This window comes from Oryzomicrobium sp., from assembly GCF_021287045.1.
In the GTDB taxonomy this organism is placed as follows: Bacteria; Pseudomonadota; Gammaproteobacteria; order Burkholderiales; family Rhodocyclaceae; genus Oryzomicrobium.
Genome location: NZ_JAJTBG010000002.1, coordinates 111,043 through 224,718, shown reverse-complemented (window position 1 = coordinate 224,718; position 113,676 = coordinate 111,043). Strand labels below are relative to the sequence as shown.

Here is a 113,676-nt window from a genome sequence, read left to right as displayed (position 1 = left end):
CACCCAAATTTTCGGAAAACCTTCGGCGTCGTCTCCAGATGACGAAGCAGAAATGGAAGCGACGCCACGATGATCAAGGAGGGGCCGCATGAGTGCGAGCCACACCCACGCGCTCCCGAGCACCGAAAACGAGCGTGCCCTGCGCTTTGCCCTGGCGCTGACCGGCAGTTTCCTGGTTGCCGAAGTCATTGGCGGCGTACTGACCGGAAGCTTAGCTCTCATCTCGGATGCCGCGCACATGTTGACCGATGCTGCCGCGCTCGCCATCGCATTGGCGGCCATCCGCATTGCCCGGCGCCCGGCCGATCGCCGACGAACCTATGGCTACCACCGCTTTGAGATTCTGGCGGCTGCCTTCAATGCCATGCTGCTGTTTGCCGTGGCGCTCTACATCCTGGTTGAGGCTTACCGGCGATTCACCTCCCCGCCCGAAATCCATTCGGTTGGGATGCTCGTGATCGCCAGTATCGGCCTCATCGTCAATCTGATCAGCATCCGCCTGCTGAGCGGGGGACAGACAGATAGCCTCAACGTAAAGGGTGCCTATCTCGAAGTGTGGAGCGACCTTCTGGGGTCGATTGGCGTGATCGTGGGCGCGGTGGTGATTCAGCTAACCGGCTGGTCCTGGGTAGATCCGCTTGTGGCTGTCGCCATTGGCCTCTGGGTTTTGCCACGCACCTGGATCTTGCTGAAGGACAGTCTGAATATCCTGCTCGAAGGCGTGCCCGAGGGCATCGACTTAGGAGAGGTGGAACAGGCCATGCTGGCTGTGCCAGGCGTCCTTGGCATCCATGACCTGCACGTCTGGGCGCTGACGACCGGCAAGACCAGCCTGACCGCGCATGTGGTCTATGACCCGACTTACTCCACCGAAGACGCTTTGATGCCCGCCTTACAGACGGTGTTGGCCAACCGCTTCAAGGTAGTCCACATGACGCTGCAATGCGAAACCAAACCCTGTGCGCACCAACCGCAAGGCTGCACCACCGCCGACAGCACATCCGAGCACGGCGGCAACCCTAATTTTCATTAACCAATTTACCAACTGACATGGAGCTCCCATGAAACCTTCCACGGTACTTTCCGCTTTTCTATTCGCTTGCTTCGTCAATCTGGCATCCGCTGCGGACGATCATAAGGGCCATGCCCACAACGAAAAGCCGGGCCAGGCGCATACCCATGATGCCAAACCCCAGCACGATGGCGTCGTATCGGTCGTCAAAGACATCAACTACGAGCTGGTGGCGAAGGTTGATTCCCTCACCCTCTACGTGACTGATCACAATCAGCCTGTCGACACCCGGAATGCGTCAGCTACCGTAACGCTCCTGTCCGCATCAGACAAGATCGAAGTCAAATTGCTGCCAGCCGGAGGTAACCAGTTGCGTGCCCAGGGGACCTTCAAGATCCAAGCCGGCACAAAAGCTGTCGCCTTGGTCAAACTCGGCGACATGTCCGGCCAGAGTGTTCGTTTCATCCTGAATTAGACGATGGTCACTGCACCGCCCATTCGTTCGCTGACAGCCGAGGCAAGGCCTGCAGTGCACAGCGTGGGCGATGCGTTTCCACGGCCGATCGCCACCACCGCCGTACTTCATCCAACGAGTTCCTATGCCTGAGCCTTCATCGCTGTTCCCGGCGAGACAGGTGGAACTTACCGGAATTACTGCGCCTCGTGTGTCCGGGACAGGTGAAATTCCAAGCTCAACGGCATTTTCAAGCATCCTTGAAAACGCCGTCTCACGTTCGGCGGCTGCCAATACTGCCTCAAGTGACAATTTCGACCCCGCCGGAAAATTGATTCTTGGCACTACCCATTCATCTCATTTACCAGCGAACGAGAACGGTTCAAACAAGAAAAATGGGGATTTTCAACAGAAAATGCTCGGAATAAGGGCCTATAGGCAGCAGATTCTTGCGTCCAATATCGCCAACGCTGACACGCCAGGCTACAAGGCGATGGATATTGAAATCACCGAGGCCGCCAGTGCCGATCAATCCCCTCCTCTTCAGTTGAACACTTCTTCGCCAGGGCATTTGAAGGGAAATTCTTCTTGGCAGTCGCCACCCGTCAGCCTTAAGTACCATGTCCCCTCTCAGGCCGCGGTTGACGGAAATACCGTCGAAATGGATGTCGAGCGCCAGAAGTTCGCGGAGAATTCATTGATGTATCAATTCTCCCTTGATCGGGTTGGTGGTGAGTTCAAGGACATGAGAGAGTTATTTCAATCACTGAAATAAATAATCGTGTTAGAGAACTAAGGTTGGTGTCTTGCAGGGTCGCAGGCAAAAAATTCGATGGAGTTCACGTGATGTCCAATAAAAATTCTCATAAGAAGTCCGCTCAGAAACCCGGCAAGCAGAAGGCTCGCTCCACGAGTACGTGCCTTTATCGCGTACTTGGGTATCAGCCTCTATCAGTGGATATGGTGGCGCAAACCCTGAAGGGACTGTCAATCCAGAAAACGCCGTGCAATATCTCTATCCGAAGTGCTCAATCAGAAACCGCCGTGCAGCTTCAAACCGGTGGATCTATCTTGGCAATTGAATTTGAGGCTGAGCCTAACTTCGACCTTGTCGCCGCTGCCCGACGAGGTCTCTCGCTACTAGAGGATTTCCTCTCAGCGATCGCGCTGGTACACGGATCGACATTCCAGGCTACTGAGCCGCTACAAGTGGCACGCTTAGGAGCGGAGAAGGTCGATGAATGCGAATTCCTGATGTTCAAGCGACTGCCGCTGAAGCATTGGAGTAAGCCAATTACGCCAGAAACCGTTGCAAAGGCAAAACACCTCCTGGCACACTGGGATGGCTTGGAATCTGGGCATAGACTTCGAAGGGCCGCTCTGCAATATCGAGAGGCGATTGGAAACCTGGACGACACTACCGCATTCCAGGAAGCCTACATTGGCCTTGAATCGATGGAGCCACCGCTTGCTAAAGCGGCAGGGCTACCGCCAGGTACGGAAGAGGTGAAAGGCTCCTGTGAGTCATGCGGACATCAGTTCACAAGAAAGAGAACATCTCTAGTCGGTGTTCGCGCGTTCGTTTTGGATAGCATCGACCCGGAATCGGCTGAAGCGGGCCGGAAAGCAGATTGGAAATTGATCAATTCGCTCCGCAACGATCTTATGCACGGCTTGGCCGACCCAGAGAAGCTAGCTGACCGGCCCCATAAAGCCCTCCTTGCCGCGATGCACCATCTTCACGCATCTATCTGCGTTGCCTCACATGCAGCCGACCTTTCCACGGGGCGATACCAGCTCGCACGAGGTGGTCCAGTCTATCTCGTTGGCGGAAACTACAAAACGACTTCTTGGCCAGCGCTCCACGAATGGGGGACAGCCATTGAAATCACCGACGTCACGTGGGTTCCGCACAAGCAGTATGGGTTTGTACCGGAGATGAACTTCAAGAATGAAGGACTGAAGGATCTCGAAATCGGCATCGCAGTGCTGGGCGAGCCTTTCTCGTTCGCTACGATGCACTCCATCCAAGCCACAAGGTTTGAGCGCGACTAGAAGTTATGAAGCCTAGTTCTGACGTTGAACGCCAGCTTCTGACTGGCGCCAACTTCAGCTTAGGTTCGGCCCCCGCGACTACGTCAGGGTTTGCGATCTCGTAACAGCCGCAGCCCGTTGAACACCACCAGCAAGCTGGCCCCCATGTCGGCAAATACCGCCATCCACATCGTGGCGTGATCGAAGAGGGCCAGCAGCAGGAAAACGAATTTGATGCCCAGGGCCAGGGTGATGTTCTGCCAGAGCACGGAATGCGTTTGCATGGACAGGCGGATAGTCTCCGGCACACGCCGCAGATCGTCGTTCATGATAACCACGTCGGCCGCCTCCATGGCGGTATGGGTGCCAGCGCTGCCCATCGCAAAACCGATATCCGCCGTTGCAAGTGCAGGCGCATCGTTGATACCGTCCCCCACCATGGCGACGGGGTCGCCGACGCTGGCCAGCGCACGGATGGCATCCAGCTTTTCTTCTGGCAACAGATTCGCGCGCACATCTTGGATGCCAGCCTGGGCGGCAATGCTGGATGCAGTGGCGGGGTTATCTCCGGTCAGCATGACAGGGGTCACGCCGAGCTTCAGCATCTCCCCGATGGCTTCCTGAGAACTCGCCTTGATGGTGTCTGCAACAGCGAACATGACCAAGACTGTTTCCCGGTTGGCCAATATGGCGACGGTACGTCCCTGACGCTCATGCTCGAACAGGAGCGCTTCAAGTTCCGGAGAACACTGATCTCGGTCATGAATCCAGCGATGGTTACCCAGCACGTAATCGTGTCCGGCGATCGTCCCAAAGACACCACGCCCAGCCTCAGCGCCAAAGTCTTGCACGTCCATTTGCTCGGGCAGTGCCAGCCCAGTGGCCACAGCCTTGGACACCGGATGGTCAGAGCGTCCGGCCAAGGCGAACGCAATGCGCAAGACATCGGGTTCGGGGAGAGCCTTGGAGAGAATGACTTGAGCGACGAGTTTGGGGCGACCTTCAGTAACCGTGCCAGTCTTATCCAGCGCCACCGCCTTGAGTTTCCGGGCCTCCTCCAGGTACGCGCCACCCTTAATCAGAATGCCGCGTCGCGCCGCAGCAGCCAAGCCGCTGACCACCGTAACCGGGGTCGAAATGACGAGGGCGCAAGGACAGGCAATGACCAGCATGACCAGTGCCTTGTAGAGGCTGGCCATCCAGGTCCAACCCAACGCCAAGGGACCGACAAGTGCGACGCCTACGGCCAGGACAAAGACGCCAGGCGTGTAGATGGCAGCAAAACGGTCAACAAACCGCTGCGTGGGTGCGCGCGAACCCTGGGCTTCCTCAACGGCATGAATGATGCGGGCCAGCACGGTATCGCTCGCCGGGGCCGTCACCTCAAACTCCAATGCGCTGCTTTGATTGATGGTGCCAGCAAATACCTCGTCGCCCGGTCCCTTCTCAATAGGCATACTTTCGCCGGTCACCGGGGACTGGTCGACCGCGCTGTTGCCTAAGGTAACTTTGCCGTCCAGTGCAAAACGCTCACCAGGACGGACACGGACTATCTGGCCCACCTGGATTTCCTTGGCCAGAATTTGAAGCCACGAGCCATTTGGTTGACGCACCTCAGTCTGCTGTGGCGATAACTCGAGGAGGCTCTTGATAGCGTTGCGAGCGCGGTCCACTGCACGGGCTTCAATGAGTTCGGCAATCGCGTAAAGCGCCATCACCATCGCCGCTTCCGGCCATTCGCCAATCACGAAGGCACCTGCCACGGCGACCGACATCAGTGCGTTGATATTGAGCTGCCCACGCAGGATAGCCGCCAGTCCCTTCTTGAAGACGGAAAGCCCCGACAACGCGATGGCTACTCCCGCAATGCCCATACCCAGCAGCTTCCAGACAAGGGTTTCGGGAGCAACGTAAGCGACCGCCTCGGCAACAATGGCGACCAGGAGAGCCGCGATGGGTTGCACAAACTGATTACGGCTCTGTGCCGCCGAATCAACGCTTGGTTCTTCCGTAGGGAGTTCCGAATCGAAACCGGCCTTCTTGAGGGCTGCTTGAATATCCGACCATGCATCCGTCGGCACATCGAGGCTCAGGGTTCGAGCCGCCAGGTCAAACGACAAGCGACGGATAGCGGGAAATTGCTCCAGCGCACGACGAATTTGCGCTTCTTCCGTCGGGCAGTCCATCGCAGGAACCCGTAGAAGAAGTTGCCCTAAAGCGGCCCTTTGCTGCGGACCAGAACCGTCCGCTGGCTTGGCAGAGGCATTGCAGGCGTGGTTACAGCCGCAGCTGTGTTCATCAGGATGCGCGTTCAAGTTTTTTGCTTCGTGTTGAGCAGACATCTGCAGTCTCCCGTGGCAAGTTGCCAGTATTGATACCCCCATTAAAATCCCTGGAGTGGCTACAGGGTCAAGCCTAGAATACAGACATGTTTCAAGCAGGAGACCGAGATGCGTATTGGTGAACTATCCAAGGCGACCGGGGTGGATGTCGAAACCATCCGCTACTACGAGAAGGCACAGTTACTGAGCGCTCCAACGCGCAGCGACAACGGCTACCGCACCTACACCCAAGCCCATTTGGAACGCCTCGCTTTCATTCGCCATTGCCGGGCGCTCGACATTCCCTTGGCTGACGTGCAGCGTTTGCTGTCCTTCGTCGACAGTCCGCAATCTGATTGCGGGGAAATCGACCTGCTCATTGACGCGCAACTTGCCAAGGTTAGAGCCCGTCTGGCCAGCATGCAGGCCCTGGAACGCCAACTGGTTGCCTTACGCGGTCAGTGTTCGGCCCCTCATAGCGCCTCGGAGTGCGGCATCCTGCATGAACTCGTGGCGGCAGCACATGGTGAAGCTTGCGCCTGTCACCGGGGGACCAAGGAAGTTCAAGCGTGGAGCAAGTCGGGATGAACGCCCCCCTTGAAAACTGTAGATGACACCCCATTATGACCAAGGCAATTCCCAACCTCAAAGGAAATGACCATGGCAGATTTTTGCATCACAGCAGTCAGGTACAACGAAGATCGCAGCCACATTGAATATGTGCGCGTGAACGAAGAAAAACCGGAAAAAATCGGGACAAACCGAACGGTTTCGCGTGCGTTCGTGGCAGACCTCATCCGACTCGGTAAAGCAACGTTCCAAACTAGGACGAAAACCCCTGAAGGCAAGTGGAAGCTTGGTGCTCCAGTCCACCTCATTGAAGAGATTTACCTGACGACCGACAGAAACAGTACCAAGCGGGACAACTTGGGGAACCTGCCGGAGTTCTAATCAGCGTCACCGACACTTCCCAAGTGCCCGGTAGCATCCCCTGCTTTTGAAGAGAATCTTTGATAGTGGTCTTGGTGACGTTTCAGGGGCGATCATCGACATGTTGCAACCATGGTATGGCCACGGGTAACGTTGCCGAGTGCTCTCGCCCCTGACAGTCCATTCGATTGGCATTGGATCAGCAGTACTGGCGTGCTACCCTTTCAAGCCTCTGCGACGCCCTTCACCCCATCGATGATCATCAAAGAAGCCGACGACAAGAAGCCCCCAATTCAGACGCTGCAAGCCCTACTGTCCCGCCCCGACTGCGGCACCGACACCAGGAAGCGTATCGAACAGGAAATTCGTAACATCCAGGCCGGCATCCGCGGCGAGGAGGAAGCTGCCTACGAGATGCGGGTCCATTGGGGTGAGTCCAAGAATTGGATGGTCATCCACGACCTGAGAATCGAGGTCAGCGGCCTGGTCGCCCAAATCGACCACCTGCTCATCAACCGTTTCATGGAGATCTGGGTCTGCGAGAGCAAGCACTTCTCGGAGGGGATCGCCATCAACGAGCACGGCGAATTTGCTGCCTTCTTTGGGAGCAAACCCTACGGCGTGCCATCCCCCATCGAGCAGAATGCCAAGCACATCCTGATTCTCAGAAAGCTCTTCGACTCCGGCACAGTCAAGCTGCCGACCCGGCTTGGTTTCACCATCAAACCCGACCTGAAGAGCCTCGTCCTCGTCTCGAAGGGTGCCCGCATCAGCCGGCCGAAGGCGAAAATCGATGGTTTGGAGGCCATCATCAAGAATGATCAGGTCTTCAAATACATCGACAAGTCGATTGACCAGAACAACAACCCGCTGCTGATGGCGAAGATCATCGGGCAGGACACCCTCGAAGCCTTGGCGCGGGAGATCGCGCGGCTACACAAGCCGATTGCCTTCGATTGGACGGCAAAATTCGGGCTGCCGAAGGAGACTCCCGTACCGCCGGCGGCGAAACCAGGGCCCGTTTCAGCGGCACCCAAAGCCGAAGCCGCTGTGGAGGCGCCGGCGCCCGAGAGCGCAAAGCCGGCCGCCGCCGAGGAAAAGCCCAAGCAGAAGCTGATTTGCCATGCCTGCGGCGCGTCCGTGGGCTACAACGTGGCGAAGTTCTGCTGGTTCAACAAGCCGAAATTCGGCGGCAACATCTATTGCATGGATTGCCAGAAGACCGTCTCGGCAACGTAAGCGGCGGCAGAGCCGCGGGCTCCTGTCGCACGTGAGGCCGCACGGCCAGAAGCCAATTTCCGGGCGCTACGGAATTTTCCAACAATTTATAAAATTGCTGTGATAGCATTCAATTTCCGCAACAGAAATTGAATGAGAGTTCGGAAATGGAACACCAGAAAACATTGCCCGCCAGCGAGCGGGGCATGCAAGTATACAGGTGGCGGACCACGCTCGGGTGGGATTCGGCAAAGGTTGCCAAGCTGCTCGACGTGGGTCCTCGCACCATTGGCCTCTGGGAAACAGGCGTCCAGCCAATGCCGGATGCCCGGTGGCGACTCTTCGTCTACGAAGTCATCAACGAGGTCAATCGGATTCCACAAATGGTCGTCGTCGTCGCAGAGGACGAAGTAACGCCGATCGACGTGGTTTCCGACGCAAATTACGCGGGACTGGCGATCGCCGATGACGGACAAACTGCGCTCATCGCGTCATACGCGATCGACCGCCAAACTAACCAGCCACGTCTTCATCGGCAGTTGTTCCGCGTCGCCGCGAACAAACATGTGATTCGCGCAGCAGAGCGCTGGGAAAGTGAGCGCCAGGTTCCTGACCAGGATCGCGCGGCATACGAGATGCACCGCTGGATGACCCGCCGGGTGCTCCAGGGCGAACTCGGCAACCCGCGGCTGATTATGTTGAAGCAGGCGATCAACGATGCGAAGGCGGAACTCGACAAGGCGGGCGACACCCCCGAAGATATCCGCCGAGAGCGAATTGACGCGCTGGATCGGGCAGTGGGCGCGCTGATCAGGGAAGTCGGCGAAGGTAAATCTCAGTGACGCAAGCATGGGTCCCGTTCGCGTTACTGCGGCCGAACGGGAACCTAGCGGTGGATTGGGAACTATAGCCTTGCAGGTATTGATGGACAATGGTTCGGAGGGATGCCGCTCCGCATCTGTTGCAGCAGAGACTTCACGATGTCATTATCGTGCGCTTCCTTATCGCTAAGTTCTTTGGCCTGCCATGAGCAGCATTAATCCGAAGCTCATCGCTTCTCGCCTGGCACAGGCAAGAAACCTACAAGCCTTATCAGTCGAGACTGTCAGTGCGGATACAGGCATTGCGCCTGAGCGATTAGCCATCCTCGAGAACGGATCGGAAGCGCCTTCCGGTGATGAATTGCTGATCCTGGCCAACTACTACGCCAGGGATTTTCGGGATTTCATAGACCCATCACGACCTGAGCCGTTCAAGCAGACCGACATCCTCTACCGCAGGCACGGTGAGACCTTCACGCCCAACGACCGGCGGGCTATTCAGGAGTTCTTGTTTCTATGTGAGATCGAGGCCACGCTCCAAAAGGAGATGGGCTTTCAGCACACGCCATTCGCTTTTGAGCCTTCCCCCAACGACCTCCACAAAATCCAAGGGCCGAAGGCCGCAGCAGCACTGCGACAAGCATTAGGCCATCACGGAGCCCAGATCCCTTTGGACGTCTATGCAGATTTCCGCCGGATAGGGCTTCACATCTTTCGGCGTCGGCTAGCGACCTCCGAGATTTCAGGCCTGTACATTGAGCACCCAATCGCCGGGCATTGCATCCTGGTGAATTATGACGATGATATTTACAGGCAACGTTTCTCTGTCAGCCACGAGGCAGCTCATGCCATTTTTGACTCGTCCGACGCAGCCAGCGTGTCCTACCTGCGTGGCAGCTCAAGATATGACCAACAGGACCTGAAAGAACTTCGGGCAAACCGATTCGCCTCCTGCTACTTGATGCCTCCGGAGCATCTGCCAAACGTTCATCGCTGGGACACACAGCAGGCGGTGCACTGGGCGCAGGCACTGAAGGTCAGCACGGAAGCCCTATCATTCGCGCTTCTGACCGCACAGCGTATCAACCAGGATACTGCCAAACTGATTCGTTCGGTACGGGTTCCCATGGCTGACAAGGTTGATCCAGAAGCGCCGGACTACCTCACTGAAGTGCAGGTCAACAGGCGCAAGCAACTACTCGAACGAGGCTTGTCAGACTACTACGTCGGCCTTTGCTTCGAGGCGCATCAGCGGGGCCTGATCTCGGCCGGCCGCTTGGGCGAGGCCTTGCTTGCTGACCACAGGGAGACACGCGAAATCTCCATTCTTTACGGCCGGAGCATCGTCAATGAGCTATGACCCGGCCCGTTTTGCGTCTGTCTCAGTCGTCGATACCTGCGCCATCTGGAACATGCTGTCCTCCTTACGAATCAACCAGGCAGCTATCCAGGCCAAACTTCACTTTTGTGTGACGCCTGTTGTGCTGTACGAGTGCTTGCAAAAACCTCGCTCCAACATCACGACAGAACAACAAACCCTTATGACGCGGCTGCGCAACGAGCGCGCCGCAGGCCGCTTCCCCGTCCAGGAATGCAGCTTGGATGACCTGCTTGCGATTTCCTCCAAAGCGCCTGGTCGGCTCAGTTCAGGCGAGCTTTCGTGTATTGCGACGGCCTATCGCATCCGAAGCATTGCAGTGATGACCGATGAGAAACTGGCCAGGAACTACGCCAGAGACCGATTGGGCCTGCAGGTCGAGACTACCCCGCGGCTATATGGTTACCTCCACTATCATCTCCATCTCGGTGGCGCCGATCACGATGAGGTCATCAAGGAGCATGAGCGCTTTGAGCGGCGGCCCCTCACGCCTTTTTTCAACCAGACGTTCCATGAAGCGATGCGTTGCCGGCTCATGGCGAACACGGTTTCGATCGTTGCCAGCCATTCGTCGTCACAGGGCTGAAGACGGAAATCAATAAAAGCTAGTGGAATTTTCCATTCCTTAGGCCAGCTCTGACCATTAATGCCGCTGCCGACGTCGAGTGGACTCCGGAACAATCAGCCTACTAAGAGGTGGCTACCAACGGCCGCAGGCAGTCGGTCAACGGTCGTTGCACTGGAATTCTGGCCGAGTGACCGTATATCCTCCGTCCTCTAGTAAAAAAGGCGCACTTCTCGGAAAGCAGGCGAGAAGGAAGGGGCCATAAATTCCTAGCGCCTCGGCTGGCCGGGAAGAGGGGGCGATGGCTATGCCTTGTACTCCGTCCACTCGCCCTTAGCCTGATTTTCTGACTCTTCCCGCACAAGCCACTGATCAAATTGTTCACGGCCATTGCCGCGCCAGTGAATGAGGGAGTGCTTGATGTCAGCTACTGAACGCAAGGAATTAAGGCCAGTCGACCCGCCCGGATAATATTTTTTGAACCCCCGAGCAAAGGGAATTTCTAGCAGCCAGCCATGATCGCGTTCCTGGCTGAACTGAAGGATAAATTTCTCGCTGGAGCCAACCACACCTGCGTCGCAGACTCGGTGAGTATGTTCAGCAAGGCTGCGGGAGTGATCAAGCTCGATGTCGTTCCACTGCTTGACGTAGCGTCGATATAAGCGGAATAGGCGCTCACCGTAGGCTCCAAGGTTGAGTAGCGCGCCCGATTCGAAGCCTTGCCAGCGCTTTGCTGTAGAAGGGTGCTCTCCTACCCAATACGGTTTCCTCGGTGCCATGTGAGCTTCACTCCAGGGGTGTGACAACCGCATTAAATCATACTATCGAACGACACCCCGATGCCCATGATCGTCGGCACTGACGTTATGCCATCGTAAAATCGACTGATTGACACAAATGCTGCCCCATCGGGCGGGAGGCGATGGTGGATGTCCTTTTCTTTTTCAGTGAGCGTACCCGGTTCTTGCGCCAGTTTTATGGGATGGCTGCCGGGTCTTTCGTCGAGCGGAAGCGAAAGATCGACGACCAAGAAGAACCATTTGAACCGCCGTACAGCGAAGACGGCGAACCGGCCTTCCTTGCTGAGTGGATCGAAGCGGACGAGTCTCTACATGTGCTCGCGTACTCGTGCGTATCCATGCTTGCCGGGTCGCTGCACCTCTATTTCGAGTCCTGGGTGCACCAAAGCGGGAGGCAAGTCGATGTGGAACTGAAGAAGAAGGTCTTCAAAAAGCAAGGGAAGATTGCCGGGTACGGGGCCCACTTCGAGCAGCAGTTCGGGATCGACTTTAGCTCGTGCCCGGCGGACCTCAAGCTGCTTGAGGAAATCATCCTCGCAAGGAACGTGGTGCAGCACCCACCGTCGATTACAAGTAACTGGACCTGCTATTCCGACGATGATCTTCAGAAGCTCCGAAAACCCTTTTTCCTTAACGAAAGGGAGGCCGGTCTTTTGTTGGACGACAGCGAGGACTCGCCTCGATTTTTACTTCCAACCGTGCATATTTCGGAAGAGCAACTGCTTGCAGCAATTGGCGAGGCAGAAAAGTTTGCGGGTTGGTTTGAAGAGCAGATCGTGGCGGTACTTTATGGACCAACGCGTAGTATGGGGGCACAGGAAGAGAGGGAGGTGTTGTGACAGTTGATCTCATGGCCGACTTGCCGGTGCTGCTTCCGAAGGCGACCCAGTGGGCCGAGGAACAATCGCTGGTGATTGCCAAGGGTGGTTTGGCGCTCGACAAAACACTGCTCGACGTAGGGAGACGTGTCGGAGTACAGCGCCCAGAGCTTATTCGCGTCTCCCTGGTTCAGAGTATTCCTTTACCAGATGATCCTGCACTACAAGCGGCTTGCGCCGCTGCAGGGTTCCTCAGCGAGCGCTTTAATGGCCTGACGCTCGGCCATGGAATCTATATCCGCGAGGAACGGGCAACAGTGAGACTCCTTTCTCACGAGTTCCGTCACGTCTTCCAATACGAGCAGGCTGGCTCCATTGCCGGCTTTCTGTCGGAATACCTTCGGCAAATCTTCACTATCGGCTACGACCAAGCCCCATTGGAGATCGACGCCAGGGCGCATGAGATAGACAACCTGTAATCTGCTCGTGTAACTTCAAAGCAGCCAAGGGCTACCTAACGCTTCAATAGCTTGCAACACGTGCAGAAGAGATTCGCCAGCAGCATGTCATCTTGCTATTACTTTTGGCTGAGGCCTGCTCCGATGCGGCTCGCGCAGGGCAATTCTGGTAAAGTTTCCGCTCTATGACGTTGTGCAAACTGTATGCCATTTGGACCCCACTCGCGCTTTGCAGAGACTGGATCGGCTCAAAAGACAGTGCAAAGCGACAACATCCGACATTCGTGCGACCCACCTGGGTAGCCGACAAACTAGAGGGGGAGTGGAAACGATGACCTATGAAGCGCAGATCAGCCGCGGTAATCCGACGGCATTCCTGTTCGTTGTGGATCAATCCGGCTCGATGTCCGACAAGATGTCATCCGGTAAGAGCAAGGCCGAGTTCGTCGCCGATGCCCTCAACCGGACACTGATGAATCTCGTCACCCGCTGCACCAAGGCCGAAGGCGTCCGCGACTATTTCGAAATTGGTGTTCTCGGCTATGGCGGCAACGAGGTTGGAAACGGCTTCTCCGGTGCCCTCGGTACGACGGTCCTCAACCCCATCTCCGCCATCGAGCAGAACCCGGTGCGCGTCGAAGACCGCAAGAGGAAGATGGACGACGGCGCCGGCGGCATCCTGGAGACCTCCGTCAAATTTCCCGTGTGGTTCGAGCCCAAGGCCAGCGGCGGCACGCCGATGCGTGAGGCCCTGACCCGAGCAGCCGAAGAGCTCGTCGTCTGGTGCGATGCCCATCCCGACTGCTACCCGCCCACGGTCCTGCACGTGACCGACGGCGAATCGACCGACGGGGACCCGGAGGAAATCGCCACGCACTTGGGCCAGATCCGTACTAATGATGGCGAGGTGCTAATCCTCAACATCCACGTCAGCAGTCTCGGTACCGATGCCATCCGCTTCCCGGCTGGCGAATCTGGCCTGCCTGACGCCTACGCCAAGATGCTTTTCCGCATGTCCAGCCAACTTCCCGCACATCTCATCGGGTTCGCTCAACAAAAGGGTCACACGGTCGGTAACGAGTCGCGCGGGTTCATGTTCAACGCCGAGGCGCCGGAAATCGTCGACTTCTTCGACATCGGAACGAGGGCTTCGCAGCTGCGCTGAGCCCTCTATGAGACTGCTGTTCGAGGGCAGTTGCCCCAAGGATCCGCTCGGTAGCGACATCAACGAAGACCGGCGCGTGTTCGATGCGGCGCGCGGTGCGCTGGCACTGTGCGACGGCGCCAGCGAGTCGTTCAACTCGTCGGTCTGGGCACAGATCCTGGCGGATAAGTTCGTCGCCGATCCCGCCGTAACGCCCGACTGGCTCGCCGGAGCCGTAGCCGACTATGTTTCGCGCCACGATTTCGAGTCCATGTCCTGGTCTCGGCAAGCCTCCTACGAGCGGGGCAGCTTCTCGACGCTGCTTGGCATTCAGCACATCCCCGGGAATCAAACCATCGAAGTCCTGGCCGTCGGCGACAGCCTCGCGGTGCTAGCCGACGGCGACAAACTTGTGGCCAGCTGGCCATTCTCCGATCCGGAACGCTTCAAGGAACGCCCGACACTATTTGCGACCCTTCCCGAGCACAATGGGTTCGTGTCCGATGCGGATTTCTGGACGATGCGAGGAAGGCACTTCGAGCTCGGTATGCTGACCAATCCGTACCTGGTTTGCGTCACCGATGCCCTGGGGGAATGGCTGCTGCGACAAACACAGTCAGGCGGCGACGGGCTAGCCAAGCTGCTCGCCCTGGCGACGGAAGAAGATCTGATTGCTTTGGTCGTCGAGGAACGGGCCGCCGGCCGCATGCGCGTCGATGACTCAACCTTGCTCATCGTAGCGTTCGATCAGGGAGGGGAGCCCGATGGCCTACCCCTCGTTTGAGCAGTACAACAACGCCTTCACTGCCCATCAGCAGTTGCTCTCCGATCCGGAGCTGCAAAAGGGGATCGTCACCACGACCGGCCTGGGCACGCCGCTGGCCATCAGCGGCGGCTTCGCCCTGACCTACACGATCAAGACCGGACCCAAGAAATATGCAGTACGGTGCTTCCACCGTGAGGCGCCGGGCCTTGAGCGACGCTACCAGGCGATCGCGCGCCGTCTCGCGCAGCTCAATTCGCCGTATTTCCTCGGCTTCCAGTTTCAGCCCCAAGGCATCCGCGTCGACGGCGCTCCTTACCCCATCGTCAAGATGGCCTGGGCGCAAGGGGTGACCCTCGGCGAATTCCTAGAGGACAACCACGGGAAGAAAGGCGCTCTGGCGAATCTGCCGAATTCGCTCCTGGCGCTCTCCCAATTCCTCGAAACGGAGCGTCTGGCGCACGGCGATATCCAGACCGGCAACATGATGGTCTCGGGTACTACCGGCGCGATCCAGCTCATCGACTATGATGGTATGTTCGTCGAGGACATTCGCGACCTCGGCAGCGCCGAACTCGGCCACATCAACTTCCAGCACCCGGACCGGAAGTCTAAAAATCCGTTTGGGCCGACGATGGACCGGTTCTCGCTCATCGCCCTCTGGCTGGCGCTCAAGGCCCTAAATGAAGAAGCGGGGCTCTGGGACAAAACCCAATCTGAGATGGACGCGATCGTGTTCCGGGCGAGCGACTACATCGACCCGTCCTCGTCGTCTGTCTTCTCGGAACTGATGCGCAGGCCGGCGCTGGCCAAGCATGCCCAGCATTTCGCTGCGGTGTGCCTGGCGCCTATCGAGAAAACACCTAGCCTCGAGGACTTCCTTGCCGGGAAGAACATTCCTGCTGGTGCCGTCCAGATCGGTGCCAAACCGCAGGAAGGTCGGCCGAAGCCCGGGTATATGGGCGCTTACGACGTCCTGTCGGGGGCAAGCTACGAGGCTTGCCTGCGCCGCGTCGGTGACAAGGTGGAGGTGGTCGGCCGCATCGTTGAGGTCAGGCAGGCCAAAACGACCAAGGGAAAGCCATACATCTTCCTCAATTTCGGGCTATGGCAGGGATCGATATTCAAGGTCTCGATTTGGTCCGAAGGGCTTGCGGCGCTATCCAGAAAACCCGATGACTCGTGGGCCGGCAAATGGATCAGTGTGGTCGGGCTGATGGAGCCGCCCTACGTGAACAAGAAGCTCAAATACTCGCACCTCTCCGTCAACGTGACGACCAATGGCCAGATGACCGTCATTACGGAAGCCGAGGCCAAATTCCGATTAACGCCCTGGTCAACGAAGAGCGCGCCGGCCAGGAGCTCCAACCAGGAAGCGCTCGGCAAGATCAAGGGGCAGCAGACGACGGCGCGCCCGCCGAGTAATGCACCTGCCGCCCCTTCTTCACCGAACAAAAACGTTCTGGACAATATCCGCAAGGCACAGCGCAGTGTGCAATCTCAGCCAACTGCAGCCCCCTCTCCGCCGAGTCCGAGTCCAAGACCAGCACCTCAGCCCCAACGACCACAGCCTCAACTCACGCAACCGGCCTACCAGAGCTCGTACCGACGACCTCCAGAGAAAAAGGGGTGGTTCGAGAGGCTATGGGACTGGATTTCCAAGTAGCGCGACAACGTCTGCTGGGACGTGAATTACTTTGATTCTGGAACCCATTAAGATAACGCCATAATTTGCAGGGCATTGCAGTTATTGGTGGATTCGCACCATCAATCGATAAACGCCAGGAGAAGTTGAAATGACGACAATTCCGTTTCTGATTAGCTTTGCTAAGCCTTGCCTCTCTCCCGGGCGCTCCAGTGTGAATACCGACTACGTTTATGACAAAACTGAAGACATGGTCCGATGGACCGGACATGCTGAGGCCCCGTTTGCCATCGACCAAGCAGGTACGGCTGGCCCAATGACTAAGAAAGCCGACGTCGAGAAGGGCGAAGATAATAAGGACCGACGGATGTGGCGCTAGGCAAGACTGATGATCCTCATCCTCTCAAACAAATGGGACATCACCGTTGACTTCGTCGTCCGTGAGCTCAAAGCCCGTCATGCCGAATTCGTACGGATCAACACGGAAGACCTGACCCAAGACGGAATCGTATTTCGTTTTCCAGGACCAAGCCTCTTGATTGGCAAAGGTACAAAGGTCCTGGATCTATCACGGGTAACTGCGATTTGGTGTAGGCGTCCCGGAAAGCCATTTGACTTCGTTCCCAGGGAACACAGGCCCTCGGATGCAATTCAGAAATTCGCGAGTGACCAGTGGTTCGCTTGTTTAGAGGCTCTGGAGCTTCTAAGCAATGTTCGCTGGGTGAACCCTCAAGCGGCGAGCGATCAGATGGAAAGTAAGCTCCGCCAACTTCAACTCGCCTCTGAATTGGGTTTTGACATACCCAGAACTATGGTCTCAAACCGAGGTGACGAAATCCGCGCCTTCTGCAAATCTGAAGGAGGCCGGATCGTTGCCAAAGCGCTCTACGCGCCGCTCATTGAGGAGCCGGAGCAAGACTTCTTCGTCTTCTCAAACGTCGTCACGTCAGCGGACCTGCTGGACAACGATGCTCTCTCTCTAGCACCTAGTATCTTCCAACAGATGCTATCACCCAAGATTGACTACCGCGTTACTGTGATTGGTGACAATGTAATCGCGGTTAGGATTGTCCCGATTGATGACGCCCGAGGAGAAGCCACTTTAGACTGGCGCACTCGAGAAGCAAACGTCAAGTTCGAAACCTCCGATATCCCCAAGCCGATCGAACAGCTATGCAGGGATTTTGTTACTCGGGCGGGACTCGTGTTTGGTGCGATCGACTTGGTCGAGCATGCTGGCAGGTTTTTCTTCCTTGAGATTAATCCAAACGGAGAATGGGGCTGGCTAGAGAAAACTGTGGGCGTGCCTATCAGCTCTGCACTTTGTGACGTACTCGTCGATGGGATGGAGCAATGAATTGGCGCATGTTCCTGCGACGAGCCTGGGAGTTCTTGTATCCCCCCTACGAGCTACTTCGTTATGGTCCAACTGGCGACTTAGAGCCTGAGGAGTCCACTGATATGCTGTTTCGGGGCAAGAAGTCAGTTGCTCAGGACGTACAGCAAAGCCACATGGCGATCGCGGAAGCTATTTATAAGAGCGAGATTGATCGCAAGAAAAATATTGAGGACAAAGCAGGAAACTTCCTTGCAGGCGTGGGCATATCCTCGAGCATCTTGATCGCGCTTCCGGCAGTATTGACCGAAAAAATCAATGCCCCGCTCTATCTGAAGGTGATGATGTTAACCATCTTCATGATCGCAGTCGGATATCTGGTGGTTGCCGCTATCTATGCAGTAAAGGTGCGGGCCCGAGCTCCACACTATGTTCTCAATTCTGCCAGCCTTGAATCTTTTGCACTGACCGCAACAGATTTCCGTCGACAGTGGGCTTTGCATCTCATCGATCTCGCCCGTCGGAACGAACCGTTGCTCATTCTCAAGGCAAATCAGTTGTACTTGGCCGAGAAGACGTTTTTACGGGGCGTGGTCGCAGCGAGCGTTGGCGGTCTTTTGCTTGGGATCTTCGCTATCGCATACCCGAAGGCCCAAGCCAACCCGACCGGAATGATGGATGCTTTTGGCGCTCAAGAGAGCGCAGTTCTGAGCTCCAGCATTGCAAGCTGTTTGAACTCGAATGCCAACTTGAGCCTGCAACTCGCTGCCGAAGGGAAGGCCGCAGGTGAACTCAAAGCCGAATTGGCTGCAAACCTCAAGACTGTCGCAGCCTTGAAGGCTCAACTTGAAGGGAGGAAGCTGGTCTCACAGCGGAATTCTTCGGCACAAGCATATCCGGCACATCCAAAGAAGGTTTCGCGAAAGTGTAGTTCCAGCTCTAAAGCAGAACCAATAGAAGGAAATCCCGCGGCGGAGAAGACAAGCTCACCTCCATCCTAATTGCCGTAAAAGGACCCAGCGGAGCAGATTGACTCTGCTAAGAACCTGCCGCGCTTCGCTTGCCTCCTGGCTCGTTTGGCTTCGCCAATCCGAGCCCAGGTTAAGTTCTTTGTTAAAGCCGGATATGATGCAAACTTAATTAATCATGAAGATCAGTAGTGAGCCGTGCCTGGTAAAGGATTATTGGAAGCGCTAAGGAATATTGGAGAATCCCAGTCCGAGTTCGACCGGCGCGTCCTCGAATCCCTGCGCGAGCCCCTGGAAAGCGGCCGCATCCAGGTATCCCGGGTGGGGCGGCGGGCCGACTACCCGGCCCGTTTCCGCCTGGTGGCGGCCATGAACCCTTGCCCCTGCGGCTACCGGGGCCACCCGCAGCGCCCCTGCCGCTGCACTCCGGACCAGGTGGCCCGCTACCGGGGCAAGCTGTCCGGCCCCCTGCTCGACCGTCTCGACCTGCAAGTCGAGGTGCCGGCCCTGGGGGCGGCGGAACTGGCTGCCGCCCGGCCCGGCGAGGCCAGCGCGACGGTGGCCGCCCGGGTTGGCGCCGCCCACGCCCGGGCATTGGCACGCCAGGGCTGCGTCAATGCCCGCCTGGAAGGCGAGGCCCTGGCCCGCCATGCCGCCCCGGACGAGGCGGGGGCGGCGCTGCTGGCTCAGGCGGTGGAACGGCTGGCCCTGTCACCCCGGGCCTACCACCGGGTGCTGCGGGTTGCGCGTACCATTGCCGACCTGGCCGGCGCGGCGCGCCTCCAGCCGGCCCATGTGGCCGAGGCCCTGGCCCTGCGGCCGAGCGCCTGATCCCGGGGCTTGCCGCCGGCCGGCGTTGCCGGAGCGCTCCGCTGCACCTGCGTGACGCCGCCGCCGTCGGTCGGCGCAACACCCGGGCCCGCCAAGGTCCGCGCCAGTATTGGGTTTCCCGCCAGGCCCCGGCGCGATGCCCGAGAAAAACCGAAGGGACGCAACGCCGCGCCGCAGAATCCGCCCAGTCTGCTGGCGCCGCCGCCGCGTTCCCGTTCCCATCCCGTGGTCCCGCCTGGCGTGGCCGCCCTGGAGCCCCCATGTCGTTCGCCGCACCCCCTCCCGCCGTCCCGCACACCGCACCCCCCCGCAGCCTGGCCTTGCTGCTCGCCGCCATGGCGGCCCTGGGGCCGTTCTCCATCGACACCTACCTGCCCTCCTTCCACGCCATCGGCTCCGACCTGGGGGTCGGGGAGCTGGCGGTACAGCAGACCCTCACCTACTACCTGGCGCCGTTTGCCATCATGACCCTGTGGCACGGCGCCCTGTCCGACGCCTTCGGGCGCAAGCGGGTGGTGCTGGCCGGCTTCGCCCTGTTCGCCCTGGCCTCCCTGCTGTGCGCCTTGGCGCCGCGCATCGAGGTGCTGTGGCTGGGGCGGCTGCTTCAGGGGGTGACGGCGGGGGCCGGCATCGTCATTTCCCGGGCCCTGATCCGGGACCTGTTCGAAGGCGCCCAGGCCCAGAAGCTGATGGCCCACGTAGCCATCATGTTCGCCCTGGCGCCGGCGGTGGCCCCGGTGATCGGCGGCTGGCTGGACACCCTGTTCGGCTGGCGCGCCGTCTTCCTGTTCCTCACCGCCTTCGCCCTGGCGCTGTTCGTCCTGTGCTGGCGGCGCCTGCCCGAGACCCTGCCGGTCCACCGGCGCCAGCCCTTTTCCGCCGCCTACCTGGCGCGGGCCTACCGCCACGCCTTCTCCCAGCCGGCCTTCATGGCCGCCTGCCTGGGCGTCGGCTTCTTCTTCATGGGCTTCTTCCTCTACGTGCTGTCGGCCCCGGTGTTCCTGATGCAGCACCTGGGCCTGGGGGAAACCCAGTTCTACTGGCTGTTCGGCCCGGGCATGGGCGGGCTGATGGCGGGCTCCTGGCTGTCCGGCCATCTGGCCGGGCGGCACAGCCCGCGCCAGCTGCTGCGCCTGGCCATGGCGCTGATGGGGGCGGCGGCCCTGGCCAACCTGGCGGTGTGCCTGGCCCTGCCCGCGGGCGTGCCCCAGAACGTGCTGCCCATCGGCCTGTACACGGTGGGCATGTCGGTGTCGATGCCGGTGCTGACCCTGCTCGCCCTGGACCTGTACCCCGAGCAGCGGGGCCTGGCCGCCTCGGTCCAGTCCTTCGTCCAGTCGGCGATCAACTCCCTGGCCTCCATCGCCCTGGCCCCCCTGCTCTGGGATTCGCCCCTGCACCTGGTCTGGGGTCAGTGCGCCCTGTTCCTGCTGGGGGCGGCGATGGTGGCCTGGCACTTCCGCGCCGCCCGCGGCGGTTGATGGACCGACTCCACCGGGCCGGAGAATGCCGTTACGATGTGGCAAGGCGGCCGCGCATCCACCGCCGCACCGGCCGCCACTGCCTGCCTAACGAGATTGCTCCATTCATGCGCTCCCCCTTTCTTTCCTGGCTCGCCCGCTGGCGGCCCTTCTTCCTCGGCGCCCTGGCCCTGGTCGGCTGCGACGCCGCCCGGCTCGACGCCATCGTGCCGGGCCAGTCCACCACTGCCGACGTCATCCGGCACTGGGGCGAGCCGCCGGGGCGCTGGGACAACGACGACGGCAGCGTCACCTGGGAATACCCCCGGGGCCCCATGGGCACCGCCACCTACCTGATCACCCTGGGGGCCGACGGCGTGGTGCGGCGGGTCGAGCAGGCGCTGACCGAGGCTAACTACGCGCGCATCCGCCCCGGCATGAGCCATGACGAGGTGCGCCGCATCCTCGGCAGCCCGGGTAGCACCACCGTCTTTCCCCTCAAGCAGGAAGAGGTGTGGGACTGGCGCATCGCCGGCGACCTGCAATGGGAGGAATGGCACCTGTACGTGAACTTCGGTCTCGACGGCCGGGTCAGGAGCACGTCCAAGGCCATGATTCAAAAAGGATAAGGGACGGCCCGCCCTTGACAGGGGCGGCCTGGCCCCCTACCCTCCTGCCTTCGCGCCGATTTGAGCTCAGCTTGCGGGCGCGTTACAAATACCGCTAAAGCGACGTGCCAACCCGCTCGCCGCCACGCTGAGCGGGTTTTTGCTTTTGGAGCCTCCATGTCCGCGCCCCACGCCGCCTCCCTGTTCACCCCCGCCCTCCAGCCCGACCGCACCGCCGAGCTGACCGCCCTGATGCAGCAGCGCATCCTGGTGCTCGACGGCGCCATGGGCACCATGATCCAGCGCCACAGCCTGGGCGAGGCCGACTACCGGGGCGAGCGCTTCCGCGACCATCCCAAGGACTTGAAGGGCAACAACGACCTGCTGCTCTTGACCAAGCCCGAGGTGATCCGCGGCATCCACGCCGAGTACCTGGCGGCCGGCGCCGACATCCTCGAAACCAACACCTTCAACGCCACCTCCCTGTCCCAGGCTGACTACGGGCTGGAAGCCATCGTCTACGAGCTGAACGTGGCTGGCGCCCGCCTGGCGCGCCAGGTGGCGGACGAATTCACTGCCCAGAACCCGGCCAAGCCGCGCTTCGTTGCCGGGGTGGTGGGCCCCACCTCGCGCACCGCCTCGATCTCGCCGGACGTGAACGATCCGGGCTACCGCAACGTCACCTTCGACGAGCTGGTGGAAAGCTACACCGAGGCGGTGCGCGGCCTCACCGACGGCGGCGCCGACATCCTGCTGGTGGAGACGGTGTTCGACACCCTCAACGCCAAGGCCGCCCTGTTCGCCATCGAACAGTTCTTCGACAACGTCGGCCGATGCTGGCCGGTGATGATCTCCGGCACCATCACCGACGCTTCCGGCCGCACCCTGTCGGGCCAGACCGCCGAGGCCTTCTGGAACTCCCTGTCCCATTCCCGGCCCCTGTCCTTCGGCCTCAACTGCGCCCTGGGGGCCAAGGAGCTGCGCCAGTACGTGGAAGAGCTGTCCCGGGTGTGCGACTGCTTCGTCTCGGCCCACCCCAACGCCGGCCTGCCCAACGCCTTCGGCGGCTACGACGAGACCCCGGAACAGCTGGCCGAGGAGATCGCCGACTGGGCCAGGCATGGCTTCGTGAACATCGTCGGCGGCTGCTGCGGCACCAGCCCGGACCACATCGCCGCCATCGCCAAGGCGGTGGGCAGCCTTGCCCCCCGCGCCGTCCCCGCCATCGCGCCCCAGTTGCGCCTGTCCGGTCTGGAGCCGTTCAACGTCGGCCCCGACAGCCTGTACGTGAACGTCGGCGAGCGCACCAACGTCACCGGCTCGAAAGCCTTCGCCCGCATGATCCTGGAAGGCCGCTTCGACGACGCCCTGGCGGTGGCCCGCCAGCAGGTGGAGAACGGCGCCCAGGTGATCGACATCAACATGGACGAGGCCATGCTGGACTCCGTGGCCGCCATGGAGAAATTCCTCAAGCTGATCGCCTCGGAGCCGGATATTTCCCGGGTGCCGATCATGCTCGACTCCTCCAAGTGGGAGGTGATCGAGGCCGGCCTCAAGTGCATCCAGGGCAAGGGCATCGTCAACTCCATCTCCATGAAGGAAGGGGTGGAGAAATTCCTGGAGCAGGCTAGGCTGGCCCGCCGCTACGGCGCCGCCGTGATCGTCATGGCCTTCGACGAGACGGGCCAGGCCGATACCTACGCGCGCAAGATCGAGATCTGCAAGCGGGCCTACGACCTGCTGGTCGGAATCGACTTCCCGGCCCAGGACATCATCTTCGACCCCAACATCTTCGCCATCGCCACGGGCATCGAAGAGCACGACAACTATGCGGTGGATTTCATCAACGCCACCCGCTGGATTCGCCAGAACCTGCCCTACGCGCAGATTTCCGGCGGCGTCTCCAACGTCTCGTTCAGCTTCCGCGGCAACGACCCGGTGCGCGAGGCGATCCACACCGTGTTCCTCTACCACGCCATCCAGGCCGGCATGACCATGGGCATCGTCAACGCCGGCATGCTCGGCGTGTACGACGACCTGGCGCCGGAATTGCGGCAGAAGGTGGAAGACGTGGTCTTGAACCGCCACCCGGGCGCTGGTGAGGCCCTGGTGGAATTCGCCCAGACGGTGAAGGAAGGCAAGGCCAAGGACACCGGCCCCGACCTGACCTGGCGCACCCTGCCCGTGGAAAAGCGCCTTGAGCACGCCCTGATCAAGGGCATCACCGACTTCGTGGTGGCCGACACCGAGGAAGTGCGCGCCGCCCTGGAAGCCGCCGGCAAGCCGCCCCTGGCGGTGATCGAAGGGCCGCTGATGAACGGCATGAACACCGTGGGCGACCTGTTCGGCGCCGGCAAGATGTTCCTGCCCCAGGTGGTGAAATCCGCCCGGGTGATGAAGCAGGCGGTGGCCCACCTGATCCCCTACATCGAAGAGGAAAAGGCCCGCACCGGCGCTTCCTCCAAGGGCAAGATCGTCATCGCCACGGTCAAGGGCGACGTGCACGACATCGGCAAGAACATCGTCGGCGTGGTGCTCGGCTGCAATGGCTACGAGGTGGTGGACCTGGGGGTGATGGTGCCCGCCGACAAGATCCTGCACGCCGCCAAGGAGCACGGCGCCCAGGCCATCGGCCTGTCCGGCCTGATCACCCCGTCCCTCGAAGAAATGAGCCACGTCGCCGCCGAGATGGAGCGCCAGGGCTTCGCCGTGCCGCTGCTGATCGGCGGCGCCACCACCAGCCGGGCCCACACTGCCATCAAGATCGCCCCCAACTACAGCAAGCCGGTGGTGTACGTGCCGGACGCTTCCCGGGCCGTGGGCGTGGTCACCAGCCTGCTCTCGGAAACCCAGTCCGCCGACTACCAGGCCCAGGTGGCGGCCGAGTACGAGAAGCTGCGCGAACTGCACGGCAAGAAGAAGGGTATTCCCCTGGTGTCCCTGGAGGCCGCCCGGGCCAACCCGATCAAGCTCGACTACGCCCCGGTGGTGCCCAAGAAGCTCGGCGTCACCGCCCTGCGCGACGTGGAACTGGCCACCCTGGCCAAGTACATCGACTGGGGCCCCTTCTTCCAGACCTGGGACCTGGCCGGTGCCTTCCCCAAGATTCTCGACGATGCCGTGGTGGGCGAAACCGCCCGCCAGGTGTACGCCGACGGCCAGGCCATGCTGGAAAAGATCGTCGCCGAGAAGTGGCTCACTGCCCACGCCGTGTTCGGCCTGTTCCCGGCCAATGCGGTGGGGGACGACATCGCTTTCTATGCCGACGAAACCCGGGCCGCCCCGGCCTTCACCTGGCACGGCCTGCGCCAGCAGCAGGAGCGTCCGGACGGCAAGCCGCAGCAGTGTCTGTCCGACTTCGTCGCGCCCCAGGCGAGCGGCATCAAGGACTACGCCGGGGCCTTCGCCGTCACCGCCGGCCTGGGCATCGAGGCCAAGCTGGCCGAGTTCGAGGCCGCCCACGACGACTACCACGCCATCATGCTCAAGTCCCTGGCCGACCGCCTCGCCGAGGCCTGCGCCGAATGGCTGCACGAGCGGGTGCGCAAGGAATATTGGGGCTACGCCAGCGACGAGGTCCTGTCCAACGAGCAGCTGGTGCGCGAGGAATACAAGGGCATCCGCCCGGCACCCGGCTACCCGGCCTGCCCGGACCACACCGCCAAGGGCGGCCTGTTCGCGCTGCTCGACGCTCCCCGCAATGCCGACATGGGTCTCACCGAGTCCTACGCCATGACCCCGGCAGCAGCCGTTTCCGGCTTCTACCTGGCCCATCCGGACGCCCACTACTTCGCCGTGAGCAAGATCGGCCGCGACCAGCTCGAAGACTGGGCCCGGCGTGCCGGTTTCAGCGTGGACGAAGCCGCCCGCTGGCTGGCCCCGCTCCTCTGAGCGCCGGCGCTCCTTCCCGATCCTGGCGCGGCGGCCCATGCCGCGCCAGGACGGCCTCCCGTTTTTGCTGCACTGCCAGACAACCGCTTTCCCCCTGGTGACATAATGGTTTTGCCATGGCGCCACCCATGGGGTGCCGCCGGGCTAATTCCACCGGTGGGGGCCATTGCATCGACGCCTGCCGGGTCCAGAAGAACGAGGAGGCTGAAATGAGTCAAAAACTGGCATACGTCACGGGGGGAATGGGCGGCATCGGTACCGCCATCTGCCAGCGGCTGCACAAGGATGGGTTCAAGGTCATCGCCGGCTGCGGTCCGACCCGGGACCCCCGGCAGTGGCTGGAAGAACAGAAGGCTCTCGGCTTCACCTTTTACGCCAGCGCCGGCAACGTCGGCGACTGGGAGTCCACGGTGGAAGCCTTCGCCAAGGTCAAGGCCGAGCACGGGCCGGTGGCGGTGCTGGTGAACAATGCCGGCATCACCAAGGACGGCCAGTTCCGCAAGATGAGCAAGGCGGACTGGGACGCGGTGCTGTCCACCAACCTGGACAGCCTGTTCAACGTCACCAAGCAGGTCATCGACGACATGATCGAGGCTAACTACGGTCGCATCATCAACATCTCGTCGGTGAACGGCCAGAAGGGCCAGTTCGGCCAGGTGAACTACTCCACCGCCAAGGCCGGCATCCACGGCTTCACCATGGCCCTGGCCCAGGAAGTGGCGGGTAAGGGGGTGACGGTGAATACGGTCAGCCCCGGCTACATCGGCACCGACATGGTCCGCGCCATCCGCCCCGAGGTGCTGGAAAAGATCGTTGCCACGGTGCCGGTGAAGCGCCTGGGCGAGCCGACCGAGATCGCCTCCATGGTGGCCTGGCTGGCTTCGGCCGAGGGGGGCTACGCCACCGGCGCCGACTTCTCGGTCAATGGCGGCCTGCACATGGGTTAAGGCTTACCGGGACACGGCATCTTCACCGTTTGCCATCCACCACCGGGCCGGTGGCCGTCCCTTCCGGGGCGGGCCGGCCCGTTCTTTTTGCCCGGTTGCCGCAAAGCCGTCATCAAAATGGCGCGGGCCGCCTACAATAATGGTTTGACGATTCCACCCCACCCGCAGCACACGGACAGCCCATGACTTTCAAGGTATTCATCGACGGCCGCCACGGCACCACCGGTCTCAAGATCGACGAACGGCTGTCGATCCGCCCGGAAATCGAAATCCTCACCATCCCCGAGGACAAGCGCAAAGACCCGGCGGTCAAGGCCGAGTACATCAACAACGCCGACGTGGTGTTCCTCTGCCTGCCCGACGCGGCCTCCCGGGAATCCGTGGCCCTGCTCAAGCCGGGCAACACCAAGACCCGCTTCCTCGACGCCTCCACCGCCCACCGCACCCACCCGGACTGGGTGTACGGCCTGCCCGAACTCAACGGCGGCCAGCGCGAGCGGGTCAAGAACGCCCAGAAGGTGGCCGTGCCCGGCTGCCACGCCAGCGGCTTCATCATGCTCATGGCCCCCCTGGTGGCCGCCGGCATCGTGCCCAAGGATTACCCGGTCAGCACCTACTCCATCACCGGCTACAGCGGCGGCGGCAAGGAAATGATCGCCAGCTATGAAGAGCCGGCGACCCTGCCCGAAGCCATGAAGAGCCCGCGCTTCTACGCCCTGGGCCTCGCCCACAAGCACCTGCCGGAAATGCAGGCCCTGACCGGCCTGGCGCACCAGCCCCTGTTCACCCCCATCGTCGGCAACTTCGCCCAGGGCATGGTGGTGGCGGTGCCCCTGCTGCCGCGCATGCTGCCCAAGGCCGTCACCCCGGCCGACGTCCAGGCCTTCTACAGCGAGTACTACGCCGGCGAAGTGTTCGTCAAAGTGATGCCCCTGGACGCCGCGCCGGTGCTGGACAACGGCTTCCTGCCGGCCACCGCCTGCAACGACACCAACCGGGCGGAAATCTTCGTCTTCGGCCACGGCGACCAGATCCTGCTCGCCTCCCGCTTCGACAACCTGGGCAAGGGCGCCTCCGGCGCCGCCATCCAGTGCATGAACATCATGCTCGGGGTGGATGAGACGACCGGGTTGGCGGTGTAAGCGCTCGATCCCGAGCGACAAAAGAAACGGCCGGACTGGCGAACCAGTCCGGCCGTTTCCATTTACGGGGCTGAGACCGTCAGAACTTGTACTGCACGCCGGCGCTGAGCATGCGGGCGTTGGTGTCGGTGGCCTCGTCGTTGCTCTTGGTGATCTTCGGGTACCAGTCGGCGTTCACGCGCAGGCTGACGGCCTGGGTGAGCTTGTACAAGGCGCCGATGCCGAAGGTGGGGTGGGTCTGGTTGTCCTTGCCCTGGTAGGCGTCGTCGGGAGAATCGCTGGTGCGGTTGAGCTTGGTGTGCACGAAGGCGACGCCGGCCTTGCCGGTCAGGGTGAAGGCGTCGTTGAGCGGCAGGTAGCCCTGGGCGGCCAGGACGAAGGCTTCGTTCTTGACGGTCAGCCGGCTGGTTTCGCCGGTGGTGCCGCGCACCAGGTTGTAGCTGGGCTTGCCGAAGTTCACGTAGGACGCTTCGACGCCGACGTAGGTGTTGAAGCGGTAGCCGACGCCCAGGCTGTAGCCGAGCTTGTCGGTGGAATCGCCGGTGATGATGGTGGCGTGCTCGGTGTTCTTGGTGTCCAGGGTGGTGTGCGCCTGGCCCAGGGAGGCGGTGAGGTACAGGCCGGTGTCCTCGGGGGCGGCCAGGGCGGCGGTGGCCATGGTCAGGAGGGCGGCGGCGCAGGCTGTCTTGATCGTATTGTTCATGGTGTCGATGCGTCGGGGTTGGAAAGCAGTGAAGGGGCGACACCGCCGCGCGCAGGGAACGGGCTTTCCCAGCGGCGGGCGTGGTCAGGCGGCGGATTCTCGCCGGCAGGGGCGGTGGCCCTCAACTGCAATAACTTACAACGGGGGCAAGGGGGAAAAGCGGGAGGGGAGGCGTGGGAGAGGCAGGAGGCCGCCTCACGGCGAGACCAGCCCCAGGGCGATGGCCCGGGCCACGGCCTGGCGCCGGTTGGTGACCTGGAGTTTTTCCACGGCGAGGCCGATGTGGTAGACCACGGTCCGTTCGGCGATCTTGAGAATCTGGGCGATTTCCCAGGAGGTCTTGCCCACGGCGGCCCAGTGCAGGCATTCCCGTTCCCGGGTCGTCAGGCTGACCGTGACGTAGGTGCCCTGGCTGTCGGCCAGCTTGCCCCAGGCTTCCTGGACGTAGCAGGCGAGCAACTGGGCAAAGCCCAGGGCGTTGAGGATGTCGCCCCGGCTGCGGGCCGGGGTGCGGTCGTTGGCCAGGCTCAACACGCCGATCTGACGCTGCCCCTGGGTGCTCACCGTCACCCCGCTGCGCAGGCCCGCGTCGGCCGCCTCGGCAAAGATGCGGCGCTGCATCGGATCGTCCAGGGCGTCCACCTCGGGCCACACGATGGGCACAGCCTTGCGCTGGCGGATGGTGTGGGTGATGACCGGATCGTAGGCCAGGTAGTTGTTGGCGTCGTAGCGGGCCTGCCACTTGGCCGGGTAGGCGTTGAGCATGCGGATGGCGGGTTCCGCCGGTTTGGGCGCCAGGTTGAGCACGCCGCAGGCGAAATGGTCGAAGCCCCGGCTTGCCACCAGGGTGCGCAGGCGGGTTTCCAGATCGCCCAGGGTCGGGACGGTCAGCAGCCCCTCCAGCTGCGCGAGCGCCGCAGTGTGATCGTCGTCCATGCTGGCGGGAGGGTCAGATGCAGGAAGCGTCGCCGTAGAGCAGGAAGGGCGCCCGTTCGACCTCCCAGGCCGCCTCGTCCGGCCGCACCAGGGCCTCGAAGTCGGCCGGGGTGGCGGTGGGGGCGTCCACCCATTCCCGCAGCAGCGGGCTGCCGTTGATCAGGTCGATGGCCAGGCGGTCCCGCTCGTATTCGTAGGGGAAATCGCGCCAGATCGGATACTCCGGCTGCAAGCGGCGCAGGGCCTTGAAGGCCAGGGTTTGCAGGCGCCAGGGCTTGAAGACGCCGTGGTCGTAATGGGCCGCGTCTTCGACGTGGATCTGCACGCCGTGGCAGAGCTTCCCGGCGTGCTTGTGGAAGGTGGGTTCGAACCAGCAGTCCCGCAACACGCAGCCCTGCAACCACTCCGGGGCCAGGGCGCGCATCTCGGCGATGATGGCCCGGGCGTCGATGTCCGGGGCGCCGAACAGTTCCAGGGGCCGCGTCGTGCCCCGGCCTTCGGACAGGGTGGTGCCTTCGAGCATGACGGTGCCGGCGTAGGCCCGGGCCATGGAAAGGTTGGGGGCGTTGGGGCTGGGGTTCACCCAACTGCGCTCCCCCAGGGGCCAGCCGTAACCGGGGGCGGCCTCGGGCTGCCAGCCGGCCATGGTGACCACCTGGCAATCCACGTCCAGCTTGAGGGTGGCGATGAACCAGCGGGCCAGCTCGCCCATGGTCAGGCCGTGGCGCATGGGCAGCGGCCCGGCGCCGACGAAGCTCTCCCAACCCTGGCGCAGCAGCAGGCCCTCCACCGGGCGGCCGGCGGGGTTGGGGCGGTCCAGTACCCAGACGCTCTTGCCGTGCTTGGCGGCGGCTTCCAGCACGTAGCGCAGGGTGGTGATGAAGGTGTAGATGCGGCAGCCCAGGTCCTGGAGATCGACCAGCAGCACGTCGAAGCTGTCCATCATGGCGTCCGTGGGCCGGCGCACCTCGCCGTAGAGGCTGAAGACGGGGATGCCGTGCAGGGGGTCCACGTAGTCCGGGGACTCCACCATGTTGTCCTGTTTGTCGCCGCGCAGGCCGTGCTGGGGGCCGAAGGCGGCGGTGATATTGAGATCGGCCAGGGCCGCCAGGGCGTCCAGGGAATGGGTCAGGTCCCGGGTGACGGAGGCTGGGTGGGCGAGGAGGGCGACCCGCTTGCCCGCCAGGGGGCGGCGCAGGGCGGGATCGGCAAGCAGGCGGTCGAGGCCAAACTGGATCATGGGGCTTCCTACAGGTCGGGCAGGGCCAGGACGAAACCGTCCCGGTGATGAAAGTCGGGCTTGCCGGCCGGGTGGGCCAAGGCCCAATAGGACAGGGGGCCGGGGGCACCGTCGGCCCGTTCCAGCACGGTGGTCAGGGCCAGGCGCAGGGGGCCGTCGCCCGTGGGCAGGGCCTCGGCCGGCAGGGTCACGGTGAGCGCCAATTCACCGGGAAAGGCACGCCAGTCGCAGACCGGCGCCGGCAGGATGGCGGCGTCGCGCTGCCGGTAGGCGGTAAAGCCGTAGCCGGCCCACTGGCCCGAGGGCGAGAAGTTGTATTCCCGGTAGGCCAGCCCCTCGCCCCGGGTGAGAAAGACCTCGAAGCAGGTGTGGGCCCACAGTCGGTCCGGCTCCACCGGGGATGCGGCGGTGGGCACCCGCAACGCCGCCAGGTCGCCGGTCAGCCGGTAGTCCAGGCGCAGTCCGCTCGCCGTGGTGGCGGCCACGGTCACGGTAATGCCATCGACCGAAGGTGCGGGAAAGTCGGGATGGGGCGCCAGAACGGCGGTGCGGGGCTCGGCGGGCGTGGAGCAGGGGGGCGTGGCGGGAGTGGCGGGAGTGGCGGTCATGGCTGAGGCGGATTCTAGCCCCGTTCCCCGGCCCGGACCCAGGCTGCCGGTGGTGAAAGCCGCCGGGATCGTCTATGCCTAGAAGAGATTTCCCCTGATCGTTCGAGAAAGGAGCGCGCGATGCGAATCCCGATCCTGATGGCTGCCGCCCTGCTCGGCCTGACCGCCCAGGCGGTACAGGTGACGCAGGCGGCCCCGGCCAAGGCGCCGGAGGTGGCCCTGGTGTGCGGCGGCGTGGGCGCCGAGGAATCGGCCCCCATGCTGGCGGACGCCCACAACCACGCCCTGACCGTCCTCTTCGCCGGGCCGGGCGGCGCCTACCTGTCCGGGGTCCAGACCCAGATCGGCGGCCCCAAGGGCGCCTTCGCCAGCGACCCCGCCTGCGGCCCCATCGGCCAGGTGGACGTCACCCAGGCCGGTCGCTACACGGTCCAGGCCACCTACGCCGGCAAGCGCGAAACCCAGACCGTCAGCCTGACGCCCAAGGGTGGCGGTCGGCTGGTGCTGCGCTGGGCGAACTGAGGGCTGGCGCGGGGCGTCCCACGGCCTGTGCCGCCACCCCGTCCGGCCGGATTAGGCCCGGGGCGGCGCTTCCCCTAAAATCGACGTTTGTGCCGGGCCGGGCGCCCGCCCCGCCCGGCGTCGTCGCATCGTTGCCGCCGCCCCCATGTCCGCCGCCTTCCCCCTCCGTTACGTCGAGCCCGTGTTCCGTCCCCCCAGCGAGGCGGAATCCCTGATCCTGCCCGTCACCGACGGCTGCTCGTGGAACCAGTGCACCTACTGCGAGATGTACACCGCCCCGCAGAAGCGCTTCCGCGCTCGGGACGAGGACGAGGTGATCGACGGCATCCGCCGCCTGGGCGAGCTGTACGGCGACCGGCTGCGCCGCGTCTTCCTCGCCGACGGCGACGCCCTGGTGCTGCCCACCCGGCGCCTGCTCGCCTACCTGGAGGCGATCCGCGCCCACCTGCCCGGGGTGCGCCGGGTTTCCAGCTACTGCCTGCCGCGCAACCTGCGCAAAAAGAGCGTGGACGAGCTGCGCGCCCTGCGCGAGGCTGGCCTGTCCCTGGCCTACGTGGGCGCCGAATCCGGCGACGACACGGTGCTGGCCCGGGTGAACAAGGGCGAGACCTTCGACACCACCCGGGAGGCCCTGGACAAGCTCGGCGCGGCCGGCATCACCCGCTCGGTGATGCTGCTCAACGGCCTGGGTGGCACCGCCTTCTGGCAGCAGCACGCCGACAATTCGGCCCGGCTGATCAACGCCACCCAGCCCGAATTCCTGGCCACCCTGGTGGTGAGCTTTCCCAAGGGCGAGGAGCGCTTCCGCGCCGGCTTTCCGGAATGGCAGCCCCTGGACCTGCCCGGCCTGCTGGCGGAAATGGAGCGCCTGCTAACGGGGCTGGAACTCAAACGTACCGTCTTCCGCAGCGATCATGCGTCCAACTGGCTTGTATTGAAGGGCAACCTGCCGGTGGACAAGGCGCGGCTGCTCGCCCAGGTGCGCAGCGCCCTGGCCACGCCGGAAACGGCGCCGCTGCGCCCCGCCTGGGCCCGGGGGCTGTGACGATGAGCGTCACCACGACCGGCAACGTCGCCGACGCCGACCCGGCCACCCGCGCCGCACCGCTGCGCACCCTGGCCGACCGGGTGCGCCAGGTGGCCCTGTTCGAAGTGTTCGGCCTGGTGCTCATCACCCCGGGCTTTTCCTGGGCCAGCGGTACGCCGCTGCTCGACTCGGTGGGCCTGCTCGCCGTGCTCGCCCTGGTGGCGGCCCTGTGGAACGGCCTCTATTGCACCGCCTTCGACCGGCTCGAATGGCGCCTGGCCCGGCGCCAGGCCGACCGGCGCCCGGCGGTGTGGCGCCTCGTCCATGCCCTGGGCTTCGAAGGCGGCCTGCTCGTCCTCACCCTGCCGATCATCGTCGCCTGGACCGGCCTCGCCTGGTGGCCCGCCCTGGTGGCCGACATCGGCCTGGCCCTTACCTACACGGCCTACGCCTACCTGTTCAACCTGGCCTACGACCGGGTCTTCCCCATTCCCGCGCCCCGGGCCGCCGCTACGGCGACGCCAGGGCTTCTGGCGGACACTAACGCCGCGCCGGCTACTTCCGCTTCGGACGACACTCCATGACCGCCTCCCTCCCCGTGCCCCCCGCCGCCGCGCTGGGCGCCATCGGCACCTTGCACGCCGCTGCCGACCTGTCCCGCCTCAACACCCTGGCCCTGCCGGCCACGGCCGCCCAATTGCTGACGGTGACTGCGCCGGCCCAGTTGCAGGCCCTGCACCGCGCCCTGGCCGCCGATCCCGTCTTGGCCACCCTGCCCCGCTTCGTCCTCGGCGGCGGCAGCAACCTGGTGCTCACCGGCGACTTTCCCGGCCTGGTGCTGAAGATGGCCATCCCCGGCCGCGAACTGGTGGGTGAGGACGCCGACGCCTGGTACGTGGCCGGCGGCGCCGGCGAGAACTGGCACGACTTCGTGTTGTGGACCCTGCAAGCCGGCTACCCGGGTCTGGAAAACCTGGCCCTCATCCCCGGCACCGTGGGCGCCGCCCCCATCCAAAACATCGGCGCCTACGGCCTGGAAGTGGCCGAACGCCTACACCGGGTCGAAGCCATCGATCTGGAAACCGGCGAGGAACGCACCTTCACCCGGGACGACTGCCGCTTCGCCTACCGGGACAGCCTGTTCAAGCAGCAGGGCTGGCACCTCACCGGACGCATCGCCATCACCCGGGTCGTGTTCCGCCTGCCCAAGGCCTGGCAGCCCATCGTCCGCTACGCCGACCTGGCCCGCTGGCTGGAGGAACGGGGCCAATCCACCCCCACCCCGGCCCAGGTGGCCGAGGCGGTCATTTCTATTCGCCGCGCCAAGCTGCCCGACCCAATGGCGGTGCCCAACGCCGGCAGCTTCTTCCACAACCCGGTGGTGGACGCCGCCACCGCCGAGCGCCTGGCCGCCGCCCACCCGGGCCTACCCCGCTACCCCCAGCCCGACGGCCACATCAAGCTCGCCGCCGGCTGGCTGATCGAGCAATCCGGCTGGAAAGGCAAACGCCTCGGCCCCGCCGGCATGTACGAAAAACAGGCCCTGGTGCTGGTGAATCTGGGGGGGGCGAAGGGTGAAGACGTGGCGACGGTGATGCGCGCCGTGCAGGCGGATGTGGCGGCGAAGTTTGGCGTGGAATTGACGCCGGAACCGATTTTTCTCTGATTGGACTCACCGACTTTGGTGGTTGTCGGTGTCGGGCTACATTCGGAAAGCAGGGCGGAGCGTGGAAACTTGCCAGGACCACCAGCCAGGGAATGTGGCTAAGGAAGATGGTGAGGATGACGCGGAGGCGCAGCATCCTGCTTGAGAGCGTGTTGGCCGCACACGTTCAGTACGCTTTTCAACGAAACTGACGTTCCATCTCTAGTTTGTATTGGAGAGCGTCGTAGGCCATCGAATATGCGCCATCAAGCAATATTGAAATCTTGGCCATCACCTCGCGAACGTTCCTGAGATTGATGTACTTGATGCCTGGAAGCGAAGGATTCCCATCCGTGTCGACCGGGTATCTGAATGCCGTGGACAGGGGGTCAACATTTGCGAATTCGTGAATCAGTCGGCCAGTCTCGACAAGCTCGGCCCTCGATTCATTTGGGAACGCCCGCCGAAGTAGCTCCGCTACTTCAGTCCAAAGCACATCAATTTTGTGCCCCTTTTGGAAGTCTTTTCCGATGTCATGCAAGTGTCTCAGCGTTCGCACCATCATCTTGAGTTGGAGTTCAAGGTACTGGCGATATAAGAACAAAACGGGATACACGAAGGTGTCCTGGTTGGTGGAACTCTCCTCAACCTTCATGACTAACGTGTCCGCAGCGTCCTTATAACCAGACGCGTACAGGCTCCATCCTGACGAGGACCAATTCATGCATGCGTTGTTCCACCAGTCCTCTTGGGTCGAGAATAGTTGGTCTTCAGAAGTCGGAGGTCCCGGCAATTTCGGGATGCCGAGTTCCGCAAAGATACTGGGGCGGTCAGCGGATGTCATTTGTGTAGCCAACGTACAGTTAATCGGTGTTGCGGGGTTTTATCACATAGACATTTCAACTAACCATGCCCTATATGCCAGTTACCCAAGAACCTCGTATGGCCGGAAGCCGATATCCAAGCCGCTCTCAGCATGGGCAGGCCGCCTCTACTTCCATCACTTGCTAGCATCCAAGCAACCCGCCAGCCCTTCAGATAAGCCCTCCGCCATTACCCCCTGCCTCCCCCGCTCCAGCAGCAGCAACTCCTCCTCCCGATTCTTCAACATCCCCGCTTCAAACAGCGCCGCCGGCATTGGGCTGTGGGAGATGACGTACAGGGTGTCGTAAAAGCGCACGCCGTTTTCCTCATCGGCCCAGGGGCGGGGCGTGCCGGCGGGGGTGGTGCCGTGGTGGGTGGCGGGGACGAAGCCGCGCTGGCGTAGGGCGCGGCCCATGGCCGAAGCGCAGGCCAGGCTCTTGGCCAGTTGCGGGTTGCGGTGGGAGACGAAGAAGACGAAGCCTCGGTATTCGTCGGAGTAGTCGAGGTGCCGGCCTTCCCAGGTCCAGGGGATGAGCTTGGAGGGCTGCACCGAATCGTGGTGGATCGAGAGCAGGAAGGCGCTGCCGGCGGCGGCATCGACCCGGGCTTGCAGGCTGTTGCCGGCGCCGCTGTTGCCACCACTGGCGCCGCCGCTGTCGTTGGGTACGTCGATCAGGCCGTCGAAATTGACCGGCTGCACGGCGATGCCCCGGCTTTCCAAGGCGGGGCGCAGCACCTGGGCCAGGTTCAGGTTGAAGTCGAATTCGCTGGTGCCCCGGGCGCTGGTGGCGCCGGAGGCGGACAGGGTATGGCCCACGTCCACCGCCACCCGGAGCGGTAGGGCGGATGGGGCGGCCGGGGCGGGAAGCGGGGCCGTGGAGGATGTGGCTGGGGCGGCAGTGACGGCTCGATCCGGCGGTTGCCCGGCGCAGCCCGCCAGGCCCAGCAGCGCGGCGCCCAGGAATGCCAGGGCTACAATAGGCTCCCGAACAAGGCTGCCTTGCGGCCGGCCCGTTGCGTTGGCGGCGGTCCCGCCTGGCGCCGCCTCAAGTCCTGCCTCCACGGTAATGCCCGGCCCCGCCGCCTGCCGTGTCGTCCCCATCCGTTTCACGTCTCCGTCCCGCCACCGACACCCCATGTCCGCCACCGCTTCGCTCCGTTACGTCGTCACCCCCATCGACCCTGCCGGCCACTACTTCGAGGTCAGTTGCACCCTACCCGACCCCAAGGTCCAGGGCCAGCGTTTTAGCCTGCCGGCATGGATTCCCGGTAGCTACATGATTCGGGAATTTGCACGCAACGTGGTCGAAATATCCGCATCGTCGGGCAACGTGCCAGTCACGCTGACCAAGGTCGACAAGCACACCTGGCGCGCCGGCCGGGTGCCCGCCGGCCAGCCCCTCACCGTCACCGCCCGCATTTACGCCTGGGACCTGTCGGTGCGCGCCGCCCACCTGGACGAGACCCACGGCTTCTTCAACGGCACCAGCCTGTTCCTGCTGCCCGAAGGTCATGCCGACCGGCCTTGCCAGGTGGAACTGCGCCGGCCGGCGGGGGAGGCCTACGCCGCGTGGCGAGTGGCGACCACCTTGCCCCGGGCAAAAAAAGCGGCGAACGGTGCCGAACCCTACGGCTTCGGCGGCTATGAGGCGGCCAACTACGATGAACTAGTGGATCACCCGGTGGAAATGGGCACCTTCACCCTGGCCACCTTCACCGCCGGCGGCGCGCCCCACGACATCGCCATTACCGGCCGCCACGCCATGAGCGCGGCGGACCTGGACCGCCTGTGCGCCGACCTCACCCGCGTCTGCCAGTGGCAGATCGACCTGTTCGGCGGTGCCCCCGGCAGCGCCGCTCCGGTGGAGCGCTACCTGTTCCTGGTGATGGCCGTGGGCGACGGCTACGGCGGCCTGGAGCACCGGGCCTCCACTGCCCTGATCGCTAGCCGGGACGATCTGCCCCACGGCCTGCCCGCGACCGGCGCCCTGCCCGAGGGTTACCTGCGCTTTCTCGGCCTGTGCAGCCACGAGTATTTCCACACCTGGAACGTCAAGCGCATCAAGCCCGCCGCCTTCACCCCCTACGACCTGGCGGTGGAGAACTACACCCGCCTGCTGTGGGCCTTCGAGGGCTTCACCAGCTACTACGACGACCTGGCCCTGGTGCGCAGCGGCCTTATCGACCAGGCCGCCTACTTGGCCCTGGCGGCCAAGAACCTGACCCAGGTGCAGAAGGGTCCGGGGCGGCTGCGCCAGAGTGTGGCCGAATCGTCCTTCGACGCCTGGATCAAGTACTACCGCCCCGACGAAAACAGCGCCAACGCCGTGGTCAGCTACTACGCCAAGGGTGCCGCCATCGCCCTGGGGCTGGACCTCAAGCTGCGCCAGACGAGCGGCGGCGCCGCCAGCCTGGACGACGTGATGCGCCTGCTGTGGCGCCGCCACGGCCAGACCGGGGTCGGCGTGGCCGAGGACGGCATCTTCGCCGCCGTGGCCGAGGTGGGCGGCACGGGCGTCGCCCGCTGGCTGCGCGCCCGGGTCGAGGCCGCCGAGGAACTGGACCTGGCGCCCCTGTTCAAGGCCGTGGGCGTTGAACTGACCTGGGACACGCCGGCCAAGGCCCCCATCCTGGGGATCAAGCTGGAGAGCGGCGCTGCGACGGGCGAAGCCAAAATCGCCGCCGTCTACGCCGACGGCCCGGCCCACGCCGCCGGCCTGTCCGCCGGCGACACCCTGGTGGCCTGGAACGGCTTGCGCGTCACCGGCGCCAACCTGGACAAGCACCTGGCCCGCCACCAGGCCGGCGACGCGGTGGTCCTGCACCTGTTCCGCCGCGACGAACTGCTGGAAAAAACCGTCACCCTGGCCGCCCCGGCCGCCGACACCGCCCAGCTCAAACCCGCCCGCCGCGCCGCGCCCTTGGCCCACCTGCGCCGTGCCGACTGGCTGGGCGCTACCCCCCCTACTGCCGAGACCGCCGCATGAGCACGCCCTGCCCTCCGTCCCTGATCGCCTTCGCCGACCCCCTGCCCGCCCCCACCACCGACCGGCCCGCGCCGGAGCGGGTGGTGGGCCCGGCCCCGGCACCCCTGCGCACCACCCGGGAGGCCTACAGCGCCGAGGACGGCGCCATCTCCATGGGCGAATGGTGCTGCGAGCCCGGGGCGTGGAAGATCGCCTTCCACGCCGGGCGGCACGAGTTCTTTCACGTGCTGGAAGGGCGGCTGCGCCTGCTCGACGAGGCCGGCCATGCCAAGGAATTCGGCCCCGGCGACGCCTGCATCATCCCCGCCGGCTTCCGCGGCGAGTTCCACGTGCTGGAGCCGGTGCGCAAGCGCTACGTGATGATCGACCGGCCGGCGGACTGACGCCGCTGCCGGACGCCGCTTAACCCGCGCTCCGGGCCATCGGCCGGAAAGCAAGGCGGGGCGCGGACTTTCACGATGGCATGGTGGAGCGCCGCGCCCCGCCTAGCTCTCCGCGATGCCTGCCTGGAAACGCCCTACTGGCGCGGGGTTTGGCGTGGCGGAATTTACGCTCCCAGCCCCAGGCCGCCCGGCGCGGCCGGGGGCAGCCTGCGCCCCGCGCCCATCCCGCGCTACGGCGCCATCGCACCACAGCTGCCGTGCATGAGCCGCACACTGGCCCCGCCTCGGCGGCTGCGTATTTGCTGGCGTGCATTTGCTGGCGCATTGCCCACGCATTGACAGCGTTTTCCCCCGGGGAGTAAGGTTCGTCCCTCAGCGCCGATTTGATTTCAGCTTGCGGGCGCTCAATAAATACGGCTAAAGCGGGACGCGAAGAAACCCAGTCCTGGCTTGGCCGACTGGGTTTTTTGCTTTACAGGACACCATGAGCACCACGACACCCCCAACCCCTGCCGCCCCGGCCGCCACGGCGCCGGGCTCGGTGGGCGTGGTCGCGCCGCAAAAGGCGGTGTTCGACGCGCCGATCACCCTCTCGTCCGGGGTCACCCTGCCCGGCTTCGAACTGGTCTATGAGACCTACGGCACCCTCAACGCCACGGCCTCCAACGCCGTGCTGGTCTGCCACGCTCTGTCCGGCAGCCACCACGTCGCCGGCGTCTATGCCGACGACCCGAAGAGCCTGGGCTGGTGGGACAACCTGGTGGGCCCGGGCAAGCCCCTCGACACCGACAAGTTCTTCGTCGTCGGGGTGAACAACCTGGGGGGCTGCTACGGCTCCACCGGCCCGATGAGCATCAACCCGGCCACCGGCAAGCCCTACGGCGCCGATTTCCCGGTGGTGACGGTGGAGGACTGGGTCGAGGCCCAGGCGCTCCTGGCCGACCGGCTGGGTGTCCGCACCTGGGCGGTCATCGTCGGCGGCAGCCTCGGCGGCATGCAGGCCCTGCACTGGACCGTGGCCCACCCGGAGCGGGTGCGCCACGCCCTGGTGATCGCCTCGGCGCCCCAGCTTTCGGCCCAGAACATCGCCTTCAACGAGGTGGCCCGCCAGGCCATCCTCACCGATCCGGATTTCCACGGCGGCCACTACTACGAGCACGGCGTGGTGCCGGTGCGCGGCCTGCGCCTGGCGCGCATGGTGGGGCACATCACCTACCTGTCCGACGATCAGATGGGCGAGAAATTCGGCCGGGAGATGAAGAACGGCGGCGAACTGGGCTACAACTACGACGCCGAATTCCAGATCGAATCCTACCTGCGCTACCAGGGCGACAAGTTCACCCGCTACTTCGACGCCAACACCTACCTGATCACCACCAAGGCCCTCGACTACTTCGACCCGGCGCGCAACTGCGGCGGCGACCTGCGCGCCGCCCTGGCCCCGGCCAAGGCCGGCTTTCTGGTGGTGTCGTTCACCACCGACTGGCGCTTCTCGCCGGAGCGCAGCCGGGAGATCGTCTACGCCCTGGTGCACAACGACCGGGACGTGACCTACGCCGAGGTGGAGTGCAACTTCGGCCACGATTCCTTCCTCCTCGACGACCCCCAGTACCACGACGTGGTGCGGGCCTACCTCGACAACATCGCGGTGTGAGGCGGCCATGACGACGACCCAGAACCAATCCCCCCATTCCCGCCCCGCCGATACCGCCGCGGCAGACCCCTACGCCCTGGCCGGCGGTTTCCGCTTCGACTTCGACGTGATCACCGCCTGGGTGGCCGAAGGCGCCCGGGTGCTCGACCTGGGCTGCGGCGACGGCAGCCTGCTCAAGCACCTGGGCGCGGCACGCCGGGTGCGCGGCTACGGCGTGGAGATCGCCCCGGCCCAGGTGACCGCCTGCGTCCGCAACGGCATCAACGTCATCCAGACCGACCTGGAGCGCGGCCTGGCCGGCTTCGAGGACGACTTCTTCGACCACGTCATCATGTCCCTGTCGTTGCAGACGGTGCACCACACCGAGCAGATGCTGCGCGAGATACTGCGCGTCGGCCGGGAGGCGGTGGTGTCGATCCCCAACTTCGGCTACCACCAGAACCGGGCGGCCATCGCCGCCGGGCGCATGCCGGTGTCCGACTACCTGCCCTACCAGTGGTACGACTCGCCCAACGTGCGCTTCTTCACCATCGCCGACTTCGAGGCCCTGTGCGACAAGCTGGGCATCGCCGTGCGCGAGCGGCGCGCCTTCGCCGCCGGCCAGCCGGTGGCCGACGATCCCAACCTTAACGCCGACGTGGCCCTGTACCGCCTGGGCCGCCTCAACTGGGCGGTGTGACGCGGTAGGCGCCGCTGCCGTCGTTGGCGGCGGACGTGAAAAAGCCGGCCTTTCCGGGCCGGCTTTTTCGTTGGTGCGGTTTCGCCGTTGCTACCGAGGCTGCCGGCGCACGGCTCAGGCCACCTTGAGGGAGCGCTTGGTTTCGCGCATCGAGCCGGTGTCCCGGGCACGGGTGTGCCAGGACAGGGCTTCTTCGAGGATGTGCGGGGTGTGGCCGCCGCGCAGGCAGGCCCGCTCGAAGTAGTCGGACAGGGGCTCGCGGAAGTCCGGATGCACGCAGTTGGCGATGATGGTGCGGGCCCGTTCCCGGGGCGCCAGGCCGCGCAGGTCGGCCAGGCCCTGTTCGGTGACCAGGATGTCCACGTCGTGCTCGGTGTGGTCCACGTGGCTGACCATGGGCACCAGGCTGGACAGCTCGCCGTTCTTGGCCACCGACTTGGTGGCGAAGATCGACAGGTAGCCGTTGCGGGCGAAGTCGCCGGAGCCGCCGATGCCGTTCATCATGTGGGTGCCATAGACGTGGGTGGAGTTCACGTTGCCGTAGATGTCGGCTTCCAGGGCGGTGTTGAGGCAGATCAGGCCGAGGCGGCGCACCACCTCGGGGTGGTTGCTGACTTCCTGGGGACGCAGCACCAGCTTGTCGCGGTAGCGCTCCAGGTTGGCGAACACTTCCTTGCCCCGTTCGGCGGATAGGGTGATCGACGAGCCCGAGGCGAAGTCCAGTTTGCCGGCGTCGAACAGGTCGAAGGTGGAATCCTGGAGCACCTCCGAATACATGGTCAGGCCGTGGAAGGGGCTGTCGGCAAAGCCGGCCAGCACGGCGTTGGCGATGGTGCCGATGCCGGCCTGGAGCGGTTGCAGCGACGGCGTCAGGCGGCCGTGGCTGACCTCGTGGGCGAAGAAGTCGATCAGGTGGGCGGCGATGGCGGCGGTCTCTTCGTCCGCCGGCTGGATGTTGGCCGGGCTGTCGGCCTTGTCGCTGATGACGATGGCGACGATCTTCTCCGGCGGGATGGCGATGGCCGGGGTGCCGATACGGTCCGACACCGAGGTCAGGGGCAGCGGGTCCCGGTTGGGGCGGCGGCCGGGAATCCAGATGTCGTGCAGGCCTTCCAGGGCCAGGGGCTGGCTGACGTTGATCTCGACGATCACCTTCTCGGCCAGGATGGCGAAGCTGGCGGAGTTGCCCACCGAGGTGGTGGGCACGATGGCGCCGTCCTCGGTGATGGCGGCGGCTTCGACGATGGCCAGGTCGATCGGGCCGATCTGGCCGGTGCGCAGCAGCTCGACGGTTTCCGAGAGGTGCTGGTCCACGAACATCACCTCGCCCCTGTTGATCGCGCCGCGCAGGGTGGCGTCGGACTGGAAGGGGATGCGCCGGGCCAGGGCGCCGGCTTCGGTGAGGATCTTGTCCAGGTCGTTACCCAGGGAGGCGCCGGTGATCAGGTCGATCTTCAGCGGCGTGTGGCGGGCCCGCTCGGCGATGGCCACCGGCACCACCTTGGCGTCGCCGGAGCGAGTGAAGCCGCTCATGCCCACGGTCATGCCGTCCTTGACCCAGGCGGCGGCGGCCTCCGGGGTGGTGATCCGCTCGCGCAGGCGCGGCAGGCGGATGCGGGCATTCAGGACGTCCTCGGCAAGGGTCGGGGGCAGGGCTTGGGGCATTACGGTTTCCTCCATCGTGGCCCGGGGGGTCAGGGGTTCAAACTAAACGTAATCCATAATTACAACATAAGCTAAGTGTCTAAGAAAACAGGTCTTATATATTACTTAATAGTAAATCGCTTGGCCTGGGCGGCGTTTGGCCGCGCCCGGCGCAAACCCTTGCCAGGCAAGGGTTTCGGTGTGGCGCGGTGCAGCCGGCGCGACGATGCGCCCTTCCCCTGCCCGGCCCGATGTGCGACCCTTCCGGGCGGTCCGGCGCCGTTATGCGGCTGCGGCCGCCGCGCGGTGCGGCCTTCATGTGGCTCCGGCTGTGGCCCCGGCGCGCGCCCGGCATTGGCTGTCGGCGCGGCGTGAATTTCCGCCGCCCACGGCCTGCTGTCCGCCCTTGTTTCTGGCCTGCCCGGTTCCGCTCGCTCCCGATAACTTCAATAACCCGCTCCCCGTGATCCGCCCTGCCCTGCCGCCCCGCGCCCGCTGCCCCGATGCGTCCTCCCCCGTGGGGGCGCGCTGATGGTCGGCCGTCACCACATCGGCCGCGCCTGGCGGCTCCTCGCCATCCTCATCCTCGGCTTCGCTTCCGGGTTGCCCCTGGCCCTCACCGGCCAGGCCATGCAGGCCTGGCTGACGGTGGATGGGGTCGATCTGGCCACCATCGGCTTCTTCGGCCTGGTGGGCATTCCCTACACCTTCAAGTTTCTCTGGGCGCCTCTGATGGACCGCTTCGAGCTGCCCTGGCTGGGGCGGCGGCGCGGCTGGCTGGCCCTGACCCAGTTCGCCCTGGGCGGGCTGCTGTGGTGGATGGCGACCCTGTCGCCGAGCGCCACGCCCCAGCTGTTCGCCCTGGCGGCGGTGCTGGTGGCCTTTCTCTCGGCGTCCCAGGACGTGGTGGTGGACGCCTACCGCACCGACCTGCTGCCGGAAGAGGAGCGGGGCCTGGGGGCCTCGGTGCACGTCTTCGCCTACCGGCTGGCGATGATCCTGTCCGGCGGCATCGCCCTCATCTGGGCCGGCCAGTGGCAATCCTGGCCCCGGGTGTACGGGGTGATGGGCACCATCCTGATGGTCTGCGGCGCCTTGTCCCTGACCCTGTTGCCTCGGGTGGCGGGCGTCTCCAAGCCCCTGGATTCGGACCCGCGCCGCGAGCTGCTGGGCTTTGCCGCCATGATCGCCGGGGTGGTGGCGGGCTACGCCGTGGCGCGCCAGGCCCTGGTGCTGGCGGGCCTGGACCCGAACGACGCCAACAAGTGGATCCAGCTGCTGTTCGTCCTGGCCGAGATCGCCTGCGCCCTGCCGCTGGCCTACTGGCTGGCCCGGCGTACCGGCTTCGAGACCCTCAACCGCTCCCTGAACAGCTACTTCGCCCAGAACGGGGCGGCGGCCTTTCTGGTGCTGATCATCCTCTACAAGCTCGGCGACGCCTTCGCCGGCAGCCTGACCACGCCCTTCCTGATCAAGGGCATGGGCTTCTTGCAGGAAGAGGTGGGCATCGCCAACAAGGTGATCGGCATCTGGCTGACCATCCTGGGCGCCTTCGTCGGCGGCCTGATCATGACCCGCCTTAGCCTGTACCGGGCCTTGCTGGTGTTCGGCCTGCTGCAACTGGCGTCCAACTTCGGCTTCTACGCCCTGGCCCTGCTCGGCAAGGGTGCCTGGGGATCGGTGCAGGTGCCGGCCTTCGACTGGGGCATCGTCGCCCTGCACACCCCGGCCGCCCTGGACTGGCTGCTGCTCACCGTGATCGCCGGCGAGAACATCACCGGCGGCATGGGCACGGTGGCCTTCGTCGCCCTGCTGATGGCCCTGTGCAACCAACGCTTCTCGGCCACCCACTACGCCTTGCTGTCGGCCTTCGCCGCCGTCGGGCGCATCTACGTGAGCCCCCTGTCCGGCGTGCTGTCCGAATCCATCGGCTGGCCCGCCTTCTTCCTCTTCTCCATCGTCATCGCCGCGCCGGGGGTGGTCATGGTCTGGTGGATGCGCCAGGCCCTTACCGCCCTGGTCCGTCCGGTGCTGCCCGCCGGCGCCGACGACTGAGCCGATTCACGAACCGCATTCTTCACCGCCACGCCTTCATGTCCGCCACTGCCCTGCTCGACGCCGCCCGGGAGCTGTCCGCCGCCCTGGCGCCCCTGCCCTTCTCCGCTCCGGTGACCCACGTCTACAACCCCCTGGAGTACGCCTGGGCGCCCTTCGAGGCCTACGTGCGCCGCTACGGCGAAGGGAACAAGCGGGTGGTCTTCCTCGGCATGAACCCGGGGCCCTTCGGCATGGCCCAGATCGGCGTGCCCTTCGGCGAGATCGCCGCGGTGCGCGACTGGCTGGGCATTACCGCCCCGGTGGGCAAGCCGGCGCACGAGAACCCGAAGAAGCCGGTGGAAGGCTTCGCCTGCAAGCGTTCCGAAGTGAGCGGGGCGCGGCTGTGGGGCCTCTTCCGCGAGCGCTTCGGTACGCCGGAAGCCTTTTTCGCCGAGCATTTCGTCGCCAACTACTGTCCCCTGGCCTTCTTCGCCGAGGGCAAGAACGTCACCCCGGACAAGCTGCCGGCCAGCGAGACCGCCCCGGTCACCGCCGCCTGCGACGCCCACCTGCGGGCCGTGGTCGAGGCGGTGCAGGCGGACTGGGTGATCGGCATCGGCGCCTATGCCGAGGCCCAGGCGGTGCGGGCCCTGGCGGGGATGGGGGTGAAGACGGGGCGCATCCTGCACCCCAGCCCGGCTTCGCCGGCGGCCAACCGGGGCTGGGCGCCCCAGGCGATGGCCGAACTGGTGCGCCAGGGCATCTGGCCGGCCTGAGCGGGGCGGAGCAGCGGCACCAAAGGGTGAGACAAGGCGCGGGCAGTCGCTCCGCGCGGGGCGGTCGATGGTGGCGATGGGGGAATCAAGCGCGCGCCCGGTAGGTAGCGGGCACGGCGAATTGCGGCGAGTTGCCGCGAAGAGGGCGGTGCGCCCCGAAAAAAGCCGGCGGGGGCGGGCTTAGCCGCCGAAGAAGCCGGACAGCCGGGTGCGCAGGCTACGCCCCAGGGTCCACAGGGCCAGGCCGCGCTTGCCCCAGCGCCACAGGCGGCGGGGGCGCAGGATCACCAGGGCGGCTACGGCGGCGCCGATCAGTCCGGGGTGGTCGCGCAGGCCGCGTACCCGCCCGGCCAGACCGTCCACCTTGTCCAGGGCGTTGGCCAGGGGCTGGGCCTGGTCGGCGATGCGGCGGCGTTGCAGGTCGATTTCCGACTGCAGCCAGCCACGCCGCATGGCCAGTTCGAGACGGCGTTCGTTCATCCCCGCTCCGCTTCCTCGATTCCCGCTCAGTCCCGGCCGCGCAGGCGGCGCAGGTCTTCGCGCAGTTCGGCCAGGCTGTGGGCGAACAGGGGCGAGCTGCGCCGCGCCACTTGGCGGAAGCGCCAGGCGAACAGGGCGAAGGCGGCGAAGGCGAGCACGGTGAGGCCGCCCAGGACGGCGATGCGGTTGTCCCAGAAGGCCGCCACCACCAGGGCGATGGCCAGCACCACGCCGAGCAGCAGGGTGAATACGGCGCCGACGGTGAGGGCGAGCAGGGAGAAGACGCGCAGCTTTTCCTCTTCCACCTCGGTGGCGAGGAGTTCCAGACGCGTGTGGGCGGTGGCGACGAAGGTTGCCAGGAGTCCCTTCAGGGACGTGAAAAGCCCGGAGTGGCCGGCGGCCTCCTCCGGGCGGGTGGCGTCACCCATGGTGCGGTGCGTGGCGCTGGGCGGCTTAACGGCGGCCGATCAGCACGCCGATCACCAGGCCCACGGCGGCGGCGACGCCGACGGCCTTCCACGGATGGTCGTGGACGAAGTCGTCGGTGGCGCGGGCGGCGGCCTTGGTAGTGTCGATCAGGGCGGCTTCGGCGTCGGCCAGGCGCACCTTGGCGTCGCGCAGGCGGTCCTGGATGCGGGTGCGCAGCTCGGCGGCCTTTTCGCCGGCCTGGCTGGCGGTGGCCTTGAGCAGTTCTTCGGCGTCGGCGACCACGACCTTGAGGTCGGAAACCAGTTTGTCTTTGGAGAGTGCGGTGTCTTGAGCCATGGCGAACCTCGTTATGATGGAGACAAATACTGAGTTGACGTTAATCGCTCCCCCGGGGAATTGCAACGCGAAACCGTGGTGAAACGGTGCGTTCCCCGTGACCGTCGGTAACGGTCGGCGAGCCGTCAGGCGGGGGCAACGTCGTAATCGAGGGTGAGCGGGGCGTGGTCGGAGAAGCGGCTGTCCACCCAGATTTCGGCGTGGCGGGCGGCGGCAGCCAGCCCGGGCGTGGCGATCTGGTAGTCGATGCGCCACCCCACGTTCTTGGCCCAGGCCTGGCCCCGGTTGGACCACCAGGTGTAGCGCTCCGGGCGCGGGTCCACGCAGCGGAAGGCGTCCACCCAGCCGCCCTGGTCGAACAGGCCGGACAGCCAGGCCCGCTCCTCGGGCAGGAAGCCCGAGTTCTTCTGGTTCGACTTCCAGTTCTTCAGGTCGATTTCCTTGTGGGCGATATTCCAGTCGCCGCACACCACCACCTCCCGCCCGTCGCGCTTGGCCTCGGCCATCAGCTCGGCCAGCACCGGGGCGAACTCGGCCATGAAGGCGAACTTGGCCTGCTGTCGCTCTTCCGAGCTGGAGCCGGAGGGCAGGTACAGGGAAACCACGGTGAGCTTGCCGAAATCGGCGCGCAGGTAGCGGCCCTCGGCGTCGAAGCCGGGGTGGCCGATGCCTTCCACCACCCGGTCGGGCTCGCGCCGGCTCCACAGGCCCACGCCGCTGTAGCCGCGCTTTTCGGCGCAGTGGTAGTAGGCATGGTAGCCCGGGGGGGCGACCATGTCCGGGGACAGGTCGGGAATCTGGGCCTTGAGTTCCTGGAAACAGAAGATGTCGGCGCCGTGGGTGGCGACCCAGTCGGGGAAGCCCTTGCTCCAGGCGGAGCGGATGCCGTTGAGATTCAGCGAGACGATGCGTAACATGGCGCGATTAGTGGTTTTTGAGCAATTTCCCCCGTTACGGCTGCGTTTTTCGCGGCGTCGGGGGCCAAATGGAGTGGTTCATGCAGGATTTTCGCCAGGAATTCATCGCCTACGCCGTCGCACGCAACGTGCTGCGTTTCGGTGAGTTCAAGACCAAGGCCGGGCGGCTGTCGCCCTACTTCTTCAATGCCGGGCTGTTCAACGACGGCGAGGCGCTGGCGAAACTGTCCCAATTCTACGCCCAGGCCTTGGTGGCGTCGGGCTTGCAGTGCGACGTGCTGTTCGGGCCGGCCTACAAGGGCATCCCCCTGGTGGCCTCGATCGCCCTGGTGCTGGCCCAGCAGGGCAAGAACTACCCCTACGCCTATAACCGCAAGGAAGCCAAGGACCACGGCGAGGGCGGCGTGCTGGTGGGCGCTCCCCTGGCCGGCCGGGTGCTGATCGTGGACGACGTGATCTCCGCCGGCACCTCAGTGCGCGAATCGGTGGAGCTGATCCGCCAGGCCGGCGCCACCCCCGCCGGGGTGCTGATCGCCCTGGACCGCATGGAGCGGGGCCAGGGCGAGCTGTCGGCGGTCCAGGAAGTGACCCGAGACTACGGCATCCCGGTGGTGGCGGTGGCTACCCTGGACGACCTGATGGCCTACCTAGGCGACCACGCCGACCTGGCCGCCCACGCCGACGCGGTGGCCCGCTACCGGTCCAACTACGGTGTCGCCCGCTAATCGTTCCACCCCACGATTGGCGCCGGCCCTGCTGCTGGCGCTGGCGGCCGCGTCGGCAGGCGTCTGGCCCGCCGCGGCCCAGGCCGGCACCCGCCTGGTGTGCTGCGAGGACCCGGCTTCCGGCCGGACCGTGTGCATGGATTCGATGCCGCCCCAATGCGTCGGCCACGCCTGGCGCGAGCTGGACGAGCGCGGCAATGTGGTGAAGCGGGTCGAAGGCCCCATCTCCGCCGAATTGCGCGCCCAGCGCGAGGCCGAGGCCCGGCGCAAGAAGGAGGAAGAGGCGGCCAAGCGTGAGCAGCGGCGCAAGGACCAGGCCCTGCTCGACACCTACCCCAACGGCGAGAAGGACATCGACTTCCTCCAGGCCCGTTGGGAGAGGGACGTGCAGGAATCGCTGAAGCGCGCCGAGGGCCGCCTGGCCGACGCCCTGAAGCAACAGAAGCGCTACCAGGACGAAGCCGAGTTCTACAAGAAGAAGGCGATGCCCGAGGAACTGCGCCGCAACGTGAGCGAGGTGAGCTCGGAGATCAAGTCCCAGACCGAGATCATCGAGGCCAAGAAGAAGGAATTGGATTCGGTTCGCGCCAAGTTCGACGACGATCGTCGCCGTTACCGTGAACTCACCAGCCGGACTCCCGCCCAGAGCACGGCCGGTCCGGGGGTGGACCGGGGGCGCCAGTAGCGCCGGCCCAGCCGCAATCCGGTTGTCGTGGGGCGATAGCACGACGCCCCGAACGACAACGCCAGCCCGAGGGCTGGCGTTTGTCATTGGGCGGCCGGATGTGCGGGCCGATAAGCGGCTTCAGCCGGCCAGCTTGGCCTTGAGCAGGTCGTTGACTTGCTGCGGGTTGGCCTTGCCCTTGGCAGCCTTCATCACCTGGCCGACCAGGGCGTTGAAGGCCTTCTCCTTGCCGGCCTTGTACTCGGCCACGTTGCCCGGATTGGCGGCCAGCACCTCGTCCACCAGCTTCTCGATGGCGCCGCTGTCGGTGATCTGCTTCAAGCCCTGCTTGTCGATCACTTCGTCGGCGGATTGGCCGTCGCCGTTCCACAGGGCTTCGAACACCTTCTTGGCGATGGCGTTGGAGATGGTGTTGTCGCCGATGCGCGCCACCAGGCCGGCCAGCTGGGCGGCGGACACGGGCGAATCGCCGATCTCGCGGCCGTCCTTGTTGAGCCGGGCGGACAGCTCGCCCATCACCCAGTTGGCCACGGTCTTGGCCTGGGCCTTGCCGGCGGCGCCCAGGGCGGCCAGGGCGGCGTCGAAGTAGTCGGCCACTTCCAGGGAGGCGGTCAGGGTCGCCGCGTCGTAGGCGGACAGGCCGTACTCGGCTTCCAGGCGGGCGCGCTTTTCGCCGGGCAGCTCGGGCATGGTCGCCTTGACCTCGGCCTTCCAGGCGTCGGAAATCACCAGGGGCAGCAGGTCCGGGTCCGGGAAGTAGCGGTAGTCCTGGGCGTCCTCCTTGCTGCGCATGGCCCGGGTCTCGCCGGTGTCCGGGTCGAACAGCACGGTGGCCTGCTCGATCTTGCCGCCGTCCTCCAGGGTCTCGATCTGCCAGCGCACCTCGTAGTCGATGGCCTGCTGCAGGAAGCGGAAGGAGTTGAGGTTCTTGATTTCGCGCCGGGTGCCGAAGGCTTCCTGGCCCTTGGGGCGCACCGAGACGTTGGCGTCGCAGCGGAACGAGCCTTCCTGCATGTTGCCGTCGCAGATGCCGATCCAGCGCACCAGGGCGTGCAGGGTCTTGGCGTAGGCCACGGCTTCGGCCGAGGAGCGCATGTCGGGCTCGGAGACGATCTCCAGCAGCGGCGTGCCCGCCCGGTTGAGGTCGATGCCGGTCTTGCCGTGGAAATCCTCGTGCAGGGACTTGCCGGCATCTTCTTCGAGGTGGGCCCGGGTCAGGCGTACGGTCTTCTCGTAGGCGTTTTCCCCTTGCCCGACTTGCAGCACCAGGTTGCCGCCCACCACCACCGGCAGCTCGAACTGGCTGATCTGGTAGCCCTTGGGTAGGTCTGGGTAGAAGTAGTTCTTACGGGCGAACACCGAGCGCGGCGACACCTCGGCGCCCACCGCCAGGCCGAACCTGATGGCGCATTCGACGGCCTTGCGGTTGAGCACCGGCAGCACGCCGGGCAGGGCCAGGTCGATGGCTGCGGCCTGGGTGTTGGGTTCGGCGCCGAAGGCGGTGGAACTGCCGGAGAAAATCTTGGAGACGGTCGAGAGCTGGGCGTGGGTCTCGAGACCGATGACAACTTCCCACTGCATTTACAGGCCCTCCGGCATCTGCTGGTGCCAGTCGGTGGCACGCTGGTACTGGTGGGCGACGTTCAGCAGGCGGGCCTCGCTGAAGTAGTCGCCGATCAATTGCAGCCCCACCGGCAGGCGCTTGCCGTCGCGTTGGGCGAAGCCGCAAGGCAGGGACATGCCGGGCAGGCCGGCCAGGTTGACGGCGATGGTGTAGATGTCCGAGAGGTACATCTGCACCGGATCGGCCGCCTTCTCGCCGGCGCGGAAGGCCACGTCCGGGCTGGTCGGGCCGAGGATCACGTCGCACTGGGCGAAGGCCGCGGCGAAGTCCTGGGCGATCAGGCGGCGCACCTTCTGGGCTTGCAGGTAGTAGGCGTCGTAGTAGCCGTGGGACAGCACGTAGGTGCCGATCAGGATGCGGCGCTTCACTTCGGCGCCGAAGCCTTCGGCGCGGCTGTTCTTGTACAGCGAAGTCAGGTCGGTGTACTCGGCGGCGCGGTGGCCGTAGCGCACCCCGTCGAAGCGTGACAGGTTGGAACTGGCTTCGGCCGGGGCGATCACGTAGTAGGCCGGCACCGACAGCTTCATGTTGGGCAGCGACACTTCCACGATCTCGGCGCCCAGCTTGCGGTATTCGGCGATTGCCGCCTCGACCGCCTGGGCCACGTCGGCGTTCATGCCGTCGGCGAAGAACTCCTTGGGCAGGCCGATCTTCAGGCCGGCCAGGGGCTGCTCCAGGTCGCGGGCGTAGTCCTCGACCGGCCGGTCCAGGCTGGTGGAGTCCTTGGGGTCGAAACCGGCCATGGCGGAGAGCAGCAGGGCACAGTCCTCGGCGCTCTTGCCCATGGGGCCGGCCTGGTCCAGGGACGAGGCGAAGGCGATCATGCCCCAGCGCGACACCACGCCGTAGGTGGGCTTAAGGCCGGTCAGGTTGCACAGGGCGGCGGGCTGGCGGATCGAGCCGCCGGTGTCGGTGCCGGTGGCGATCGGCGCCATGCGGGCGGCCACCGCCGCGGCGGAGCCGCCGGAGGAGCCGCCGGGTACCCGGCTGCGGTCCCAGGGGTTCTGCACCGGGCCGTAGTAGGAGGTTTCGTTGGACGAGCCCATGGCGAACTCGTCCATGTTGGTCTTGCCCAGGGACACCATGCCGGCGTCCTTTTCCAGGCGGGTGACCACGTGGGCGTCGTAGGGCGAGACGAAGGTCTCGAGCATCTTCGAGCCGCAGGTGGTGCGCCAGCCTTCGGCGCAGAAGATGTCCTTCTGGGCCAGGGGCACCCCGGTCAGGGCATGGGCGTTGCCGGCGGCGCGGCGGGCGTCCGCCGCCTGGGCGGCGGCCAGGGACCTCGCCGCATCCACGGTGACGTAGGCGTTGAGGTCCGGGTTGAGCCGGGCGATGCGGTCGAGGTAGAGCTGGGTCAGCTCGACGCTGGAGATGCGCTTGTCGGCCAGGGCGGCCGAGAGTTCCTTGAGGGAGGCGTTGATCATGGCTTACTCGATCACCTTGGGCACGAGGTACAGGCCGGCCTCGGTTTCCGGGGCGACGGCCTGGTAGGCGGCGCGGCGGTCGGTTTCCGTGACGGCGTCGTCGCGCAGGCGCTGGGCCAGATCCTGGGCGTGGGCCATGGGGGCGACGTTGGTGGTGTCGACCGACTGAAGTTCGTCGATCATGGCGAGAATACCGTTCAATTTGTCGCGAACGGCCTCGCTTTCGGCGGGCGTCACCTCGATGCGGGCAAGGTGGGCGATCCGGGCGACCTGGTCGAGGGTCAGAGACATGGGAGAAACACCCGTAAAGTCTTATACTGGAAAGCTTTATAAGGTATCATAAAAGCTTTATTCGCCGCAGCCCGCAGGGGTTTCGGCGCCCCGGCGCAAGCGGCGCGGACCTGATCGGGACGGAGGTGGCTTGGGTGTGTAGCCCCGAGTGGAAAACCGTCTTCCCGGCCCGTCGGCGTGGTTGTCCGGCATAGCTAAAATTCAGGATTTCAGATGCGGGGCCGTTGGGGAGCGGTCCGGCGGACACCAAGCTCAAGGATTCAATCGCAAATGTTCGGCTTTCTGCGCAGTTACTTTTCCAACGACCTGGCCATCGACCTGGGTACCGCCAATACCCTGATCTACGTGCGTGGCAAGGGCATCGTCCTGGACGAACCGTCGGTGGTGGCGATCCGCCTCGAAGGCGGCCCCAACGCCAAGAAGACCATCCAGGCGGTGGGCAAGGAAGCCAAGCTGATGCTGGGCAAGACGCCGGGCACCATCACCGCCATCCGCCCGATGAAGGACGGCGTGATCGCCGACTTCACCGTGACCGAGCAGATGCTCAAGCAGTTCATCAAGAAGGTCCACGACTCCAAGCTGCTGTCCCCCTCGCCGCGCATCATCATCTGCGTGCCCTGCGGCTCGACCCAGGTGGAGCGCCGCGCCATCCGCGAATCCGCCATCGGCGCCGGCGCCTCCCAGGTGTACCTGATCGAGGAGCCGATGGCCGCCGCCATCGGCGCCGGGCTGCCGGTGGCCGAGGCCACCGGCTCCATGGTGGTGGACATCGGTGGCGGCACCACCGAGGTGGGCGTGATCTCCCTGGGCGGCATGGTGTATTCGACCTCGGTGCGCGTCGGCGGCGACAAGTTCGACGAAGCCATCATCAACTACATCCGCCGCAACTACGGCATGCTGATCGGCGAAACCACCGCCGAGAACATCAAGAAGGAAATCGGTTCCGCCTTCCCCGGCTCCGAGGTGAAGGAGATGGAAGTGAAGGGCCGCAACCTGGCCGAGGGCATTCCCCGCGCCTTCACCATTTCCTCCAACGAGATCCTCGAAGCCCTCACCGAACCGCTCAACCAGATCGTTTCCGCAGTCAAGTCGGCCCTGGAGCAGACCCCGCCCGAACTCGGCGCGGACATCGCCGAGCGGGGCATGGTGCTCACCGGCGGCGGCGCCCTGTTGCGCGATCTGGACCGCCTGCTGATGGAAGAGACCGGCCTGCCCGTGGTGGTCGGCGAAGACCCGCTGACCTGCGTGGTGCGCGGTTCCGGCCTGGCCCTGGAAAAGATGGACAAGCTCGGCAGCATCTTCGCCAACGAGTGATCCGGCGTATCGGACACCGCGCGAGCACACCGTGATTCCCTGGGGCGGTACCCCGTGGGCCGGGACGATCAAGTCACCCGGCCCGTGTCGTTTGGGCCGCCGCTTCGTTTTCTCCCCCCTCCCCGTTTCCTCCTGACCGCCGATGGACCATCAGCCGCCCCCGTTCTTCAAGCGCGGCCCGGCGCCCCTGGCGCTCCTGTCGATCTATCTCGGCCTGTCCGTGTCGCTGCTGGTCCTCGACCACCGCTTTCACTACCTGGAGCTACTGCGCAAGGGCATCGCCACCGTGGTCCTGCCCCTGCAAGAGGCGGTCCAGGCCCCGTTGCGCGCCATGACCGGCGTGGGCAGCTACTTCTACACGGTGGACGTCCTTAAGGGCGAGAACCAGGACCTGCAACGCCGCCACCTGGAGGACGCCGCCGCCCTGGCCCGGGTCCAGCAGCTGGAAACCGAGAACCAGCGGCTGCGCCGCCTGCTCGACATGCGCGAGCGGCTTGCTACCAGCGGCAAGGTGGCCCAGATCATCTACGGCAACCGGGACCCGTTCACCCGCCGCGTGGTGGTGGACAAGGGCAGCCAGTCCGGCCTGACCCTGGGCCAGCCGGTGATCGACGACGTGGGCGTGATCGGCCAGGTGACCCGGCTCTATCCCTTCCTCGCCGAGGTCACCCTGATCACCGACAAGGACCAGGCGGTGCCGGTCCAGGTGGTGCGCAACGGCCTGCGCTCGGTGGTGTTCGGCCTGGGCAACGGCGCCCTGGAGCTGCGCTACATGCCGGCCAACGCCGACGTGCAGAACGGCGACGTGCTGGTCACCTCGGGGCTCGACGGCGTCTTCCCGGCCGGCTTCCCGGTGGCCAAGGTGGTGCGCATCGAGCGCGATGCCTCCTACACCTTCGCCCGCATCATCTGCGTACCCCTGGCCGGGGTCGAACAGCACGGCGAGGTGCTGGTGATTAATCCGGCCCCCACCGCTCCGCCGCGGCCCGAGCCCGAGGTCAAGAGCGACCCGGACGACAAGGCCGTCGAGCGGGCCATGAACAAATCCAACAAGCTGAAGAAGGCCCGCCAGGGGCGCAACTGAGTTTGGACAAGGAATAGCCATGCAACCGACCTTCTCCTCGTCCCGCATCCTGCTGCCGGCCCGGCCCTGGTTCGTGCACCTGACCGTGATCCTGGCCTTCCTGCTCAACTGTCTGCCTACCGGCAACTGGCCCGGGGTGCCCGACTGGGTGGCCCTGGTGCTGTGCTTCTGGGGTGTGCGCGAATCCCGCCTGGTGGGTATGGGCTGGGGCTTCGTCCTCGGCCTGGCGATGGATGTGGCCGACGGCAGCCTGATGGGCCAGCACGCCCTGGCCTACGTGCTGGTGGCCTACGCCGCTGCCGCCCTGTCGCGCCGCGTGCTGTGGTTCCCCCTGCTCACCCAGGCCTTGCACGTCCTGCCCATCCTGGTGGGAGCCGAGGTGCTGCAACTGGCCATCCGCGCCTGGGCCGGGGCCGAGCCGCCCAGCCTGTACTTCCTGGCCACGCCCCTGGTGGCCACCGTGCTCTGGGTGCCCGTCACCTACCTGCTGCTGCTGCCCCAGTACCAACCGGTGGAGCGGGACGCCAACCGGCCCATCTGACGCCGCGCCCCGCCACCCCGCCCGAGATCCGCCTGCCATGCCCCACGACTTCGCCAGCCAGGACCGGGAGCTGTCCCAGTTTCGCTTCCGCCTCGGATTTGCCGGGGTGTTCGTGCTGCTCTGCTTCACCCTGCTGTTCGTCCGCTTCTTCTATTTGCAGGTGGTGCAGCACGACTACTACGCCACCCGCGCCGAGGACAACCGCATCTCCCTGATCCCGATCATGCCCAACCGGGGGCTGATCCTGGATGCCAACGGGCTGGTGATGGCGCGCAACTACTCCGCCTTCACCCTGGAGATCGTGCCGTCCAAGAGTGGCGACCTGGACGAGACCATCGACGACCTCGCCACCCTCATCGACATCCAGCCCCGGGACCGGCGCCGCTTCAAGAAGCTGCTCGACGAGAGCAAGAACTTCGAGTCGATCCCGATTCGCACCAAGCTGACCGACGAGGAAGTGGCCCGCTTCGCCGCCAACCGCTACCGCTTCCCCGGGGTCGAGGTGAAGGCCCGCCTGTTCCGCCAGTATCCCCAGGGGGCCCTGGGCGCCCACGCCGTCGGCTACATCAACCGCATCAACGCCAAGGACGTGGACTGGATCGAGGAGAACGAGCAGAGCGCCAACTACAAGGGCACCGAGCACATCGGCAAGACCGGCCTGGAGCAGCACTACGAATTCGACCTGCACGGCACCACCGGCTACGAGCAGGTGGAAGTGGACGCCGGCGGCCGGGCCATCCGCACCCTGGCGCGTACCGCGCCGGTCCCGGGCAACAACCTGACCCTGACCCTGGACAGCAAGCTCCAGGACGTGGCCGAGAAGGCCTTCGGCAACCGGCGCGGCTCCCTGGTGGCGATCGAGCCCACCACCGGCGGCATCCTCGCCCTGGTGTCCACCCCCACCTTCGACCCCAACCTGTTCGTGGACGGCATCGACCCGCAAAGCTGGAAGGAACTGAACGAGTCCCCGGACAAGCCGATGGTGAACCGGGCCCTCAACGGCGCCTACCCGCCGGGCTCCACCTTCAAGCCGTTCATGGCCCTGGCCGCCCTGGAAACCGGCAAGCGCACCCCGGCCCAGGCCATCGCCGACCCGGGCTACTTCAACTTCGGCGGCCACCAGTTCCGCGACGACAAGAAGGGCGGCCACGGCATGGTGGACATGTACAAGTCCATCGTGCAGTCCTGCGACACCTACTACTACATCCTGGCCAACGACATGGGCATCGACAACATCGCCGGCTTCATGAAGCAGCTCGGCTTTGGCCAGGTCACCGGCATCGACATCGCCGGCGAGTCGGTGGGGGTGTTGCCCTCGCCGGAATGGAAGAAGCGCCGCTTCAAGCGCCCCGAACAGCAGAAGTGGTTCGCCGGCGAGACCATCTCCATCGGCATCGGCCAGGGCTACAACGCCTACACCCCGTTGCAGCTGGCGGTGGCCACCGCCACCCTGGCCAACAACGGGGTGATGTACAAGCCGCACCTGGTCAAATACATCACCGACACCCGCACCGGCGAAAAGCGCATGGTCGAGCCCAAGCCCCTGCGCAGCCTCCCCTTCAAGCAGCAGAACATCGACACCATCAAGCACGCCATGGTCGGGGTGATGAAGGAAGGCACCGGCGCCCGGGCCTTTGCCGGGGCCGCCTACGAATCCGCCGGTAAGACCGGCACTGCCCAGGTGTTCTCGCTCAAGGGCGGCAACTACAAGGAATCGGCTACCCACGAGCGGTTGCGCGACCACGCCCTGTTCATTGCCTTCGCCCCGGTGGACCACCCCAAGATCGCCCTGGCGGTGCTGGTGGAAAACGGCGGCTTCGGCGCCCAGTCGGCGGCGCCGATCGCCCGCCAGGTGCTCGACTATTACCTGTCCGGCAAAGAGGCCAAGGGCCCGGCGGCCGAGGACTCCTCGGGAGAAGAAAGTGCCGACGCTCATTAACCGCATCCTCAACCGCCTGTCCGAGCACCTGGACGGCCCCCTGCTGGTGATCGCCGGGCTGCTGCTGCTGATCGGCACCTCCACCGTCTATTCGGCCACCTACACCACCCTGTCCCGGGTGCCCAGCCAGATCCTCAACATCACCACCGCCTTCGCCGTGATGTGGCTGGTGGCCCGCACCCCGCCCACTACCCTGATGCGCTTCGCCGTGCCGCTCTACGTGGTCGGCCTGGCGCTGCTGGTGCTGGTCTTCCTCTTCGGCGTCAAGGTCAACGGCGCGCGGCGCTGGCTGTCCATCGGCTTCACCCGCATCCAGCCCTCCGAGATCATGAAGATCGCCATGCCGCTGATGCTGGCCTGGTACTTCCACAAGCACGAGGCGGCGCTCAGGCTCAAGCACTACGTGGTGGCGGCCCTGATCCTGGCGGTGCCCTTCGGCCTGATCGCCAAGCAGCCCGACCTGGGCACGGCGATCCTGGTGGGGGCGGCGGGCTTCTTCGTCATCTTCTTCGCCGGCCTGTCGTGGAAGGTGCTGGTGGGCCTGCTGGTCGCCGGCGCCTCGGCCCTGCCCTTTCTCTGGAACGTGCTGCACGACTACCAGCGCAAGCGCGTGCTGACCCTGCTCGATCCCAGTTCCGACCCCCTGGGGGCGGGCTACCACATCATCCAGTCCACCATCGCCATCGGCTCCGGCGGCGCCCTGGGCAAGGGCTGGCTCAACGGCACCCAGACCCACCTGGAGTTCATCCCGGAGCGCCACACCGACTTCATCTTCGCGGTGTTCTCCGAAGAGTGGGGCCTGGTCGGCAACATCGTCCTGCTGGTGCTCTACTTCCTGCTCATCGGCCGCTGCCTGGTGATCGCCACCAACGCCCCGACCCTGTTCTCGCGCCTGCTCGCCGCCGCCGTCACCGGCTCGTTCTTCACCTGCGTGTTCGTGAACATGGGCATGGTCTCGGGCATCCTGCCGGTGGTGGGGGTGCCCCTGCCGTTCATGTCCTACGGCGGGACCGCTCTGGTAACCTTCGCCCTGGGCCTGGGCATCCTGATGAGCATCCAGACCCACCGCATGCTGGTGAAGAAATGAGCCGAACCGACCGCGCCCTCCCCGGCTGGCTGGCCCTGTGCGCCGCCTCCGCCCTGGCTGCCGCCCTGGCCGCCTGCGGCGGCGCGCCGGTCCGCAGCGGCGACGGCGCCGACGCCAAGGCCCCGGGCAAGAGCGCCAAGCGCATGATCCCGGCGCGCAAGGGGGGCGGCTACTATCAGGACGACGGCCCGGGAGACGAGATTCCCGCCGACCTGGACCAGGTGCCCGACGCCGTGCCGCGCCTGGAACCCCTGCACCGCTTCGCCAACCGGCCCTACGTGGTGCTGGGCAAGGAGTACGTGCCCAACACCAGCCTGCAGCCCTACAAGGCGCGGGGCATCGGCAGCTGGTACGGCAAGAAATTCCACGGCCAGAAAACCTCCATCGGCGAACCCTACGACATGTTCGCCATGACCGCCGCCCACCCGACCTTGGCGATTCCCTCCTACGTGCGGGTGACCAACCCGGCCAACGGCCGCTCGGTGGTGGTGCGGGTCACCGACCGGGGGCCGTTCCACGCCGACCGGGTGATCGACCTGTCCTACACCGCCGCCTACAAGCTCGGCTACATCAACAACGGCAGCACCCTGGTGGAGGTGGAATCCATCCTGCCCGGCGACTTCCCGCCGGCCGGGGCGACCTACGCCCAGGTGGCGCCGCCGCCCCCGGTCCGCCCCGCCGCGGCGCCGGCGTCCGCGCCCGCCGCCAGCACCACTGCCGGCGACAGCCGCCCGGACCTGGGCCCGGCCGCCCAGGCCGAGCTGGAGCAGCTGGAAAAGCGCCTCAACCGGGCCGAGACGCCGGCCAAGAGTTCGGCCATCGGCAACCTGTTCGTCCAGCTCGGCGCCTTCTCCAGCGCCGACAACGCCGAATCCCTGCGCGCCCGCCTGTCCCGGGAACTGGACTGGCTCGACGGCCTGGGCATCTTCGCCGCCGGCGGCATCCACCGCGTCCAGGCCGGCCCCTTCGCCAACCGGGGCGAAGCCGACCGGGTGGCGGAAAAAATCCGCCTGGCCCTGGGCTTCAAGCCCACCATCGTCACCCGCTGACGCGGCGCCGGCCGGTTGCGGCCGATCCCCGGCTTCACCCTCCCCACCTAAACCCCGCGCCCCGCCTCGTTCTCCGGGCAGGCACCGTGGAGAGGCGCAAAAACAAAGGCCCTTGGTGCATCGTGCTCCAAGGGCCTTTATCCATGCGGGGTTCCGCGGGATGAGCGCCGAAGATCAGGCCGGGCCGGTGGTCTTGTAGATGAAGGCCGAGCGGGTCACGTCGGTCATCCACACCAGCCCGTCGCCGATCTGGCCGGTCTGGCTGATCGTGACGATGCAGTCGACGATGGCCTCGGCCACGTCGTCCGGGGCGACGATCTCGATGCGCACCTTGGGCGTGTAGTCGGTCAGTTCCTCCTTGATCGACGAGGGCGGGGCGTGGCGGCTCGGGGCGCTGCAGCCCTCGGCCTTGCTCACCGTCATGCCGGGAAAGCCGGGCAGGTCGCGCAGGGCGGCGCGCAGGGCGGTGAGCTTGTTGGGGCGGATGACCGCCTTGATTTCCTTCATGCTTCTACCTCTTCTTCGTCGAACCAGCGGTACAGGGTGGGCACCACCACCAGGGTGAGCAGGGTCGAGGTGATCAGGCCGCCGATCACCACGATGGCCAGGGGCCGCTGCACTTCCGAACCCGGGCCGTTGGCGAACAGGAACGGGATCAGGCCGAGCATGGCCACCGTGGCGGTCATCATCACCGGGCGGAAGCGCAGGGTGGCGCCCTGCACCACCGCCTCGGCAAGGCTCATGCCCTCGCGGCGCAGGCCGCGGATGTAGGACACCAGCACCACCCCGTTGAGCACGGCGATGCCCCATAGGGCGATGAAGCCCACCGAGGCGGGCACCGACAGGTACTCGCCGGTGACCGCCAGGCCGATGATGCCGCCGATGGAGGCGAAGGGCAGCACCATGATGATCAGGGTGGCGTAGCGTAGGGAGCCGAACAGCAGGAAGAGCAGGAAGAAGATGGCTGCCACGGTGATCGGGATGATCACCATCAGGTGCGACAGGGCCCGCTCCATGTTCTGGAACTGGCCGCCCCACTCCAGGTAGTAGCCTTCCGGCAGCTTCATCTTTTCTCCCACCTTCTGCTGCAGCTCGGCGACGAAGCCGCCCAGGTCCCGGTCGCGCACGTTCACGCCGACGACGATGCGCCGTTTGGCGGTCTCGCGGCTGATCTGGGCCGGGCCGTCGGACAGGCGGATCTCGGCCACGTCCTCCAGGGGCACCTGGGCGCCGCCCGGGCTGCTGATGAGGATGCGGCGGATGGCTTCCACGTTGTTGCGGAAGCGCTCGGGCAGGCGCACCACCGTGGCGAAGCGCCGCTCGCCTTCGTAGATGTCGGTGGCCTCCTTGCCGCCGATGGCGGTCTCGATCACGTCGTGCACGTCGGAAGCGTTGAGGCCGTGGCGGGCGATGGCCTGGCGGTCGATCTCGATCAGCAGGTACTGCTGGCCGGTGACCCGTTCGACGCGAAGGTCCTGGGCGCCGGGGATGGCCTGGGCGATCTTGGCGATGGCCTCGGCGGTCTTGCGTAGCTGCTCGATGTCGTCGCCGAACACCTTCACGGCGATGTCCGAGCGCACCCCGGTGACCATTTCGTCCACCCGGTCCGAAATCGGCTGGGCCATCACCACCTGGACCCCGGGCAGCACCTTGAGCTTGTCGCGGATGGCGGTGTCGATGTCGTCCTGGGTCCAGCCGGCGGGCCACTCGCTGCGCGGCTTGAGGCTGACGATGGGGGTCGATTCGTTGGGCCCCTGGGGGTCCGCCGGCGACTCGCCGCGGCCCACGCCGGACACCGCCGACTTCACCCCGGGCACCTCCATCACCAGGCGCATCGCCTCCATTTCCATCTTGATCGATTCCTCCAGGGAGATGTTGGGCACCCGGTTGATGCCCGGCACCACCGAGCCTTCCTTCATCTCGGGGATGAAGGCGGTACCGAGCAGGGGGATCAGCAGCAGGGAGGCGATGAAGGCCGCCACCGCTCCGCCCACGGTCTTGCGTCCGTGGGCCAGGGCCCAGTGCAGCATCTTCAGGTAGGGCTTCTTCAGCTTGGCGATCAGCCAGGTGTCGTGCTCGCCCTGGCCCGCCGGCACCTTGAGCAGGTAGGAGGAGAGCACCGGCGACAGGGTCAGGGACAGCACCAGGGATACCGCCAGGGCGATGGCGATGGTGAAGGCCAGGGGTGCGAACATCTTGCCTTCCATGCCTTCCAGGGTCATCAGCGGCAGGAACACCAGGATGATGATGCCGACGCCGAAGATCACCGGGGTGGCCACCTCGGTCACCGCGTTGAACAGGATGCGGATGCGGCTTTCCCCCGAGTCGCCGTGGCGGCCCAGGTGGGCGAAGGCGTTCTCCACCACTACCACCGAGCCGTCCACCATCAGGCCGATGGCGATGGCCAGGCCGCCCAGGGACATCAGGTTGGCCGACAGCCCGGCCTTGTTCATGGCGAAGAAGGTGAGCAGCGGGGTGAGCACCAGGGTGGCCACCACGATCAGGGACGAGCGCACGTCGCCGAGGAACAGGAACAGCACCACCACCACCAGCACCACCCCTTCGAGCAGCACCTTGGTGACGGTCCACAGGGCCGCGTCCACCAGTTCGGAGCGATCGTAGTAGGGCACGATCTTGAGTCCGCCGGGGAGCATGTCCCGGTCGTTGATCTCCTGTACCCGCTCCTTGATGCGGCTGACGATCTGCTTGGCGTTGCCGCCGGCGGTCATCAGCACGATGCCGCCCACCGCCTCGGTGACGCCGTTCTTGACCAGGGCGCCCTGGCGCACCTCGTGGCCGATCTCGACACTGGCCACGTCGCGCAGGTACACCGGCACCCCGTCCTTTTCCTTGAGCACGATGGCGCGCAGGTCGTCCTCGTCCTTGGCCAGGCCGACGCCGCGGATCAGGTACTGCTCGGCGTAGTGGGGCAGCACGCCGCCGCCGGAGTTGGCGTTGTTGCGCGCCACCGCCTGGTACACCTCGGCCACGGTCAGGCCGTAGTGGCGCAGTCGGTTGGGGTCCACCAGCACCTGGTACTGCTTGACGTAGCCGCCTTGGGAGTTGATCTCGGCCACCCCGGGGATCGAGCGCAGCAGCGGCCGCACCACCCAGTCCTGGGCGACGCGGCGCATCATCAGCTCTTCCTCGGTCAGCACCCGGTCGCCGTCGTCGGCCCGGTCCAGGGTGTACTGGTAGATCTCGCCCAGGCCGGTGGAGACGGGCCCGAGCACCGGGGTGATGCCGGCGGGCAGGCGCGAGCCCACTTCGAGCATGCGCTCCATGACCAGCTGGCGGGCGAAATAGACGCTGGTCTGGTCGGTGAACACCAAGGTGATCAGGGAGAGGCCCGGCTTGTTCAGCGAGCGCATCTCGGTCAGCCCGGGCAGGCCGGTCATGGCGATTTCCAGGGGCACCGTGGCGAAGCGCTCCACCTCTTCGGGTGAGCGGCCCGGGGCCTCGGTGGCGATCTGCACCTGGACGTTGGTCACGTCAGGGAAGGCGTCCACCGACAGCTTGCGCGCGGCGTCCAGGCCGAAGGCGCAGAGGATCGCCGCCAGCACGACGACGATCAGGCGCTGCTTGAGCGAGGCGCGGATAAGGGCGTCGATCACGGCTTACGCCCCTTCCAGTTCGGCGCGCTTGCGCTCGTTGTTGAGGTGGAAGGCGCCTTCCACCACGATCTTTTGCCCCTGCTTGAGGCCCGCCTGGACGACGCGCACGCCACCGTTGTCCGGGCCCAGGGTCACCGGCGTGAGGCGGAACTGGCCGGCGGCCACCTCGACGAACACGTGGTCCTTGTTGTCCTCGCGCACCACGGCTGCGGCCGGCACGGTCAGACGCGGCTCGGGGCGGGCGGCGATGAGCATGGTGGCGAGCATGGCCGGCTTGAGGCGGCGCTCCTTGTTGTCCAGCTCGGTGCGCACCAGCACCGTGCGGGTTTCCGGGTTCACCGTGTCGCTGATGTAGATGAGCTTGCCGGTGAGGCGGGCGTCGTCCAGGGCGGGAATGTCGAGCTGCACGTCCTGGCCTACCTTGACCAGGGCCGCCTGCTGCTCCGGCACGTCGGCCACGGCCCACAGGCGGGACAGGTCGGCCACGGTGAACAGGGCGTCGGCGGGCTGCACCACCTGGCCCTGGGTGACCTTGCGCTCGACCACGGTGCCGGCCACGGTGGACACCACCGGCGAGAAGGAATCGATGGCGCCGCTGGCGGCCAGGCGCTCGATGCTGCCCCCGGACATGCCGAGGATGCGCAGCTGGTCGGCGGCGGCCCGGGTCTCGGCCTGGGCGGTGCCGTACTCGTTTTCGCGCCGCTGCAATTCGGCCGAGGCGATCACCCCGGCCTCGTGCAGGGTGCGCGCCCGCTCCACGCTGCGCCGCGCCAGTTCCGAGGCGGCGCGGCTCTTCAGGTATTGCAGCTGGGCCTGGCCCAGCTCGGTGGAGTTGATGCGCGCCAGCATCTCGCCGGGCTTGACCGCCTGGCCCAGGGTGGCGCGGATTTCCGAGACCCGGCCGGTGATCGGCGCACCGATGCGCGCTAGGCGCTGCTCGTCGAAATCCAGCCGTCCGGCCACGCGCAGGGTTTCGGCCACCTGGGTGGGCTCGGCGGCAGCCACTTTCAGGCTTTGCAGCAGGGCCGGCTGGGGGGTGACCAGGGCCGGGTCGGCCACCGTGGCGGCGGCCGGCTTGGCGTCTTCCTTGCCGCAGCCGGAAAGGGAGAGGAGGGCGGCGGCCAGGGCGGCAGCCAGGATCAGGCCCGGACGGCGGGGCGCACGAAGGGTGTGGGAGGTCATGGGATCAACGCCCGGAGGCGGCGGGAGAGGAGGGGGAAGAGGGCAGGGCGGCGGCGTCGTCCGGGCTGGCTGCGCTGGTGGTGGGGGCGGTGCGCAGCCGTTCCAGCTCGACCACGGCGGCGGCCAACTCGTAGCGGGCGGCGATCAGTTCGTTGCGCGCCGCCCGGTAGACCCGCTGGGCGTCCAGGTAGTCGAGGATGCCGCGCTCGCCGTAGCGGTAGGCGGCCTCGGCCACCTTCAAGGCGTTTTCCGCCTGGCGCACGATGCCCGTTTCCAGGGCGGCCACCTGGCTGGTGGCGATCTCGTACTGGTGGTAGGCCCCTTCCAAGGACTGGAGCAGGGTGAAACGCTGTTCTTCCAGGGCGTAGCGGCTGCGCCGGGCCTGGGCGGCGGCCTCGGCCACCAGGCCGCTGCGCCGGTCCCACAGGGGAATGGTCACCACCACGCCGAGCTTGTCGTTGCGCACGTCCGGGTCGTTGTCCCGGCTGGCCTTGAGGGCCACCGCCGGGGTGCGCAGGCTGCGCTCCAGGGACAGCCGGGCCTCGGCTTGCTCGGCAGCCTCGCGGCTGCGGGCCAGGTCCGGGTTGCGCGCCAGGATGTCGTCGCGCAGCCGTTCCAGGGACGGCACCTCCAGGCGGGTGGGCAGGCCGCCGTCCAGGGCGAAGTCGGCCGGCAGCCCCTGGCCCACGTACTGGCGCAGGGCGGCCTTGGCCTGGGTGACGCGGAAAGCGGCGCTCTTGGCCCGGTTGCGGGCCGAGAGCATTTCGGCGTCGGCCTTGATCAGTTCGTAGCGGGCGGCTTCGCCGGTGCTCACCTGCAAGGCGATGCGCCCGTGGATGTCTTCCATCAACTGCTGGTCTTCCCGGGCGGCAGCCAGTTCGGCGTCGCGGCGCAGCACCTCGTAGTAGTGCAGCCGGACCCGGGCCGTCACGTCGGCGAGAAAACCCCGGTATTCGGCCTCGGCCACGCGCAGCCCGGCTTCCGCCGTGCCGATGCGCGCCGCGCGCACCCAGGGCAGGTCCAGGGGCTGGGTCACCGCCACCGTGTAGGCGTTGCCCCGGCTGGTGCCGGGCTGGTTGGGCCGGGCGTTGCCGGCCAGGTATTCCACCTCCGGATTGGGAAAGGCCCGGGCGGTGTCGATCCCGGCCGCCGCCGCGTCGCGCTGGGCTCGGGCGGCCTCGCTGGCCGGGTGGGCGGACACGGCCAGCGCCACCAACTGCTCCAGCCGGAAGGCGGGGGCGGCCTGGGAGGGCGCAGCGCCCGCCGGGGCGCTCCTGGCGGCCGGCGTCTTGGCCGGGTCGGCGGCGTGGATGGCCGGGGCGGCCAGGGCCAGCGCCACCGACAGGGTCAGGGCGGCAGACAGGGGCGGGGAACGGTGGGCCGTCAGCGGCGCACCCGAAGGGCAGGGGAGGGGAGACATGGGATGGGGCGGCGGAACGGCCGGGGGGGAGGGGGCAGGTCGGGAAAGGGGTGGAAGAGGGGAAATCCGTGGCTGACGCGTTGTCCGATTTGTCTGACGCAAAGCTGACGAAATTTGCCTTTTGCGGATTTTAGGGAAACGCGGCTGCCGATTCCGTAACAGTCAGTAATTAGTCAGTTTTCTGACAAAACCCCGGTGGGAAGTGGCCTAAAGTGGCGGAAAGCGCGCCCCGGCGCGGCTTCTGTAACGGTAGGTAAAGCCTTGGCCGGCAAGGCTCGGCGGGCAACGGCCCTGTGCTATGATCGACTGCTTCCTGACCGCCGCGGAGGCCGGCCGGATCGCCCCAAAACGCCATCCACAGCGTGCTGGCGGCCCGTGGCGGACCTCCCGAGCCTCTGTTTCGCCCGCCCTCTCTCCTCAGGTAAGCCCATGCATTCCGTCTTCCGCTCCCCCTCCGCCTGCTCCGCCCCCGCCTCCCTGATCGCCCGGCCCGCCGCCCTGGCCCTGTCGGTGGCGCTGCTGGCCGCCGCCCTGCCTGTCCAGGCCCAGCAGATGCCGGCCCCGGCCCTCGACGCCAAGGCTTGGCTGCTGCTGGAGTTCGGTTCCGGCCAGACCCTGGCCGCCCAGAACCCCGACCAGAAGATCGAGCCGGCGTCGCTGACCAAGCTGATGACCGCCTACCTGACCTTCTCGGCGCTGCACCACCGGGTGCTGACCCTGGAGCAGACCGTGCAGGTGTCGGAAGCCGCCTGGCGCGCCCAGGGCTCGCGCATGTTCATCGACCCGAAGCGCCCGGTGATCGTCGAAGACCTGATCAAGGGGATGATCGTCCAGTCCGGCAACGACGCCTGCATCGCCCTGGCCGAGGCTATCGCCGGCAGCGAGGTCCAGTTCGCCGACTTGATGAACAAGGAAGCGGCCCGCCTGGGCATGACCAACACCCACTTCATGAACGCCACGGGCCTGCCCGACCCGCAGCACATGACCACCGCCACCGACCTGGCCAAGCTGGCCACGGCGCTGATCCGGGATTTCCCCGCCGAGTACGCCAAGTACTACTCGATGAAGGAATTCCGCTACAACAACATCACCCAGCCCAACCGCAACCGCCTGCTGTTCATCGATCCCAGCGTGGACGGGGTCAAGACCGGCCACACCGACGCCGCCGGCTATTGCCTGATCTCGTCGGCCAAGCGCGGCGAGCGGCGCCTGCTGTCGGTGGTGCTGGGCACCCCGAGCGACGGCGCCCGGGCCCAGGAATCCCTCAAGCTGCTCAACTACGGCTACCAGTACTACGACGCGGTCAAGCTCTACGCCGCCGGCCAACCGGCCTCCAAGATGCGGGTGTGGAAGGGCAAGGAGAACACCGTGGGTGCCGGCTTCCTCAACGACTTCGTGATCGCCGTGCCCAAGGGGGCCGTGTCCGGCGCCCTCAACCAGGGCGCTTCGGGCAAGCTGGCGGTGACCCTGGAATCGAAGCAGCCCCTGGTGGCACCGATCAACAAGGGCGACGTGGTCGGTACCATGAAGGTCACCCTGGAAGGCAAGCCCTACGGCGAGTACCCGGTGGTGGCCACCGAGGACGTGCCGGTGGCCGGCTGGTTCGGCCGCCTGTGGGACACCATCCGCATGTGGTTCGCCTGATCCGCACCTAGGCGCCGCCCGCTTGCGGGCGGCCTTTCCCGGGAGTTCGCGCCATGATCGCCGACATCGTTTTCCTCAACGGCCAGTTCCTGCCCCTGGCCGATGCCAAGATTTCGCCCCTGGACCGGGGCTTCCTGTTCGCCGACGGGGTCTACGAGGTGATCCCGGTGTACTCCCGCCAGCCCTTCCGCCTCGACGAGCACCTGCGCCGCCTCCAGGCCAGCCTGGACGGCATCCGCCTGCCCAACCCCTACAGCCACGCCCAGTGGCAGGCCCGGGTCCGCGAGATGATCGGCCACGCCCCCTTCGCCGACGCCCAGATCTACCTGCAGGTGACCCGGGGCGCCGACAGCAAGCGCGACCACGCCTTTCCCACCGGCGTGGCGCCCACCGTCTTCATGTTCGCCGGGCCCCTGGTGACGCCGGGCGAGTCCGTGCGCACCCTGGGGGTGAGCGCCGTGACCGCGGTGGACAACCGCTGGCTGCGCTGCGACCTGAAGACCCTGGCCCTGCTCGCCAACGTGCTGCTGCGCCAGCAGGCGGTGGACCACGGCTGCGCCGAGACCATCCTGGTGCGCGACGGCTTCGTCACCGAGGGCGCCGCGTCCAACGTCTTTCTGGTCAAGAACGGGGTGCTGCTGGCCCCGCCCAAGAGCCACCTGATGCTGCCGGGCGTCACCTACGACGTGGTGCTCGAACTGGCGGCCCGCCACGGGGTGCCCACCGAGGTGCGGGACATCCTCGCCGACGAGCTGCCGGAAGCCGACGAGTTGTGGATGACCTCGTCCACCAAGGAAGTGCTGGCCATCGCCACCCTGGACGGCCGCCCCGTGGGCCACGGCGCCGCCGCCGGAAAGCCGGGCCCCCTGGGCGAGCGCATGTGGCAGTGGTACCAGCAGTTCAAGAACGACGTGATGCGGACCGGCCGGGACGACTGACCGGCGCCCGTCCGCCGCTTGAAAACCGGCCGGGGCGCCTCCATATTCAATGGAATGGCGGACCTTCCGCCGTCCAACGCAAAGGCAGTACCGTGATTCCCACCCCCCGCGACACCCTCCTCGAATTCCCCTGCGCCTTTCCCCTCAAGATCATGGGGCGGCGCGAGGACACCTTCGCCCAGGCCGTGCTGGAGGTGGTGCTGCGCCACGACCCGGACTTCGACGGCGCCACCATGGAGATGCGCCCGAGCAAGGCCGGCAACTATCTGGCCCTGACCGTCACCGTCACCGCCACCTCCCAGCCCCAGCTCGACGCCCTGTACATGGAGCTGACCGGTCATCCCCTGGTGCTGATGGTGCTGTGAGCGACCACCCCGCCACGCCCCCTGCGCCCCCCATCGTCCTGCGCCGCCTCGGCCGGGCCGACTACGAGCCTACCTGGCAGGCCATGCAGGCCTTCACCGCCGGTCGCACCGCCGACACGCCCGACGAGCTCTGGCTGGTGGAGCACCCCCCCGTGTTCACCCTGGGCCAGGCCGGCAAGCCCGAGCACCTGCTCCGCGACGTGGGCATCCCCACGGTGAAGATCGACCGGGGCGGCCAGGTCACCTACCACGGCCCCGGCCAGGTGGTGGCCTATGCCCTGGTGGACCTGCACCGGCGCGGCCTCAAGGTGCGCGAACTGGTCAGCCGCATCGAGCAGGCGGTGATCGACCTGCTCGCCGACCTGGGTATCGCCGCCCGGCGCGAGGCCGGCGCCCCCGGCGTGTATGTGGACATCCCCGGCGCCACTCTGGGCCCCATGGGCGCCAAGATCGCCGCCCTCGGCCTGCGCATCCGCAACGGCTGTTCGTACCACGGCGTGTCACTCAACGTGGACATGGACCTGGCCCCGTTTTCCGCCATTAACCCCTGTGGTTACGAGGGTTTGGCGGTGACACAGACCCGCGACTTGGGGGTATCCTTGAGCCCCCCGGAAGTGGCCGAGGCCCTGGCCTCCCACCTGGTCGCCCAGCTCGAACGCCGCGATCCCCCGGCAATCCAACCGTAACAACACCACGCTGAAACAAGCGCCTGCCCCGCCGCCATAAGCGGCCGGCCGCCGGGCGCGGAGACAACCCATGGCTGAAGCCGGCGTCAAGCAAAAGGGCGAACAGAAAACCGCCCGCATCCCCATCAAGATCGTGCCCCAGGCGCCCCAGCGCAAGCCCGAGTGGATTCGCGTCAAGGCCGGCAACCCGGACGGGCGCTTCGGCGAGATCAAGCAGATGCTGCGCGAGCAGAAGCTGCACACCGTGTGCGAGGAAGCCGCCTGCCCCAACATCGGCGAATGCTTCGGCCGCGGCACCGCCACCTTCATGATCCTGGGCGACATCTGCACCCGCCGCTGCCCCTTCTGCGACGTCGGCCACGGCAAGCCCCTGCCCCCGGACCCGGACGAACCCGCCCACCTGGCCGACTCGGTGGCCCGCCTCAAGCTGCGCTACGTGGTCATCACCAGCGTGGATCGGGACGACCTGCGCGACGGCGGCGCCCGCCATTTCGTGGACGTGATCCGCGCCGTGCGCGAGCAATCCCCCAGCACCACCATCGAAACCCTGGTGCCCGACTTCCGCGGCCGCATGGATACCGCCCTGGACGTGCTCGGCGAAGGTCTGCCCGACATCCTCAACCACAACATGGAAACCGTGCCGCGCCTGTACAAGGCCGCCCGGCCCGGCGCCGACTACCAGCATTCGCTGACCTTCATGCAGGAGTTCAAGCGCCGCTACCCGGACGTGCCGACCAAGTCCGGCCTGATGGTCGGCCTGGGCGAGACCGACGAGGAAATCCTTGAGGTGATGCGCGACCTGCGCGCCCACGGCGTGGAAATGCTCACCATCGGCCAGTACCTGGCGCCCTCCAACCACCACCTGCCGGTACAGCGCTACGTGCACCCGGACACCTTCAAGATGTTTGAGGAAAAGGCCAAGGAGATGGGCTTTTCGGGCGCCGCCTGCGGGCCGATGGTGCGTTCCAGCTATTGGGCGGATCAGCAGGCCCATGGGGCAGGTGTTGTATAAATTCCATCGATAAATTGGAATGAACACCGCTATTTCGGACAGCGCATAGTTCATGCGCCCAGCCAACACAAAGGCCGCTCATTGAGCGGCCTTTGTGTTTTTTCTTCGGCCTTGGCGGCCGCTCGCGGTGTGTGCTCGCAATGACCCATTCCGCCTGAAACGGCGGGCATCGATATGGCGATGGATGCGGTCCTGTGCTGAAAAATTGGGCACGAACGCTTGCACCGGGTAAAGTTGTGAATTATGGTTCACTTAATGAATCAAAATTCACTTCATCATGGCCTATCGTAAAACCGAACGTGTCGAAGCACGGCTGGCGGACAACCGCCAGCGCATCCTCGCGGCTGCCCGCGAGCTGGTTTCGGAAGGGGGGTGGGGGGAGGCACAAGTCAGTCACGTCGCCTCCGCCGCCGGTGTCGCCACGGGTTCTGTCTATCGCTACTTCCCCTCGAAGGCGGACTTGTTCGTCGAGGTGCTGTCGGTCGTCTCGCAACGGGAGGTCGACGTGCTGGAGGCCATTGCCGACAACGGGGACTCGCCCCACCAGAACCTCCACGTGGCCATCTCGACCTTCGTCGCGCGGGCCATGCGCAACCGCCGGCTGGCCTATGCCCTGATTGCCGAGCCGTGCGAGAAGGAAATCGACGAGGCGCGCCTGGTTTATCGCCATGCCATCAGCAAGCAGATCATGCGCATCGTCAAGGAGGGCCAGGAGCGTGGGGAGTTCCGCGCCGATCTCGACCCGAGCATCGCCGCCACGATCATCGTTGGTGGGTTCATGGAAAGCCTGATCGGCCCCCTGTCCCCGCTCAACGCCGATTTCGACGCTTCGGGTCCGCAAGGCCCCGAAGCCGTGCATGCCTTGGCCGGGCAGATTGCCGAGGTGTGCTGTGCCGCAGTCGCCCGGTAGAACCCCCTCGCTTCACTAAACACATACCAAAGGAGACAGCCATGAACGCCCCCACCCCGGCAGAGACCATCAAGGCCGCCGCAGGCCGTTTCTCAACCCATGTCGTGAAGAACCAGGCGGCGATGCCGGCCGGCTTCAACGCCTTCGACGACGACGCCGTGCTGAAGGCGGCCATCGGGCGCGAGGCGCCCTGGGCGGCGGCCAAGTGCTCGGCCGTCGGCCAGCTTGCCGGGGACGAGGCGATCCAGGAGCTTGCCCGCCAGGCCAATCGCAACATCCCCGAGCTGAAGACCCATGACCGCTTCGGTAACCGCATCGACTGGGTGGATTTCCATCCGGCCTGGCATCAACTGATGTCGTTGGCGTGGCAACATGAAGTGCCGACGCTGGCCTGGACGGCCACGGAAAAGCATCCCCACTACGCCCGGGCGGTGCTGTCCTACCTGTGGAACCAGGTCGAGCAGGGAACGGGATGCCCCACCGGGATGGCCTATGCCTCCTACGCCGGCTTTTGCCACGAGCCTGCGCTGCGGATTTGGGCGGAAAAGTCCCTGGGCACGGTCTATGAGAACAGCCGCCGCGAGGTGGCCGACAAGCCGTCGGTGGTCATCGGCTACGCCATGACCGAAAAACAAGGCGGCTCCGACCTGCGCGAGACCCAGACCACCGCGGTGTTTTCCCATGCCGCCGATTACCACGGCGCCACTGCCCACTGGTACGAGCTGACCGGCCATAAGTGGTTCTGCTCGGTGCCCCAGTCCGATGGCTTCTTCACCCTGGCCAAGGTGAACGGCGGCGTGACCTGCTTCTTCCTGCCGCGCACGCTGCCCGACGGCAGCTACAACCGCTTCTTCATCCAGCGCCTCAAGGACAAGGCCGGCAACCGTTCCAACGCCGGCAGCGAAGTCGAGTACAGCGGCACCTTGGCGATCCGGGTCGGCGAGGAAGGCGCCGGCATCCGGGAGATCATTTCCCACTCCCACCTGACCCGCCTGGATTTCGCCGTGGGCTCGGCGGGATTGATGCGCCAGGTGCTCACCCTGGCCCTCAACCACGCCACGACCCGCGGCGGCTTCGGCTCCCCCCTGGCCAAGCGGCCGATGATGGCCAACGTGCTGGCCGACATGGCGGTCGAGGTCGAGGCGGCGACGCTGATGGCGCTGCGCATCGCCAAGGCCACGGACTACATCGAGAGCGATGCGCAGGAAAAGGCGTTCGCCCGGGTGGCGACGCCGATGGCGAAGTACTTCAACTGTTCCCGGGTGGTGGCGGTGGCCAACGAGGCCCTGCAATGCCACGGCGGCAACGGCTTCGTCGAGGATGGCCCGATGGCCCGCCTGTACCGGGAGGCGCCGCTCAACAGCGTGTGGGAAGGCACCGCCAACATGATGTGCATGGACGTGCGCCGCGCCATGACCAAGGATGCGAACTGCCGCGATGCACTGTTTGCCGAACTGGCCGACGTGCGCGGCCAGGACGCCCGCTTCGACGGCTACGTGGATGCCATGGGGCCGTTGCTGGAAGCGATGCTCCAGGACGAATTCCTGGCCCGCCCGGCCGCGGAGGCCATTGCCCGCTCCCTGCAAGGGGCGGAGCTGCTGCGCCATTCGACGCCGGAAGTCATCGACGTGTTTATGAAGACCCGGCTGGGGGGCGGTACGAACAGCTGGGGCGCCATGTTCGGCACGCTCGGCCCGAGCGTCACCCAGGCCCAGGCGGACCTGATCGTCGAACGGGCGCGGGTGATGCGCTGAACCGATGCGGGCTGCGAACCCCGGCCTCACTGGGTCATGAGGGGCTCGGGGTGCGCGGTTGCGGGCCGGGGCCGGGCGAAGCGCTGTTCCAGCACTTCGCTGCCCCATTGGGTGCCGGGCTTTTCTTCCACGCAGGCAAACCCGTGGGTCTCATAGAGGTGGCGGGCGGCAGCCAGGCCGGCGAAGGTCCACAGCTGGGTTTCCGCGAAACCCCGTTCATCCGCGAAGGCCAGGGCCGTGGCGATGAGCCCGCGTCCGACGCCGCCGCCGCGGGCACCATCGTCAACGATGAACCAGCGCAGGTGGGCGATGCCCTCGCCCATGTCCTCGCCGTCGATGGCGATCGAGCCGAGGATCTTGCCGTCTTGCCGGGCGGTCCACAGCCCGTTTCGGGGGCGCTCTAGGCGGTCGCAGAAATCCGCCAGGCCGCGGGCCACGACCGATTCGAAACGCTGGCCAAAGCCTGAGGCGCGGGCGTAGTAGAGGGCGTGCATTTCCGTGATGCGCGCGATGAGGCCCGGTTGGTAGCCGCCGACGATCTCGATGGGAGAAATGGGGGGGAGATCCTCTGCCTGGGACGCGAGGGCGCCGGTATACAGGCGCAGCCCCTCCAGCACGGCCCGGTCCTGGCCGGGTTGGAGCCGGCCAAGGGCCTCGGCCACCTGGGTGCGGGCGAACGCATGGATTGCCGCGACGCGCCGGTGGCCGGCGGGGGTGAGGGAAAGCCGCTTGACGCGGCCATCCTCCTGCCCGGCCTCTTCCTGGATGTCGCCGGCAAGCACGAGCTTGCGCAGCATCCGGCTGACGCTGGATTTTTCCAGGCGCAGGCGCGCGCCGAGGTCGCGGGCGGTGGCGCAGCCCCGCTCCAATTCGATCAGGGCATGCACGGCGGAGGGCGAAAGATCGGTGCCGGCGAAATCCCCGCCCATGAACCCCAGTTCGCGCACCATCGTGCGCGATACGGAGCGAATCGCTTCGACAAGGGATGGATCGGTCGCCATGGCGCAACTCTCGTGTTGAATGATGGTTGTTTTGTACAACCATAAGGTTGTATGTGGCAACCGGCGGAGAAATTACCGAAGCGCATTCAGGCGCCGTCGAGGCCCGGGATATGGCCCCAATCCCCCTCGCAGTGGTGCTTGCGGCAGCTTCGCACCCGGCCGAAAGCACACGGGCGGAGCCGAGCCGGTTCCGGGCGGCGAGTGCTCGGGGCCCGCATGCGGTGGCGAAGCGGTCAGGCGGATGCGGTAAAATCCTTGCCCCAACTGAACAAGCAAGGACCCAATCGTGAGCGCTCCCGTCGGCCTGAGACACCTGAGCAACCAGACCCTGTTCCGCAAGGGCGACGTGTTCGTCCTGTTTGGCGAGCTGTTCGGCCGCGGTTACGCCAACGGCCTGGTGAACCAGGCCCGGGAAGCGGGCATGACCCTGATCGGTATGACCGTGGGCCGGCGCGAGTCCGACGGTTCCCTGCGCCGCCTCACCGACGAGGAGCTGGCCGCCGCCGAAGCCAACCTGGGCGGCAAGATCATCAACGTGCCCCTGATGGCCGGCTTCGACATGGACGCCCCGGCCGGCACCCCGACCCCCACCGAGATGGTCGGCGGCATGGGCCTCAAGACCTGGCAGGACGACAAGCTCGACTGGGCCCAGGTGGAAGCCTGCCGCGCCGTCGGTGTGGCCCGCTTCAAGGCCGGCGTGGCCGAGGCCATGGCCCAGTTGGACGGTCTGATCCCGGACGGCGCCAACGTCTTCTTCGCCCACACCATGGCCGGCGGCTTGGTCAAGGCCAAGGTCTTCCTGGCCATCGCCAACCGCATCTACAAGGGCCGCGGTGAGCGCTTCATGTCCTCCCGCGCCCTGCTCGATTCCGATCTTGGCAAGCTCAACCTGATGAACTTCGACGAGGTCACCGCCAACACCTTCGGCTACCTCATCGAGGGCAGCGCCGCCCTGCGCGCGCGCATCGAAAAGAGCGGCGGCAGCACCCGCTACACCGCCTACGGCTACCACGGCACCGAGATCCTGATCGACGGCCAGTACCAGTGGCAGACCTACACCAACTACACCCAGGGCTACGCCAAGAAGCGCCTGGAGGACATCGCCCGGGCCGCCTGGGACCAGGGCATCAAGGCCACCGTCTTCAACTGCCCGGAAATCCGCACCAACTCCTCCGACATCTTCGTCGGCGTGGAACTGTCCCTGGTCCCCCTGCTCAACGCCCTCAAACGCGAAGGCTGCGGCGCCTGGGGCGAAGCCCAGTGGGCGGCCTGTCAGGCCCTGCTCAAGGACGACGCCTCCCTGGCCGAGGTGCTCGCCACCCTCAACCGCTACAACACCGACCCGGTCATGGTCGGCTTCCGCAACTTCGACGCCTGGCCCATGGACAATACCCCCGAGCTGGCCGAGTGCATGATCGGCACCGCCGAGGGCATCACCGCCCTGCATAAGGAGCGCACCGCCCTGATCACCGACCACCTGAGCGCCCTGGTGATCGAGGCCACCGGCCCGCTCATGTTCAACGAGGCCGGCGCCCCGAGCGGCCCGGTGCTGTGGCTCAATCACGACGTGATCGCCAAGCAGTTGGCTGCCCTGCACGGCTGAGTCTGGCGTTACGGTAGATAGGAGCGAGAGGGCCGGCACTGCCGGCCTTCTTCTTTTCGGCCTTCTTGTTTTGGATGCCGCTCCGCTGTGTCGGCTGGGCTATGCTTGGCGGGCATCCATCTTCCACGGCGGGATCGCCTCTGCTCCCGAGCATCCGACCATCGTGCAATCCACCACTCCCCCTTCCCCCAACGCCGAGCCGACCCGGGCCGAGATCGCGGCCCTGGCCGGGCCGGCCGTGCTCGAATTCGGCGCCTCCTGGTGCGGCCACTGCAAGGCCGCCCAGCCCCTGATCGCCACCGCCTGGGCCGGCCACGGCGGGGTGCGTCGCATCGTCATTGAGGATGGCCCCGGGCGCCGCCTGGGGCGGGCCTACCGCGTCACCCTGTGGCCGACCCTGGTGTTCCTGCGCGACGGTGAAGAGGTCGCCCGCCTGGTGCGGCCCAACGACGCCGACGAGATCGCCCGGGCCCTGGCCCTGATCGACCCGGCATGAACGCATGAGCGCCAACGACTTCGCCGCCCTGGACCGGGCGGGCCTCAATCTCCAGGCCGTGTTCGACCTGGATGCCCTGCCCGATGAACTGGCGGCCGACCTGCGCCGGCGTTTCGACCCGGCGGGCCGCTACCGCCAGCTGATCCTGCTCGGCCACGCCGGCCGGACCCTGTGGACGGCGGTGCAGGCCGCCAGCCTGGCGTCGGCGGACCCCATCGACGATTTCAGCGTCGCCACCGCCACCGCCTGGTTCGCCGAACGCTGCCCGGGCCGGGCGTGGCGCATCGTCTATCCCGGCGACGCCCCGGTGGGGCTCCAGGCCCTGGGCAAGCTGGCCGGCTGGCACCATCCCACCCCCTTCATGATCGGCATCCAGCCGGGCTGGGGCACCTGGTACGCCTACCGGCTGGCCATGCTCGCCGACAGCGACCTGGTGCCCACGCGGCCTCTGCGCCACGCCCCGCCCTGCGCCAGCTGTGCCGGCCGGCCCTGCGTCGCCGCCTGCCCGGCCGACGCCCTGGCGGGGGAGGGGTTCGCCCTGGAGCGCTGCATCGCCTACCGCCGCCGCGATGATTCCCGCTGCAAGGCCACCTGCGTCGCCCGCCTCGCCTGCCCGGTGGGGACCGAGCACCGCTACGACGAGGCCCAGCTGCGCCACACCTACGCGATCTCGTTGCGGGCCATCGAGGAATACTGCGCCGACCCGGGCCCCGGCGCGCCGCGTCCGGTCCATCGGGCCGCCAAGGCGCCGGGCGCCTAGGCCGGTGTTGCGCCGGGGGCGGCCGCCTGCCAGGCGGCGTAGCCCCCCTTGAGCGGGCGCACCGAGGTGTGCCCGCGCTGTTGCAGTTCCCGCGCCACCTTCACCGCCGTGGCATCCCCGGGACAGGCGCACATCGTGACGATGGACCGGTCCTTCGGCCAGGCGGCGGCGGTCTGGCACAGCTGGTCGGCGGGCAGGGCCACGGCCCCGGGGATGGGGCCGGTCTCGGCGATCATCGCCGCCCCGCGCAGGTCGAGCAGCAGGGGCGGCCGGTCAGAGGCCAGGGCCGCCAGCAGTTCGGCCGGGCTGATGTGGGGAATCGCCGCCAGCCGCTCGAAACGGTATTTCTGCCAGAACTTCCAACCCAGCCACAGGACGAAGGCGGCCAGCAGGGCCCCCGCCACCAGGCCGCCGTTGGCGCTCAGGGCGGCGATGGCTGCCTGGACCTGGCCGCGCAGCAGCCAGCCGGCCAGCAGCGCGGCACCGGCCCAGAGCGCCGCACCCAGGCCGGCGGCGGCGAGAAAGCTCGGCAGGGGCATGCGCAGGGCGCCGGCGATGGGCGGAGCTACGGTGGAAAAGCCGGGGACGAACTTGGCCACCACCAGGGACCACACTCCCCAGCGGATGAAGCGTCCCTCGGTTTCGGATACGCAGGACCCGGGGTTGATCGACAGCCGGCACAGGCCGTTCAGCACCCGGTAGCCGAAGGCCCGCCCGGCCAGGTACCACAGCCAGTCGGCAAACATCGAGGCCAGCACCGCCGCGCCGAGCAGGGCGCCGGCCTGGCCGCCGGCCAGGGCCAGGCTGCCCGCCACCAGCAGGGTGGGCACCGCCGGTACCGGCAGCCCCACCTGCTGCATGAGCACGTTGAGGAAGACCACCCAGACGGCGTCGCGCTGTAGGGCGGTGGTGAGCTGGGCGATGTCCATGGGGCCGGTCCGGGGTCGGGTGAGGGGCAAGCATAGCCGAAGCGGCCCGGGGCGGCGGGCCGGAACGATGGGTGGAGCGGATTTCTGCGCGGCGCATACTGTCGACACCGGGGTGCCCTGCGGGGCACCCGTGCATTCACAAGGAGATCGACATGCTGGACTGGAAAACCTACCGCAAGCAGCTGGTTACCCGCATCGGCGAAATCGCCGGCCTCAGCCCGGAGACGGTCAAGGGCTATCAGACCCTGAGCAATGCCGGCCAGGCCACCAACCACCTGGATGCCAAGACCCGGGAACTGATCGCCCTGGCGGTGGCGGTGACCACCCGCTGCGATGGCTGCATCGCCGTACATTCGGCGGCGGCCCTGAAGCAGGGCGCCAGCCGGGAGGAGATCGCCGAGGCCCTGGGCGTGGCGGTGGCCCTCAACGCCGGGGCGGCGCTGGTCTATTCGGCCCGGGTGATGGATGCCATTGCGCCCCCCGAGGCCCAGGGCTGAACCTTCCCGGCGGCCCCGCTCAGGCGGCGCCGAGGCGCCACAGGGAGGTGACTTCCTTGCTGCGTGCCGCATGCAGCGGGTCGTCCGGGTCGCCGGCCTTGGGGTGGCGCGGGCGGACGTCGTGGCGGCCGAGCACCGTCAGCCCGGCCTCGGCGATCCAGGCGAGCAGTTGCTCCCGGGGGCGCAGCCCCAGGTGCTCGGCCAGGTCGGAAATGATCAGCCAGCCCTCGCCGCCAGGGGGGAGGTGGGCCGCCAGCCCGGCGAGAAAGCCGCGCAGCATGCGGCTGTCCGGGTCGTAGACCGCGTACTCCACGGCAGAGGTCGGCTTGGCCGGCACCCAGGGCGGGTTGCACACCACCAGGGGCGCCCGGCCTTCCGGGAACAGGTCGGCCTCGATCACCTCCACCTGCCGCGCCAGCCCCAGCCGGGCCAGGTTGTCCCGGGCGCAGGCCAGGGCGCGCGGGTCCTGGTCGGTGGCGACGATGCGCGGGATGCCGCGCCGCGCCAGCACTGCCGCCAGTACGCCGCTGCCGGTGCCGATGTCGAAGGCCAGGGCCGGCGCCGGGCTGGGCAGGGGCACGCTCGCCACCAGGTCCACGTACTCGCCGCGCACCGGCGAAAAAACGCCGTAGTAGGGGTGGATGCGTCCGCCCAGGGCGCCAATCTCCACCCCCTTCTTGCGCCACTCGTGGGCGCCCACCAGCCCGAGCAGTTCGCGCAGCGACAGCACCGAGGGGCCGTCCGCCGGGCCGTAGGCTTCCAGGCAGGCGGCGGCCACGTCCGGAGCGCGGCGCAGGGGGATGCGGTAGTCGGCATCCAGGGGAATCAGCACCTTCCCCAGCACCCGGGCCCGTTCCCCCTGGGTCTGGCGGTGGCGGTGGAAGGCTTCAGCCGGGGTGGGGGGCGTGGCGGTCCCGGGGGCCTTGGCCTTCTTGCGCGCCGCCGGGCTGGGCTTGTCGGCGCGCCGGGCCAGGGCCTGGAGCAACTGCCGGGCGTTGTGGAAGTCGCCGCGCCAGAGCAGGGCGGTGCCCTCGCAGGCCAGCCGGTAGGCGGCGTCGGCGTTCAGGGTGTCGTCGGCGAGCTGCACCTTCTTGGGCGGTGGGCTGCCGTTTTCCGAGCGCCAGCGGGCGCTGTGGTGGCCGTCGCCGTCGGTCCAGCAGAGTTGGGGGATGTCGCTCATGACGGGGCCACGCTCGGTAAGGCGGGGCGGCTGCCCCGGGAGCGGCGATTGTAGAGAGGCCCCGGGCCCGGAGCAACGCGCGGGGGGCGTTGCTGCACAACGACACGGTGCCGGTACGGCGAGGCATGGCGGTGCGGGCTCGTCCGGCGTTTGCCGCAAGGGCCGCCGCCTGGTGCCCGTTTGACGTGCTGCACCGCAGCGCGCTACCCTGCCCGGGCTTCGGTTCCCCGTCCCGGGGATGAAAAGGGAATCCGGTGCGGATTGGGGGAAACCTCCCCGAATCCCAGTCCGGAGCTGCCCCCGCAACTGTAAGCGGCGAGTGTCGCGCCCATTCTTTGCCACTGGCGATGTCATGCCGGGAAGGCTGGCGCGATACGGCGACCCGCAAGCCAGGAGACCTGCCGCGGCGTTCTTTCATCAATCCAAGTGGGGCGGGGTGTCCCCGGAGGAATGGAATGCGCGCATCTGCAACCGCTGTCCTGGCCCGGCGTCCGCTCCCTGCGGCTGCGCCGGTCCGTCATGGCCGCCCGTCCGGGTGGCCTGCCGCTTTCGCTCCCGTCGTTCCGGCCACGCCCGCTCCGCACCCTTCAGGAGATGCGCATGCGCATGGAAGCACTGGAGCAGGCCGCCGTCGCGGGGACGGCCACCGCTCGACCCCTCGATTCCCACGATTTCCCCGATTCTTCCGTTCCCGCCGCTGACACCCTGCCGGCGCCGTCGCCCACGGTGCTGGTGGACGTGGTCTTTCCCGACCAGGCCAACCACCACGGCACCCTCTTCGGCGGCGCCGCCCTGGCGATGATGGACAAGCTGGCCTTTCTCGTCGCCACCCGGGAAACCCGGCGCCCCATGGTCACCGCCAGCACCGGGGCCATCGACTTCCTCCGCCCGATCCCCCAGGGGCGGCTGGTGGAGCTGTCGGGCAGGGTGGCGCGCCGCGGCAACCGCTCGGTGGAGGTGGAAGTGGTGCTGGCCGCCGAGGACATGACCCGGGGGACACGGGAAACCTGCGCCACCGCCCGCTTCGTGCTGGTGGCGGTGGGCGAGGGCAGCGCTACCCCGCCGGCAGCCCCGGACCCGGTGGTCCTGGCGGGCCTGGGGCCGGTCACCCACCTTGTGGAGATCGTCTTCCCCGGCCATACCAACCATCACGGTACCTTGTTCGGCGGCGAGGCCCTGGCCCGCCTGGGCAAGGCCGCCATGGTGGCCGCCACGCGTTACGCCCGGCTGCCGGTGGTGATGGCCGCTTCCGAGCGCATCGACTTCCACGCCCCGGTGCTGGAAGGCGAGATCGTCGATCTCGCCGCCCGGGTGGTGGCGGTGGGCAACACTTCGATGACCGTGGATGTGCTGATGTACGGCGAAGACCTGTTGAGCGGCCGGCGCCGCCTGTGCACCCGGGGCCGCTTCGTGCTGGTGGCGGTGGGCTACGATGGACGTCCCACGCCGGTGCCCCAGCCGTTCCGCGGCACGCACCCGGGCTGATCCGGCACTGGGCGAGGACCGCCCGGCCCCAGGGCAGGGTCGGTCCGGGGCGGGGATGGGCGATTTATAGTCTTTTGCTATTTTCAATATGAATACAATTGACTGGATTAACTGACGGAGGGCCCCTAAGATTCACCCATCGCAGCACCCAACCCCAACCCGATTTGCCACAACCAGCTAAGGAGAATCACAGATGAGCACCTCCCTGATCAACACCGAAATCAAGCCGTTCAACGCCACCGCCTTCCACGCCGGCAAGTTCGTGCCGGTCTCCGACGCCGACCTGAAGGGCAAGTGGTCCGTGGTCTTCTTCTACCCCGCCGACTTCACGTTCGTCTGCCCGACCGAACTGGGCGACCTGGCCGACACCTACGGCGAGTTCCAGAAGCTGGGCGTGGAAATCTACTCCGTTTCCACCGACACCCACTTCACCCACAAGGCCTGGCACGACAGCTCCGAGACCATCGGCAAGATCACCTACCCGATGATCGGCGATCCCACCGGCGCCATCACCCGCAACTTCGGCGTGATGATCGAAGAAGCCGGCCTGGCCGAGCGCGGCACCTTCGTGATCGACCCCCAGGGCAAGATCCAGATCATCGAGATCAACGCCGGTGGCATCGGCCGCGACGCCGCCGAGCTGCTGCGCAAGGTCAAGGCCGCCCAGTACGTGGCCTCCCACCCGGGCGAAGTCTGCCCCGCCAAGTGGAAGGAAGGCGACGCCACCCTGGCCCCGTCCCTGGACCTGGTCGGCAAGATCTAAGCGCCACCGCAGCACCCCAACCCCAAGCAGGAACCAACCCCCGGGCCCCGGCCCGGGGGGCGGGCAAGATGTTGCCCGGTTCCGGGATCCCAGCGGCAAGGCGCCTGCCATCAGGCTCAGACGCTTTCCCCCTGCAATTCTCAAATTCTCATCCAGATTCCAGATTCTTCGGGAGACCGCCATGCTCGACACCAACATCAAGACCCAGCTCAAGGCCTACCTTGAAAAGCTCGTCCAGCCCATCGAACTCGTGGCCTCCCTGGACGATTCTGCCAAGGCCCAGGAAATGCGCGGCCTGCTGCTGGATATCGCCGAACTGTCGCCCAAGGTGACCCTGCGCGAGAACGGCACCGCCGCCCGCCGCCCGTCCTTCGCCATCGCCAAGGCCGGCGAGACCCCGCGCATCCACTTCGCCGGCATCCCCATGGGCCACGAGTTCACCTCCCTGGTGCTGGCCCTGCTGCAAAGCGGCGGCCACCCGCCCAAGATCGAAGCCGACGTGATCGCGCAGATCAAGGGCCTGGAAGGCAAGTTCAGCTTCGAGACCTTCGTCTCCCTGTCCTGCCATAACTGCCCGGACGTGGTGCAGGCCCTCAACACCCTGGCCGTGCTCAACCCCGGCTTCGAAGCGGTGATGATCGACGGCGGCATGTTCCAGCAGGAAGTGGAAGACCGCCAGATCATGGGCGTGCCCGCCGTCTATCTCAACGGCGAACTGTTCGGCCAGGGCCGCATGGAACTGGGCGAAATCATCGCCAAGCTCGACACCGGTGCCGCCGCCCGGGCCGCCGAGAAGATCGCCCAGAAGGACGTGTTCGACGTGTTGGTGGTGGGGGGCGGCCCGGCCGGCGCCGCCGCCGCCATCTACGCCGCCCGCAAGGGCATCCGCACCGGCGTGGCGGCCGAGCGCTTCGGCGGCCAGGTGCTCGACACCCTGGGCATCGAGAACTTCATCTCGGTGAAGGAAACCGAAGGCCCCAAGCTGGCCATGGCCCTGGAACAGCACGTGCGCGACTACGACGTGGACATCATGAACCTGCAACGCGCCGTGGGCCTCAAGCCCGCCGCCGACGGCAAGCCCGCCGAGGTCACCCTGGCCAACGGCGCGGTGCTCAAGAGCAAGACGGTGATCCTTTCCACCGGCGCCCGCTGGCGCGAGATGGGCGTGCCCGGCGAAGCCGAGTACCGCACCAAGGGCGTGGCCTACTGCCCCCACTGCGACGGCCCCCTGTTCAAGGGCAAGCGCGTGGCGGTGATCGGTGGCGGCAACTCCGGTGTGGAAGCGGCCATCGACCTGGCCGGCATCGTCGCCCACGTCACCCTGCTGGAATTCGGTGCCGAACTTCGCGCCGACGCCGTGCTGCAAAAGAAGCTCTACAGCCTGCCCAACGTCACCGTCATCACCCAGGCCCAGACCACCGAAGTCACCGGCGACGGCCAGAAGGTCAACGGCCTGGTGTACAAGGACCGGGCGAGCGGTGAAACGAAGAAGGTGGAACTGGAAGGCATCTTCGTCCAGATCGGCCTGCTGCCCAACACCGACTGGCTCAAGGGCACGGTGGAGCTGTCCAGCCGAGGCGAGATCATCATCGACGACAAGGGCCAGACCTCGATCCCCGGCGTCTTCGCCGCCGGCGACTGCACCACGGTGCCCTACAAGCAGATCATCATCGCCATGGGCGAAGGCGCCAAGGCCAGCCTCGCCGCCTTCGACCACCTGATCCGCACGTCAGTGACGGCGTAAGTTTTACCGCCGCAGCAACAAAAAGCCCGCCCCGGGGAACTGGGGCGGGCTTTTTGTTTTTGGTTGCGTGTGTGGAACTGGTATTACGTCTGAAGAGTAGATGCTATCACTATATTGGTAAATGCTTTTGACATTTTATTGATTGGTTACTAGGATGAAGTGCTAAACATATATAGAAATATGGCTGATGACATCAGCAGTGACTGCATTAGATCGGAGATATTACAAGGTACTCTATTTTTGTTCTTGATAAGGAGGGTCTCATGAGAAATTTTTTCAGCGTGACTGTCAGCGTTGTCCTGATGTTGTTTATTCTTGCTCCCGCAAGGGCACAAATGTATGTTCCGATAGACCCTGCAGTAAAGAGTAAAAGTGGGGAAATAACTGCTTCCACAAAAAATCTACTAACTAAGCGCCTGGGGCTAGATTCAATTAGCGCTGACGTTAGGCTGCTATCAACATTGACACCTGATAAGGCCGCAGTATTTCCAGAATGCTCGCCAGTGCCAACTACAAATGACGTATCTGGATCATTCGATTATAAGCGAGTGCTACTGGCTAGTTCTGCTGCAGTAAAACTTGGAGTGCCTGTGGCAAACGTAACGGCAACAGGTAATCAAATGGTACTGGTGCAGGATTATTCTCGAACAAAAGAATGCCTTGCTACAGATAGCCAAACAAGGCTTCTATACGGGCAGACAATTCGTACTGTAATCACTATAGCCAACTTTGATTCACAAGCAAATCTGAGCCTGCCTGCTATTGCTGCCAATGCAACTATTGGGGGGAAGAGCAACTCAGTGCAGGTGCAGATTTTTGGGTTCTCAAACCCGCAAATACCAACACTAATTGCAGGGATTTCTGGTAAAGAGTTGAATGTTGAGACTTATGGCGAGTTCGCAAAAATTCACAGTGATCTTATAAAACTAACGGCTGATGCAGCTACAACTCCATCAATGGCCCGTTTGGGAATCGTTGCCAGCGAAGAACAGGATAACTTGAGGAGTAATGTTGCTTCAGCTTTCGCACTACAGCAAATCAAGGATGGAAGAAGTTGCAATGATGCAAAGGCAAAGTACAAGCAGTCTAGCGATCCTTCCATAAGCGCAATCGACCAAACATATGGCCTTGTTATTGGGGGCTGCTCTTCTGCTGTTCCCAGTTCTCAACAAAAAGATAAGGCGTCAGATTATTTGAAAGGAATTCAAGTGAAATATTCCATTTTTTAAATAAAGGCTGGCCTTCTGTTTCCCGGATTTGTGTGTGCCTTTTTACGAGTTCGGCGATTTTAAGCTCTGTATCTGTTCATGGTTTCAATTTTTATTTTCATAACGAAGTCTATGGTGCAATTAATCCATTATATCGAGAGGGATGGGAAATAACTCTTCTATCGCATAGCTCTTCCAATCACTGCCGCTTATTCCCCTTCTCTATCCGCTTCGCCAGCATGTCGTAGCACCCGTCCGATACTTCCTTCTGGTGGTCCAGCAGGCAGTTCACGATGCGGCCGCCGCCGGGTTGGACGCCTTGGCAGAGGCGGCCTACGTCCTGTTTGCAGGCGGCCAGGCCGCGCTGGTTGTCCAGGCGCTGCTTGAGGGCGTTGTAGCAGCCGTCGGAAATGTCCTGCTGGTGGTCGAGCAGGCATTCCTGGGCGGGGCCGGAGCCGGGGCAGAACTTCTGGACGTCGGCCTGGCAGGCGGGGGGCGTCTGGGCCTGGGCGATCGCGGGCAGGCCGGCGAGGGCGAGGAGCAGGGGCAGGGCGCGGCGGAGGGCGGTACGGGGGGAGTTGCGGAACATGGCGTCACCTGAGGGGCGGAGGATGTAAAACGGCCCCGGAGGCGCGAACCTTCCGGGGCCGGCAAGGGCGTCCTGGGCGGCGCTCAGCCCCGGTGCGGGCGGGCGGCGCGGGCGTCGTTGCGGCGTTCTGCCCGGTCGGCGTTCAGGTCACGGTGGTCCTGGCGGCGGTCGGCCCGGTCGGTGTGCAGATCCTGGCGGTCCTGGCGCAGGTCGCGGCGGTCGTTGCCGATGTCGCGGCGATCCCGCTGCACTGCCCGGTTGTCCTGGCGCAGGGTGGAATCGTCGCGGCGCAGGTTCTGGCGGTCCTGGGCGAGGGCGGTGGAGTTGCCGCTCTGGCGGTCGTTGCGCAGGGTGTTCAGGTCCTGGCGGCGCTGGGCGGCGGCCTGCTGGTCGGCACTGCGGTCCTGGTTGAGCTGGTTGCGGTCCTGGCGCAGGTCGGTCCGGTCGTTGGCGATGTTGCTGCGGTCCTGGCGGATGTCCCGATTGTCCTGGCGCAGATCGCGGCGATCCTGGCGGATGTCGCGGTTATCCTGGTTCACGGCCGGGTTGCCGCCGCTCGGCGGGGTCGGGCTGGTGCTGGTCTGGGCGAAGGCGGCGCCGGCGCACAGGGTGCACACGGCGAGGGCGATAAGGGTCTTGCGGATCAGCATGGCGTTCTCCTGATAGGGCGGCGCATTGCGATGGCGCCTGGGCGTGGCGGGGACTGCGTGAAGGCTCGGTCGGTGTCAGGCAAGACGGCTAGGGCGGCCGGGGCGCAACTGCCTCCCCGTTGCCGGTGGAATCGGATCAGTCGTGGTGCCAGTAACCGCCGCTCAGGCGCCACTGGCCCTGGTCACCCCGGTCCCAGCGGTGGGGCACCCAGTGCTCCCGCTCCCGGTGGCGTTCCCAGTGGCCCTCGATCCAGCGGTGCTGGTTGCCTTCCCAGTGCCAGTAGCCGGGCACCCAGAAGAAATCACGGCCCGGAGCCTCGGGGATCACTTCCACTCGGGGCGGCGGCGGGGCCACAGGGGCGACCACGGCCACGCTGGGGCCGCTGATCGTCACCCGGGGCGGCACCACGGTACAGGCGCCCAGGGCCAGGGTGCAGGCCAGCAGCGGGACGAGGAAGGCGGATGGCTTGTTCATATGCGATATCGGATAAAAACCCGTAAATGGCGGCTTGGTGTGGAATCGGCGGAGCGTGGCGCAAAAGCGCCGTCGCTTTCCGGTAACTCCCTGCCAATGCAGCCATTACGCCAGGGTTGAGGGCCGGGGGGCGACCGTCCTGGCTGGGGCGAAATCACATTAATCCTGACGTTTGACCGTGATCTGACCTGAAACGCGGCCATCACGCCGAAAGCGCGTAAAAAAATGTAAGGATTTCGATACAGAACGGCCCGGCCGCCTTGCCATGGGGCATGGCGCGTGGGCGCCGCCACGGGCGGGGGCGAGGAATGGGGCTGCTTAAGACCGGCGGGATGACCGGCCGAAGCCGAGTTGGCCGAACTGGCCGGGATGCCGTCCGCCGGCCCAGGCGGCCGGCGGAGGAAGGGGAGAAACGGGGATGGGGGATTAGGGAGCGGCAAGCCGCCCCGCGCCATGGCGCGGGGCTACCGGAGCGACGATCAGAAGGGTGGGTCGGACTCGCCCTTGAGGGCCAGGAATTCGTCGATCAGGCGGGCCAGCAAGGCGTCCTTGTCGTCGTCGGACAGCCCCAGCAGCTGGGCGGCACGGCGAGCCTTACCCGGATTGATGTGGCGCGGGGTGGCCGGTGCCTCGGCCGCGGAGGGCTTGGCCGGAGCGGCAGGCGCGGTGGCTGCACCGGACTCAGCGGCGGCACCGGGTTGGCCCGGTACAGCGGCTGCGGCTGCCCCGGCCCCATCGCCGTGTCCGCCGGCCGCCGCAGCGGCAGGAGCCGGTGCTTCGGACGCTTCCGCCTTCTTGCGACCGCGCTTCAGGCCCTCGGCAGAGAGGGCGCTTTCCACCGCCTGCTTGGCCAGCTTCGCGCCGTCCTGCACCTGTTCGATCAGGGTATCCACCCGGGCCTCGTTCTTCTGCGCCAGCTTTTCCAACTGGATGGCGGTGGCGGTACTGGTGATCTTGCCCGAGTCGAGCAGGGCGCTGACCTTGGGCGAAAGGTTGGCGGCGGCGGTGGCCTGGGTGAGCCATGATTGGGGCCGGCCGAAGTGCTCGGCGGCGGCTTCGCGGCTGTCGAAGCGCTGGGCGATGGCCTGGATGGCGTTGGCCATCTCCCGGCTCTCCAAGGGCGCGCGCACGCCCTGGCCCAGGTTCTCGAAGACCTGGATCTCCAGGGCCTCCTCCGCGGCGCAGGGGCGCACCAGGGCCGGCACCCGGGTTTCGCCGGCGAGCATGGCGGCGCGCCAGCGGCGTTCGCCGACGATGAGCCGATGCCGGCCGTCGCTACCGGCGGGTTGCACGATCAGGGGCTGGATCAGCCCCTTGGCCTGGATCGAGGCCACCAGGGCCTTCAGTCCGGCGGTATCCACCTGCTTGCGCGGGTGTTCCGGGTCCGGGTCGATCAACGCCAAGTCGATCAGCTTGAAATCGGGTGGGGTGTCCTTGAAGGCCATGGCCGTTCCTGCAAACGAAGCAAAAGAAGAAAACAAAATCCCCCGCCGTGGGCGGGGGCAAAAAGGGGCGGCATGGTGCGACTTTTTGCCAGGGTTTTCAAGGCTTGACGGCGGCGGTTTCCAGCGGACGCACCGCCTGGCCGGCTGCTTTGGGCTTTTTGCCCCGGCGCAGCCACATCAGCACCCCGGTGGCGGCCAGCAGCAAGGCCAGGGGGCCGGCGGCGGCCACCAGCAGGCGGCCGGGCAGGCCGAAAGCGCTGCCGGTGTGCAGGGGTGTCTGCCAGGCCAGATAGGCCTCGCCGGCGGGCAGGCGGGTGGCGTCCTTGACCCGCAGCGCGTCGCCGCGCCAGGGATCGACCCACACCGTGCTGCGGCCGCCGCTGGGGCGGCGCACCTCGCCAGGCAGCAGGAACGAGACGGCGTAGGCGTCCCGGGGCGATTGGGGCAGGCCGATGCGCTTGAGGGCGCCCTGGGGCAGGGCGGCCTGGGCGGCGGCCACCGCCTCGTCCGGGGTCAGGGGTGCCTGGCCGGAGCGTGGCTCGACCCGGGGCGGCTTGTCCGCGTCCAGGGGGGCGAACCAGCCCACCACCGGCTTCACGGTGGCGGGCCGGGCCATGTACATGCCAGTGACGGCCAGGACGAGCAGCACGGGCAGGGTGTAGAAGCCGGCGGCCCGGTGCAGGTCGAACAGCAGGCGCCCCGTTCCGGCATTGCGCTTGACCGTCAGGGCTAGGCGCAGCTTGCGCCGGCCCGGCCACCACAGGTAAAGGCCGACCAGGGAGGTGAGGCTCCAGGCCAGGGCGGCGCCGGCCATCAGCCACAGGCCGAACTCGCCGAGCAGCAACTGGCCGTGCAGGTGGTTGACGAGGTGCAGCAGGCCGGTCCGGCTGAAGTCGATGCGGCTGCGTTCCCGGGCGCCCAGCTCGCGGCCGCTGTAGGGGTCGAACAGGGCCTGGAGCCAGTCGAAGCGCCCCGGCTCGCCGGCCCGGGGTTGTTTCAGCCATACCGCCGTGGCATCGCCCGGGCGGGCCGGCGGGGTAATGGACACCGCTTGGTGGGCGGGATGGTTGCGCCGGGCAGTGTCGAGCAGCTCGGCCAGGGGCCGGGGCACGGCATCCGCCCGAGGTGGGGCGATGGTGAGCAGCTCCGGATTGAGCAGCCGGTCCAGTTCCGGGGTGAAGACGAGAAGGCTGCCGGTGACGGCGGCGAGGCCCACCAAAGCGGCCAGGGCCAGGCCGGTGTAGCGGTGCAGCAGGGAGCACAGGCGGCGGATGCGCATGGGATCGGGGATTTAGGTTGGTCGGGGTAAAAAATGCGCAGCTCGAAGGCTGCGCCAAAAAAGGGGGGCAGGTACCCCCCACGAGGGAACGGTTCAGGCGCGGCGCCGCCGGGCACCCCAGGCAAAGCCCAGGGCCACCAGCACGCCAAGGCCGGCGAGGGCCCAGGAGGCGGCCTCGGGCGGCACGGGGGCGGCGGTGCGCTTTTCTTCCTTCATCGCGTAGCCCTCCACCGCTTCGCTGGCCGGTGCCGGGGGCTGGGCCGGCGGAGTGGCCTGGCTGGCGCGGTCCGCCGCCTGGGGCCGGACGGCGGCAGGCTGGGCGTTGGTCGCCGTGGTCGCCGTGGCCGGCGTGGTTGCCGTGGCGGTTCGGCCGCCGGCAGGCGCGGCGCTGCCGCTGCCGGGGGCCCGGGCACCTGCTCCCGGCGCCGGCAGGGCGCGGGCGTCGGCCATGTCCCGGGCGTCCTGGGCCTGGGCCAGGGCGGTGACCTCGGCGCTGCTGCACGAGGCGGCGTTGCAGGCCACGCCGGCTTCGGCGATCACTTCCCGGTTCACCTGCTCCAGATGGGCCTTCACCTGGGGGTCGGCCTGCCAGTAGCCCTTGTTGATGGCCACCAGCATCTTGTCCACCACCGCCTGGTAGGCGCGCAGGTTCTTGGCCTCGCGGAACTTGTCCTTCACGCCCAGCCGGTTGCGGTCGGCCACGTAGGTCTCGTACATCTCCTGCCACTTGGCACCGTCCACCGCTTCGGGCACGGTCACCTGCCAGCCCCACAGGTGCTCGGTCACCTTCATGACGAAGCGGGCGCCGGCGTAGCCTTCGTTGAGCATGGCCTTGACCCATTCCGGGTTGGTGTAGCGGGTGCGCATCTCCCGGCCCATGAACTTGTCCAGGGTCTCGTGCTTGCCGCCCTTGCCGTCGGCCAGGTTGAGGATGAGGGTTTCCGGCGACTTGCCGTTCACCTGGCGGATGGCCATGGATGTGGCGCCCAGGTACTGGAACACGTCGTCGTTATCCAGGGTGCCGTAGAGGTTGGAGGAACGGGAGTGGATGGCCGCCTTGGCATCCTTCAGGGCCATCTTGAAGACGTCCACCGCCAGGGCCGCGCCGCCGGGGCGGTCGCCCCAGTAGCCTTGGCCGAAAAGATGGCCGACCCGGTTGAAGTACACGTCGGCCACCTGGCTTTCCTTATCCCAGGTGTTGGCGGCCTGGATCACGTTGTCCACCCCGGTGCCGTAGGCGCCGGAAGGTTCGGTGAACACCCGCACCGTCGCCAGGCGCGCCGCCTCGGCCGGGGCGATGCCCCGCTGCTCCAGGGCCTGGCGGGTCTTCTGCACGTTGGCGCGGATCGGGTTGTCGTTCTCCTCCAGGTCCTTCACCTTGGAGACGGCCTCGTCCACCAGCTGCATCAGGGTCGGCAGGGCGTCCCGGTAGAGCCCCGAGGGCACCACGGTGACGTCCACCCGGGGGCGGCCCAGGTCGCGGCGGGAGATGATCTCCAGGCCGCTGACCCGGCCCCGCTCGTCCCATTGGGGTTTCACCCCCAGCAGGGCGAGAATCTCCGCCTCGGTGACGCCTTCATGGCGCATGGCCTCGGTGCTCCACAGGTTGAACACCACCCGGTCCGGATACTGGCCGTGGCGCTGCCGGTAGTCGGCGACGAACTTCTCGGCCAGGCTGCGGCCCTGTTCCCAGGTGCCCGGAGTGGGCAGGCGGGAGGGGTCGAAGCCGTAGAGGTTGCGCCCGGTGGGCAGGGAGTCCGGATTGCGGATCGGGTCGTTGCCCGGGCCGGCAGCCACGTAGCGGCCGGCCAGCCCCGCTTCCAGGGCGTCCAGCTCGGCCTTGCCGCTGGCTTCCATATTGGCCATCAGGGCTTCCAGGCGGCGTTGGTGTTCGACCGGGGCCAGCTTGCCGGCCAGGGCCAGGATGGCCTCGGCGGTGCTGCGCTGCATGTCCTTGGGCGGGGCGACGCCGAAGGTGTGCAGGCCGTAGGGGGCCTGGTGTTCGCTCACCTCCTTCAGGTAATGCTCCAGCTCCTCCACGTCTTCGCCGTCGGCCAGGGCTGTTTTGCCGATGTCCTTGAGTACGCCCAGCTTGCGGCCCTGGGCGTTGATCTCGCCGAGGGCGGCGGCCGCGGCTGATTCGCTTTTTTGGGCTGCCACCACGTAGTCGTCGATGAGGCCCCGCAGCTTGACCAGTTCCAGGTTGAGGCTGGCCTTGTCGAAGGGCGGCGTCATGTGGGAGACGATGGTGGCCATGCCGCGCCGCTTGGCCTGCAGAGCCTCGCCGATGTCGTCCACGATGTAGGGGTAGAGCTGGGGCACGTCGCCCACCATGGCCTCCCCCGGGTCGGCGGCAGTGAAACCCACCTCCTTGCCGGACAGCCACTCGTGGGTAGCGTGGGTGCCCACGTGCACCATGGCATGGGCCTGGTAGCCCTTTTGCAGCCACAGGTAGAAGGCCAGGTATTGATGGTGGGGCGGCAGGGCCACGTCGTGGTACATCTTCTTGATATCGCCCTCCCAGCCCCGGGAAGGCTGGGGCGCAAACACCAGATTGCCGTAGCGCTGGGCGGGGAAGACGAAGTGAGGCTTGCCCCTGCCGTCCTTCCACAGCATCACCTTGGAGTTCTCCGGCTCGCCCCAGGCCTTGACCATGGCGCTGCGCAGCGCCTCCGGCTGGCGGTCGAACCACTTCCGGTAGTCGCTCACCGGCAGCAGCATGGCGTGGCCGCCGCGCACCATTTTTTCCAGGGCGCCGGGGGCCCAGTTGCCGATGTTGGTGCCGTGCTCGCGCAGGGCGTCGAACAGGGCTGCCTCCGTGGCCGGGCGGCCCTGGGCGTCGTAGCCGGCCTGCTCCAGGCGGCCGAGAATCTGCCACAGGGAGCGGGGCAGCACGTTGAGATAGGAGGCGCCGATGTTCTCCTTGCCCGGCGGGTAGTTGTAGTAGATCACCGCCACCTTCTTGTTGGCCGGCAGTTCGTAGCGCAGCGCCACCCACTTCTTGATGCGGTCCGCCAGGCGCTCGACGCGCTCGGGGATGGGCGTCTCGACCATGTAGGCGAGGCCGCTGTCCGGGTCCACCACCCGTTCCTTGGAGGCCACCACGGTGGGAGCCACGGCACCGGCGAATTCGGCGCCGGCCACCTGCCAGGCCCGCTCCGACAGGGACAGGCCCAGGGGCGAGGCTTCCCATTCTTCCCGGGTCTGGTTGTACAGGGTCATGGCATTGACCACCGGTACGTCCAGGCGCCGCATCACCGGGATGGTCTTTTCCGGGACGTTGCCCATCTTCAGGGCCAGGCCCACCACGGCGGCCACCCGGGATTGGCCCCGGGCGTCGAGGAAATAGCGTTCCGCCGGAATCTCGGAGGGAAAGCCGAAGGCCGGCACTACGTTGAAGCCCCGGGCTTCCAGGCGGCCGACGATGGCCTCGAGCAGCGGCGAGCTGCCGGCCTGAGCGGTGACCCGGTTGAACAGCACCCCCACCCATACCCGGCCGGCGGCGTCGGGGCGGCGGGCCAGGTAATCCCGGGCGTAGTCGTCGAAGTTGGCGTAGAGCCGGTTGCCGCGCGGCTCCCACAGCCCGGTGGCGGGGAAGGGCCGGGCCTCGGGGTAGGCCAGGGGCTGCTTGAAGTCCCGGGCCAGCAGGCGGCGCAGCATGGCCACCAGATTGTCCTGGCCGCCGGCCTGGGCGTAGGCGCGCAGGGTCTCGTCCCGGGTCAGGCCGGCCTGTTTTTCGCCTTCCTCGAAGGGCGAGCCCACGGCGTAGGCCCGGGCGCCCCGGGCGGCCATGGCGCGCACCGCCGGGGTGATGGTGGCGGCCAGTTCCCGGCCCATGTTGTACACCAGGGCGGCATCGGCCTGGGCCAGGGTCTCCAGGTCGGCGGCGGAGAGCTGGGTGGAGGAAACGATGTGGAAACGCACCTGGGCCAAGGCCCGCCGTTCGGCCTCGGGCACGGCCCGGTCCCGGGCCTGCTGGCGCAGCTGCTTGACCGCTCCCACCGCCGGCAGGGTGGCCGGGGCGCCGGGGATGAGCACCACCGACAGGGGCTTGGCCCAGGCCGCGCCGCCCAGGCACAGGCAGAGCAGCAGGCCGCGCAGGGCGGTGGTGAGCAGATCAGTTGCCCGGAACATAGACGACCCTCCCGTCGGGCAGCTTGTAGGCGGTGCCGAGGCGTTCGCCCCGGCCCGAGAGCTTCTCGTCGGTGACCTTGGAGGCTTTGATCTCGTTGCCCTTCTTGGTGATGATCTCCATCTCGCCGCTGGCGTTCTTCTTCACCAGGGTCACCTCGGAGGTGGGGTCGAGCAGGTCCATCATGTTGTAGGCCATGAAGAGGGCGATCATCATCGAGACGATGAAGACGATGCTGGCGTCGAACAGGTTGGCGACCCCGGCGATGGGGTCTTCCAGGGCCTCGCCGTCCAGGGAGAAGCGCCTACGCCGCTGCAGCAACCGCATCGTCGGCCTCCGCTTGCAGGTGGTGGGGCTGGGGCAGGCCGGCGTCGGCCAGGGCCAGTTCGGCGTCGTGGGCCATCTCGCGCACGTCGGCGCGCACCCAGCGTTCCCGGGACAGGGCGATCAGGTAGGCCAGCACCCCGGCGCCCAGGCCGGCCACGGTGGCGGTGAAGGCGGTGACCATGCTGCCGGCCATCTTCGGGATGTTGCCCTCGGCCAGGGCCGCCAGCGAAATGCCCATGGGGATCAGGGTGCCCATCAACCCCAGGGCCGGACCCACCTTGATGACGAAGCGGATGCGGTCGAGGCGCCGCGCCAGGGTCAGCTCCTCTGCCTGGAGCTGGCGCTCCACCTCGATCGCCAGGCGCTGCGGCGCATGGCGGTGGCGGCCGCGCAGCAGGGCCAGGCGGCGGGAAAAGCCGTCCCGGTCGGGAAAACGCCCGCGCTGGCGTTGCCAGGCCTCGAACAGGGCCATGCCGAGCTGCACTGGCACATAGCAGACAAGCAGGGCACAGCCGCCGATCACCGGCAGGTAGAGGGCGGTGGAGACCTGGTAGAGCAGGTGCTCGATGAGGGTGACGATTTCCATGGGGCGTTCTCCGGAGGGGGTCAGAACGAGGCGCTCAGTTCGACGTAAGCATTACGCCCGGGCATCTGGTAATACTCGTAATAGGTTCTGTCGAAGAGATTGTTGATGCCGACGCTGGCCTTGAAATTCCGGTCGAGTTGGTAGCTGACCTTGAGATTGCTCAACCAGTACCTGCTGACGCCGCTATAGACGTTCTTGACGGTGTCGCTGTTGTCTTCCTTGCTGAACTGCTCCCCGGTGTACGCCGTGGAAAGGTAGGCGCGCCATTTCTGCCATTGGGCATCCAGGGCGAAGAAGGCGGTGTTCTTCGGCACGTAGCGCAGGCGCTTGTCCTGCAGACCGGTGCTGCTGTCATCGCGGGTGATGCGGCTGTCGGTCCAGGTGTAGCTGGCCGACGCCCGCAGCCAGGAAGTCAGGGGGATTTCTGCCGCCAGTTCCACGCCTTCCACTTTGGCTTCGCCCGCATTGGTTGCGGTGGCAAAGACACTCACATTGGGGAGCGGGCCGGTATAGGGACTGAGCTTGCGGTAGATCATGTCCTGCAGCCGGGTGCGGTAATAGGTGGCCTTGACCGAACCCTGGTCGGCCAGGGCTGTTTCGATGCCCAGGTCCCAGGAGGTGGCGGTTTCCGGTTTCAAGTTGGGGTCGGCCACCAACAGTCTAGATACACCGTTGCTCGTACTGACGCTCGGTGTGGCGTACATCTCGTAGTTGGAGGGGGCGCGGAAGGCCCTGCCCAGGGAGCTGCGCAGGCTGGTATTGGGGGTCAGGCGGTAGACCGCTGCCACCTTGGGAGAAAATGCGGAATCGGAGCGTTCCGGCGCATCCAGAGTGCCGACAGGAGTGCCTACGTATCTCTGCATCTTCCCCGAGGTGCTCCAGCGGTCGTAGCGGCCCCCCACGTAGAGGGTGAGGGCGCTGCCGAGAAAAATCTGGTCCTGAAGAAAGATGGAATTGGTGGTGCTTTCTCCGTCGGATTTCTCGTTCAAAGCCCCGGTGGTACTGCCTGGGTCGCGCCAGCTGGAGAGCTGATAGACCTTGCGGTGCAGGTTGGCACGGTTGGTGGAAAGGCCGACGATCAGGTACTGGCTGCTGCCCACGGCAAACCCAAGCTGAGCCGAGGCGTCCAAGGTAGTGTTGGGGGTGCTGGTGCGGGTGCCCGGGCCGCCGGCGAAGGTGGCGCCGCTACCCGAACCCACGTAGTAGGAGTCCCGGTCGAAATAACCCACATTGACCTTGAGGTCGTAGCCGCCACCCAGCTTGCCGTCGAAACCGGCGAAGTAGCGGGTCTCCTGGCGGTAGTTGGGGTTGCTGGAATTCCAGAAGCTGGATGCCGTGATGTTGCCCAGCTTGTCGCCCAGCTTGTCGCCGTTGATGGAGACGTTGCTGGCCGGCAGGCTGAGGGGGGCGCCGTTCTTGGTGAGGTAGTTGTTAAAGCGCTGGTAGCCGATGTTGCTTTCGCTGCGGTTGAAGCCGGCAAAGAAGCGGGATTGGGCATCCAGGCTATAAAACACTTTGGCATGCAAGGAATTGGCATGGGAGGGAATGGCGCCCTGATCCCCTACCACGTAGGCCTTCGTGCCATCCACCGTGGTGGTGGGCCGGCCACCCTGGACTGCGTTGGCACCGGTTCCCGTAGTGCTTACCGGCAGCACTACCAGGTCGCTGCCAGCGAAACCGGCCATGTCCTCGTAGCCGAGGCCCAGGGTGGCGGCGATGCCGTTATCCCACTTGTTACGGTAGCTGGCTTCTAGAGCGTTGCGCTCGCCGTCGCCAAAGCCATGGCTGATCTTGACGTTCGTTTCCCGTTTGGTAGGGATCTTGGTGATCACATTCACAACACCGCCCATGGCATCGCTGCCGTACAGGGCGGAGGCCGAGCCGGGTACTACCTCGATCTGTTCCACTTCGCCCATGGGTATGCTCATCAGGCTGGTCAGGCCTGCTGCATTACCGTCGGAGAGGCTCATGCCGTCCACCATCATCTTCACACGGCCGTCGGAGAGGCCTCGGAAGGTGACGATGGGGGCGGTGTTGATGCGGGAACTGGTGCCCAGGCCGAAGCGCATGTAAAAGCTGGGCACCTTGGCGGTGAGGGCGTCGCCGATGCGCACAGCACCGGAAGCGTCCAGCTTGTCGGCATCGATCACCGTGACGGCTGCGGGGGCTTCCAGGGTGGTTTGTTCGATCCGCGCTGCGCTGACCACCACGTTGGCCAGGTGCTTGTCGTTGTCGGGTTCCCGTTCCTCGCCGAAGGCGCCGGCCTGGGTGAAACAGGCGGCAATGGCGGTGGCGACGATCTTTTTCTTGGTGGTGCTGCGCATGCTCTCTCGTGACTCCAGTCGATGACCGGCCGGGCGGAGGGAGCAGCGGTGAAAAGACAGCGCGCCGGAATGGCGGTGCGCGGAGGACGGGCATGGTGCGGCTAGGGGCGACCCGGGCTTTTCGCTACGCGGCTCCGTTCGCATCCCCGCGACCGGTGCTTGGCTCGTGCCTTGGCGACCGCTGGCGAAAGCGGTCGGCACGTTGGCGTCAAAGGCCGGTCTCCGGGCTCGTGAGATTTGATGCGTCGCCTTCCCGAAGCCGTCGCTTGCCCGGAAATCCGGGGTCACGTGCGGTTTCAGTGGCTGGCCCTTCCGGGGAGGAGGGGCCGTGGCGCATCCGCGCTCACTTACCGTTGCGGGGGCAGCCGAAGCTTGGCGGCGGTTAGGCCGTTACTTCGTTCCCGTTTCACCCGGCGGCTGCTGCCGCCGGACACCTTTGACTGCGTGGCCCTGTACTGCGTATTGTGTTCCGGTCGGCAGGGCCGTCCCGTCCGGAAAGAGGGGCGATGATAGCGCGTTTTGCAACAATCATGACCAAAGTCTGACCTGGCTTCGCACAGGCGCCGGCCGGGCCCCAGGGGGCGCCCGGCCGGCGGGGCGGTCATTCCCAGGCCAGGGCGCCGCCGGTCTGGTACTCGGTGACCCGGGTCTCGAAGAAGTTCTTCTCCTTGCGCATGTTGGCCTGTTCGTCGAGCCAGGGCAGCACGTTCTCGGCCCCGGGGAAGGGCTCGGCCAGGCCCAGCTGGCGGGCGCGACGGTTGGCGATGAAGCGAAACTGACCCCGGTGCAGGTCGGCGTTGTAGCCGAGGATGGGCTCCCGCAGGATGTAGCCGGCATAGGCCGCTTCGGCCGCTTCCGCTTCTTCCCACAGAGCCTTCACGGCGGCCGGGTCCAGGGTCAGGTTTTCTTCCTGGAGCAGCTGGCGCACCACCCGGATGCCGAAGGCGCAGTGCAGCACCTCGTCGCGCATGATGTATTGCAGCTGCTCGGCGGTGCCTTTCATCAGGCCCCGGCGTTGCAGGGCGAAGATGGGGGTGAAGCCGTTGTAGAACCAGCAGCCTTCGAAGATGCCGGCGAAGAACAGGTAGGAGAGGGCGAATTCGTGCAGGTTGTCCCGGTCGGTGAGATCGAAGTCGGAGCGCATCACCCGCTCCAGGCGCCGGTTGGCCAGGGCGATCTTGCCGTGGATCTGCGGCACCACCCGGTAACGGTTGTAGATCTCCTGCTGGTTGAGGCCCAGGCTCTCGATGCAGTGCTGGTAGGTCCAGGTGTGCAGGGCCTCCTCGTAGACCTGGCGGGCCTGGTAGATCTGCAATTCCGGGGCGCTCATCTTTTCCATCACCGCCAGGCCGATGTTGCGCATGGCCAGGATGTCGGAGGTGGTGAGGTAGGACAGCACGTTCTCGAAGACGTGGCGCTCGGCCGGGGTCAGCTTGTGGTTGTAGTCGTGCACGTCCTGGGCCATGGAAATTTCCAGGGGCGTCCAGTGGTTGCGGTTGGCGTTGAGGAAGAACTCCCAGGCCCAGGGGTACTTGAAGGGGGCGAGCTGGTTGATGTCGGCCTTGCCGTTCACCACCCGCTTGTCCTCCGGGTTGATCGGGGCGAGGGACAGCCCCGTCGGCGGCAGGGCGGAAGTCCGCGCCGGTGCTTGTTCTCCGGCCGGTATGGCCGGAGCGCCAGCAGGGGCGTGGCTTTCCGTGGCACCTGCCTGGAGATCGGCCATGGGCGCGGGGTTTGGCGCAGGGGCCTGGGCAGGGGGCGTTGCGACGGCGGGGCCGTCGTCCCAGTCGTTGAGCAGGAAGGCACTCATTGGCAGGCCTCGCAATCCGGGTTGTCGATGGAGCAGAACTTGGGTTCGGCCGGGGCAGCAGACACAGCAGCCCGGTCGATCGGCGCCCCGGTCTTTTCCATGGCGGTGGCGCCCAGGGTGCGCAGGTAGTAGGTGGTCTTCAGGCCGCGCTTCCAGGCCAGCTTGTAGATCTCGTCGAGCTTCTTGCCCGAGGCCACGGCCACGTACAGGTTGAGGGACTGGGCCTGGTCGATCCACTTCTGGCGCCGTGCCGCGGCCTCGATCAGCCACGCCGGGTCGATCTCGAAGGCGGTGGCGTAGCGGGCCTTGAGCTCGGCCGGGATGCGGTCGATGGGGGCCAGCGACCCGTCGAAGTACTTGAGGTCGGCCACCATCACCTCGTCCCACAGGCCCTGGGCCTTGAGGTCGCGCACCAGGGCTTCGTTCACCACGGTGAATTCGCCGGACAGGTTCGATTTGACGTAGAGGTTCTGGTACTCGGGCTCGATCGAGGCCGAGAGGCCGACGATGTTGGAAATGGTGGCGGTGGGGGCGATGGCCACGCAGTTGGAGTTGCGCATGCCCACCTGGGCGATGCGCTGGCGCAGGGCCTCCCAGTCCAGGGTGGCGCCGCGGTCCACCTCGACGAAACCGCCCCGGGCGTCTTCGAGCAGTTGCAGGGAGTCGAGGGGCAGGATGCCCTTGTCCCACAGGCTGCCGGTGAAGCTGGAGTAGCGGCCCCGCTCCTCGGCCAGGTCGGTGGAGGCCCAGTAGGCGTGGTAGCACACCGCTTCCATGGAGCGGTCGGCGAAGACCACTGCCTCGTCCGAGGCGTAGGGCAGGCCCATTTCCTGGAGGCAGTTGGAAAAGCCCATGATGCCCAGACCGACGGGGCGGTGCCGCACGTTGGCGTTGCGCGCCTTGGGGGTGGCGTAGAAGTTGATGTCCACCACGTTGTCGAGCAGGCGCATGGCGGTGCGGATGGTGCGCTTGAGCTTGGCCTGGTCCAGGGTCCACTGGCCGTCCACCTGCACCAGGTGGGCCGGCAGGTTCACCGAGCCCAGGTTGCACACCGCGGTCTCGGTCTCGGAGGTGTTGAGGGTGATCTCGGTGCACAGGTTGGAGCTGTGCACGGTGCCCACGTGCTGCTGGGGCGAGCGCAGGTTGCAGGCGTCCTTGAAGGTGATCCAGGGATGGCCGGTCTCGAACAGCATGGTCAGCATCTTGCGCCACAGCTGCACGGCGGGAATGCGCTTGAACAGCTTGATCTCGCCCCGGTCGGCCTTGGCCTCGTAGGCGGTGTAGGCGGCCGCGAAGGCTTTGCCGTACTTGTCGTGCAGATCGGGCGTGTCGCTGGGGGAGAACAGGGTCCAGTCCTGGTTGTTCATCACCCGCTGCATGAACAGGTCGGGAATCCAGTTGGCCGTGTTCATGTCGTGGGTGCGGCGGCGCTCGTCGCCGGTGTTCTTGCGCAGTTCGAGGAATTCCTCGATGTCCAGGTGCCAGCTCTCCAGGTAGGCGCACACCGCCCCCTTGCGCTTGCCGCCCTGGTTCACCGCCACGGCGGTGTCGTTGACCACCTTGAGGAAGGGGATCACCCCCTGGCTCTTGCCGTTGGTGCCCTTGATGCGGCTGCCCAGGGCGCGAACCGGGGTCCAGTCGTTGCCCAGGCCGCCGGCGTACTTTTGCAGCAGGGCGTTTTCCTTGACCGACTGGTAGATGCCTTCCAGGTCGTCGGAGACGGTGGTCAGGTAGCAGGACGACAGCTGGGAATGGCGGGTGCCGCTGTTGAACAGGGTCGGCGTGCTGCTCATGAAGTCGAAGGACGAGAGCAGGTTGTAGAACTCGATGGCCCGGGCTTCCCGGTCGATCTCGTTCAGGGCCAGGCCCATCGCCACGCGCATGAAGAAGGTTTGCGGCAGCTCGATGCGCTGCTCGTCCTCGTGCAGGAAGTAGCGGTCGTAGAGGGTTTGCAGACCCAGGTAGTCGAACTGCAGGTCCCGGTCGGCCACCAGAGCGCGGCCCAGCACCTCCAGGTCGAATTCGGCCAGGCGCGGGTCGAGCAGCTCGGCGGCGATGCCGCGGCGGATGGCCCGGGGGAAATACTCGGCGTAGCCGGCGGTCATGGCGCCGTGGGTGGTGGGCTGGCCGAGCACCTCGACGCGGATCGAATCGAGCAGCAGCCGGGCGGAAACCTTGCTGTAGGCCGGTTCCCGCTCGATCAGGGTGCGGGCGGCCAGCACCAGGGACTGACGCACCGCCACCACCGGCACGCCGTCGTAGAGGTTGTGCAGGGCGTGTTCCAGCACGGTTTCCGCGGAAACGTCGGCCAAGTCGGCGCAGGCTTCCTGCACCGTGGCCAGCAGGGCGGCCCGGTCCAGGGGGCGGCGGGTCTCGCCGTCCACCACGTGCAACACCGGCTCGTCGACGCGCTCGTCGGTGGCCTGGGCCGCCCGTGCCGCGGCCCGCTCGGCGGCCCGTTTCTCCCGGTAGAGCACGTAGGCCCGGGCCACGTCGTGGGAGCCGGAACGCATCAGGGCCAGTTCCACCTGGTCCTGGATGTCCTCGATGTGCACCGTGCCGCCGCCGGGCAGGCGCCGGGTGAGCGCCTGGACCACGGTGGCGGTGAGTTCGCCCACCACGTCGCGGACGCGGGCCGAGGTGGCGCCCTGGTGGCCTTCCACCGCCAGGAAGGCCTTGGTCAGGGCCACGGTGATCTTGTCTGGGTTGAAGGCCACCACCGCGCCGTTGCGGCGGATTACCTCGAAGCTGCGGGCGTCGACGCTCACCCCCAGGCCGGGGGTGTAGGCCGGGCTGCCCGGCAGCTCGGCGCCGGTTTCGAGGGTGGGCAAGGGCGCGGAAGGGCTGGTGGCCGGGCCGTGGCCCTGCTCGATGGCGCTGGAAGGATGGTGCATGCGGATCTCCCCGTGACGGGCCGGGGAGCCTGGGGGCGCGCGGAGGCCGGTGCCTGGCGGCCGTTGCGGCCGAACCCATGCGCCCATGCCGGACGGCCCCGCCGGGGTCGCCGCGCTTTCCCGGGGCGCCCCGCCCCAAGTGAAAACGTTGCCGCCCGGCGGTGAGTCGATGGTGATTCTGGCGACTCCGGTGAGGCGGCGTTGCAGCGATGGCCGGTCTCCTGGCTTGCGGGTCGTCGCGTGGCGCCTGGTTGGCGCCGGCCCCGGCCTTCCCGGAGGCATCTTGCTCCAGTGGCCGTCGGGGCACGCTCTCCGCTCACAGTTGCGGGGGCAGCTTCGGCTTGCGCGAGGGGCCGCAGCCCACCGCTCCGAATTCCCGTTTCATCCCCCGGAAGGGGGAACCATCATGGTCTGCAATGTACCGGACCGGAAACGGCGTCGTCAACGAAATTTCACTACATCTAGTGTTTTTGCATTGTGCTTCTACTACATGTTGTGTTTGTTTTTGCTGAAATGAAAAGTTGCAATGTCTTTGGGATGGTTGCGGCCTGGGGGGCGATGATGCTGTGCCGGTGTTGCCATGGCAGGGGAATCGTTAGCAATTTGATACAAATTGGTCGGTGGTGACATTTCTCACGATTTGTCCAAGAAACCCCTCAAGCTAGGAACTAAGGGTGCCGAAAAGCCCTCCTATGGGTGATGGCGTTATTTTCCAAAGAGAATTTTTATTTTTTCTTCGAGCCTGTCAAAAGCTTGCATTCCCTTGTGATTGCTGGGGTTTGCTATATGTTTTGTGAGAAAAAACACGTTGTTTTTTATTTCGCCCAAAATATTGCCTGCTGTGCAAAATATTTCATTCCTTCCAGGAGCTCGGGGCGCTTAAGCTTGGGGTTCCACTCCCCAAGTGTTGGCGTGCCCCATGTCCCCCTTTTCTTTCCTGAAGCGCCCGTTTTTGTCCTGCCTCGTCGCAGGAGGGCTGCTGCTGGCCGCCGGCCAGCTGCGCGCGGCTGAAGGCGAGGGCGTGGGCGAGGCGCCGGCCGGTGGCGCCACCGCCGAGGCCATGGGTGGCGAGGTTCCGGCGCCGGTGGTGCCCCTGGACGTCGCGGTGCGGCCGGAGCCGCCCACCTACTACGGCGATGCCGTGCCTCCCGAGGCGGTGCTGCGGATCAAGCCGGTGAGCGAGTGGCAACCCCTGCCGCCGGATGCCGGCTTCGTCAGTTCCCGGCTGACGCAGATTTCCAACGAGACGGCGGTGACGGCTCTGGTGCTGCTGTTCTTTGTCCTGGCGCTGATCGTCGTCTACACCCTGCGCCACTACTACTTCGCCTTCAATCGGCTGTTCGGCCGGCAGCGGCACCCCTACGTGGACATCGACACGGCGGACTGGCCCACGGTGACCGTGTTCATCGCCGCCCACAACGAAGAGGCGGTGATCGCCAACTCCCTGGAAGCCCTGCTCGACGTGGACTATCCGCCCGAGCGCATCCGCCTGATGCCGGTGAACGACCGTTCCACCGACCGCACCCGGGAGATCATCGACAGCTACGTGGTCCGCTTTCCGGGGCGCATCACCCCCTTCCACCGCAGCGGCGGCAAGCCGGGCAAGTCGGCGGCGCTGAAGGACGCCACCGAACTGGTGGAGAGCGACATCATCATCATCTTCGATGCCGACTACGTGCCCGGGAAAGGCCTGATCAAGCAACTGGTGGCCCCCTTCCTCGATCCGGAGACCGGCGCGGTGATGGGCCGGGTGGTGCCCCTCAACACCGGCAGCAACCTGCTCACCCGCCTGCTCGACCTGGAGCGCTCCGGCGGCTACCAGGTGGACCAGCAGGCGCGCATGAACCTGCGCATGGTGCCCCAGTACGGCGGCACCGTGGGCGGGGTGCGCCGCATCGCCCTGGAAGGCATCGGCGGCTGGCGCGACGACGCCCTGGCCGAGGACACCGACCTGACCTACCGCCTGCTCCTGTCGGGTTGGAAAACTGTCTACCAGAACCGTTCCGAGTGTTACGAGGAAGTGCCCGAGAGCTGGCCGGTGCGGGTGCGCCAGATCATGCGCTGGGCCAAGGGCCACAACCAGGCGGCGCTGCGCTACGCCGGGCGGCTGCTGTTCAACCGGGGCGTGAGCTTCGCCGAGCGGATGGACGGCCTGCTCCTGCTCGGGGTCTATGCCATGTCCCCCCTGCTGCTGTTCGGCTGGATGCTGGCCATCTTCCTGTTCTACTGCACCACCAACCAGTGGCTGTCCGGCGCCCTGGCCATGTTCGCCCTGATGGGCTACGGGGCCCTGGGCAACTTCGCCGCCTACTTCGAGATCTCGGCGGCGGTGCACCTGGACGGCAACCGCAACCGCATCCGCCTGCTGCCCCTCAACCTGTTCGGCTTCCTGATCAGCCTGTTGTCGATCGCCCGGGCCACCTGGAACCAGTTCTTCTTCGACTGGTTGCTGCGCCGCAGCCTGGTGTGGGACAAGACCGTGCGCTACCGCCAGCCGGGGGCCACCCCCGTCCCCGTGCATCTGCCGGCCGGAGCCACGCCGCACCACCAGACGGGCTCCGTGGGCTGATCATGATCGGGTTGCTGCTTCTGGCGCTCAGCTGCGCCGTCCTGTTCCTGCTGCCGCTCGCCCCGGCCGCCCTGGAATGGCTGCATCCGAGCGACGCCGCGCCCCTCAACGTGGTGCGCGAATACGGCGGCCACATCGGCCACTTCGCCGCCGGTTTCCAGCGTTTCGTCGATGCCCAGCTGCGCCCCTACCTGGGCCGGGCCGGGACTGACGGGACCCAGGTGGAGGCCGCCCTGTCCAACGGCACCCAGGTGATCGCCGTACCGGCCGACCGCGCCCCGCGCCTGCAAGGCCGGGAAGCCGACGCCCGGGAAACCACCCGCCTGGTCCTGGGGGCCGGCGACCTGATGTTGCCCAACGACCACATCTTTTCCGGCGAGGTCTATGCCGAGGGCTCCCTGCGCGGTGGTTCGGGCCTGGTGCTGCGTGCCGTGCTGGCCAAGGGCGACATCCGCCTGGGAGCGGAAACCTACGTCCTGCGTTGGCTCCATGCCGACGGCGTGGCGGTGGCGGGCGAGGGCAGCCGGCTCTACGGCCGGGCCTCGGCGGGGCAGCGCCTGCTGCTGGGCCCGGGCTGCCGCTTCGGCCGCATGTATGCCCCGCGGATCGAATTCACTCCCCTGGTCCGGCCCGCCCCGGCCTCGCCCCGGCAGCGCCTGCGCCGCCGTGAGGCCATGGAGGCCCCTCCCCGGCTCCAGGCCGGCGACATGGGGCGCTGGCTGGTGCGCGGGGACCTGGCCGTGGCCGGCGGCACCTGGCACCGGGGCCACCTGATCGCATCCGCCGACCTTCTGGTCGGCGCCGGTGCCTTCGTTGCCGGCTCGATCAAGGGCAACCGGGACGTGCTGCTCGATAGCGGCAGCCGGGTCCACGGCAGCGTGGTGGCGGGCGCCCGGGTGGTCATGGAGCGGGACAGTCAGGCCATGGGCCCGATCGTCGCCGAAGACGTGGTGGAAATCGGCCCCGGCTGCGTGGTCGGCGCCCCCGGCCACCCCACCACCATCACCGCGCCGCGTATCCGCATCGCCCCCGGCGCTCTGGTGTACGGCTCGATCTGGGCCCGGGAAGAGGGCGAGGTGCTGGCATGAACCGCCGCTCCCGCCCTCTGGCCGCCCGCCTGGGCGGCCTCGTGCTCGGCCTGGCCCTGGCGGCCGCCCCCTGGCTGGCCCGGGGCGCCAGCCTCGACCTGGCTGGCTACCAGCGCGACGACGGGGCGATCACCACCCACTACCAGGGCGATTTCGTCGATCCCTACTTCGCCCTGAAGGCCCTTCTGGCGGCCCGGGAGCTGGGGCTGGACATCGCCGCCCCGGCTGGCCGCTGGATCGACTGGATGCTGGCCCGGCCCACCGCCGACGGCCTGTTTGGCCGCTACTGCATCGCCGAGGACGGCGCTTGGCTGCAATGCCAGGAGGCCGACGCCGACGATTCCCTGCTCGCCCTGTGGCTGGAGCTGCTCCACGTCGCCGCCCCGGCCGAGGGCCTGCCCCCCGCCTGGCACAACAGCGCCGAGCAGAGCCGGGCGGCCCTGGCTCGGCTGTACGATCCTCGCCTGGGGGGCTACGTGATCTCGCCAACCCAGCGGGTCGCCCTGCTCATGGATAATTGCGAGGTGGTGGCCGCCCTGCGCGTCGTCGCCGGCAAGCAGGCCGCCTGGGGCGATGCCGCCGGCGCCCGCCGCCTGCGCCAGCAGGCCGACCTGGTGGAGCGCCGCCTGGGCGGCCTGTTCCCGCCCAAGGCCGACGGCCTGCTGCGCCACACCAGCGAGGACGAGGCCGACGGGGCCTTCTACCCCCACCTGGTGGCCCAGCTCTACCCGCTGCTGCACGGCCTGCCCAGCCTGATGAAAAAGCCCGCCATCGGTTACCGGGAGTGGATGCGCCGTTACCGCCACGCCTGGTTGACCCTGTCGGCGGATGACTATCCCTGGGGGCTGATGGCCCAGGTGGCCCAACAGCAGGGCGATGCCCCCACTGTCGCCTGCTGGGTGCGCCAGACCGCCGCGCTGCGCCACGGCGCCCGCTGGAATGTTCTTGAGGACGCCCTGTGGCAAGGGCTGTCCACCCACGTCGATCCCAATACGCCATGTTCGCTGCGCTGAAACGCTTCCTCTTTGCCGTCGTGCCCTGGGCGCTGCTGTTCGTCGCCCTGGGAGCCCTTTATTCCTGGTGGGGGCAGCGCAACGATGCCGCGATGGCCGAGCACACCGTCTACCTGATCCTGCCCGAAGGCCAGGACCCGGCCGCGCCGGCGGTGAGCATCTGGCTGGATGCGGCCAAGGAAGAAGGCATTCCGATGCGCACCATCAGCGATTCGGACTTCCTGCTCCGTCCCGAAACGAGCGACCGCGGCAGCGCGGCGATCCTGCCGGACAACCTGCACCGTCAGATCACCCCGGTGGTGGTCAACCGCCTGGAGCAGTTCGCCGCCCGGGGCGGCCAGCTGATGGTGGTCTACGACGGCGGCACCGTGATCAGCAGCGACGTGCCGGCGGGGGCGGCTTCTCCCCTGTCCGGCCTGGTGGGCGTGCGCTACGGCCCGGACCGGGAGCGCTTCGGCGCCGGTGGAGTGGAGCGGGGCCCCCTGTTCGTCACCGACGCCGGGGGGCGCCGGCTCCTGCTGCCCCCGGGCAAGACCATGGAGATGTCCTCGCCCCCGGCCGAGGAACTGCTCCATGGCAAGACCTACGCCATCACCGGCTACCAGTACGGCGCCCTGCTCTACCCCATCCTGCCCACCTCCGGCGCCTACACCGGCGAGGCACTGCTCGCCAGCGACTCGGGCGGGGTGGCCGCCGGCTACCGCCGCCTCGGCGAAGGCGGGGTGCTGTTCGTCAACACCCCCATCGGCTACCTCAAGGGCCAGACCGACGGGACGCTGCTGCACGCCTTTCTGCACCACCTGGTGTTCGACCGGCTCGGCCTGCCGGTGCTGAAGGCCACCGCCGACGGCATCGGCGGCCTGGTGTTCAACTGGCACGTGGACTCCAACGCCTCGACCCCCGAGTTCGAGCGCCTGGAAAGCTTCGGCGCCCTGGACCAGGGACCGTTCTCGATCCACTTCACCGCCGGCCCGGACATGGCGGCCTTCGGCGACAAGCAGGGCCTCGACCTGGAGCACAACGCCCAGGCGCGCAAGTGGGTGGCCCGGTTCCGGGACCGGGGCGACGCCCTGGGGGACCACGGCGGCTGGATCCACAACTACTTCGGCGGCCGGGTGAACGACACCAACAAGGATGAGATGGTCAAGTACCTGGAGATGAACGAGAAGGCGGTCTCGGCCATCGCCGGGCGGCCGTCCCGGGAGTATTCGGCGCCTCTGGGCAACCAGCCCGAATGGGTGACCGAGTGGCTGGAGGCCCACAACATGGTGGCCTACTACTTCACCGGCAACACCGGCATGGCCCCCACCCGCAGCTACCGCAACGGCCGTCTCAACGCCAAGCACATCTGGTCCTTCCCGGTGCTCATCCTGGGCAACATGGCCGCCTTCGAGGAGTTCGACGAAGAGGAATTGAGCGAAGACACGGTCAAGAACTGGCTCACCTCCGCCGCCGACTTCACCGCCGACACCGGCACCCTGCGCACCATCTACTCCCACCCCCACGGCTTCCACCGTTACCCCGAGGCCCTGCGCGCCCTGTTCGCCCATACCCGGGAACTGCACGCCGCCGGCCGCTTCCGCTGGACCACCATGTCCGCCGCCGCCGACTTCCTCAACCGCCGCGAGCAGGCGGTCTGGTCCTACGTCGGCAGCGGCGACCGGCTGACCCTCAAGGCCACCCACCCCACCGACCTGGTCGACCTGGCCTGGGAGGTGCCCAAGGCCGGCGGGCAGCAGCCCCGCGTGACGGTGGGCGACGGCCGGGTCGAGGACATCGGTCGCGCCTGGCGCGTCGTCGCCGGCCACGGCCGCAACTTCGAATTCGAATTCACCCGCAAGGCACTGCCATGAAACTGTCCAATACCATCCTGTTGTGCATGGGCACCCGGCCGGAGATCATCAAGATGGCCCCGGTTTACCATGCCCTGCGCGCCACCGACCTGGAGCCCCTGGTGCTGCACACCGGCCAGCATCGGGAAATGGCCGACCCCATGTACGACTTCTTCGGCATGCGCCCGGCCCTCAGCCTGGACCTGGAGCGGCAGCGCCAGACCCTGTCCCACCTGTCGGCCCTGATGGTGGACAAGATCGGCCGGATCCTGGAAGACAGTGCCCCGGCCGCCGTGCTGGTGCACGGCGACACCTCCAGCGCCCTGATGGCGGCCCTGGCGGCCTTCTACCAGCAGGTGCCGGTGGGTCACGTCGAGGCCGGCCTGCGCTCCCACTGCATGTACGACCCCTTCCCCGAGGAGAAGAACCGGGAACTGATCGGCCGTCTCGCCACCTGGCACTTCTCCCCCACCGCCCAGGCCCGGGCCAACCTGCTGCGCGAGGGCATCGCCGAGCAGGCCATCCACATGGTGGGCAACACCATCGTGGATGCGGTGCAACTCGCCGGGAAAATGGACGGCGCCAGGCAGGAAGCCATTCCCGAACTCCAGCAGGACCTGGCCGACCTGCCCGGCCTGCTGCCCGGCCGCCGCTTGGTGCTGGTGACCTCGCACCGGCGCGAGAACCTCAACGGCCCCCTGGCCAGCGTGGCCGGGGCGGTGCGCGACCTGCTGCTCGAATCCCCCGATCTGCTGGTGGTCTGGCCGGTGCACGCCAATCCTCGGGTCCAGGAGGTGGTGCACGGCGCCCTGGGCGACTTGCCGGCCGAAGCCGCCGGCCGCCTCTTCCTCACCCAGCCGATGGGCTATGCCGCCCTGATGTGGCTGCTGCACCGTGCCTGGCTGGTGCTCACCGATTCCGGTGGCATTCAGGAAGAAGCCGCCGCGGTGCATACTCCGATCCTGGTGCTGCGCGAGACCACCGAGCGCCCCGAGCTGATCGAGGCCGGCGCCGGCCGGCTGGTGGGCACCGACCGGGCCGTGGTGACCGCCGCGGTGCGCGAGCTGGCCACCCGCCCGGCCCTGGCCGCCGCCATGCGCGAGGCCATCAACCCCTTCGGCGACGGGCTGGCCGGCCAGCGCATCGCCACCCTCCTTTCCAACCATTTCATCCACCATAAAAACATATGCCCCGCCGTCTCTCCCGCCTCGGTCTGAGCCTGATCCTCGGCGCCACCGCAGGCGCCGTCTGGTCCGCCGAGCCGGATACCGCGCCCGAAATGGCCGTCAACGTTCCCGCCGCACCTCTGAACTCCAGCGCCGATGCGCCTTTCCTGGCGTCCCCCGCGACGCCGGCCCCGGCCACCACCCCGGCCGAACCGGCCGCCGGTGAAGCCCCCGCCGCGCCGGGCGAGGACGAACCCGGCCCGCCCGGCCCACCCGGGCCCCCGGGCCCTCCGGGGCCCCCGGGGCCCCCGGGAGAGCCGGAAGCTCCGGGAGAGCCGGAAGCGCCGGAGCCGTTCGTACCCAAGGGCACCATCGAGGCCGGCTTCGGTTTCAACTCCCTCACCGCCGGCTACCAGAACTGGAACAGCCAGTTCGTGCGCGGCGTGTACGCCTCGGACCCCAAGAACACCTGGACCGGCGAAGTGGCCGACCTCCAGCAGTTTGGCGACCGGGGCCTCCTGTTCGTGGTCGGCAACACCCACGTCATCAACGACGACTGGTTCGTGTCCACCTCCCTGGCCACCAGCAACGGCGGCTTCTTCCAGCCGCGTTACCGGGGCGACGTGGTGATCAACCGCAAGTTCCTCGAACCGCGCAACCTGGTGATCGGCGTGGGCCTGTCCTCGATCAAGGCCAAGGACGAGCACCGGGACCTGGCCGTGCTGCTCAACGCCGCCTACTACTTCGACGGCCCCTGGGTGATCGAGGGCGGCGTGCGTATCAACCGCAGCGATCCGGGCAGCGTCTTCGCCGACTACTACAACGTGGCGGTGACCTACGGCCGCGACAAGGAACGCTTCATCTCCCTGCGCTTCGCCCAGGGCCAGGAGGGCTACCAGCTGGTGGGCAGTGGCGACAACATCCTCGCCAACTTCCCCAGCCACGACACCCTGCTCACCTGGCGCGAATGGGTCGGCCGCGACTGGGGCTTCCAGGCCCGGGTGGGCGAGTACAGCAACCCCTACTACCGCCGGCTGGGCGGCGAGTTCAGCCTGTTCAAGGACTTCTGACGCCATGGACCGGGACCAGGACCTGCAAACGCGCATCGAGGCCATCCGCTCGAAGGGCTTCGGCGGCCGGCGTATCCAGCTGCACCGGGCGATCTACCACGTCTCCCTGCACAAGGGGAACCTGCTGATCGCCCTGCTGCTGCCGCTGGTCTTCAACCTGCTGCTGCTGCTGTCGATCGAAGAGATCGTGCCGTTCTGGTTCGCTGTGCTGAAATTCTGGTTCGCCGCCACGGACTTTCCCGGCGGCCTGGTGGCCGCCCCCTTCGACCTGGTGGTGGCCACGGTGTGGCTGCCGCGCATCGAGCTGTATGCCGGCGCCCCGACCCAACTGCAATGGTGGATCAGCGCCATCGGCTGCGTGCTGCTGTGGTTGTCCACCAAGCTGATCCCGCCGGTCCGCCTGCTGCCCCTGATCTACGCCATCCGGGCGGCGGTGCTGATCCATGCCACCGCCCTGGTGTATTTCGCCCTGGTGCCGGCTTCCTTCCCCCACGGCCTGGGCTCCTACCTGTTCAGCGGGCTGGCGATGGGGCTGATCCTGATGTTCCTGGTGCCCTGGATCTTCGGCTTCACCTACTACGTGTTCAACTTTCCGCTGCACCAGAAGCTGGCCCTGACCGCGCTGGTGCTGGCCTACTTCGCCCTGGCCCTGCCCTTCCAGTTCGCCCTGCACACGGTGCTGCTGTGGCACCTCAGCCTGCTGTTCCTACCCATCTTCTACCTGCTGTTCGGCAGCTTCCTCGACGTGATGATGTTCATCGCCTTCTACGCCTGGGGCATGAGTTGGAACTGGCCGACCTTCAGCCTGCGCCGCCGCCAGGAAGAAGAGGCGGCCTGATTCCTGGTTTCCGATTCCCGACCCGCCGGGCCTGGCGAGGGATGTATTAATAAAATTCATGTGACCGGCCGGCGGAAAAACGAAGGTCCGCGCCAGTCCTTGAGTTTGCGGCTTTTTCCGCCGCGACGTATTAGAAAAATTAATCTATCGGCGGCGGCTGCGTATCAGGCGCCGACCGTGGCGCCTTCCAGCCGGGTGATCAGGTGGGACAGGGCCAGGGCCGCAGTGGCGGCGCGCACCGCTTCCCGGTCGCCGGGAAAATGGCGGGTGACCGCCTCGACTCCGCCCGGGCCGGCCCAGGCGAAGCACACCGTGCCCACCGGTTTGTCCGGGCTGCCGCCGCTGGGGCCGGCGATGCCGCTCACGGCAACGGCCCACTGGGCGCGGCTCTTGGCGACGGCCCCTTCGGCCATGGCCCGGGCCGTGGCTTCCGAGACGGCACCCGTGGCAATCAAGGTCTGGCGCGGCACGCCGAGCATGTCTTCTTTGGCCGCGTTGGAATAGGTGACGAAACCCCGGTCGAACCAGGCCGAACTGCCGGCAATCGCCGTGACCGCCTGGGCGATCCAGCCGCCGGTGCAGGATTCGGCGGTGGCCAGCCATTCGCCCCGGGCCAAGAGCAGGGCGCCGGCCTTGGCGGCGAGGGCTTCCAGGTCGCGCTGGGTGATCATGGCGGAGGCTCCGGGAAAAATGCGTGGGGACGTCAGCCGATGATGAACTTGGCGACGGCCAGGGTCAGGATGGTGTAGGCGCCGGCGAACACGTCGTCGGCCATCACGCCGAAGCCGTTCTTCACCTTCTCGTCGAAGTAGTTGGCCGGGTAGGGCTTGACGATGTCGTAGACGCGGAACAGGAAGAAGGCGGCGGTTTGCCACAGCCAGCCGGCCGGGCAGAACACCAGCACCAGCCAGAAGGGCACGATCTCGTCCCAGACGATGGACCCATGGTCCACCACTCCCAGGTCGCGGCCGGTGCGGTGGGCGGCCACCACGCCGCCGACGAAGCACACCAGCAGGAAGACCAGCAGGGGCAGGTCGGTGGGCAAGGCGTGGCGCAGCACCGGGAAGGTGGCCCAGGCGAACAGGGTGCCGACGGTGCCCGGGGCGAAGGGCGACAGGCCGGAACCCAGGCCGCAGGCGATGAAGTGGGCGGGGTGGGCGAAGAGGAATTTCAGGCCGGGGCGGTTGCTCATCGGGTGTGGAATGACGGAATCGGGAGAGCGGGTGGAAAAAGGTTCGCCGCCGCCGTGGGGCGTTCAGGCGGCGAAGTGGTCGTAGCCGCGCCGGGCCACCGGGAAGAGCTGGCCGGCCTCGTCCAGGGCGGTGACGCTGCCCGCCGGCGCCTCGTCCGGGGCGGACAGCACGCCGAAGCGGGTGAGGGGCAGGTCCAAGGCGTGGGCCAAGGCGGCGATGGCCTCCCGGGCGGCGGCGGGGGCGGCGAAGACCAGTTCGTAGTCGTCGCCGCCGCCCAGCTGGGCAGCCCGGGCGATGGCCGCGTCCACCCCGGCGGGCAGAGCCGGCAGGCGTTCGGGCCACACCGTGGCGGCCAGGGCGGAACGGCGGGCGATGTGCCCCAGGTCCTGGAGCAGGCCGTCGGAAACGTCGATGGCGGCGTGGGCCAGGCCCTGGCGCTGCAAGGCCAGGCCCAGGGCGACCCGGGGCTGGGGTCGGGTCAGGGCGGCGAGACAGGCGTCGCGCAGCGGCGGCTCACCCGCGACCGGCGCCGTGGGCAGGTCGAGGTCGCCTTGCAAGTGGCGCAGGCCCAGGTTGGCCAGGCCGGGGCGGCCGGAAACCCACAGGTCGTCGCCGGGCTTGGCCCCGTCGCGGCGCAGGGCGCGGCCGGCGGGCACTTCGCCCAGGGCGGTGACGCACAGGTTGAGGGGCCCCCGGGTGGTGTCGCCGCCGATCACGTCCATGGCGAAGGCGCCGGCACAGGCGAAGAAGCCTTTGGCGAAGGCGGCGATCCAGGCTTCGTCGGCCGCCGGCAGGGCGCCGGCGAGCAGGGCCCAGCGCGGCGTGGCGCCCATGGCCGCCAGGTCCGAGACGTTCACCGCCAGGGTCTTCCAGCCCAGGGCTTCCGGGTCGGTGTCGGCGAAGAAGTGGGTGCCGGCCACCAGCATGTCGGTGGTGGCCGCCAGCTGCATCCCCGGCGTCGGGGTCACCAGGGCGCAGTCGTCCCCCGGCCCCAGATCCGCCCCGGGGGTGGGGCGGGCGAAGTGGCGGTCGATCAGGTCGAATTCGCCGGGGGGGGCGGCGGTGCCGGGCATGATGGGGATGTCCGCGGTGCCGGGCGGATCAGGCGCCGGGGTTCTTGCGCGCTTCCACTTCCACCGGGCGCAGGCGGGCGGCCAGCTTGTCGAGCACGCCGTTCACGTACTTGTGCCCGTCGGTGCCGCCGAAAGCCTTGGCCAGCTCGATGGCTTCGTTGAGCACCACCTTGTAGGGGGTTTCCGGGTGGTGCTTGAACTCGAAGGCGCCGAGCAGCAGCACACCGGCCTCGATGGGCGACAGCTCGTCGAAAGGCCGGTCCAGGCAGGGGGCGATCTCCGCCGCCAGGGCGTCGTGCTGGGCGAGCACGCCGCGCAGCAGGGCGAGGAAGAAGTTGCGGTCGATGGGCGGTTCCTTGGCCTGGGCCTCGGCGACCAGACCCGGGTTGGCGGCGGCGAATTCCGCCGCTTCCTCGGCCTCGATGGCTTTGGCGTCGGCCACCAGGGCTTCCAGGGTGGCCTCGATGGCGGCCTCGTCGTTGCCGCCGACGCGCCACTGGTAGAGACCCTGGATCACGTATTCCCGGGCCATGCGCCGGGGCGACTTCTCCCGGGGCGTCCAGGGCTTGCCCACCTGGTGGCGCAGGACCTTGCCGTCGTTCTTGCTCATACACCCTCCCGGGCGGCGATTGCCGCGTGCAGATTGGCCATTTCCACCGCTGCCTTGGCGCAGTCGCTGCCCTTTTCGTGCATGCGGGCGATGGCCTGGTCGTCGTCCTCGCAGGTGAGCACGCCGTTGGCCACCGGCACGCCGGTGTCGAGCTGCACTTCCATGATGGCGCGGCAGGCGTCGTTGGACACCACCTCGAAGTGGTAGGTCTCGCCGCGGATCACCGCGCCCAGGGCCACCAGGGCGTTATAGCGGCCGGATTGGGCCAGGCGTTGCAGCACCGGCGGGATTTCCAGGGCGCCGGGCACGGTGGCGATGGCGATGTCGGCGTCGGCCACGCCCAGTTGC

Annotated in this window: 102 protein-coding genes and 4 riboswitches (1 of these 106 only partly in view); of the genes, 63 read left to right on the top strand and 39 right to left on the bottom strand. The window is 66.4% G+C overall.

Going from position 1 to position 113,676, the window contains the following annotated elements:
• Positions 1-88: 88 nt before the first annotated feature.
• The 4 genes from LWW89_RS02960 to LWW89_RS02945 all read left to right on the top strand — a co-directional run bounded on the left by LWW89_RS02960 (position 89) and on the right by LWW89_RS02945 (position 3,521).
• Positions 89-1,033, top strand: a complete 945-nt coding sequence (locus LWW89_RS02960; RefSeq protein ID WP_293260809.1) for a cation diffusion facilitator family transporter — start codon at positions 89-91, stop codon at positions 1,031-1,033.
• A 28-nt stretch (positions 1,034-1,061) separates the two neighbouring features.
• Positions 1,062-1,487 carry a hypothetical protein gene (locus LWW89_RS02955; RefSeq protein WP_079434312.1) on the top strand — a complete coding sequence of 142 codons (426 nt, stop codon included), beginning with the start codon at positions 1,062-1,064 and terminating at the stop codon, positions 1,485-1,487.
• A 124-nt stretch (positions 1,488-1,611) separates the two neighbouring features.
• Entirely contained in the window at positions 1,612-2,241 is a 630-nt protein-coding gene (flgB, locus tag LWW89_RS02950) for a flagellar basal body rod protein FlgB (protein ID WP_293260806.1), read from the top strand.
• Between the two features lie 68 nt (positions 2,242-2,309).
• On the top strand, positions 2,310-3,521 hold the full coding sequence (locus LWW89_RS02945; RefSeq protein ID WP_293260803.1) for a hypothetical protein: 1,212 nt from the start codon (positions 2,310-2,312) through the stop codon (positions 3,519-3,521).
• Between the two features lie 83 nt (positions 3,522-3,604).
• Here the strand turns inward: LWW89_RS02945 and LWW89_RS02940 are convergent, their stop codons facing one another.
• Positions 3,605-5,842, bottom strand: a complete 2,238-nt coding sequence (locus LWW89_RS02940; RefSeq protein WP_293260800.1) for a heavy metal translocating P-type ATPase — start codon at positions 5,840-5,842, stop codon at positions 3,605-3,607.
• Positions 5,843-5,950: 108 nt separating this feature from the next.
• Here LWW89_RS02940 and cadR point away from each other — a divergent pair, with 108 nt between their 5' ends.
• The 6 genes from cadR (at position 5,951) to LWW89_RS02910 (ending at position 10,754) form a co-directional block, all read left to right on the top strand.
• Positions 5,951-6,409, top strand: coding sequence for a Cd(II)/Pb(II)-responsive transcriptional regulator (gene cadR / locus LWW89_RS02935; RefSeq protein ID WP_079434316.1), 459 nt, complete (start codon positions 5,951-5,953; stop codon positions 6,407-6,409).
• A gap of 72 nt (positions 6,410-6,481) precedes the next feature.
• Entirely contained in the window at positions 6,482-6,772 is a 291-nt protein-coding gene (locus LWW89_RS02930) for a DUF3892 domain-containing protein (protein ID WP_079434317.1), read from the top strand.
• A 234-nt stretch (positions 6,773-7,006) separates the two neighbouring features.
• On the top strand, positions 7,007-7,990 hold the full coding sequence (locus LWW89_RS02925) for a nuclease-related domain-containing protein (RefSeq protein ID WP_293260794.1): 984 nt from the start codon (positions 7,007-7,009) through the stop codon (positions 7,988-7,990).
• Between the two features lie 146 nt (positions 7,991-8,136).
• Positions 8,137-8,811 (top strand): hypothetical protein, encoded by a 675-nt coding sequence (locus LWW89_RS02920; protein WP_293260791.1) that lies wholly within the window; start codon positions 8,137-8,139, stop codon positions 8,809-8,811.
• A 184-nt stretch (positions 8,812-8,995) separates the two neighbouring features.
• Positions 8,996-10,150: an XRE family transcriptional regulator gene (locus LWW89_RS02915; protein ID WP_293260788.1), complete on the top strand. Its 1,155-nt coding sequence runs from the start codon at positions 8,996-8,998 to the stop codon at positions 10,148-10,150.
• Positions 10,140-10,754, top strand: a complete 615-nt coding sequence (locus LWW89_RS02910) for a hypothetical protein (RefSeq protein ID WP_079434321.1) — start codon at positions 10,140-10,142, stop codon at positions 10,752-10,754. Before LWW89_RS02915 ends, LWW89_RS02910 begins: the two co-directional genes overlap by 11 nt.
• Before the next feature lie 284 nt (positions 10,755-11,038).
• Here the strand turns inward: LWW89_RS02910 and LWW89_RS02905 are convergent, their stop codons facing one another.
• Positions 11,039-11,512: a hypothetical protein gene (locus LWW89_RS02905; protein WP_139379470.1), complete on the bottom strand. Its 474-nt coding sequence runs from the start codon at positions 11,510-11,512 to the stop codon at positions 11,039-11,041.
• A 146-nt stretch (positions 11,513-11,658) separates the two neighbouring features.
• Between LWW89_RS02905 and LWW89_RS02900 the strand changes: the two genes are divergently transcribed.
• The 13 genes from LWW89_RS02900 to argC all read left to right on the top strand — a co-directional run bounded on the left by LWW89_RS02900 (position 11,659) and on the right by argC (position 27,544).
• The gene (locus LWW89_RS02900) at positions 11,659-12,372 is read left to right on the top strand and encodes a hypothetical protein (RefSeq protein ID WP_293260780.1); all 714 of its coding nucleotides are present in this window, start codon (positions 11,659-11,661) and stop codon (positions 12,370-12,372) included.
• Complete coding sequence (locus LWW89_RS02895; RefSeq protein WP_088179430.1) at positions 12,369-12,830, top strand: hypothetical protein; 462 nt, start codon at positions 12,369-12,371, stop codon at positions 12,828-12,830. Before LWW89_RS02900 ends, LWW89_RS02895 begins: the two co-directional genes overlap by 4 nt.
• 310 nt (positions 12,831-13,140) lie before the next feature.
• Positions 13,141-13,974 carry a vWA domain-containing protein gene (locus tag LWW89_RS02890; protein ID WP_079434324.1) on the top strand — a complete coding sequence of 278 codons (834 nt, stop codon included), beginning with the start codon at positions 13,141-13,143 and terminating at the stop codon, positions 13,972-13,974.
• A gap of 7 nt (positions 13,975-13,981) precedes the next feature.
• Positions 13,982-14,737, top strand: a complete 756-nt coding sequence (locus tag LWW89_RS02885) for a hypothetical protein (protein ID WP_079434325.1) — start codon at positions 13,982-13,984, stop codon at positions 14,735-14,737.
• Positions 14,718-16,382, top strand: coding sequence for a hypothetical protein (locus tag LWW89_RS02880; RefSeq protein WP_293260770.1), 1,665 nt, complete (start codon positions 14,718-14,720; stop codon positions 16,380-16,382). Before LWW89_RS02885 ends, LWW89_RS02880 begins: the two co-directional genes overlap by 20 nt.
• A 367-nt stretch (positions 16,383-16,749) precedes the next feature.
• On the top strand, positions 16,750-17,718 hold the full coding sequence (locus LWW89_RS02875) for a hypothetical protein (protein WP_079434328.1): 969 nt from the start codon (positions 16,750-16,752) through the stop codon (positions 17,716-17,718).
• Positions 17,715-18,698, top strand: coding sequence for a hypothetical protein (locus LWW89_RS02870; protein WP_293260763.1), 984 nt, complete (start codon positions 17,715-17,717; stop codon positions 18,696-18,698). The genes LWW89_RS02875 and LWW89_RS02870 overlap by 4 nt, the downstream gene beginning before the upstream one ends.
• 183 nt (positions 18,699-18,881) lie before the next feature.
• Positions 18,882-19,496, top strand: a complete 615-nt coding sequence (locus LWW89_RS02865; RefSeq protein ID WP_365780908.1) for an ATP-binding protein — start codon at positions 18,882-18,884, stop codon at positions 19,494-19,496.
• A 260-nt stretch (positions 19,497-19,756) separates the two neighbouring features.
• Entirely contained in the window at positions 19,757-20,977 is a 1,221-nt protein-coding gene (locus tag LWW89_RS02860) for a multidrug effflux MFS transporter (protein WP_293260760.1), read from the top strand.
• A gap of 107 nt (positions 20,978-21,084) precedes the next feature.
• A complete protein-coding gene (gene bamE / locus LWW89_RS02855) occupies positions 21,085-21,585 on the top strand; it encodes an outer membrane protein assembly factor BamE (protein WP_293260757.1) in 501 nt (166 codons plus the stop codon).
• A 42-nt stretch (positions 21,586-21,627) separates the two neighbouring features.
• Positions 21,628-21,703, top strand: a riboswitch (SAM riboswitch).
• Between the two features lie 38 nt (positions 21,704-21,741).
• On the top strand, positions 21,742-25,455 hold the full coding sequence (gene metH, locus LWW89_RS02850; RefSeq protein WP_293260754.1) for a methionine synthase: 3,714 nt from the start codon (positions 21,742-21,744) through the stop codon (positions 25,453-25,455).
• 209 nt (positions 25,456-25,664) lie between these two features.
• On the top strand, positions 25,665-26,402 hold the full coding sequence (gene phbB, locus LWW89_RS02845) for an acetoacetyl-CoA reductase (RefSeq protein WP_293260751.1): 738 nt from the start codon (positions 25,665-25,667) through the stop codon (positions 26,400-26,402).
• Positions 26,403-26,584: 182 nt separating this feature from the next.
• The gene (gene argC, locus LWW89_RS02840; RefSeq protein ID WP_293260748.1) at positions 26,585-27,544 is read left to right on the top strand and encodes an N-acetyl-gamma-glutamyl-phosphate reductase; all 960 of its coding nucleotides are present in this window, start codon (positions 26,585-26,587) and stop codon (positions 27,542-27,544) included.
• Between the two features lie 79 nt (positions 27,545-27,623).
• Here argC and LWW89_RS02835 read toward each other — a convergent pair whose 3' ends face one another.
• From LWW89_RS02835 to LWW89_RS02820, 4 genes are all read right to left on the bottom strand, one after another.
• Entirely contained in the window at positions 27,624-28,247 is a 624-nt protein-coding gene (locus LWW89_RS02835) for an outer membrane beta-barrel protein (protein ID WP_293260745.1), read from the bottom strand.
• A 195-nt stretch (positions 28,248-28,442) separates the two neighbouring features.
• Positions 28,443-29,183, bottom strand: coding sequence for a LuxR family transcriptional regulator (locus tag LWW89_RS02830; protein WP_293260742.1), 741 nt, complete (start codon positions 29,181-29,183; stop codon positions 28,443-28,445).
• A 13-nt stretch (positions 29,184-29,196) separates the two neighbouring features.
• Positions 29,197-30,423, bottom strand: a complete 1,227-nt coding sequence (locus tag LWW89_RS02825; protein ID WP_293260739.1) for a DUF1343 domain-containing protein — start codon at positions 30,421-30,423, stop codon at positions 29,197-29,199.
• A gap of 8 nt (positions 30,424-30,431) precedes the next feature.
• A complete protein-coding gene (locus LWW89_RS02820) occupies positions 30,432-31,031 on the bottom strand; it encodes a DOMON-like domain-containing protein (protein WP_293260736.1) in 600 nt (199 codons plus the stop codon).
• A 120-nt stretch (positions 31,032-31,151) separates the two neighbouring features.
• Between LWW89_RS02820 and LWW89_RS02815 the strand changes: the two genes are divergently transcribed.
• The 4 genes from LWW89_RS02815 to murB all read left to right on the top strand — a co-directional run bounded on the left by LWW89_RS02815 (position 31,152) and on the right by murB (position 34,246).
• Positions 31,152-31,553, top strand: coding sequence for a hypothetical protein (locus LWW89_RS02815; RefSeq protein WP_293260733.1), 402 nt, complete (start codon positions 31,152-31,154; stop codon positions 31,551-31,553).
• A gap of 145 nt (positions 31,554-31,698) precedes the next feature.
• On the top strand, positions 31,699-32,598 hold the full coding sequence (locus LWW89_RS02810; protein ID WP_293260730.1) for a radical SAM protein: 900 nt from the start codon (positions 31,699-31,701) through the stop codon (positions 32,596-32,598).
• Positions 32,599-32,600: 2 nt separating this feature from the next.
• Complete coding sequence (locus LWW89_RS02805) at positions 32,601-33,164, top strand: PACE efflux transporter (protein WP_293260727.1); 564 nt, start codon at positions 32,601-32,603, stop codon at positions 33,162-33,164.
• Positions 33,161-34,246, top strand: coding sequence for a UDP-N-acetylmuramate dehydrogenase (gene murB / locus LWW89_RS02800; RefSeq protein WP_293260724.1), 1,086 nt, complete (start codon positions 33,161-33,163; stop codon positions 34,244-34,246). Before LWW89_RS02805 ends, murB begins: the two co-directional genes overlap by 4 nt.
• A 178-nt stretch (positions 34,247-34,424) precedes the next feature.
• Here murB and LWW89_RS02795 read toward each other — a convergent pair whose 3' ends face one another.
• Both LWW89_RS02795 and LWW89_RS02790 read right to left on the bottom strand, forming a co-directional pair.
• On the bottom strand, positions 34,425-35,069 hold the full coding sequence (locus tag LWW89_RS02795; RefSeq protein ID WP_293260721.1) for a hypothetical protein: 645 nt from the start codon (positions 35,067-35,069) through the stop codon (positions 34,425-34,427).
• A 156-nt stretch (positions 35,070-35,225) separates the two neighbouring features.
• The gene (locus tag LWW89_RS02790) at positions 35,226-35,906 is read right to left on the bottom strand and encodes an N-acetylmuramoyl-L-alanine amidase (protein ID WP_293260718.1); all 681 of its coding nucleotides are present in this window, start codon (positions 35,904-35,906) and stop codon (positions 35,226-35,228) included.
• Between the two features lie 319 nt (positions 35,907-36,225).
• Between LWW89_RS02790 and LWW89_RS02785 the strand changes: the two genes are divergently transcribed.
• The 4 genes from LWW89_RS02785 to metW all read left to right on the top strand — a co-directional run bounded on the left by LWW89_RS02785 (position 36,226) and on the right by metW (position 40,792).
• Entirely contained in the window at positions 36,226-38,076 is a 1,851-nt protein-coding gene (locus LWW89_RS02785) for a PDZ domain-containing protein (RefSeq protein WP_293260715.1), read from the top strand.
• Positions 38,073-38,459, top strand: a complete 387-nt coding sequence (locus LWW89_RS02780; protein ID WP_293260712.1) for a cupin domain-containing protein — start codon at positions 38,073-38,075, stop codon at positions 38,457-38,459. The genes LWW89_RS02785 and LWW89_RS02780 overlap by 4 nt, the downstream gene beginning before the upstream one ends.
• Positions 38,460-38,943: 484 nt before the next feature.
• The gene (locus LWW89_RS02775; protein ID WP_293260709.1) at positions 38,944-40,113 is read left to right on the top strand and encodes a homoserine O-acetyltransferase; all 1,170 of its coding nucleotides are present in this window, start codon (positions 38,944-38,946) and stop codon (positions 40,111-40,113) included.
• Between the two features lie 7 nt (positions 40,114-40,120).
• Positions 40,121-40,792, top strand: coding sequence for a methionine biosynthesis protein MetW (metW, locus tag LWW89_RS02770; protein ID WP_293260706.1), 672 nt, complete (start codon positions 40,121-40,123; stop codon positions 40,790-40,792).
• A 114-nt stretch (positions 40,793-40,906) separates the two neighbouring features.
• Here metW and LWW89_RS02765 read toward each other — a convergent pair whose 3' ends face one another.
• On the bottom strand, positions 40,907-42,457 hold the full coding sequence (locus LWW89_RS02765) for an acetyl-CoA hydrolase/transferase family protein (protein ID WP_293260703.1): 1,551 nt from the start codon (positions 42,455-42,457) through the stop codon (positions 40,907-40,909).
• 510 nt (positions 42,458-42,967) lie between these two features.
• On the opposite strand from LWW89_RS02765, the gene LWW89_RS02760 reads away from it, so the two are divergent.
• Positions 42,968-44,491, top strand: coding sequence for an MFS transporter (locus LWW89_RS02760; protein WP_293260700.1), 1,524 nt, complete (start codon positions 42,968-42,970; stop codon positions 44,489-44,491).
• Between the two features lie 38 nt (positions 44,492-44,529).
• Positions 44,530-45,249: a uracil-DNA glycosylase family protein gene (locus LWW89_RS02755; protein ID WP_293260697.1), complete on the top strand. Its 720-nt coding sequence runs from the start codon at positions 44,530-44,532 to the stop codon at positions 45,247-45,249.
• A 180-nt stretch (positions 45,250-45,429) separates the two neighbouring features.
• Here the strand turns inward: LWW89_RS02755 and LWW89_RS02750 are convergent, their stop codons facing one another.
• From LWW89_RS02750 to LWW89_RS02735, 4 genes are all read right to left on the bottom strand, one after another.
• On the bottom strand, positions 45,430-45,729 hold the full coding sequence (locus LWW89_RS02750; RefSeq protein ID WP_293260694.1) for a YqjK-like family protein: 300 nt from the start codon (positions 45,727-45,729) through the stop codon (positions 45,430-45,432).
• Between the two features lie 26 nt (positions 45,730-45,755).
• A complete protein-coding gene (locus LWW89_RS02745; protein ID WP_293260691.1) occupies positions 45,756-46,157 on the bottom strand; it encodes a phage holin family protein in 402 nt (133 codons plus the stop codon).
• A 25-nt stretch (positions 46,158-46,182) separates the two neighbouring features.
• Positions 46,183-46,494, bottom strand: coding sequence for a DUF883 family protein (locus LWW89_RS02740; RefSeq protein ID WP_293260688.1), 312 nt, complete (start codon positions 46,492-46,494; stop codon positions 46,183-46,185).
• Positions 46,495-46,619: 125 nt separating this feature from the next.
• Positions 46,620-47,411: an exodeoxyribonuclease III gene (locus tag LWW89_RS02735; RefSeq protein WP_293260685.1), complete on the bottom strand. Its 792-nt coding sequence runs from the start codon at positions 47,409-47,411 to the stop codon at positions 46,620-46,622.
• An 80-nt stretch (positions 47,412-47,491) separates the two neighbouring features.
• Here LWW89_RS02735 and pyrE point away from each other — a divergent pair, with 80 nt between their 5' ends.
• Positions 47,492-48,136: an orotate phosphoribosyltransferase gene (pyrE, locus tag LWW89_RS02730; RefSeq protein WP_293260682.1), complete on the top strand. Its 645-nt coding sequence runs from the start codon at positions 47,492-47,494 to the stop codon at positions 48,134-48,136.
• A complete protein-coding gene (locus LWW89_RS02725; protein ID WP_293260678.1) occupies positions 48,123-48,821 on the top strand; it encodes a hypothetical protein in 699 nt (232 codons plus the stop codon). The genes pyrE and LWW89_RS02725 overlap by 14 nt, the downstream gene beginning before the upstream one ends.
• A 120-nt stretch (positions 48,822-48,941) precedes the next feature.
• Here LWW89_RS02725 and gatB read toward each other — a convergent pair whose 3' ends face one another.
• Genes gatB through gatC form a run of 3 tightly spaced genes read right to left on the bottom strand, consistent with a single transcriptional unit; the run spans position 48,942 to position 52,160 of the window.
• Entirely contained in the window at positions 48,942-50,402 is a 1,461-nt protein-coding gene (gene gatB, locus LWW89_RS02720) for an Asp-tRNA(Asn)/Glu-tRNA(Gln) amidotransferase subunit GatB (protein ID WP_293260675.1), read from the bottom strand.
• Positions 50,403-51,869, bottom strand: a complete 1,467-nt coding sequence (gene gatA, locus LWW89_RS02715; RefSeq protein WP_293260672.1) for an Asp-tRNA(Asn)/Glu-tRNA(Gln) amidotransferase subunit GatA — start codon at positions 51,867-51,869, stop codon at positions 50,403-50,405.
• Between the two features lie 3 nt (positions 51,870-51,872).
• Entirely contained in the window at positions 51,873-52,160 is a 288-nt protein-coding gene (gatC, locus tag LWW89_RS02710; protein WP_293260669.1) for an Asp-tRNA(Asn)/Glu-tRNA(Gln) amidotransferase subunit GatC, read from the bottom strand.
• A 270-nt stretch (positions 52,161-52,430) separates the two neighbouring features.
• On the opposite strand from gatC, the gene LWW89_RS02705 reads away from it, so the two are divergent.
• The 6 genes from LWW89_RS02705 to LWW89_RS02680 all read left to right on the top strand — a co-directional run bounded on the left by LWW89_RS02705 (position 52,431) and on the right by LWW89_RS02680 (position 59,174).
• A complete protein-coding gene (locus tag LWW89_RS02705) occupies positions 52,431-53,474 on the top strand; it encodes a rod shape-determining protein (protein WP_293260666.1) in 1,044 nt (347 codons plus the stop codon).
• 142 nt (positions 53,475-53,616) lie between these two features.
• On the top strand, positions 53,617-54,558 hold the full coding sequence (gene mreC, locus LWW89_RS02700) for a rod shape-determining protein MreC (protein ID WP_293260663.1): 942 nt from the start codon (positions 53,617-53,619) through the stop codon (positions 54,556-54,558).
• A gap of 19 nt (positions 54,559-54,577) precedes the next feature.
• Entirely contained in the window at positions 54,578-55,099 is a 522-nt protein-coding gene (mreD, locus tag LWW89_RS02695) for a rod shape-determining protein MreD (protein WP_293260660.1), read from the top strand.
• 37 nt (positions 55,100-55,136) lie between these two features.
• Positions 55,137-57,038 carry a penicillin-binding protein 2 gene (mrdA, locus tag LWW89_RS02690; protein ID WP_293260657.1) on the top strand — a complete coding sequence of 634 codons (1,902 nt, stop codon included), beginning with the start codon at positions 55,137-55,139 and terminating at the stop codon, positions 57,036-57,038.
• Positions 57,022-58,125 (top strand): rod shape-determining protein RodA, encoded by a 1,104-nt coding sequence (rodA, locus tag LWW89_RS02685; RefSeq protein WP_293260654.1) that lies wholly within the window; start codon positions 57,022-57,024, stop codon positions 58,123-58,125. Before mrdA ends, rodA begins: the two co-directional genes overlap by 17 nt.
• Positions 58,122-59,174, top strand: a complete 1,053-nt coding sequence (locus tag LWW89_RS02680) for a septal ring lytic transglycosylase RlpA family protein (RefSeq protein ID WP_293260652.1) — start codon at positions 58,122-58,124, stop codon at positions 59,172-59,174. Before rodA ends, LWW89_RS02680 begins: the two co-directional genes overlap by 4 nt.
• Before the next feature lie 174 nt (positions 59,175-59,348).
• Here LWW89_RS02680 and LWW89_RS02675 read toward each other — a convergent pair whose 3' ends face one another.
• Genes LWW89_RS02675 through LWW89_RS02660 form a run of 4 tightly spaced genes read right to left on the bottom strand, consistent with a single transcriptional unit; the run spans position 59,349 to position 65,390 of the window.
• Positions 59,349-59,681: a P-II family nitrogen regulator gene (locus LWW89_RS02675; protein WP_293260650.1), complete on the bottom strand. Its 333-nt coding sequence runs from the start codon at positions 59,679-59,681 to the stop codon at positions 59,349-59,351.
• Positions 59,678-62,788, bottom strand: coding sequence for an efflux RND transporter permease subunit (locus LWW89_RS02670; protein ID WP_293260648.1), 3,111 nt, complete (start codon positions 62,786-62,788; stop codon positions 59,678-59,680). Before LWW89_RS02670 ends, LWW89_RS02675 begins: the two co-directional genes overlap by 4 nt.
• 3 nt (positions 62,789-62,791) lie before the next feature.
• Positions 62,792-63,970 (bottom strand): efflux RND transporter periplasmic adaptor subunit, encoded by a 1,179-nt coding sequence (locus tag LWW89_RS02665; protein ID WP_293260646.1) that lies wholly within the window; start codon positions 63,968-63,970, stop codon positions 62,792-62,794.
• 4 nt (positions 63,971-63,974) lie between these two features.
• Complete coding sequence (locus LWW89_RS02660; RefSeq protein WP_293260644.1) at positions 63,975-65,390, bottom strand: TolC family protein; 1,416 nt, start codon at positions 65,388-65,390, stop codon at positions 63,975-63,977.
• A gap of 498 nt (positions 65,391-65,888) precedes the next feature.
• Between LWW89_RS02660 and LWW89_RS02655 the strand changes: the two genes are divergently transcribed.
• The 7 genes from LWW89_RS02655 to LWW89_RS02625 all read left to right on the top strand — a co-directional run bounded on the left by LWW89_RS02655 (position 65,889) and on the right by LWW89_RS02625 (position 72,699).
• Complete coding sequence (locus LWW89_RS02655) at positions 65,889-67,034, top strand: D-alanyl-D-alanine carboxypeptidase family protein (protein ID WP_293261285.1); 1,146 nt, start codon at positions 65,889-65,891, stop codon at positions 67,032-67,034.
• 53 nt (positions 67,035-67,087) lie between these two features.
• Positions 67,088-67,972, top strand: a complete 885-nt coding sequence (locus LWW89_RS02650) for a D-amino acid aminotransferase (protein WP_293260642.1) — start codon at positions 67,088-67,090, stop codon at positions 67,970-67,972.
• A 152-nt stretch (positions 67,973-68,124) separates the two neighbouring features.
• Positions 68,125-68,337 carry a DUF493 domain-containing protein gene (locus tag LWW89_RS02645; RefSeq protein ID WP_293261282.1) on the top strand — a complete coding sequence of 71 codons (213 nt, stop codon included), beginning with the start codon at positions 68,125-68,127 and terminating at the stop codon, positions 68,335-68,337.
• Positions 68,334-69,023, top strand: coding sequence for a lipoyl(octanoyl) transferase LipB (gene lipB, locus LWW89_RS02640; protein ID WP_293260640.1), 690 nt, complete (start codon positions 68,334-68,336; stop codon positions 69,021-69,023). Before LWW89_RS02645 ends, lipB begins: the two co-directional genes overlap by 4 nt.
• Positions 69,024-69,093: 70 nt before the next feature.
• The gene (lipA, locus tag LWW89_RS02635) at positions 69,094-70,035 is read left to right on the top strand and encodes a lipoyl synthase (protein ID WP_293260638.1); all 942 of its coding nucleotides are present in this window, start codon (positions 69,094-69,096) and stop codon (positions 70,033-70,035) included.
• Between the two features lie 277 nt (positions 70,036-70,312).
• Positions 70,313-70,945, top strand: a complete 633-nt coding sequence (locus LWW89_RS02630) for a TetR/AcrR family transcriptional regulator (protein WP_293260636.1) — start codon at positions 70,313-70,315, stop codon at positions 70,943-70,945.
• A 41-nt stretch (positions 70,946-70,986) separates the two neighbouring features.
• Positions 70,987-72,699 (top strand): acyl-CoA dehydrogenase family protein, encoded by a 1,713-nt coding sequence (locus tag LWW89_RS02625; RefSeq protein WP_293260634.1) that lies wholly within the window; start codon positions 70,987-70,989, stop codon positions 72,697-72,699.
• 26 nt (positions 72,700-72,725) lie between these two features.
• On the opposite strand, the gene LWW89_RS02620 is transcribed toward LWW89_RS02625, so the two are convergent.
• Positions 72,726-73,700, bottom strand: a complete 975-nt coding sequence (locus LWW89_RS02620) for a helix-turn-helix domain-containing GNAT family N-acetyltransferase (RefSeq protein WP_293260632.1) — start codon at positions 73,698-73,700, stop codon at positions 72,726-72,728.
• 286 nt (positions 73,701-73,986) lie between these two features.
• Here LWW89_RS02620 and LWW89_RS02615 point away from each other — a divergent pair, with 286 nt between their 5' ends.
• From LWW89_RS02615 to LWW89_RS02605, 3 genes are all read left to right on the top strand, one after another.
• Positions 73,987-75,303: a hypothetical protein gene (locus LWW89_RS02615; protein WP_293260630.1), complete on the top strand. Its 1,317-nt coding sequence runs from the start codon at positions 73,987-73,989 to the stop codon at positions 75,301-75,303.
• 163 nt (positions 75,304-75,466) lie between these two features.
• On the top strand, positions 75,467-75,799 hold the full coding sequence (locus tag LWW89_RS02610; protein WP_293260629.1) for a thioredoxin family protein: 333 nt from the start codon (positions 75,467-75,469) through the stop codon (positions 75,797-75,799).
• Between the two features lie 4 nt (positions 75,800-75,803).
• Positions 75,804-76,559, top strand: coding sequence for a hypothetical protein (locus tag LWW89_RS02605; RefSeq protein ID WP_293260628.1), 756 nt, complete (start codon positions 75,804-75,806; stop codon positions 76,557-76,559).
• On the opposite strand, the gene LWW89_RS02600 is transcribed toward LWW89_RS02605, so the two are convergent.
• Positions 76,556-77,488 (bottom strand): VTT domain-containing protein, encoded by a 933-nt coding sequence (locus LWW89_RS02600; protein WP_293260627.1) that lies wholly within the window; start codon positions 77,486-77,488, stop codon positions 76,556-76,558. The two genes, LWW89_RS02605 and LWW89_RS02600, sit on opposite strands and share 4 nt — an antisense overlap.
• Positions 77,489-77,640: 152 nt before the next feature.
• On the opposite strand from LWW89_RS02600, the gene LWW89_RS02595 reads away from it, so the two are divergent.
• Positions 77,641-77,985 carry a carboxymuconolactone decarboxylase family protein gene (locus LWW89_RS02595; protein ID WP_293260626.1) on the top strand — a complete coding sequence of 115 codons (345 nt, stop codon included), beginning with the start codon at positions 77,641-77,643 and terminating at the stop codon, positions 77,983-77,985.
• 19 nt (positions 77,986-78,004) lie between these two features.
• Here LWW89_RS02595 and LWW89_RS02590 read toward each other — a convergent pair whose 3' ends face one another.
• Positions 78,005-79,165 (bottom strand): class I SAM-dependent methyltransferase, encoded by a 1,161-nt coding sequence (locus tag LWW89_RS02590; RefSeq protein ID WP_293260625.1) that lies wholly within the window; start codon positions 79,163-79,165, stop codon positions 78,005-78,007.
• A gap of 203 nt (positions 79,166-79,368) precedes the next feature.
• A riboswitch (cobalamin riboswitch) is annotated at positions 79,369-79,586 on the top strand.
• A gap of 179 nt (positions 79,587-79,765) precedes the next feature.
• Between LWW89_RS02590 and LWW89_RS02585 the strand changes: the two genes are divergently transcribed.
• The 4 genes from LWW89_RS02585 (at position 79,766) to LWW89_RS02570 (ending at position 84,386) form a co-directional block, all read left to right on the top strand.
• Positions 79,766-80,650, top strand: coding sequence for an acyl-CoA thioesterase (locus tag LWW89_RS02585; RefSeq protein ID WP_293260624.1), 885 nt, complete (start codon positions 79,766-79,768; stop codon positions 80,648-80,650).
• Positions 80,651-80,843: 193 nt separating this feature from the next.
• The gene (gene ahpC / locus LWW89_RS02580; RefSeq protein ID WP_293260623.1) at positions 80,844-81,413 is read left to right on the top strand and encodes an alkyl hydroperoxide reductase subunit C; all 570 of its coding nucleotides are present in this window, start codon (positions 80,844-80,846) and stop codon (positions 81,411-81,413) included.
• A gap of 181 nt (positions 81,414-81,594) precedes the next feature.
• Positions 81,595-83,157: an alkyl hydroperoxide reductase subunit F gene (gene ahpF / locus LWW89_RS02575; RefSeq protein WP_293260622.1), complete on the top strand. Its 1,563-nt coding sequence runs from the start codon at positions 81,595-81,597 to the stop codon at positions 83,155-83,157.
• A gap of 263 nt (positions 83,158-83,420) precedes the next feature.
• A complete protein-coding gene (locus LWW89_RS02570) occupies positions 83,421-84,386 on the top strand; it encodes a hypothetical protein (RefSeq protein ID WP_293260621.1) in 966 nt (321 codons plus the stop codon).
• A gap of 178 nt (positions 84,387-84,564) precedes the next feature.
• Here LWW89_RS02570 and LWW89_RS02565 read toward each other — a convergent pair whose 3' ends face one another.
• From LWW89_RS02565 to LWW89_RS02515, 11 genes are all read right to left on the bottom strand, one after another.
• A complete protein-coding gene (locus LWW89_RS02565; protein ID WP_293260620.1) occupies positions 84,565-84,954 on the bottom strand; it encodes a cysteine rich repeat-containing protein in 390 nt (129 codons plus the stop codon).
• Positions 84,955-85,037: 83 nt separating this feature from the next.
• Positions 85,038-85,604, bottom strand: coding sequence for a hypothetical protein (locus LWW89_RS02560; RefSeq protein ID WP_293260619.1), 567 nt, complete (start codon positions 85,602-85,604; stop codon positions 85,038-85,040).
• 136 nt (positions 85,605-85,740) lie between these two features.
• Complete coding sequence (locus tag LWW89_RS02555; RefSeq protein ID WP_293260618.1) at positions 85,741-86,079, bottom strand: YXWGXW repeat-containing protein; 339 nt, start codon at positions 86,077-86,079, stop codon at positions 85,741-85,743.
• 479 nt (positions 86,080-86,558) lie between these two features.
• The gene (locus tag LWW89_RS02550; protein WP_293260617.1) at positions 86,559-87,524 is read right to left on the bottom strand and encodes a ParB/RepB/Spo0J family partition protein; all 966 of its coding nucleotides are present in this window, start codon (positions 87,522-87,524) and stop codon (positions 86,559-86,561) included.
• A gap of 97 nt (positions 87,525-87,621) precedes the next feature.
• A complete protein-coding gene (locus LWW89_RS02545) occupies positions 87,622-88,803 on the bottom strand; it encodes a PepSY-associated TM helix domain-containing protein (protein ID WP_293260615.1) in 1,182 nt (393 codons plus the stop codon).
• 93 nt (positions 88,804-88,896) lie between these two features.
• Positions 88,897-92,937: a cobaltochelatase subunit CobN gene (locus LWW89_RS02540; protein ID WP_293260614.1), complete on the bottom strand. Its 4,041-nt coding sequence runs from the start codon at positions 92,935-92,937 to the stop codon at positions 88,897-88,899.
• A complete protein-coding gene (locus LWW89_RS02535) occupies positions 92,921-93,262 on the bottom strand; it encodes a DUF2149 domain-containing protein (RefSeq protein ID WP_293260613.1) in 342 nt (113 codons plus the stop codon). Before LWW89_RS02535 ends, LWW89_RS02540 begins: the two co-directional genes overlap by 17 nt.
• Positions 93,240-93,848 carry a MotA/TolQ/ExbB proton channel family protein gene (locus LWW89_RS02530; RefSeq protein WP_293260612.1) on the bottom strand — a complete coding sequence of 203 codons (609 nt, stop codon included), beginning with the start codon at positions 93,846-93,848 and terminating at the stop codon, positions 93,240-93,242. Before LWW89_RS02530 ends, LWW89_RS02535 begins: the two co-directional genes overlap by 23 nt.
• Positions 93,849-93,868: 20 nt before the next feature.
• Positions 93,869-96,172, bottom strand: a complete 2,304-nt coding sequence (locus tag LWW89_RS02525) for a TonB-dependent receptor (RefSeq protein ID WP_293260611.1) — start codon at positions 96,170-96,172, stop codon at positions 93,869-93,871.
• A 195-nt stretch (positions 96,173-96,367) separates the two neighbouring features.
• Positions 96,368-96,625: riboswitch (cobalamin riboswitch) on the bottom strand.
• A 148-nt stretch (positions 96,626-96,773) separates the two neighbouring features.
• On the bottom strand, positions 96,774-97,982 hold the full coding sequence (locus LWW89_RS02520) for a ribonucleotide-diphosphate reductase subunit beta (protein ID WP_293260610.1): 1,209 nt from the start codon (positions 97,980-97,982) through the stop codon (positions 96,774-96,776).
• Positions 97,979-100,876 carry a ribonucleoside-diphosphate reductase subunit alpha gene (locus LWW89_RS02515; protein ID WP_293260609.1) on the bottom strand — a complete coding sequence of 966 codons (2,898 nt, stop codon included), beginning with the start codon at positions 100,874-100,876 and terminating at the stop codon, positions 97,979-97,981. Before LWW89_RS02515 ends, LWW89_RS02520 begins: the two co-directional genes overlap by 4 nt.
• A 193-nt stretch (positions 100,877-101,069) precedes the next feature.
• Positions 101,070-101,297: riboswitch (cobalamin riboswitch) on the bottom strand.
• A 498-nt stretch (positions 101,298-101,795) separates the two neighbouring features.
• On the opposite strand from LWW89_RS02515, the gene LWW89_RS02510 reads away from it, so the two are divergent.
• The 7 genes from LWW89_RS02510 to LWW89_RS02480 are packed head-to-tail and all read left to right on the top strand — an operon-like array spanning position 101,796 to position 110,452.
• Positions 101,796-103,445, top strand: a complete 1,650-nt coding sequence (locus tag LWW89_RS02510; RefSeq protein ID WP_293260608.1) for a glycosyltransferase family 2 protein — start codon at positions 101,796-101,798, stop codon at positions 103,443-103,445.
• 2 nt (positions 103,446-103,447) lie between these two features.
• Positions 103,448-104,533: a hypothetical protein gene (locus tag LWW89_RS02505; RefSeq protein ID WP_293260607.1), complete on the top strand. Its 1,086-nt coding sequence runs from the start codon at positions 103,448-103,450 to the stop codon at positions 104,531-104,533.
• Positions 104,530-105,546, top strand: a complete 1,017-nt coding sequence (locus tag LWW89_RS02500) for a hypothetical protein (protein ID WP_293260606.1) — start codon at positions 104,530-104,532, stop codon at positions 105,544-105,546. Before LWW89_RS02505 ends, LWW89_RS02500 begins: the two co-directional genes overlap by 4 nt.
• Positions 105,531-107,399 (top strand): hypothetical protein, encoded by a 1,869-nt coding sequence (locus LWW89_RS02495; RefSeq protein ID WP_293260605.1) that lies wholly within the window; start codon positions 105,531-105,533, stop codon positions 107,397-107,399. Before LWW89_RS02500 ends, LWW89_RS02495 begins: the two co-directional genes overlap by 16 nt.
• Positions 107,396-108,595: a UDP-N-acetylglucosamine 2-epimerase (non-hydrolyzing) gene (wecB, locus tag LWW89_RS02490; RefSeq protein WP_293260604.1), complete on the top strand. Its 1,200-nt coding sequence runs from the start codon at positions 107,396-107,398 to the stop codon at positions 108,593-108,595. Before LWW89_RS02495 ends, wecB begins: the two co-directional genes overlap by 4 nt.
• Positions 108,565-109,614 (top strand): YaiO family outer membrane beta-barrel protein, encoded by a 1,050-nt coding sequence (locus LWW89_RS02485; RefSeq protein ID WP_293260603.1) that lies wholly within the window; start codon positions 108,565-108,567, stop codon positions 109,612-109,614. Before wecB ends, LWW89_RS02485 begins: the two co-directional genes overlap by 31 nt.
• 4 nt (positions 109,615-109,618) lie before the next feature.
• On the top strand, positions 109,619-110,452 hold the full coding sequence (locus LWW89_RS02480) for a hypothetical protein (RefSeq protein WP_293260602.1): 834 nt from the start codon (positions 109,619-109,621) through the stop codon (positions 110,450-110,452).
• A gap of 164 nt (positions 110,453-110,616) precedes the next feature.
• Here the strand turns inward: LWW89_RS02480 and LWW89_RS02475 are convergent, their stop codons facing one another.
• The 5 genes from LWW89_RS02475 to ribH form a co-directional block, all read right to left on the bottom strand.
• Complete coding sequence (locus LWW89_RS02475) at positions 110,617-111,120, bottom strand: CinA family protein (protein WP_293261279.1); 504 nt, start codon at positions 111,118-111,120, stop codon at positions 110,617-110,619.
• A 35-nt stretch (positions 111,121-111,155) separates the two neighbouring features.
• Positions 111,156-111,644, bottom strand: coding sequence for a phosphatidylglycerophosphatase A (locus tag LWW89_RS02470; protein ID WP_293260601.1), 489 nt, complete (start codon positions 111,642-111,644; stop codon positions 111,156-111,158).
• 63 nt (positions 111,645-111,707) lie between these two features.
• The gene (gene thiL / locus LWW89_RS02465) at positions 111,708-112,718 is read right to left on the bottom strand and encodes a thiamine-phosphate kinase (protein ID WP_293260600.1); all 1,011 of its coding nucleotides are present in this window, start codon (positions 112,716-112,718) and stop codon (positions 111,708-111,710) included.
• A 28-nt stretch (positions 112,719-112,746) separates the two neighbouring features.
• Positions 112,747-113,328 (bottom strand): transcription antitermination factor NusB, encoded by a 582-nt coding sequence (gene nusB / locus LWW89_RS02460; RefSeq protein ID WP_293260599.1) that lies wholly within the window; start codon positions 113,326-113,328, stop codon positions 112,747-112,749.
• On the bottom strand, positions 113,325-113,676 hold the 3' portion of the coding sequence (ribH, locus tag LWW89_RS02455) for a 6,7-dimethyl-8-ribityllumazine synthase (protein WP_293260598.1). 134 nt of this gene lie beyond the right edge of the window; only the last 352 of its 486 coding nucleotides appear in the window; its start codon lies off the right edge, out of view; the stop codon is at positions 113,325-113,327. The genes nusB and ribH overlap by 4 nt, the downstream gene beginning before the upstream one ends.

Coding starts and splice junctions, on each gene's coding strand:
- LWW89_RS02960 (WP_293260809.1), top strand. CDS start 89: ATGAGTGCGAGCCACACCCACGCGCTCCCGAGCACCGAAAACGAGCGT.
- LWW89_RS02955 (WP_079434312.1), top strand. CDS start 1,062: ATGAAACCTTCCACGGTACTTTCCGCTTTTCTATTCGCTTGCTTCGTC.
- flgB (WP_293260806.1), top strand. CDS start 1,612: ATGCCTGAGCCTTCATCGCTGTTCCCGGCGAGACAGGTGGAACTTACC.
- LWW89_RS02940 (WP_293260800.1), bottom strand. CDS start 5,842: ATGTCTGCTCAACACGAAGCAAAAAACTTGAACGCGCATCCTGATGAA.
- cadR (WP_079434316.1), top strand. CDS start 5,951: ATGCGTATTGGTGAACTATCCAAGGCGACCGGGGTGGATGTCGAAACC.
- LWW89_RS02930 (WP_079434317.1), top strand. CDS start 6,482: ATGGCAGATTTTTGCATCACAGCAGTCAGGTACAACGAAGATCGCAGC.
- LWW89_RS02925 (WP_293260794.1), top strand. CDS start 7,007: ATGATCATCAAAGAAGCCGACGACAAGAAGCCCCCAATTCAGACGCTG.
- LWW89_RS02920 (WP_293260791.1), top strand. CDS start 8,137: ATGGAACACCAGAAAACATTGCCCGCCAGCGAGCGGGGCATGCAAGTA.
- LWW89_RS02915 (WP_293260788.1), top strand. CDS start 8,996: ATGAGCAGCATTAATCCGAAGCTCATCGCTTCTCGCCTGGCACAGGCA.
- LWW89_RS02910 (WP_079434321.1), top strand. CDS start 10,140: ATGAGCTATGACCCGGCCCGTTTTGCGTCTGTCTCAGTCGTCGATACC.
- LWW89_RS02905 (WP_139379470.1), bottom strand. CDS start 11,512: ATGGCACCGAGGAAACCGTATTGGGTAGGAGAGCACCCTTCTACAGCA.
- LWW89_RS02890 (WP_079434324.1), top strand. CDS start 13,141: ATGACCTATGAAGCGCAGATCAGCCGCGGTAATCCGACGGCATTCCTG.
- LWW89_RS02885 (WP_079434325.1), top strand. CDS start 13,982: ATGAGACTGCTGTTCGAGGGCAGTTGCCCCAAGGATCCGCTCGGTAGC.
- LWW89_RS02880 (WP_293260770.1), top strand. CDS start 14,718: ATGGCCTACCCCTCGTTTGAGCAGTACAACAACGCCTTCACTGCCCAT.
- LWW89_RS02875 (WP_079434328.1), top strand. CDS start 16,750: ATGATCCTCATCCTCTCAAACAAATGGGACATCACCGTTGACTTCGTC.
- LWW89_RS02870 (WP_293260763.1), top strand. CDS start 17,715: ATGAATTGGCGCATGTTCCTGCGACGAGCCTGGGAGTTCTTGTATCCC.
- LWW89_RS02860 (WP_293260760.1), top strand. CDS start 19,757: ATGTCGTTCGCCGCACCCCCTCCCGCCGTCCCGCACACCGCACCCCCC.
- bamE (WP_293260757.1), top strand. CDS start 21,085: ATGCGCTCCCCCTTTCTTTCCTGGCTCGCCCGCTGGCGGCCCTTCTTC.
- metH (WP_293260754.1), top strand. CDS start 21,742: ATGTCCGCGCCCCACGCCGCCTCCCTGTTCACCCCCGCCCTCCAGCCC.
- phbB (WP_293260751.1), top strand. CDS start 25,665: ATGAGTCAAAAACTGGCATACGTCACGGGGGGAATGGGCGGCATCGGT.
- argC (WP_293260748.1), top strand. CDS start 26,585: ATGACTTTCAAGGTATTCATCGACGGCCGCCACGGCACCACCGGTCTC.
- LWW89_RS02835 (WP_293260745.1), bottom strand. CDS start 28,247: ATGAACAATACGATCAAGACAGCCTGCGCCGCCGCCCTCCTGACCATG.
- LWW89_RS02830 (WP_293260742.1), bottom strand. CDS start 29,183: ATGGACGACGATCACACTGCGGCGCTCGCGCAGCTGGAGGGGCTGCTG.
- LWW89_RS02825 (WP_293260739.1), bottom strand. CDS start 30,423: ATGATCCAGTTTGGCCTCGACCGCCTGCTTGCCGATCCCGCCCTGCGC.
- LWW89_RS02820 (WP_293260736.1), bottom strand. CDS start 31,031: ATGACCGCCACTCCCGCCACTCCCGCCACGCCCCCCTGCTCCACGCCC.
- LWW89_RS02815 (WP_293260733.1), top strand. CDS start 31,152: ATGCGAATCCCGATCCTGATGGCTGCCGCCCTGCTCGGCCTGACCGCC.
- LWW89_RS02810 (WP_293260730.1), top strand. CDS start 31,699: ATGTCCGCCGCCTTCCCCCTCCGTTACGTCGAGCCCGTGTTCCGTCCC.
- LWW89_RS02805 (WP_293260727.1), top strand. CDS start 32,601: ATGAGCGTCACCACGACCGGCAACGTCGCCGACGCCGACCCGGCCACC.
- murB (WP_293260724.1), top strand. CDS start 33,161: ATGACCGCCTCCCTCCCCGTGCCCCCCGCCGCCGCGCTGGGCGCCATC.
- LWW89_RS02795 (WP_293260721.1), bottom strand. CDS start 35,069: ATGACATCCGCTGACCGCCCCAGTATCTTTGCGGAACTCGGCATCCCG.
- LWW89_RS02785 (WP_293260715.1), top strand. CDS start 36,226: ATGTCCGCCACCGCTTCGCTCCGTTACGTCGTCACCCCCATCGACCCT.
- LWW89_RS02780 (WP_293260712.1), top strand. CDS start 38,073: ATGAGCACGCCCTGCCCTCCGTCCCTGATCGCCTTCGCCGACCCCCTG.
- LWW89_RS02775 (WP_293260709.1), top strand. CDS start 38,944: ATGAGCACCACGACACCCCCAACCCCTGCCGCCCCGGCCGCCACGGCG.
- metW (WP_293260706.1), top strand. CDS start 40,121: ATGACGACGACCCAGAACCAATCCCCCCATTCCCGCCCCGCCGATACC.
- LWW89_RS02765 (WP_293260703.1), bottom strand. CDS start 42,457: ATGCCCCAAGCCCTGCCCCCGACCCTTGCCGAGGACGTCCTGAATGCC.
- LWW89_RS02760 (WP_293260700.1), top strand. CDS start 42,968: ATGGTCGGCCGTCACCACATCGGCCGCGCCTGGCGGCTCCTCGCCATC.
- LWW89_RS02755 (WP_293260697.1), top strand. CDS start 44,530: ATGTCCGCCACTGCCCTGCTCGACGCCGCCCGGGAGCTGTCCGCCGCC.
- LWW89_RS02750 (WP_293260694.1), bottom strand. CDS start 45,729: ATGAACGAACGCCGTCTCGAACTGGCCATGCGGCGTGGCTGGCTGCAG.
- LWW89_RS02745 (WP_293260691.1), bottom strand. CDS start 46,157: ATGGGTGACGCCACCCGCCCGGAGGAGGCCGCCGGCCACTCCGGGCTT.
- LWW89_RS02740 (WP_293260688.1), bottom strand. CDS start 46,494: ATGGCTCAAGACACCGCACTCTCCAAAGACAAACTGGTTTCCGACCTC.
- LWW89_RS02735 (WP_293260685.1), bottom strand. CDS start 47,411: ATGTTACGCATCGTCTCGCTGAATCTCAACGGCATCCGCTCCGCCTGG.
- pyrE (WP_293260682.1), top strand. CDS start 47,492: ATGCAGGATTTTCGCCAGGAATTCATCGCCTACGCCGTCGCACGCAAC.
- gatB (WP_293260675.1), bottom strand. CDS start 50,402: ATGCAGTGGGAAGTTGTCATCGGTCTCGAGACCCACGCCCAGCTCTCG.
- gatA (WP_293260672.1), bottom strand. CDS start 51,869: ATGATCAACGCCTCCCTCAAGGAACTCTCGGCCGCCCTGGCCGACAAG.
- gatC (WP_293260669.1), bottom strand. CDS start 52,160: ATGTCTCTGACCCTCGACCAGGTCGCCCGGATCGCCCACCTTGCCCGC.
- LWW89_RS02705 (WP_293260666.1), top strand. CDS start 52,431: ATGTTCGGCTTTCTGCGCAGTTACTTTTCCAACGACCTGGCCATCGAC.
- mreC (WP_293260663.1), top strand. CDS start 53,617: ATGGACCATCAGCCGCCCCCGTTCTTCAAGCGCGGCCCGGCGCCCCTG.
- mreD (WP_293260660.1), top strand. CDS start 54,578: ATGCAACCGACCTTCTCCTCGTCCCGCATCCTGCTGCCGGCCCGGCCC.
- mrdA (WP_293260657.1), top strand. CDS start 55,137: ATGCCCCACGACTTCGCCAGCCAGGACCGGGAGCTGTCCCAGTTTCGC.
- LWW89_RS02680 (WP_293260652.1), top strand. CDS start 58,122: ATGAGCCGAACCGACCGCGCCCTCCCCGGCTGGCTGGCCCTGTGCGCC.
- LWW89_RS02675 (WP_293260650.1), bottom strand. CDS start 59,681: ATGAAGGAAATCAAGGCGGTCATCCGCCCCAACAAGCTCACCGCCCTG.
- LWW89_RS02665 (WP_293260646.1), bottom strand. CDS start 63,970: ATGACCTCCCACACCCTTCGTGCGCCCCGCCGTCCGGGCCTGATCCTG.
- LWW89_RS02660 (WP_293260644.1), bottom strand. CDS start 65,390: ATGTCTCCCCTCCCCTGCCCTTCGGGTGCGCCGCTGACGGCCCACCGT.
- LWW89_RS02650 (WP_293260642.1), top strand. CDS start 67,088: ATGATCGCCGACATCGTTTTCCTCAACGGCCAGTTCCTGCCCCTGGCC.
- LWW89_RS02645 (WP_293261282.1), top strand. CDS start 68,125: ATGGGGCGGCGCGAGGACACCTTCGCCCAGGCCGTGCTGGAGGTGGTG.
- lipA (WP_293260638.1), top strand. CDS start 69,094: ATGGCTGAAGCCGGCGTCAAGCAAAAGGGCGAACAGAAAACCGCCCGC.
- LWW89_RS02630 (WP_293260636.1), top strand. CDS start 70,313: ATGGCCTATCGTAAAACCGAACGTGTCGAAGCACGGCTGGCGGACAAC.
- LWW89_RS02625 (WP_293260634.1), top strand. CDS start 70,987: ATGAACGCCCCCACCCCGGCAGAGACCATCAAGGCCGCCGCAGGCCGT.
- LWW89_RS02620 (WP_293260632.1), bottom strand. CDS start 73,700: ATGGCGACCGATCCATCCCTTGTCGAAGCGATTCGCTCCGTATCGCGC.
- LWW89_RS02605 (WP_293260628.1), top strand. CDS start 75,804: ATGAGCGCCAACGACTTCGCCGCCCTGGACCGGGCGGGCCTCAATCTC.
- LWW89_RS02600 (WP_293260627.1), bottom strand. CDS start 77,488: ATGGACATCGCCCAGCTCACCACCGCCCTACAGCGCGACGCCGTCTGG.
- LWW89_RS02595 (WP_293260626.1), top strand. CDS start 77,641: ATGCTGGACTGGAAAACCTACCGCAAGCAGCTGGTTACCCGCATCGGC.
- LWW89_RS02590 (WP_293260625.1), bottom strand. CDS start 79,165: ATGAGCGACATCCCCCAACTCTGCTGGACCGACGGCGACGGCCACCAC.
- LWW89_RS02585 (WP_293260624.1), top strand. CDS start 79,766: ATGCGCATGGAAGCACTGGAGCAGGCCGCCGTCGCGGGGACGGCCACC.
- ahpC (WP_293260623.1), top strand. CDS start 80,844: ATGAGCACCTCCCTGATCAACACCGAAATCAAGCCGTTCAACGCCACC.
- ahpF (WP_293260622.1), top strand. CDS start 81,595: ATGCTCGACACCAACATCAAGACCCAGCTCAAGGCCTACCTTGAAAAG.
- LWW89_RS02570 (WP_293260621.1), top strand. CDS start 83,421: ATGAGAAATTTTTTCAGCGTGACTGTCAGCGTTGTCCTGATGTTGTTT.
- LWW89_RS02565 (WP_293260620.1), bottom strand. CDS start 84,954: ATGTTCCGCAACTCCCCCCGTACCGCCCTCCGCCGCGCCCTGCCCCTG.
- LWW89_RS02560 (WP_293260619.1), bottom strand. CDS start 85,604: ATGCTGATCCGCAAGACCCTTATCGCCCTCGCCGTGTGCACCCTGTGC.
- LWW89_RS02555 (WP_293260618.1), bottom strand. CDS start 86,079: ATGAACAAGCCATCCGCCTTCCTCGTCCCGCTGCTGGCCTGCACCCTG.
- LWW89_RS02550 (WP_293260617.1), bottom strand. CDS start 87,524: ATGGCCTTCAAGGACACCCCACCCGATTTCAAGCTGATCGACTTGGCG.
- LWW89_RS02545 (WP_293260615.1), bottom strand. CDS start 88,803: ATGCGCATCCGCCGCCTGTGCTCCCTGCTGCACCGCTACACCGGCCTG.
- LWW89_RS02540 (WP_293260614.1), bottom strand. CDS start 92,937: ATGTTCCGGGCAACTGATCTGCTCACCACCGCCCTGCGCGGCCTGCTG.
- LWW89_RS02535 (WP_293260613.1), bottom strand. CDS start 93,262: ATGCGGTTGCTGCAGCGGCGTAGGCGCTTCTCCCTGGACGGCGAGGCC.
- LWW89_RS02530 (WP_293260612.1), bottom strand. CDS start 93,848: ATGGAAATCGTCACCCTCATCGAGCACCTGCTCTACCAGGTCTCCACC.
- LWW89_RS02525 (WP_293260611.1), bottom strand. CDS start 96,172: ATGCGCAGCACCACCAAGAAAAAGATCGTCGCCACCGCCATTGCCGCC.
- LWW89_RS02520 (WP_293260610.1), bottom strand. CDS start 97,982: ATGAGTGCCTTCCTGCTCAACGACTGGGACGACGGCCCCGCCGTCGCA.
- LWW89_RS02515 (WP_293260609.1), bottom strand. CDS start 100,876: ATGCACCATCCTTCCAGCGCCATCGAGCAGGGCCACGGCCCGGCCACC.
- LWW89_RS02510 (WP_293260608.1), top strand. CDS start 101,796: ATGTCCCCCTTTTCTTTCCTGAAGCGCCCGTTTTTGTCCTGCCTCGTC.
- LWW89_RS02505 (WP_293260607.1), top strand. CDS start 103,448: ATGATCGGGTTGCTGCTTCTGGCGCTCAGCTGCGCCGTCCTGTTCCTG.
- LWW89_RS02500 (WP_293260606.1), top strand. CDS start 104,530: ATGAACCGCCGCTCCCGCCCTCTGGCCGCCCGCCTGGGCGGCCTCGTG.
- LWW89_RS02495 (WP_293260605.1), top strand. CDS start 105,531: ATGTTCGCTGCGCTGAAACGCTTCCTCTTTGCCGTCGTGCCCTGGGCG.
- wecB (WP_293260604.1), top strand. CDS start 107,396: ATGAAACTGTCCAATACCATCCTGTTGTGCATGGGCACCCGGCCGGAG.
- LWW89_RS02485 (WP_293260603.1), top strand. CDS start 108,565: ATGCCCCGCCGTCTCTCCCGCCTCGGTCTGAGCCTGATCCTCGGCGCC.
- LWW89_RS02480 (WP_293260602.1), top strand. CDS start 109,619: ATGGACCGGGACCAGGACCTGCAAACGCGCATCGAGGCCATCCGCTCG.
- LWW89_RS02470 (WP_293260601.1), bottom strand. CDS start 111,644: ATGAGCAACCGCCCCGGCCTGAAATTCCTCTTCGCCCACCCCGCCCAC.
- thiL (WP_293260600.1), bottom strand. CDS start 112,718: ATGCCCGGCACCGCCGCCCCCCCCGGCGAATTCGACCTGATCGACCGC.
- nusB (WP_293260599.1), bottom strand. CDS start 113,328: ATGAGCAAGAACGACGGCAAGGTCCTGCGCCACCAGGTGGGCAAGCCC.